The sequence below is a fragment of the Microbulbifer maximicatervae (SeqCode) genome (assembly GCF_052467815.1).
Genome location: NZ_CP174326.1, coordinates 2,552,574 through 2,667,916 on the forward strand (window position 1 = coordinate 2,552,574; position 115,343 = coordinate 2,667,916).

The 115,343-nt window shown below is 47.9% G+C and carries 104 protein-coding genes and 1 tRNA gene (1 of these 105 only partly in view); 58 read left to right on the forward strand and 47 right to left on the reverse strand.

What is annotated here, in order from left to right; genetic code table 11:
• Positions 1-258, forward strand: the 3' portion of a protein-coding gene (locus ACJJIW_RS11075; RefSeq protein WP_413663111.1) for a hypothetical protein. 156 nt of this gene lie to the left of the window's left edge; the window shows 258 of its 414 coding nt (coding positions 157-414); its start codon lies off the left edge, out of view; it ends in the stop codon at positions 256-258.
• Positions 259-268: 10 nt separating this feature from the next.
• Here the strand turns inward: ACJJIW_RS11075 and ACJJIW_RS11080 are convergent, their stop codons facing one another.
• The 6 genes from ACJJIW_RS11080 to miaB form a co-directional block, all read right to left on the reverse strand.
• Positions 269-1,186, reverse strand: coding sequence for a TIGR01777 family oxidoreductase (locus ACJJIW_RS11080; protein WP_444891862.1), 918 nt, complete (start codon positions 1,184-1,186; stop codon positions 269-271).
• A gap of 114 nt (positions 1,187-1,300) precedes the next feature.
• Positions 1,301-2,866: an apolipoprotein N-acyltransferase gene (gene lnt / locus ACJJIW_RS11085; RefSeq protein ID WP_444937335.1), complete on the reverse strand. Its 1,566-nt coding sequence runs from the start codon at positions 2,864-2,866 to the stop codon at positions 1,301-1,303.
• 70 nt (positions 2,867-2,936) lie between these two features.
• A complete protein-coding gene (locus ACJJIW_RS11090) occupies positions 2,937-3,833 on the reverse strand; it encodes a CorC family transporter (RefSeq protein WP_413663108.1) in 897 nt (298 codons plus the stop codon).
• Between the two features lie 71 nt (positions 3,834-3,904).
• The gene (gene ybeY, locus ACJJIW_RS11095) at positions 3,905-4,375 is read right to left on the reverse strand and encodes an rRNA maturation RNase YbeY (protein ID WP_444937336.1); all 471 of its coding nucleotides are present in this window, start codon (positions 4,373-4,375) and stop codon (positions 3,905-3,907) included.
• Positions 4,376-4,391: 16 nt separating this feature from the next.
• Complete coding sequence (locus ACJJIW_RS11100) at positions 4,392-5,432, reverse strand: PhoH family protein (RefSeq protein WP_282934647.1); 1,041 nt, start codon at positions 5,430-5,432, stop codon at positions 4,392-4,394.
• A gap of 209 nt (positions 5,433-5,641) precedes the next feature.
• Positions 5,642-7,009 (reverse strand): tRNA (N6-isopentenyl adenosine(37)-C2)-methylthiotransferase MiaB, encoded by a 1,368-nt coding sequence (miaB, locus tag ACJJIW_RS11105; RefSeq protein ID WP_444937337.1) that lies wholly within the window; start codon positions 7,007-7,009, stop codon positions 5,642-5,644.
• A 180-nt stretch (positions 7,010-7,189) separates the two neighbouring features.
• Here miaB and ACJJIW_RS11110 point away from each other — a divergent pair, with 180 nt between their 5' ends.
• Positions 7,190-7,522: a DUF1820 family protein gene (locus ACJJIW_RS11110; RefSeq protein ID WP_444891858.1), complete on the forward strand. Its 333-nt coding sequence runs from the start codon at positions 7,190-7,192 to the stop codon at positions 7,520-7,522.
• Between the two features lie 29 nt (positions 7,523-7,551).
• Here the strand turns inward: ACJJIW_RS11110 and ACJJIW_RS11115 are convergent, their stop codons facing one another.
• From ACJJIW_RS11115 to ACJJIW_RS11125, 3 genes are read right to left on the reverse strand one after another with little or no spacing between them, the layout of a single operon-like run.
• On the reverse strand, positions 7,552-8,907 hold the full coding sequence (locus ACJJIW_RS11115) for an MmgE/PrpD family protein (protein ID WP_444937338.1): 1,356 nt from the start codon (positions 8,905-8,907) through the stop codon (positions 7,552-7,554).
• A complete protein-coding gene (locus ACJJIW_RS11120; protein ID WP_444891856.1) occupies positions 8,900-10,093 on the reverse strand; it encodes a M20 aminoacylase family protein in 1,194 nt (397 codons plus the stop codon). Before ACJJIW_RS11120 ends, ACJJIW_RS11115 begins: the two co-directional genes overlap by 8 nt.
• Positions 10,080-10,595, reverse strand: a complete 516-nt coding sequence (locus tag ACJJIW_RS11125; protein ID WP_444891855.1) for a recombinase family protein — start codon at positions 10,593-10,595, stop codon at positions 10,080-10,082. The genes ACJJIW_RS11120 and ACJJIW_RS11125 overlap by 14 nt, the downstream gene beginning before the upstream one ends.
• A gap of 467 nt (positions 10,596-11,062) precedes the next feature.
• Between ACJJIW_RS11125 and ACJJIW_RS11130 the strand changes: the two genes are divergently transcribed.
• Positions 11,063-11,854: a UDP-2,3-diacylglucosamine diphosphatase gene (locus ACJJIW_RS11130; protein ID WP_282931517.1), complete on the forward strand. Its 792-nt coding sequence runs from the start codon at positions 11,063-11,065 to the stop codon at positions 11,852-11,854.
• Positions 11,851-13,524 carry a bifunctional ornithine lipid synthase OlsF gene (gene olsF / locus ACJJIW_RS11135; RefSeq protein WP_444937339.1) on the forward strand — a complete coding sequence of 558 codons (1,674 nt, stop codon included), beginning with the start codon at positions 11,851-11,853 and terminating at the stop codon, positions 13,522-13,524. The genes ACJJIW_RS11130 and olsF overlap by 4 nt, the downstream gene beginning before the upstream one ends.
• Before the next feature lie 83 nt (positions 13,525-13,607).
• On the opposite strand, the gene ACJJIW_RS11140 is transcribed toward olsF, so the two are convergent.
• Both ACJJIW_RS11140 and ACJJIW_RS11145 read right to left on the reverse strand, forming a co-directional pair.
• On the reverse strand, positions 13,608-14,882 hold the full coding sequence (locus tag ACJJIW_RS11140) for an aspartate aminotransferase type Ic (RefSeq protein WP_444937340.1): 1,275 nt from the start codon (positions 14,880-14,882) through the stop codon (positions 13,608-13,610).
• 191 nt (positions 14,883-15,073) lie between these two features.
• Positions 15,074-15,940: a DUF6279 family lipoprotein gene (locus tag ACJJIW_RS11145; protein WP_282931521.1), complete on the reverse strand. Its 867-nt coding sequence runs from the start codon at positions 15,938-15,940 to the stop codon at positions 15,074-15,076.
• 266 nt (positions 15,941-16,206) lie between these two features.
• Between ACJJIW_RS11145 and nagB-II the strand changes: the two genes are divergently transcribed.
• Positions 16,207-17,205: a glucosamine-6-phosphate deaminase NagB-II gene (gene nagB-II, locus ACJJIW_RS11150; RefSeq protein WP_282931522.1), complete on the forward strand. Its 999-nt coding sequence runs from the start codon at positions 16,207-16,209 to the stop codon at positions 17,203-17,205.
• 32 nt (positions 17,206-17,237) lie between these two features.
• Positions 17,238-18,368 carry an N-acetylglucosamine-6-phosphate deacetylase gene (nagA, locus tag ACJJIW_RS11155; RefSeq protein WP_282931523.1) on the forward strand — a complete coding sequence of 377 codons (1,131 nt, stop codon included), beginning with the start codon at positions 17,238-17,240 and terminating at the stop codon, positions 18,366-18,368.
• A gap of 29 nt (positions 18,369-18,397) precedes the next feature.
• Here the strand turns inward: nagA and ACJJIW_RS11160 are convergent, their stop codons facing one another.
• Positions 18,398-19,441, reverse strand: coding sequence for a LacI family DNA-binding transcriptional regulator (locus ACJJIW_RS11160; protein WP_282931524.1), 1,044 nt, complete (start codon positions 19,439-19,441; stop codon positions 18,398-18,400).
• Between the two features lie 825 nt (positions 19,442-20,266).
• Between ACJJIW_RS11160 and edd the strand changes: the two genes are divergently transcribed.
• From edd to ACJJIW_RS11205, 9 genes are all read left to right on the forward strand, one after another.
• On the forward strand, positions 20,267-22,084 hold the full coding sequence (gene edd, locus ACJJIW_RS11165) for a phosphogluconate dehydratase (RefSeq protein ID WP_282931525.1): 1,818 nt from the start codon (positions 20,267-20,269) through the stop codon (positions 22,082-22,084).
• A 53-nt stretch (positions 22,085-22,137) separates the two neighbouring features.
• Complete coding sequence (gene zwf / locus ACJJIW_RS11170) at positions 22,138-23,598, forward strand: glucose-6-phosphate dehydrogenase (protein WP_282931526.1); 1,461 nt, start codon at positions 22,138-22,140, stop codon at positions 23,596-23,598.
• Between the two features lie 69 nt (positions 23,599-23,667).
• A complete protein-coding gene (gene pgl / locus ACJJIW_RS11175) occupies positions 23,668-24,378 on the forward strand; it encodes a 6-phosphogluconolactonase (RefSeq protein ID WP_282931527.1) in 711 nt (236 codons plus the stop codon).
• Positions 24,379-24,399: 21 nt separating this feature from the next.
• Positions 24,400-25,026: a bifunctional 4-hydroxy-2-oxoglutarate aldolase/2-dehydro-3-deoxy-phosphogluconate aldolase gene (gene eda, locus ACJJIW_RS11180; RefSeq protein ID WP_282931528.1), complete on the forward strand. Its 627-nt coding sequence runs from the start codon at positions 24,400-24,402 to the stop codon at positions 25,024-25,026.
• 73 nt (positions 25,027-25,099) lie between these two features.
• The gene (gap, locus tag ACJJIW_RS11185; protein WP_282931529.1) at positions 25,100-26,134 is read left to right on the forward strand and encodes a type I glyceraldehyde-3-phosphate dehydrogenase; all 1,035 of its coding nucleotides are present in this window, start codon (positions 25,100-25,102) and stop codon (positions 26,132-26,134) included.
• 117 nt (positions 26,135-26,251) lie between these two features.
• Positions 26,252-27,688 carry a pyruvate kinase gene (gene pyk, locus ACJJIW_RS11190; protein WP_282931530.1) on the forward strand — a complete coding sequence of 479 codons (1,437 nt, stop codon included), beginning with the start codon at positions 26,252-26,254 and terminating at the stop codon, positions 27,686-27,688.
• Positions 27,689-28,584: 896 nt separating this feature from the next.
• Positions 28,585-30,702, forward strand: a complete 2,118-nt coding sequence (locus tag ACJJIW_RS11195; protein WP_282931531.1) for a Hint domain-containing protein — start codon at positions 28,585-28,587, stop codon at positions 30,700-30,702.
• Positions 30,703-30,711: 9 nt separating this feature from the next.
• Entirely contained in the window at positions 30,712-30,963 is a 252-nt protein-coding gene (locus ACJJIW_RS11200) for a hypothetical protein (protein ID WP_282931532.1), read from the forward strand.
• Positions 30,953-31,255, forward strand: coding sequence for a hypothetical protein (locus tag ACJJIW_RS11205; protein ID WP_444891843.1), 303 nt, complete (start codon positions 30,953-30,955; stop codon positions 31,253-31,255). The genes ACJJIW_RS11200 and ACJJIW_RS11205 overlap by 11 nt, the downstream gene beginning before the upstream one ends.
• Positions 31,256-31,669: 414 nt before the next feature.
• Here the strand turns inward: ACJJIW_RS11205 and ACJJIW_RS11210 are convergent, their stop codons facing one another.
• Positions 31,670-32,032: a hypothetical protein gene (locus ACJJIW_RS11210; protein WP_282931533.1), complete on the reverse strand. Its 363-nt coding sequence runs from the start codon at positions 32,030-32,032 to the stop codon at positions 31,670-31,672.
• A 779-nt stretch (positions 32,033-32,811) separates the two neighbouring features.
• Between ACJJIW_RS11210 and ACJJIW_RS11215 the strand changes: the two genes are divergently transcribed.
• The 5 genes from ACJJIW_RS11215 (at position 32,812) to ACJJIW_RS11235 (ending at position 36,124) form a co-directional block, all read left to right on the forward strand.
• Positions 32,812-33,195: an SMI1/KNR4 family protein gene (locus ACJJIW_RS11215; RefSeq protein WP_444891842.1), complete on the forward strand. Its 384-nt coding sequence runs from the start codon at positions 32,812-32,814 to the stop codon at positions 33,193-33,195.
• Between the two features lie 379 nt (positions 33,196-33,574).
• On the forward strand, positions 33,575-34,168 hold the full coding sequence (locus tag ACJJIW_RS11220; RefSeq protein ID WP_444891841.1) for a hypothetical protein: 594 nt from the start codon (positions 33,575-33,577) through the stop codon (positions 34,166-34,168).
• A 250-nt stretch (positions 34,169-34,418) separates the two neighbouring features.
• Positions 34,419-34,631, forward strand: a complete 213-nt coding sequence (locus ACJJIW_RS11225) for a hypothetical protein (RefSeq protein ID WP_282931536.1) — start codon at positions 34,419-34,421, stop codon at positions 34,629-34,631.
• A gap of 973 nt (positions 34,632-35,604) precedes the next feature.
• On the forward strand, positions 35,605-35,832 hold the full coding sequence (locus ACJJIW_RS11230; protein WP_282931537.1) for a hypothetical protein: 228 nt from the start codon (positions 35,605-35,607) through the stop codon (positions 35,830-35,832).
• 43 nt (positions 35,833-35,875) lie between these two features.
• Positions 35,876-36,124: a hypothetical protein gene (locus ACJJIW_RS11235; protein ID WP_444891840.1), complete on the forward strand. Its 249-nt coding sequence runs from the start codon at positions 35,876-35,878 to the stop codon at positions 36,122-36,124.
• A 729-nt stretch (positions 36,125-36,853) separates the two neighbouring features.
• Here ACJJIW_RS11235 and ACJJIW_RS11240 read toward each other — a convergent pair.
• Entirely contained in the window at positions 36,854-37,414 is a 561-nt protein-coding gene (locus ACJJIW_RS11240; protein WP_282931539.1) for a hypothetical protein, read from the reverse strand.
• Positions 37,415-38,910: 1,496 nt separating this feature from the next.
• Complete coding sequence (locus ACJJIW_RS11245) at positions 38,911-39,237, reverse strand: hypothetical protein (protein WP_282931540.1); 327 nt, start codon at positions 39,235-39,237, stop codon at positions 38,911-38,913.
• Between the two features lie 846 nt (positions 39,238-40,083).
• Here ACJJIW_RS11245 and ACJJIW_RS11250 point away from each other — a divergent pair.
• Positions 40,084-40,536: a hypothetical protein gene (locus tag ACJJIW_RS11250; protein WP_282931541.1), complete on the forward strand. Its 453-nt coding sequence runs from the start codon at positions 40,084-40,086 to the stop codon at positions 40,534-40,536.
• Positions 40,537-41,185: 649 nt separating this feature from the next.
• On the opposite strand, the gene ACJJIW_RS11255 is transcribed toward ACJJIW_RS11250, so the two are convergent.
• The 4 genes from ACJJIW_RS11255 to ACJJIW_RS11270 form a co-directional block, all read right to left on the reverse strand.
• On the reverse strand, positions 41,186-41,923 hold the full coding sequence (locus ACJJIW_RS11255; protein WP_444891839.1) for a LytR/AlgR family response regulator transcription factor: 738 nt from the start codon (positions 41,921-41,923) through the stop codon (positions 41,186-41,188).
• Positions 41,920-42,666 carry a sensor histidine kinase gene (locus tag ACJJIW_RS11260; protein WP_444935194.1) on the reverse strand — a complete coding sequence of 249 codons (747 nt, stop codon included), beginning with the start codon at positions 42,664-42,666 and terminating at the stop codon, positions 41,920-41,922. Before ACJJIW_RS11260 ends, ACJJIW_RS11255 begins: the two co-directional genes overlap by 4 nt.
• Positions 42,667-43,235: 569 nt before the next feature.
• Positions 43,236-44,612 (reverse strand): amidohydrolase family protein, encoded by a 1,377-nt coding sequence (locus tag ACJJIW_RS11265; protein WP_444935195.1) that lies wholly within the window; start codon positions 44,610-44,612, stop codon positions 43,236-43,238.
• Positions 44,613-45,056: 444 nt separating this feature from the next.
• Positions 45,057-45,488 carry a GFA family protein gene (locus ACJJIW_RS11270; RefSeq protein WP_444935196.1) on the reverse strand — a complete coding sequence of 144 codons (432 nt, stop codon included), beginning with the start codon at positions 45,486-45,488 and terminating at the stop codon, positions 45,057-45,059.
• A 344-nt stretch (positions 45,489-45,832) separates the two neighbouring features.
• Between ACJJIW_RS11270 and ACJJIW_RS11275 the strand changes: the two genes are divergently transcribed.
• Both ACJJIW_RS11275 and ACJJIW_RS11280 read left to right on the forward strand, forming a co-directional pair.
• Complete coding sequence (locus ACJJIW_RS11275; RefSeq protein ID WP_444935197.1) at positions 45,833-46,381, forward strand: hypothetical protein; 549 nt, start codon at positions 45,833-45,835, stop codon at positions 46,379-46,381.
• Positions 46,382-46,410: 29 nt separating this feature from the next.
• On the forward strand, positions 46,411-46,662 hold the full coding sequence (locus ACJJIW_RS11280) for a hypothetical protein (RefSeq protein WP_444935198.1): 252 nt from the start codon (positions 46,411-46,413) through the stop codon (positions 46,660-46,662).
• 323 nt (positions 46,663-46,985) lie between these two features.
• Here ACJJIW_RS11280 and ACJJIW_RS11285 read toward each other — a convergent pair whose 3' ends face one another.
• The 3 genes from ACJJIW_RS11285 to ACJJIW_RS11295 form a co-directional block, all read right to left on the reverse strand.
• Positions 46,986-49,130: an NERD domain-containing protein gene (locus ACJJIW_RS11285; protein WP_444935199.1), complete on the reverse strand. Its 2,145-nt coding sequence runs from the start codon at positions 49,128-49,130 to the stop codon at positions 46,986-46,988.
• Positions 49,131-49,648: 518 nt separating this feature from the next.
• Positions 49,649-49,951: a hypothetical protein gene (locus ACJJIW_RS11290; protein WP_444935200.1), complete on the reverse strand. Its 303-nt coding sequence runs from the start codon at positions 49,949-49,951 to the stop codon at positions 49,649-49,651.
• 302 nt (positions 49,952-50,253) lie between these two features.
• Positions 50,254-50,340: transfer RNA gene (locus tag ACJJIW_RS11295), tRNA-Leu, on the reverse strand.
• A 178-nt stretch (positions 50,341-50,518) separates the two neighbouring features.
• On the opposite strand from ACJJIW_RS11295, the gene queA reads away from it, so the two are divergent.
• From queA to secF, 4 genes are all read left to right on the forward strand, one after another.
• Positions 50,519-51,592 carry a tRNA preQ1(34) S-adenosylmethionine ribosyltransferase-isomerase QueA gene (queA, locus tag ACJJIW_RS11300; RefSeq protein WP_444935201.1) on the forward strand — a complete coding sequence of 358 codons (1,074 nt, stop codon included), beginning with the start codon at positions 50,519-50,521 and terminating at the stop codon, positions 51,590-51,592.
• A gap of 14 nt (positions 51,593-51,606) precedes the next feature.
• Entirely contained in the window at positions 51,607-52,725 is a 1,119-nt protein-coding gene (gene tgt / locus ACJJIW_RS11305; protein WP_444937362.1) for a tRNA guanosine(34) transglycosylase Tgt, read from the forward strand.
• Between the two features lie 219 nt (positions 52,726-52,944).
• Positions 52,945-54,813 (forward strand): protein translocase subunit SecD, encoded by a 1,869-nt coding sequence (secD, locus tag ACJJIW_RS11310; protein ID WP_444891810.1) that lies wholly within the window; start codon positions 52,945-52,947, stop codon positions 54,811-54,813.
• A gap of 11 nt (positions 54,814-54,824) precedes the next feature.
• Positions 54,825-55,826: a protein translocase subunit SecF gene (gene secF, locus ACJJIW_RS11315; RefSeq protein ID WP_444891809.1), complete on the forward strand. Its 1,002-nt coding sequence runs from the start codon at positions 54,825-54,827 to the stop codon at positions 55,824-55,826.
• 105 nt (positions 55,827-55,931) lie between these two features.
• Here secF and ACJJIW_RS11320 read toward each other — a convergent pair whose 3' ends face one another.
• The 3 genes from ACJJIW_RS11320 to pyrC form a co-directional block, all read right to left on the reverse strand.
• Positions 55,932-56,126 (reverse strand): PFL_1563 family small protein, encoded by a 195-nt coding sequence (locus tag ACJJIW_RS11320; RefSeq protein WP_282931563.1) that lies wholly within the window; start codon positions 56,124-56,126, stop codon positions 55,932-55,934.
• A gap of 171 nt (positions 56,127-56,297) precedes the next feature.
• Positions 56,298-56,969 (reverse strand): ribonuclease T, encoded by a 672-nt coding sequence (rnt, locus tag ACJJIW_RS11325; RefSeq protein WP_282931564.1) that lies wholly within the window; start codon positions 56,967-56,969, stop codon positions 56,298-56,300.
• 130 nt (positions 56,970-57,099) lie between these two features.
• Complete coding sequence (gene pyrC / locus ACJJIW_RS11330) at positions 57,100-58,131, reverse strand: dihydroorotase (RefSeq protein ID WP_444891808.1); 1,032 nt, start codon at positions 58,129-58,131, stop codon at positions 57,100-57,102.
• A 319-nt stretch (positions 58,132-58,450) separates the two neighbouring features.
• Here pyrC and ACJJIW_RS11335 point away from each other — a divergent pair, with 319 nt between their 5' ends.
• The 10 genes from ACJJIW_RS11335 (at position 58,451) to ACJJIW_RS11380 (ending at position 68,637) form a co-directional block, all read left to right on the forward strand.
• Positions 58,451-59,671, forward strand: a complete 1,221-nt coding sequence (locus ACJJIW_RS11335; RefSeq protein WP_444935202.1) for an argininosuccinate synthase — start codon at positions 58,451-58,453, stop codon at positions 59,669-59,671.
• A 155-nt stretch (positions 59,672-59,826) separates the two neighbouring features.
• Positions 59,827-61,281, forward strand: a complete 1,455-nt coding sequence (gene ccoN / locus ACJJIW_RS11340) for a cytochrome-c oxidase, cbb3-type subunit I (protein ID WP_444935203.1) — start codon at positions 59,827-59,829, stop codon at positions 61,279-61,281.
• Positions 61,282-61,292: 11 nt separating this feature from the next.
• Complete coding sequence (ccoO, locus tag ACJJIW_RS11345) at positions 61,293-61,910, forward strand: cytochrome-c oxidase, cbb3-type subunit II (protein WP_413664701.1); 618 nt, start codon at positions 61,293-61,295, stop codon at positions 61,908-61,910.
• 18 nt (positions 61,911-61,928) lie between these two features.
• Positions 61,929-62,162, forward strand: a complete 234-nt coding sequence (locus ACJJIW_RS11350) for a cbb3-type cytochrome oxidase subunit 3 (RefSeq protein WP_413664702.1) — start codon at positions 61,929-61,931, stop codon at positions 62,160-62,162.
• On the forward strand, positions 62,162-63,070 hold the full coding sequence (gene ccoP, locus ACJJIW_RS11355; RefSeq protein WP_444912289.1) for a cytochrome-c oxidase, cbb3-type subunit III: 909 nt from the start codon (positions 62,162-62,164) through the stop codon (positions 63,068-63,070). Before ACJJIW_RS11350 ends, ccoP begins: the two co-directional genes overlap by 1 nt.
• A gap of 139 nt (positions 63,071-63,209) precedes the next feature.
• Positions 63,210-64,628, forward strand: a complete 1,419-nt coding sequence (gene ccoG, locus ACJJIW_RS11360; protein ID WP_413664704.1) for a cytochrome c oxidase accessory protein CcoG — start codon at positions 63,210-63,212, stop codon at positions 64,626-64,628.
• A gap of 85 nt (positions 64,629-64,713) precedes the next feature.
• Entirely contained in the window at positions 64,714-65,238 is a 525-nt protein-coding gene (locus tag ACJJIW_RS11365; RefSeq protein ID WP_413664705.1) for a FixH family protein, read from the forward strand.
• Positions 65,235-67,667 carry a heavy metal translocating P-type ATPase gene (locus ACJJIW_RS11370; RefSeq protein WP_444935204.1) on the forward strand — a complete coding sequence of 811 codons (2,433 nt, stop codon included), beginning with the start codon at positions 65,235-65,237 and terminating at the stop codon, positions 67,665-67,667. Before ACJJIW_RS11365 ends, ACJJIW_RS11370 begins: the two co-directional genes overlap by 4 nt.
• A 34-nt stretch (positions 67,668-67,701) precedes the next feature.
• The gene (ccoS, locus tag ACJJIW_RS11375) at positions 67,702-67,887 is read left to right on the forward strand and encodes a cbb3-type cytochrome oxidase assembly protein CcoS (protein ID WP_108732140.1); all 186 of its coding nucleotides are present in this window, start codon (positions 67,702-67,704) and stop codon (positions 67,885-67,887) included.
• Positions 67,888-68,637: a sulfite exporter TauE/SafE family protein gene (locus tag ACJJIW_RS11380; RefSeq protein ID WP_444926950.1), complete on the forward strand. Its 750-nt coding sequence runs from the start codon at positions 67,888-67,890 to the stop codon at positions 68,635-68,637.
• Between the two features lie 27 nt (positions 68,638-68,664).
• Here the strand turns inward: ACJJIW_RS11380 and nadC are convergent, their stop codons facing one another.
• A complete protein-coding gene (gene nadC, locus ACJJIW_RS11385; protein ID WP_444894729.1) occupies positions 68,665-69,519 on the reverse strand; it encodes a carboxylating nicotinate-nucleotide diphosphorylase in 855 nt (284 codons plus the stop codon).
• Positions 69,520-69,953: 434 nt separating this feature from the next.
• On the opposite strand from nadC, the gene ACJJIW_RS11390 reads away from it, so the two are divergent.
• The 8 genes from ACJJIW_RS11390 to ACJJIW_RS11425 all read left to right on the forward strand — a co-directional run bounded on the left by ACJJIW_RS11390 (position 69,954) and on the right by ACJJIW_RS11425 (position 80,424).
• Positions 69,954-72,425: a DUF1631 domain-containing protein gene (locus tag ACJJIW_RS11390; RefSeq protein WP_282931577.1), complete on the forward strand. Its 2,472-nt coding sequence runs from the start codon at positions 69,954-69,956 to the stop codon at positions 72,423-72,425.
• A 190-nt stretch (positions 72,426-72,615) separates the two neighbouring features.
• The gene (gene ampD, locus ACJJIW_RS11395; RefSeq protein ID WP_444935205.1) at positions 72,616-73,173 is read left to right on the forward strand and encodes a 1,6-anhydro-N-acetylmuramyl-L-alanine amidase AmpD; all 558 of its coding nucleotides are present in this window, start codon (positions 72,616-72,618) and stop codon (positions 73,171-73,173) included.
• Positions 73,174-73,263: 90 nt separating this feature from the next.
• Positions 73,264-74,139 carry a regulatory signaling modulator protein AmpE gene (ampE, locus tag ACJJIW_RS11400; protein WP_282931579.1) on the forward strand — a complete coding sequence of 292 codons (876 nt, stop codon included), beginning with the start codon at positions 73,264-73,266 and terminating at the stop codon, positions 74,137-74,139.
• Between the two features lie 217 nt (positions 74,140-74,356).
• Positions 74,357-75,784, forward strand: a complete 1,428-nt coding sequence (locus tag ACJJIW_RS11405; protein WP_444935206.1) for an aldehyde dehydrogenase family protein — start codon at positions 74,357-74,359, stop codon at positions 75,782-75,784.
• A 64-nt stretch (positions 75,785-75,848) separates the two neighbouring features.
• The gene (locus ACJJIW_RS11410) at positions 75,849-76,883 is read left to right on the forward strand and encodes a threonine ammonia-lyase (protein WP_444894726.1); all 1,035 of its coding nucleotides are present in this window, start codon (positions 75,849-75,851) and stop codon (positions 76,881-76,883) included.
• Positions 76,884-76,898: 15 nt separating this feature from the next.
• Positions 76,899-77,471: a YbhB/YbcL family Raf kinase inhibitor-like protein gene (locus tag ACJJIW_RS11415; RefSeq protein WP_444935207.1), complete on the forward strand. Its 573-nt coding sequence runs from the start codon at positions 76,899-76,901 to the stop codon at positions 77,469-77,471.
• A gap of 71 nt (positions 77,472-77,542) precedes the next feature.
• Positions 77,543-78,916 (forward strand): AmpG family muropeptide MFS transporter, encoded by a 1,374-nt coding sequence (locus ACJJIW_RS11420; protein WP_444935208.1) that lies wholly within the window; start codon positions 77,543-77,545, stop codon positions 78,914-78,916.
• A gap of 236 nt (positions 78,917-79,152) precedes the next feature.
• The gene (locus ACJJIW_RS11425) at positions 79,153-80,424 is read left to right on the forward strand and encodes an AmpG family muropeptide MFS transporter (protein ID WP_282931583.1); all 1,272 of its coding nucleotides are present in this window, start codon (positions 79,153-79,155) and stop codon (positions 80,422-80,424) included.
• A 17-nt stretch (positions 80,425-80,441) separates the two neighbouring features.
• Here the strand turns inward: ACJJIW_RS11425 and ACJJIW_RS11430 are convergent, their stop codons facing one another.
• Positions 80,442-80,747 carry an MGMT family protein gene (locus ACJJIW_RS11430; RefSeq protein WP_444935209.1) on the reverse strand — a complete coding sequence of 102 codons (306 nt, stop codon included), beginning with the start codon at positions 80,745-80,747 and terminating at the stop codon, positions 80,442-80,444.
• A 240-nt stretch (positions 80,748-80,987) separates the two neighbouring features.
• Here ACJJIW_RS11430 and ACJJIW_RS11435 point away from each other — a divergent pair, with 240 nt between their 5' ends.
• Both ACJJIW_RS11435 and ACJJIW_RS11440 read left to right on the forward strand, forming a co-directional pair.
• The gene (locus ACJJIW_RS11435) at positions 80,988-82,019 is read left to right on the forward strand and encodes a DUF481 domain-containing protein (RefSeq protein ID WP_444935210.1); all 1,032 of its coding nucleotides are present in this window, start codon (positions 80,988-80,990) and stop codon (positions 82,017-82,019) included.
• Between the two features lie 84 nt (positions 82,020-82,103).
• On the forward strand, positions 82,104-82,865 hold the full coding sequence (locus tag ACJJIW_RS11440) for an SDR family oxidoreductase (protein WP_444935211.1): 762 nt from the start codon (positions 82,104-82,106) through the stop codon (positions 82,863-82,865).
• An 83-nt stretch (positions 82,866-82,948) separates the two neighbouring features.
• On the opposite strand, the gene cfa is transcribed toward ACJJIW_RS11440, so the two are convergent.
• The gene (cfa, locus tag ACJJIW_RS11445) at positions 82,949-84,097 is read right to left on the reverse strand and encodes a cyclopropane fatty acyl phospholipid synthase (RefSeq protein ID WP_282931587.1); all 1,149 of its coding nucleotides are present in this window, start codon (positions 84,095-84,097) and stop codon (positions 82,949-82,951) included.
• Positions 84,098-84,241: 144 nt separating this feature from the next.
• On the opposite strand from cfa, the gene ACJJIW_RS11450 reads away from it, so the two are divergent.
• The 3 genes from ACJJIW_RS11450 (at position 84,242) to groL (ending at position 86,925) form a co-directional block, all read left to right on the forward strand.
• Positions 84,242-84,727: an FxsA family protein gene (locus ACJJIW_RS11450; RefSeq protein ID WP_282931588.1), complete on the forward strand. Its 486-nt coding sequence runs from the start codon at positions 84,242-84,244 to the stop codon at positions 84,725-84,727.
• 215 nt (positions 84,728-84,942) lie between these two features.
• Positions 84,943-85,236, forward strand: a complete 294-nt coding sequence (locus ACJJIW_RS11455; protein WP_020412315.1) for a co-chaperone GroES — start codon at positions 84,943-84,945, stop codon at positions 85,234-85,236.
• A 48-nt stretch (positions 85,237-85,284) separates the two neighbouring features.
• Positions 85,285-86,925: a chaperonin GroEL gene (gene groL / locus ACJJIW_RS11460; protein WP_282931589.1), complete on the forward strand. Its 1,641-nt coding sequence runs from the start codon at positions 85,285-85,287 to the stop codon at positions 86,923-86,925.
• Between the two features lie 335 nt (positions 86,926-87,260).
• Here the strand turns inward: groL and sbnB are convergent, their stop codons facing one another.
• From sbnB to ACJJIW_RS11480, 4 genes are all read right to left on the reverse strand, one after another.
• Positions 87,261-88,268 carry a 2,3-diaminopropionate biosynthesis protein SbnB gene (sbnB, locus tag ACJJIW_RS11465; protein ID WP_282931590.1) on the reverse strand — a complete coding sequence of 336 codons (1,008 nt, stop codon included), beginning with the start codon at positions 88,266-88,268 and terminating at the stop codon, positions 87,261-87,263.
• Between the two features lie 13 nt (positions 88,269-88,281).
• Positions 88,282-89,259: a 2,3-diaminopropionate biosynthesis protein SbnA gene (gene sbnA / locus ACJJIW_RS11470; RefSeq protein WP_444935212.1), complete on the reverse strand. Its 978-nt coding sequence runs from the start codon at positions 89,257-89,259 to the stop codon at positions 88,282-88,284.
• A 1,098-nt stretch (positions 89,260-90,357) separates the two neighbouring features.
• Positions 90,358-90,969, reverse strand: coding sequence for a LysE family translocator (locus ACJJIW_RS11475; RefSeq protein ID WP_444935213.1), 612 nt, complete (start codon positions 90,967-90,969; stop codon positions 90,358-90,360).
• Complete coding sequence (locus ACJJIW_RS11480; protein ID WP_282931593.1) at positions 90,962-91,795, reverse strand: formyltransferase family protein; 834 nt, start codon at positions 91,793-91,795, stop codon at positions 90,962-90,964. Before ACJJIW_RS11480 ends, ACJJIW_RS11475 begins: the two co-directional genes overlap by 8 nt.
• A 1,279-nt stretch (positions 91,796-93,074) precedes the next feature.
• Here ACJJIW_RS11480 and ACJJIW_RS11485 point away from each other — a divergent pair.
• The 6 genes from ACJJIW_RS11485 (at position 93,075) to ACJJIW_RS11510 (ending at position 97,028) form a co-directional block, all read left to right on the forward strand.
• Positions 93,075-93,491, forward strand: coding sequence for a PaaI family thioesterase (locus ACJJIW_RS11485; protein ID WP_282931594.1), 417 nt, complete (start codon positions 93,075-93,077; stop codon positions 93,489-93,491).
• A 37-nt stretch (positions 93,492-93,528) separates the two neighbouring features.
• The gene (locus ACJJIW_RS11490; RefSeq protein WP_282931595.1) at positions 93,529-93,957 is read left to right on the forward strand and encodes a hypothetical protein; all 429 of its coding nucleotides are present in this window, start codon (positions 93,529-93,531) and stop codon (positions 93,955-93,957) included.
• Positions 93,958-94,084: 127 nt separating this feature from the next.
• Positions 94,085-94,375: a zinc ribbon domain-containing protein gene (locus tag ACJJIW_RS11495; RefSeq protein WP_444935214.1), complete on the forward strand. Its 291-nt coding sequence runs from the start codon at positions 94,085-94,087 to the stop codon at positions 94,373-94,375.
• 93 nt (positions 94,376-94,468) lie between these two features.
• Entirely contained in the window at positions 94,469-95,080 is a 612-nt protein-coding gene (locus ACJJIW_RS11500; RefSeq protein ID WP_444935215.1) for a hypothetical protein, read from the forward strand.
• A gap of 157 nt (positions 95,081-95,237) precedes the next feature.
• A complete protein-coding gene (locus tag ACJJIW_RS11505; protein ID WP_282931598.1) occupies positions 95,238-96,011 on the forward strand; it encodes an SDR family NAD(P)-dependent oxidoreductase in 774 nt (257 codons plus the stop codon).
• Positions 96,012-96,029: 18 nt separating this feature from the next.
• Positions 96,030-97,028: an AraC family transcriptional regulator gene (locus ACJJIW_RS11510; protein WP_444935216.1), complete on the forward strand. Its 999-nt coding sequence runs from the start codon at positions 96,030-96,032 to the stop codon at positions 97,026-97,028.
• A 96-nt stretch (positions 97,029-97,124) separates the two neighbouring features.
• Here the strand turns inward: ACJJIW_RS11510 and ACJJIW_RS11515 are convergent, their stop codons facing one another.
• From ACJJIW_RS11515 to ACJJIW_RS11530, 4 genes are all read right to left on the reverse strand, one after another.
• Positions 97,125-97,430, reverse strand: coding sequence for a hypothetical protein (locus ACJJIW_RS11515; protein WP_413664728.1), 306 nt, complete (start codon positions 97,428-97,430; stop codon positions 97,125-97,127).
• A gap of 147 nt (positions 97,431-97,577) precedes the next feature.
• Positions 97,578-99,023: a coniferyl aldehyde dehydrogenase gene (locus tag ACJJIW_RS11520; RefSeq protein ID WP_444935217.1), complete on the reverse strand. Its 1,446-nt coding sequence runs from the start codon at positions 99,021-99,023 to the stop codon at positions 97,578-97,580.
• A 237-nt stretch (positions 99,024-99,260) separates the two neighbouring features.
• The gene (locus tag ACJJIW_RS11525; RefSeq protein ID WP_282931601.1) at positions 99,261-99,527 is read right to left on the reverse strand and encodes a PepSY domain-containing protein; all 267 of its coding nucleotides are present in this window, start codon (positions 99,525-99,527) and stop codon (positions 99,261-99,263) included.
• A 130-nt stretch (positions 99,528-99,657) separates the two neighbouring features.
• On the reverse strand, positions 99,658-100,065 hold the full coding sequence (locus tag ACJJIW_RS11530) for a hypothetical protein (protein ID WP_444935218.1): 408 nt from the start codon (positions 100,063-100,065) through the stop codon (positions 99,658-99,660).
• Between the two features lie 149 nt (positions 100,066-100,214).
• Here ACJJIW_RS11530 and ACJJIW_RS11535 point away from each other — a divergent pair, with 149 nt between their 5' ends.
• Together ACJJIW_RS11535 and ACJJIW_RS11540 are read left to right on the forward strand one after the other, a co-directional pair.
• The gene (locus ACJJIW_RS11535) at positions 100,215-101,246 is read left to right on the forward strand and encodes a Fe(3+) ABC transporter substrate-binding protein (protein ID WP_282931603.1); all 1,032 of its coding nucleotides are present in this window, start codon (positions 100,215-100,217) and stop codon (positions 101,244-101,246) included.
• A gap of 122 nt (positions 101,247-101,368) precedes the next feature.
• Positions 101,369-103,054 (forward strand): ABC transporter permease, encoded by a 1,686-nt coding sequence (locus ACJJIW_RS11540; RefSeq protein ID WP_444935219.1) that lies wholly within the window; start codon positions 101,369-101,371, stop codon positions 103,052-103,054.
• 6 nt (positions 103,055-103,060) lie between these two features.
• On the opposite strand, the gene ACJJIW_RS11545 is transcribed toward ACJJIW_RS11540, so the two are convergent.
• From ACJJIW_RS11545 to ACJJIW_RS11595, 11 genes are all read right to left on the reverse strand, one after another.
• Positions 103,061-104,104 carry an ABC transporter ATP-binding protein gene (locus ACJJIW_RS11545; protein ID WP_444935220.1) on the reverse strand — a complete coding sequence of 348 codons (1,044 nt, stop codon included), beginning with the start codon at positions 104,102-104,104 and terminating at the stop codon, positions 103,061-103,063.
• A gap of 127 nt (positions 104,105-104,231) precedes the next feature.
• Positions 104,232-104,492, reverse strand: coding sequence for a hypothetical protein (locus tag ACJJIW_RS11550; protein WP_444935221.1), 261 nt, complete (start codon positions 104,490-104,492; stop codon positions 104,232-104,234).
• A 1,606-nt stretch (positions 104,493-106,098) separates the two neighbouring features.
• Positions 106,099-106,428, reverse strand: a complete 330-nt coding sequence (locus tag ACJJIW_RS11555; RefSeq protein WP_444935222.1) for a hypothetical protein — start codon at positions 106,426-106,428, stop codon at positions 106,099-106,101.
• Between the two features lie 859 nt (positions 106,429-107,287).
• Positions 107,288-107,959 (reverse strand): DUF6629 family protein, encoded by a 672-nt coding sequence (locus ACJJIW_RS11560; RefSeq protein ID WP_444935223.1) that lies wholly within the window; start codon positions 107,957-107,959, stop codon positions 107,288-107,290.
• A gap of 655 nt (positions 107,960-108,614) precedes the next feature.
• Complete coding sequence (locus ACJJIW_RS11565) at positions 108,615-109,295, reverse strand: DUF6629 family protein (protein WP_444935224.1); 681 nt, start codon at positions 109,293-109,295, stop codon at positions 108,615-108,617.
• Positions 109,296-110,078: 783 nt separating this feature from the next.
• Positions 110,079-110,612 (reverse strand): hypothetical protein, encoded by a 534-nt coding sequence (locus ACJJIW_RS11570; RefSeq protein ID WP_444935225.1) that lies wholly within the window; start codon positions 110,610-110,612, stop codon positions 110,079-110,081.
• Between the two features lie 67 nt (positions 110,613-110,679).
• A complete protein-coding gene (locus ACJJIW_RS11575; protein WP_444935226.1) occupies positions 110,680-111,096 on the reverse strand; it encodes a hypothetical protein in 417 nt (138 codons plus the stop codon).
• Positions 111,097-111,171: 75 nt separating this feature from the next.
• Complete coding sequence (locus ACJJIW_RS11580) at positions 111,172-111,612, reverse strand: hypothetical protein (protein WP_444935227.1); 441 nt, start codon at positions 111,610-111,612, stop codon at positions 111,172-111,174.
• 164 nt (positions 111,613-111,776) lie between these two features.
• Positions 111,777-112,118, reverse strand: coding sequence for a DUF5713 family protein (locus ACJJIW_RS11585; RefSeq protein ID WP_444935228.1), 342 nt, complete (start codon positions 112,116-112,118; stop codon positions 111,777-111,779).
• A gap of 95 nt (positions 112,119-112,213) precedes the next feature.
• Positions 112,214-112,750, reverse strand: a complete 537-nt coding sequence (locus ACJJIW_RS11590; RefSeq protein WP_444935229.1) for an RNA 2'-phosphotransferase — start codon at positions 112,748-112,750, stop codon at positions 112,214-112,216.
• Positions 112,751-114,257: 1,507 nt separating this feature from the next.
• Positions 114,258-114,956, reverse strand: coding sequence for a hypothetical protein (locus ACJJIW_RS11595; RefSeq protein ID WP_444935230.1), 699 nt, complete (start codon positions 114,954-114,956; stop codon positions 114,258-114,260).
• Between the last annotated feature and the right edge of the window lie 387 nt (positions 114,957-115,343).

Consider the following 115,343-nt stretch of genomic DNA (forward strand, 5'->3'; position numbering starts at 1 on the left):
GCCGGTGGCGATAGCGGCGCCCAACTCAGTAAAAATTTTGAGACCTTTGCCGGGCAGATAGTCCGGGAATTCGGTTTTGCTCCCGCCGAAGTGGAGTTTATCGAGCTGCGTTCAAAAGCCGAGGAGTCCCATTGGTATCGCTGGCATGCCCAGTGGGTGGGGTCTGCGCCAATGGAGTGCCATGGCGATTTGGTGACCAGCGAATCTAGCCGGCGCTACTTAGCCCAGGCACTCGAAAGCGATATGGCCGCCGCTTAAATTCATTTGTTCAGGCGCTGGCTTTAGTGGTAGCGCCGTCACCCTTGAGCAGGTCTGAGAGGGCTTGCTCCAGAGTTGGGAATTGGAAGGTATAGCCGGTTTCCAGTGCTGTACAGGGCTCGACCCTATCACTGGCTAGCAGTAATTCATCAGCCATCTCTCCAAAAGCTATCTTTAAAGCCCAGGCCGGTAAGCGTAAAAACGCCGGGCGATGCAACTCTTTGGCCAGGATTCGGGCAAAGCTGTTGTTGGTTACAGGTTCCGGTGCACTTCCGTTAAATGGATGGCAAAGTTGATTGTCGATGGCGTGTAATATCAGTCCGACTTCGTCTTCTTCGTGAATCCAGCTCATCCAGTGCTCGCCCGAGCCCATGGGGCCGCCAAGCCCGAGACGAAATGGTGGCAGCATTTGGGGAAGGGCGCCACCGCGCATGGAGAGAACGATAGCTGTGCGGATAATGCCTACCTTAACGCCAGAGTGCTGCAGCGGGAGCGTGGCGGCCTCCCAGTCCCGACACAGCTGTGCGGCAAAGCCCCCTCCTGGAGCGCTGTCTTCTTTCAGTAACTCCCCTCCGCGATTGCCGTAATAGCCGATTGCGGAGCCGGACAAGAAGTAGGATGGCTTGTCTCTTTGGCCCAGGGTCCAGCGAACCAGCTTCTCCGTTGTGTCCAGGCGTGAACTGCGAATTTCAGTGCGATATTTTTCTGTCCAGCGACGGGAGATGGGGGCCCCGGCAAGGTTCACAATAACATCTACGGGCTGGTTTACCTCTGCGGGATCGCGGCAGGCCTTGGCTGATTCGCCACACAAGTTTCGAACCCTGTCCGGATGTCGGCTTAATACCGTAATAGTATTGCCTTGCTCCAGCCAGCGCCGACAAAAGAGCCTGCCTATAAGCCCGGTGCCACCGCTAATCAAGCAATGCATGGGGAATCACCTTGCCTTATATTCGCTAGAAAATTGAATGGAGCATAGCAGTGATATTCAGTGGCGGTAGCTTACCGATGGCCACCCCGGCTGGGAGTGGCTGCGGGGCTTGTTTTAATCGGGTAGCTCGCCACTGAGAGGGGAGTTGGGTTGGGGTTCCACCCTGCGGCGTAAAAACAGGGCCAGGGCCAGCATTGGGAGCGCCAAGGCAAATACCAATGAGATGCCGGCTAGCATAAACGGGGTGGCACCACTCATCGCTCTGATATCCCCGGTCATATTCGCGCGTTCGAATTGGGGGAGTTTCTTAATAACCTTACCCTTGGGGTCCACAATTGCCGTCACACCAGTATTTGTCCCTCTCACCAGGTAGCGACCAGTTTCCAAAGCGCGCATCTGCGCCATTTGCATATGTTGTAGGGGGCCAATAGAGGTCCCGAACCATGCATCATTGCTAATGGTCAGCAAAACCTGGGAAGACAGTGCTGAGTTGGCAACCAGCCTGGGATAGACAATTTCATAGCAGATAAGCGGCGCCCAGCTTGCACCAGCAGCATTGAGCGGCGATTGTTCGTCCGGGCCTGAGCGGATAAAGGAAGTGGGGAGATTAAAAAACTCGATAGTGCCCCGAATAAAATCCTCCAGCGGTACATACTCACCAAAGGGGACCAGGTGGCGCTTGTGATACACGCTGGGGCTCTGGCCAAAAACTGCGGCGGAGTTGTGAATACTCCGCCCCTCCTGTGCCGAACCCCGGGTGTCATAGAGAATACCGGTGATCAAATCGATGTTGGTAGTCTCAGCATTGCGTTGCAGCGCCTGCATAAGGTTGGGGGCCTGCCCGTAAAGCATGGGCAGGGCGGCTTCGGGCCAGATAATTACGTCTACATCCTGATCGCTAAGGGCGCGAGTACCCTCTTGGTAGCGACTGATAGTTTCCCCGCGAAATTCTGGCAACCACTTCTTTTCCTGAGGAATATTAGCCTGCACCAGCCCAACGCTGATAAGAGGACCTTTTGCGGAGGTCCACTCCACTTGGGAGAGGGCAGCGCCTGTTGGCCAGGGTGCCAATGCTGCAGATAGCAGTATGATATGGCTGCGTCGCTTGAGGGGGGACAGGCGGCCGCTGACAACCAAGGCCAATACTGCGCTGGTAAAAGCCAGGACCAGGCCTATGCCATAAACACTTAGCACTGGAGCCCAGCCGGCTAGCCAGGTCCCTGTGTGGCCATAGCCGACGAAGAGCCAGGGAAAGCCGGTAAACAACCAGCTGCGAAGCCATTCGCCGATAAACCACAGGGCGGCAAAAGCCAGAGCAAAGCTGAATTTGTTGTCAGTGAAACGACCGAGTAAATAAAAAGGTGTGGCTAGCGTCACTGCCAGTATGGTGACGAAAGCACTAGTGAGGACCAGCCCTAGCGGCACTGATGAGTTGCCGAAATTTGTGATCGAAACGTAGACCCAGGAAGCCCCGCTGGCGAAGAGGCCCAATCCATAGCAGAGGGCGAGCCAGAAGCTTTTGCGGCCCGGTAGCACCTGCCCTTTGGCTGCGGAGAGCAGAATCCAGGCGAATAGTGTCAGGGACAGCAGGCCGCATACCCAATAGTTAAATGGGGCAAATGAAAGTGTCATCAACCCGCCAGCTACAACGCTGGCGAGAGGAGAAAATAATCTGCGCATAAAGTTGTTGTCAGGATACCCCGTTCGCTCAGGGTATCAGTGTGTTAAGGCTTGCAGTAATGAGCGATACTCAGCTGTCTTCTTCTGGCGGTTTACGCATATGGGCAACCCGCAAAAGGTGTATCTGGCGGCTGTCTGCATAGAGTACCCGGAACATAAAATCACCCAGTCGGGTGACTTCGTCGCGGCCCGGCAAATGGCCGAATGACTGCATAATAAGACCGCCGACAGTGTCGAATTCTTCATCACTGAAGGCGCTTTCGAAAAATTCATTGAACTCTTCAATGGGAGTCAGAGCTTTAACGATAAAATCGTTTTCCCCAACTTTACGGATATAACTATCCGCTTCTTCCTCGTCGGTCTCGTCTTCGATTTCACCGACAATTTCCTCGAGGATATCTTCGATAGTCACAACACCGGATACACCGCCGTACTCGTCTATCACGACCGCCATATGGTAGCGGTTCTCACGGAACTCGCGCAGCAGGATATTGAGGCGCTTGCTCTCGGGAATAATATTGGCTGGGCGGATCAGGTCTTCGAGCTGAAATCCGTCGAAACCTTTCAGCAGGAGAGGGAGCAGGTCTTTGGCGAGCAATATCCCGCGTATATCATCGACACTTTCGCCGACGACAGGGAATCGGGAGTGGCCCGAATCAATAATTTTGGGGAGGAACTCTTCCGGCTTATCGTGAAGGCCTACCACAACCATTTGCGAGCGTGGAATCATAATCTCGCGGACTTGCTGGCTGGAAACGTCCAGTGCGCCTTCGATAATAGAGAGCGCTTCAGCATCTACCAGCTGATTTTCAGCGGCGTCCTTAATGATGTCCAATAATTCGTCGCGAGACTTGGGTTCAGCTGAAAAGGCGCTGAACAGCTTTTCCAGCCAACTTTTTTCACTCGCGCGGGATTTGCTCGCTGAGTGACTACTTGGGGGCTCGTCTGTGGTCATGGAAGTGGCCATGCTCCGGGGTTCTCTCGTTGGTAGATAAAATTCAGTAGCAGTTTGCCATTACTTCGGTGGTACAGCGGCTATCATCCCACTTCATCCAGTGGGGCGTAGGGGTCTGTAATGCCGAGGTTGGCGAGCAACTTCGTTTCCAGGCTTTCCATAACCTGAGCGTCTGCATCTTCGATATGGTCATAACCTAGAAGGTGCAGTGTGCCATGGACCACCATATGTGCCCAGTGCGCCGATAGTGATTTGCTCTGTTGCTCCGCTTCCAGTTCAACTACTGGGGCACAGATCACAAGATCTCCAAGCATCGGGAGATCCAGCTCCGCAGGGAAATCGGTAGGGAAGGATAAAACATTAGTGGGTTTATCCTTGCCTCGGTACTGGTGATTAAGTTCCTGGCTCTCACTTTCGTCCACGATTCGCACCGACAGTTCCGCTTCGTTGCGGTGGCCGGTCAAAGCCTTGGATACCCAGTTGCTGATAGCCTCATCGGAAGGGATGTCGTGGCAGCGGCTGACCCGCTGCACATCGAGTGTTAAATCAGTCATAACTCAGGTGCGGACTCTAAGCGGCATTCTCATCGGCTTTATTGGAGATTCGATCTGCCGAGGCCATTTCCAGCTCGGCTTCATGAATATCGTAGGCCTCCACAATGCGCTGCACGAGGGGGTGGCGAACCACATCCTTGGCTCCAAAGTGGGTAAAGCTGATTCCATTAACTCTCCCCAGTACTCCAACAGCATGACGCAAACCGGAAGCTTGGCCACGGGGCAGGTCGACCTGGCTGGGGTCACCGGTAATTACGGCGGTGGAGCCAAAGCCAATCCGCGTGAGGAACATTTTCATCTGCTCGCGGGTGGTATTTTGGCTCTCATCGAGAATAACAAAGGCGTTATTTAGGGTGCGCCCGCGCATATAGGCAAGGGGAGCTACTTCGATAACGTTGCGCTCGATCAGCTTGCCAACAGTCTCAAAACCGAGCATTTCGTAGAGGGCGTCGTAGAGCGGGCGGAGGTAAGGGTCTACCTTTTGGCTCAAGTCACCGGGCAGGAAGCCCAATTTCTCGCCGGCTTCAACGGCGGGGCGGACCAGGAGGATTCGCTCAACTTCATCCTTGAGCAGAGACTCCACAGCACAGGCTACTGCCAGGTAGGTTTTACCGGTACCTGCGGGTCCGATACCGAAATTGATATCATTGGTCTGCACAGCGCGAACGTATTTACGCTGATTGAGCCCTCTAGGGCGTACCGAGCACTTCTTAGTGCGAATCAGTACTACTTGGTCAGCTTCGCTGGAGTCACCGCTACCATCTTGGCCGGTGAGTTCTTCAACTCCCGCTTGCTGCAGAGCCAGGTGAATCTCATCTGGAGTGAGATAGTCCTTGGTACCGGTTTCCTTGTAGAGCCTACTGAGTAGTTCGCCAGCGGCACGCGCCGATTTGGCATCGCCAAAAAATGAAAACTGGTTGCCGCGATTTCGAATTTCGATATCCAGGCGCTGTTCTATTTGGCGTAGGTGTTGGTCGAACTGACCGCAGAGATTGGCGAGACGGCGTGCGTCGTTGGGCTCGAGAGTGATGCTGTGAGCGAGGGTTTGTGTTTCCAAATTGGTTTCCGGCACCTTTAATCCAGGGGTTATATTGCTAGGGTATACCCATTTTCCCTAAAGGGGAAAGAGGTGATTCCTACAAATAGGTTCTAACTTTACCTAATTTTAATTACGGGGCGTAATTTGGGGGGCAAGTTGAGCCTAATTTGGCGGCAGGATGTGCTTTCGAAGTACATCTTGCCGCTATTTGAGGTAATCACAAAGTCTTAGAACAGGTCTTCTTCCAGCTCAGATGTGACTAAAGTACCGCGCAGGGAGTTTGGCAGGGCCTCTTCAATCACAACATCGGCAAATTTGCCGATCAGGGCGAGATCGTCCGCACGGAAGTTGACTACCCGGTTGTTCTCGGTGCGGCCTTGTAACTGTCCGGGGTCCTTTTTGGAAACACCGGTTACCAGTACACGCTCGGTGTTGCCAGCCATGCGGCGTGCAATAGCTGCCGCCTGCTGGTTAATCCGCGCCTGCAGCAGCTGTAGGCGCTGCTTTTTCACTTCTTCCGGCGTGTCATCGGCCAGGTCGGCAGCCGGAGTGCCCGGGCGAGGGGAATATATAAAGCTGAAGGAGATATCGAAGCCCACGTCCTGGATCAGGTTCATGGTCGCTTCAAAGTCCCTGTCAGTTTCGCCGGGGAAGCCGATAATAAAGTCTGAAGACAGGCAGATATCCGGGCGAATTTTCTTCAGGCGGCGGATCTTGGATTTGTACTCCAGGGCGGTGTGGCCGCGTTTCATTGCCATCAGAATGCGGTCGGAGCCACTCTGTACGGGCAGATGAAGGTGACTAACTAGTTCCGGTACCTGTCCGTAGACATCGATCAGCGCATCGGAGAACTCTACCGGGTGAGAGGTGGTATAGCGGATACGGTCGATGCCATCGATCGCTGCCACATAAGTGATCAGCTCGGCGAAATCCACTTCGTGGCCATCTTCTCCCGTAGCGCGGTAGGCGTTTACGTTTTGCCCAAGCAGGTTCACCTCGCGGACACCCTGGTCTGCCAGGTGGGCGATCTCTTCGAGTACATCGGTCACAGGGCGGCTGACTTCTTCGCCACGGGTGTAGGGAACCACGCAGAAAGTACAGTACTTGGAGCAGCCTTCCATAATAGAGACAAATGCGGTGGCGCCGTCGGCCTCTGGCTGGGGCAGGCGATCAAACTTCTCGATCTCCGGGAAGCTCACATCGACGATAACTGCGCCGCTTTTTTGCTCTTTGGTCTCCATCATCTCCGGCAGGCGATGCAGGGTCTGGGGACCAAAGATCAAGTCTACGTGGGGCGCGCGTTTGGCAATCGCCTCGCCTTCCTGACTGGCTACACAGCCGCCAACACCAATCACCAGGTCGGGATTTTTTTCCTTCAGGTGCTTCCAACGGCCCAGCTGGTGGAACAGCTTTTCCTGGGCTTTCTCGCGGATAGAACAGGTGTTGACCAATAGTACATCCGCCTCGTCGGGATCGTCGGTAGGTACCATGTCGTGGGACTCGCCGAGTAGATCGCGCATCCTCGCGGAATCGTACTCATTCATTTGGCAGCCGTGGGTCTTAATATATAGCTTTTTCACCGATGTTTCGGACATATCGCGCCTGGTTAAAAACTGGTCAACAATTAGGGTGGGGCATTATAGCGATACGACCCGGCACTGCATAGATGGCTATATTAGCTGTTGCGAACCTGTGCTATTCTTGCGCGCCTTTTCGGGCTTTGCCCGTTCTTTGATCAATTTGAGCTTCGGGGTCATCCCCATCCTGAGAGACTTATGGCCAACCCGATTTATAAAGTTATTTTCCATAATCAAAACCAAGTGTATGAACTCTACGCTCGGGCTATCTATCAGAGTGATATGTACGGGTTTATTGAGGTGGAGGAATTTGTGTTTGGGGAAAAAGCCCAGCTTGTGGTAGATCCTAGTGAAGAAAAGCTGAAAGCAGAATTTGCTTCAGTAACTCGCTCTTACCTCCCAATGCATAGCATCGTGCGCATTGACGAAGTGGAAAAAGAAGGTACCGGCAAGATTGTGGAAGTAAAGGGTGACAAAGTTGCCAAATTTCCCTTCCCCCCTCCGGTTCGTCACCCTCAGGACACAGAATAAAGCTCCTCCCGCACACTCTACAGCGGGATTCAGTATCTTGCGAACAAATCAGCAAACCGCCCAACGCGTACTAGGTTCCTGAACTGGTCAACCCATTCCTTCTTGTCTCCCATCCCAGCCCAACTCAGGCAGTCGCGGGCCTTTGTGTGCAACTGGCCCGGACTTAGAGGTTTAGCGGGTGACCCCACCAGCGAACTGACTGTCACTTCGACGGTCCGGCCATCGGTAAACTCGGCCTCGACGACGACGGGCGCTGTAACCGGTGCCGGGCTGGTCTGGGAACGTTTTATTTTATACAGGCTTGCCTGTACCAGCGGTTCTGCAACGGCCTCATCCGTGAAATCGCGAAGCGATACTTTTCCGTTCTGAAGCAACCGCAACGCTGGATAAGACATGCTGAAGCGGGCTTCACTGGCCTTTGTGGGGGCGTCAAAACGCAGATTTTGAAACTGCGGATTTGGCAGGTATGCGGTTAGCGATTTGAGGTTCCTCAGGCGCAGGCCATGATCCCGACGAAGCATTTCAACACCATCAAGGGAAAAATGTGCCGAAGCGCAGCACGGAAATCGCTTGGTGAACAGGCCATCTTCTACAATGGCCCAACGCTCGCCAATGTCATCAAGCATCCGATGTTCCGCGCCGGGAACGGGATTTCCCTGATACAGGTCGCGAAACCCCCATTGCCCGGTTACAAATGCACTTTGGCCGTCAAGTCCAGACTGAGCCATGAATGCTGCCAGCACCGCATTATGAGCGCCGAAACCGGCATGGGTTGGCTTGGCCTTTGTTCCAAATTGCAGCCGCGTTCCCGAAGCAAGGCTAAAGCCAAGGCTCATCGCGTTGTTGATTTGCCGGGCATCAAGCCCCATCAACATCGCACAGGCACCGGCTGTTCCAATTGTACCAACGGTCGAAGTCGCGTGCCAGCCACTGGCATAGTGGTTCGGGTTAACAGCCGCCCCAATGCGTGCATGTAGTTCCAGACCCACAATGTAGGCATTTAGAATATCCTGGCCCGAAACCGGCATAATCTGGCCCAGCGCAAACAGGGCAGGTGCGAGGATTGCCGAAGCGTGTGTCATGCCAGGAAGGAAATTGTCGTCAAATTCAAGCGCATGGGCCGCTGTGCCATTGACCAATGCGGCGCTGGCCGGGGGCAGTTTCATGTCAGTGCCAATGACCTTGCAGCTGCCTGTTCCGTGTGTCTTTTGCGCGCCTTCAAAAACAATACGCACAGTCTCATCGGCGCTACCTGCGATCATGCAGATCAGACCGTCGAACAAGGCGTCGTTTGCCCGGTCCACTGCGACGTCCGATGGGGCAACAGGTCGCGATGCAGCCCATTGGGACAGTTTGAACTCTGCACTGCCCTGCCCGTTAGTCATGGCCAAGTTCTTCCAGCGCAACATTTACCCAATACGCGACACCGTGAGGGATTGCCCGGTCATCAAAATCGTAAAGCGGGGTGTGGAGGAAATGATGGTCGTCGCTGTCGCCATTGCCCATGCAAATGTACGCGCCAGGCACCATTTCAAGAAAGAAAGCAAAATCTTCGGACCCGCTCAGCGGTGTCATCTCGGTGTCCACTGTGGCATCAGAGGACGTTTGTCGCGCAGCTTTTACTGCGACATCCACTTCGCGTTTGTGATTTACCATTGGAGGATAGCGGCGCGTATAAATCAATTCTGCTTCGCAGCGATGTGCCTGTGCGCAAGAGTGTGCCAGTTCACCGATCCGGTTTTCCAACATGTCGCGTGCTTCGGGCGTGTAGCTACGTGCCGTACCGCGGATGACAACCTTGGAAGGAATGATATTTGGCGCGCCCCAGTCGCCTGCTGAAACATGACCGATACTGACAACTGCGGAATCTGTAGGTGCCAGATTGCGGGCCACGATTGTTGATACGGAAGACAGGAATCCGGCCAAAGCCATGGTAGGGTCGGTGCCCTTCTGAGGCATAGCGCCATGGCCACCGGTACCGGACAGAATGACTTCCCAGGTGTCGGCTGCTGCCATCATCGGCCCTTCGCAGATCTCGAAATTGCCGATTTTGATCCCCGGCATGTTGTGCATTCCATAAACCGCATCACAAGGAAAGCGGTCGAACAACCCGTCCTCGATCATCACCTTTGCACCGCCGTGCCCTTCTTCGGCAGGTTGAAAAATGAACTGAACGGTGCCAGAGAAATCGGGGTTTTGAGATAGGTATTCTGCCGCTCCAAGAAGCATTGCCGTATGCCCGTCATGACCGCAAGCGTGCATTTTACCCGGCACGGTCGCTTGATATGGCAACCCGGTTTTTTCTTCGATGAACAACGCATCCATGTCGGCGCGGAGACCGACAGTCCGATTGCCATTTCGCTTGCCTTTCAGAGTGCCGACCACACCCGTTTTGCCAAGCCCGCGATTAACTTCGATCCCCAGTTCGGCAAGCCTGGTCGCTACAACCTCAGAGGTGCGCACTTCTTCGAACGCAATTTCCGGGTGCCGGTGGAGGTCCTGGCGAATGCGGATGGCGGTTTCAACTAGGTTGCCGTAGTTCAGGATGTCAGCGTGATCAACGGTCGCCATTGTTGTTTTCCTCTTGGAGAGATTGCGCACTGGCCTGCGACAGGATCGTCAAGCCCCGCGCGATGCCGTGCAGAAAGACGGCCAAGACAAAGATTGGCACGGAATAGTCACCGGTGGCGCGCATGCGAATGAGATCGGACTCGAATTCAGCAAATGTAGCGAGGATGTTGAAGAACATTTTGCCCATGGGATCGGCGGGATCATATACCGAAATGCCGAGTGCCAGCGGCACGCCTTTGGCTTCGAGTTGATCGGCGATAGCACGAGCATCTAGAACTGATCTGGCCAGACGGTCGAGCTTTGGTACAACAAATGTGTCCCCCTCTCGCATTGCTGCTATCGCTTGATCGAGGCCCGGGCGTACCCGGTTCGTGCCGGTCAGGCCGTGGTCAGCATAAATGCAATCCTCGGTCACACCGAGGTCAACAAGTGTCTGACGCTGCGCTGTCAGGTCCTGTTCGTCGGTGGAGCAGCGGGCATATCCGATGAGCGTGTTTTTCATGGACGCACTGTACGTAAACGGCCCCTTCATAGCAATTATCATCGTACCATCTATATGAGACATTCTTTGTGCCGGTTTTGCAGGGGATACGAACTGGCGGAATTTTGTCCGCTGACCGATCCCCTTACGGACACTCATTCTTTGACATTCCAGAAAGGTTGCTATGCCCCGACTTATGTGGCCGGGTTACAACCCGGTTTTTTGACACCTAACTCATCTTTACACCTTTTTTTCCTCTGCAATATAAGCTTCAATAAAAATCCTCCTGACTGTCATCAAATCGCTGCAAAGTGGTTGCGCTGACGATCAACGCCGTTCTGTATTTAGTTGATCTCAATTTGCTAGCAAGAGAGCAAATACGGATTTATCGATTTTTCTCAAGTTAGCTCAAGCGACGACCTATATTTTTGCCGCGTATCTGCCCTGATTTTTATGGGCTGATAACTGGTACAGACTGGAACTTTGCTATGAGCAATCGCTATCGCGCACTGTGGATTTCCGATGTCCATTTGGGCAGCAGAGACAGTGAGCCCCATCGACTTGCAGATTTTCTGGCTCAGAATCGCGCCGATACGGTCTATCTGGTTGGGGATATTTTTGATATGCAGGCACTCGCTCAAGGACGAGGTACATGGTGTCAGGCCTCTTCTCTGCTACTGGAAATGCTTTCCGAATTAAGTAGCCTGACGCCTGAAGTCATTTATATTCCTGGAAATCACGACGCGCCAATGCGCAGCTGGGCCGGAAAGCGGCTCGGCAATATCCGAATTGAAAAAGACTATATCCACACTGCCTCCAATGGGCGCCGCTTTTGGGTAACTCACGGCGACCAGTTTGAACACCGAATTAAAATAAATCCAATCAGTTACCACATCGGCGATCGCAGTTATTACCTGATGCTGCGCTTTAATCGCTGGATCAATTATTGGCGCAATCGATTTAACAAGCCCTGGTGGTCGCTGGCCAGCCAGATAAAAAATCGTGTGGGTGCCGCTCGACAAATGATGAGTGATTTTGAGGATGTCGCTACTCGTGAAGCGATATCGCGGGGATTTGATGGCGTTATTTGTGGTCATATCCATAGGCCTGCCCTTAGAAATAAAACAGTGTGTGGGGATGCTGTGACCTATGCGAATTGTGGTGATTGGGTCGACTCTATGAGTGCGGTTGTAGAACAACAAGACGGCAGTTTGGACCTTTTACGTTGGTATCGGGCTCCAAAAATTGCCAGCATAATGACAGAGGTGGTTGCGGCATGATTCATCTTGAGAGCCTTTTGCAGAAAAATGCCTGGTATAGTGCAGGTCCGCAAAAACCCACGCGAAAACTGGTTTCAGCCACAGTTAAAAAAATCTGCTGTGAAGAGCAGCTGCAGGAATTTACCAGTAGCTATCCCCACCTTGGGGGGGTGGATTTTATTCGCCAAATTTTTGATGACCTTAATTTTCGCTACGAATTAAATCCGTCGGAATTAGCTCGAGTCCCTACGAACGGGCCGCTGGTAATTGTTTCCAATCACCCATTGGGGAGCTTGGATGGGTTAGCACTTATCGACATGGTGGCGCGAGTACGTCGGGACGTGCGCGCTGTGGCGAGCCAATTATTATGGAATATAAAACCTCTGCGTTCCTGCTTGTTACCTGTAGATAATTTTAATGGACATACCCGCCGAGCGGATATTGAAGGTATATATAACCACTTAGGTGAAGGGGGGGCGATTATTATTTTTCCGGCGGGCGAGGTATCCAGGCTAACCCCCCAGGGCGTTCGCGATGGTCGTTGGAACCCGGGTTTTGTTCGCTTTGCGGAAAAAACTAACGCGCCGATATTGCCAGTACAGGTGCAGGGTAGAAATTCCTGGTGGTTCTATGGCCTCTCCATGTTGAATAAACCTCTCTCAACTTTATGGTTGATCAGGGAGATGTTTAAACAAGCTAGCCGTAGTATCGATATTCGTATAGGACGGCCACTGGAAACTGAACATTTTCACAGTTGGCCTCTTACTCCTCGTGCTAAAGCCGCCCTGTGGCGTAAACATGTTTATCAATTGCATCGTTCCCCCGTTCCTTTGGGGCCAGAATTAATTGTCGAGGCAGAACCAGAAGAGGAAGTGGCGCGGGTGGTGGAGTCCTGTGTGTCACTGTCTGAATCGGATAATTTTTCTGTGCGTTTATATCGGCAGAAAGCGGATTGCCCTGTTATGCGAGAATTGGCCAGAGTAAGAGAAATTGCATTTCGCGCAGTGGGAGAGGGGACTGGGCAGAGCCGGGATTGGGATGCGTTCGATGCTCATTACGACCACCTGTTGTTGTGGGATACTGAAAATCGTCAGATTGCTGGGGCCTACCGCATAGCGGCAACTGAGACGCTCTCAGCGGATGAAGTTTACAGCAGTACATTATTTAATTATCCGCAGCCCCCTCGTCAGTGCTTGCCAGAGTCCGCTGAGCTGGGGCGTAGTTTTCTGTTGCCGGACTATTGGAGGGGAAGGGGGCTAGATCTACTTTGGAGTGCTATTGGGCAGTGGGTTTTGCGTAATAAAGTACGTTACCTGTTTGGCCCGGTATCAATGCCAGGTACGTTCTCAGTGAGAGCTAAGTCCGCCATTGTGCGCTATTTTTCCCATTATTTTGCTCCTGAAAACTCCTTGGGGGATGCTCGACTGCCATTCCCGGAAGCACAATCTGAGTTGCCTGAACTACTTGGAAATTCGGTGTCAGATATGCGTCAGTTGAAGCAGGTTTTGCGCGAGGAGGGCGTCATGCTGCCTCCCTTATTTAAAAAGTATGCTTCTGTTACCAAACCAGGCGGAACCAGTTTCCACGCATTTAATATTGACCCGGATTTTTGCGATGCTGTGGATGGGCTGGTCGTTGTTGATTTATCCAAAGTAGATGAGAAGTTTGCTAGGCGCTATTTAGGTGCCTGATTGTGAAGATATCACTAATTAAAAAGGCAGCTTTAAGCTGCCTTTTTAATGATTCAGGAAATTTTCCTGGGCATTTGAATTTGTTAAATCTTGCCAAGCTTTTTACGCAAGCTCACCAGTTTGACACAGAGAACAAAAATAGACATTGCCGTATCCAGCTCTTCCAGTGGTGGGAAGCTGGGCGCAATTCGAATATTGCTGTCCTCAGGGTCCTTACCATAAGGGAAGGTCGCGCCGGCAGGTGTTAATTTTACCCCAGCATCCGCAGCCATTTTTACCACTGCTTTTGCACAACCTGGAAGAGTATTAAAGGAAACAAAATAGCCCCCAGCGGGCTTTTCCCAACTGCCCATATTTGCATCGGCTAGGGCATTGTGTAAGTGCTCCAGAACACACTCAAACTTCGGGCGAAGAATATCTGCATGCTTACGCATATGTTCTGTCAAACTGGTATATTCAGTGAAAAATCGCGAATGTCGCAGTTGATTGACTTTGTCGGGCCCGATAGTCATTGCCTGCATTTGTGCCTTGAGGGAGTCCAGGTTTGCCTGGCTGGCACTAACGAATGCAACCCCTGCACCAGCGTGAGAGACCTTTGAAGTTGAGGCAAACTGTAATACGGAGTCTGCGGTATCATTTTCCAGAGTCGCAGTACGAATATTCGGCAGGTTCACGTAGCTGCCAAAGTCATGCACTGAGTAGGCATTGTCCCAGAATATTCGGAAACCGGCGCCGGCAATTTGCCCCAACTGCGCCAATCTTTCTATAGTCTCCTTGCTGTAAGTGACTCCTGTCGGATTTGAAAACTTGGGGACGCACCAGATACCAACAATTTCTTCATCTTGGCGCACGAGCTTTTCAATAAGCTCCATGTCGGGGCCATGCTCTCCCATGGGCACATTTATCATTTCGATGCCCAGTTGCTCACAAATAGTAAAGTGGCGGTCATAGCCGGGAACAGGGCAGAGGAATTTGGGAGCTTTCAGTTTGCGCCAAGGAGTGTTGCCTGCAAAGCCAAAAAGGTAACCAGTGACAACGGCGTGATACATCAGCGTGAGAGAGCTGTTTCCCCCAGCGATAACCTCATTGACGGGTACCTGAAGCATTTCAGCTCCAAGCTCTCTTGCGCAAGTCAGGCCGATTAAGCCACCGTAGTTGCGAGTGTCTGTACCATCGGCTGTCCGATAATCACCGGAAAGAATGCCATCAAGTTTATCAGAAAGTTTTAATTGCTCCGCCGAGGGTTTTCCACGTGTGATATCCAGGCTTAACTCATGTTGGCAGATTTTGTCGTAGTGGCCGCTTAATTCCTGTTCCCACTCAATCAGCTGTTCCTGTGTGGCGGACTCAATATGCACTTGGATTCCCCTGGCTGGTAACTTGAGTTGGCGAGCTTATCAGTCTAGAGGCGGTTTCGTCAGCAGGAAATCGCAAATGGAAATTAGTTTCTATTGAATCTAAGTGTCAGCAACTATGATAGGTCTCTGATTGGTTAGATCAACTACTCCACTAGTTGTCCCTGCGATAATATTTTGAAATAAAGGGATCTTTACTCACTGGATAGGGTGCGAAAGTCCTGGGCGTAGTCCCGTAGAGTTTTACTTAGGTGGCGACGTTGTGTAGGACTGGTGCTGGATAAAATCTCCTCTCCTAACTCCCGGGCCTGGATTTTGCGTTGCTCTTGGGCCTTGCGGTATTCATCTGTCCACAGCTGTTCGGGGTTTTCCAGCAAACTTCGCAATTTCTCAAGATATCCATCAGGCTTCTGCCGCAGCAGCTCGATAGCATGACTTTGCCAGATCTGCTGTTGCTCATTGCGCAGAACCGGGTTGTACTCTACTTGCTTGACCCAAGCTGCAATCAACTGCTTCTGCTGATCGGTCAAGCTTCCCAGCCAGCGCCTGCTCTCCTTGCGAATTTGTCGGTCGCGACGACGTTGGACTTTCCAGGGTGAGCGCTGCCATTTTTCCAGTGTTTTCTTTTGCTTTTTTATCAGGTTGTGTTGTAGCCGGTCAATTTGCTGTGGTGTTAGTTGTGCCGCTATAGGAAGTATCAGGTTAAACGCATTATTACTGGCGCTACTAATGAAGTGGCGGACCTCATCTTCAGCAGGACCCAGCTGAGGATCTTCCAGCTGCCCCTGATCTACTTTGTCTGCCAGTTGAGTGAGAAAGTTGGCATATTTGGGAAGTTGTGTCTGCCGATGCCAGTGAAAAAAACTATTGAGGGCTCCTTGAAATTCCAGTTCCTGCTGAGAATTCAAGTCCACATAATCGTGAAGCTTCCAGCGTATCCAATAGTCGATGTTGTTATAGGCAAATTGGATGCTGGAGCAGCTGCTAAGTAAGCTTGCCACTACCAAAAGAATGATTAGGTGCCACTTTTGTGCGGTGAAACTGCCCGGGGTTTGGGGCATTGATCCTTCCTATAGCTCTGATCGGCAGCGACTGACAGGGGTGCCTTAAGCATAGATTAAAAAGGTATAGCGAATACCCATTCTCCTGTGACAGATATAGGGTTTTTTGTTGGCGGGAGAGTTCTTGGTTATTTGTAGTCAAGCAAGGAAGACTATTGACGCCAATTAACCAGGAGAGTGTACGGCTAGGCATAGACTGATTGATGGGGCCGGGTATCAGTGAGGAGCCTGGGACCGTATTTTGAGTGAGTTAGACGGGTCGTATTATGGTTACCACGGTTATGGAGGCTGAAGCTCGTGAGGCGCCGGATAGGATTGCTGAACAGCTGCATTCCAATGCCACAATAATGTCTCGCTTGGGGGAGCGCCTGCGTCAGACGCCTCCTCGCTTCGTGATGATTGTGGGGAGAGGATCTTCTGATCATGCGGGAGTGTTTGCCAAGTACCTGATAGAGATTGAAACTGGTACTCCAACTTTTGCTGCGGCGCCATCGGTCTCCAGTGTCTATGGACGTACGTTAAAGCTTAATGATGCGCTGGTTATCGTTATTTCCCAGTCCGGGAGAAGTCCAGATATCCTGGCGCAAGCGCGCATGGCAAGAGAGCAAGGCGCTTATACAGTGGCTTTACTTAACGATGAAGACGCGCCAATCAAAGATGTGGTCGACTTGGTTATCCCGCTAAAAGCCGGCCCGGAAAAAGCGGTGGCAGCTACGAAGAGTTATCTGGCAACCTTGTCCGCCATATTGCAGATGGTTGCTAACTGGACACAGGATACCGCCCTTTGTACTGCATTGGAAAAGTTGCCGGAAACGCTCAAGACCGCAGTGCGGGCAGAAATTCAATTGCGACCAGAGAATCTGGCCTCAGTACAAAACCTAGTGGTATTGGGGCGAGGGCCGGGTTATGGGATTACCCGGGAGCTGGCACTTAAGTTAAAAGAAGTGTGCAATATTCATGCGGAATCATATTCTAGTGCAGAATTCTTGCATGGCCCTGTCACCTTGGTTGAGGGAAAGTTGACGGTGGTGAACGTTCCTATTGAAGATGAATCATTCCCCACTCACAGTCAGCAGATTGATGAAATCCGGCGGCGAGGGGCGGCACTGATTAACTTGCATGTGCCGAGTAAGGGGGTTCATCCTAGAGTGGCCCCATTGGCACTTTTGCAACGCTTTTATATTGATGTAGCCCACGTGGCGGTAAGTCGGGGGATTAATCCCGATGAGCCGGTGGGTTTAAAGAAGGTCACTCAGACCGTCTGAATAAAACAGAGAATAGTATTTGGGAGGGGAAAGTGGGGGTTACCCTGATTGCTGAAAGGCTCTTTGATGGCGAGCGTATTCTCTCGGAGATTGCCGTCACTGTTGGTGACAGTGGAATAATTTCTTCGGTGGGTGGAGGTGTGAGTTCCAGCGCGGAACGTTTACCGGGTCTATTGGTTCCAGGTTTTATTGATATTCAGGTCAATGGCGGTGGAGGTGTGCTGTTCAATCAGGACCCCACTGTTTCTGCTCTTCAAAAAATAAGTGAAGCTCATCGCCAGTTCGGTACCAGTGCATTCCTGCCTACCTTGATCACAGATAGTTTGCCCGTGATGCAGCGGGCTGCCGATGCAGTAAGTGAAGCGATCTCCAGCGATGTCCCTGGGGTAACCGGTATACATTTTGAAGGGCCGCATTTAAGTGAGGCCAAAAAAGGTACCCATGAGCAGGGCTTTATTCGTCATTTGAGTGATGAAGAGTTGTCCCTCTACGCCAGGGAGGACCTGGGAATACGGTTGGTTACCCTGGCGCCAGAATGTGTTGCAGTATCCGACATCCGGAAGTTAGTTTCTCTGGGGGTTCATGTTTGCTTGGGGCATTCGAATGCGTGTGCTGACACGGTTGAGGCCGCATTGGATGCCGGCGCAACGGGATTTACCCATCTATATAACGCAATGTCCCCGCTTCATTCCCGTGAGCCGGGTATGGTGGGAACGGCACTGATTCGCGATGACGCTTGGTGTGGGTTGATTGCCGATGGGCACCACGTGAGTCCTGGCGCAATGGCATTGGCTTTAAAGGCAAAGCCTCGCGGCAAGTTATTACTGGTAACCGATGCGATGTCATTGGTGGGTAGTGATGAAATCAGCTTCCCCCTGTTTGATCGAGTGGTCACGCGGGAGGGGGATAAGCTGACCTCCAGTACTGGAGAGTTGGCAGGCTCGCATTTGGATATGATCGGCGCGGTGAGAAATATTTGCGACTGGTGCGGGGTTGAATTGCAAGAAGCATTGCGTATGGCAAGTTTGTACCCGGCACAATTTATAGGCTTGGGGTCAGGAATAATTACTGAGGGCGCCCGTGCCGATATGGTTCTGTTAGATGAAGGGTTGCAAGTGAGTAGAACTTGGAGTCAAGGCCGCGAGGTATTTCGGAGGCATTAGCTTTCAGCACCTAGAGCAAGTTTACACAATTATTCCGGCGAGGGTCCGGTGGATTGCCGAATAATTAACTCGGGGGTGAAACTGCGTTGAATTTCACCCTTTGCTGCAGAGCCATTTGCTTTTGCGCTTTTACTTTGAATTCTCTTGAGCAATAACTCTGCAGCGGAGTGTGCAATTTTCTTATTTGGTTGGCACGCAGTAGTGAGTTTGGGCCAGGTTTGCCGGGAGAATGGGCTGTCCTCAAATCCGGCGATAGAAACCTGTCCAGGGACATCAATCTCTAACATACGGGCAGCGAATAAAGCCCCCGCTGCAATTTCATCGTTTGCGGCAAATATTGCCGAGGGTACACTATCACCGCGCAGGATCTTCTTTGCGTTGCTTTCACCAGATTCAAATGAATATTCACCGTCAATAATCAGTTGTCGGTCTACGGTTATTCCTGCCCCTTCAAGTGCCTGACAGTAACCTTGTTGGCGCTCTAAAGTGGAGAGGTGCTCCTCGCCTCCACTCAAATAAGCGATGCGTTTGTGTCCGAGGGAGAGTAGGTGCTGGGTAATATTAAAAGCAGCTTGCCGGTCATCGATTTGTATGGAGTTTTCTTCTATCTCATGGCTGATGCGAGAGGAAGCTATTCGCACAAACTCCACATTCATGGATTTGAGTGTTTCGAGAAAAGCGGGTGACTCCGAGAAAGGTGGGGTCAGGACTAGGCCGGCTACCTTGCCGTGCTCAACTAGTTTATTTAAATCGCTGAGGATAACTGGGGAATTTGAATCGCATGGGTGGATAAGCAGTTCATATCCTTTGGATCTGCAAGCCTCCAATATGCCGTTTTGCATGTCGATAACGTAATAGGCATTAGGATTGTCATAAATAAATGCGATGGAATAGGTATGGGTTCCCGCCAGGTTCCGTGCAGCGAGATTGGGTGTGTAGTTCAGGGTTTTCACCGCATCGAGCACTTTTTGCCGTGTGGCAGCACGTACAGAGGGTTCATTATTGATCACCCGGGACACGGTTTTGATAGATACGCCCGCGCATTCTGCAACATCATTAATCGTGACTTTCATACATCAACTGGTTCTATCTGAGCCGTGACTTGGAACTGAGGGTATCGACAAGATAAGTATTGTTAGGAGATGGGATTTTAACAGTTATAAGCCCGCTGTAAGTTTTATGACTGACACGTCTTTCTTTTCTAAAAGAGCTTTGTAGTTTTTTATCCTGTCTTTCGAGCCGACTCTACATCCCGTAACCTATCTGTAAAAATTCTACATTAAATGAGAGATTGCACTCCAATATAATGACCATTATGCGCCTTTCAGTTCCAGTTTTTCGGCCGAATGATGATTTTTACGCCGGAAAAGTGTGATCTCTTCCTTCACCATACTGACCACTCTCAATGACTTTGTGGTGGCTCTTGAAAAATCTTGTAGTTTAACTACATAATGTGCGTCAATAAGATTGAGTGGCTACAAGCTGAGTGAATTGCTCAGGTCGGCGTAAGAAACTTCTACCACTGCCCTGGGGAGGAGGTTCCGGCATTGTTGGATCACTAACATTCAGTTCTACGGCGGGTAAAGGGCTCGGAAGAGAGATTTTTGCCTGACAACAGAGTTTCCCTAACAAGTTCCAGAGGCAGTCTTGCAAAGGGCTTAATCGTGGGATGAGTGATTTGCCTCTGGCCCTGTGAAGCAAATTTGTTCCTCAGGTTTCAGATTTCCCATTGGGCAATGGGACTTCAATGGCACTACAACCAAAGGGTTGAAGTGGGAGCCATTCGGCCGAAAGGCCCTTCACGGAAAGACAATCACAAGTGGCAAATGCCACTGAAATGTGACCCTGGTGGTTTTTGCCTGCGGAGACCGCCTCAACAGAGTTAATACGGAATAGTCATGGTTCACAGCAAGGTTCAGGCCGTTACCGAACGTATCATTAAGCGCAGCGAAGAAACTCGTGCAGAGTATTTGGCGCAGGTTGAGAAAGCGCATATTGAAGGTCGGGCTGCGGCTCATGTGTCCTGCGGGAACCTGGCCCATGCAATAGCCGCATCCCCGGAAAGTGATAAAGAGTTAATCGCCTCCGGGCGTGGACCGAATCTGGGTATCGTTAATGCCTATAACGATATGCTGTCTGCACACCAGCCCTATGGTGCTTATCCCGCTCAATTGAAAGAGGCTGCTGCTCGCAATGGCGCTACGGCTCAGGTTGCCGGCGGCGTGCCCGCAATGTGCGATGGGGTGACCCAAGGGCGTGCCGGTATGGAGCTCAGCCTGTTTTCACGGGATGTGATTGCTATGTCCACTGCGATCGCCCTCTCCCACGATGTTTTTGAAGGGGCCATATTCCTGGGCATCTGCGACAAAATTGTCCCTGGCCTGGTTATCGGTGCACTGTCTTTTGGTCACCTGCCTTCAATTTTTGTACCTGCGGGTCCAATGCCCACCGGCTTGTCGAATGCGGAGAAAGTCCGGGTTCGCCAGCTGTATGCTGAAGGAAAAGTAGGGCGTTCTGAACTATTGGAAGCTGAAAGTGCTTCCTATCACAGTGCCGGCACCTGCACCTTTTACGGCACTGCCAACAGTAACCAGATGTTGGTAGAAATTATGGGACTGCAATTGCCCGGCAGTTCCTTCGTAAACCCCGGTACCGATTTGCGCTCAGCATTAAACGAAGCTGCTGTGGCGCAATTGGTAAAAATTACTGAACCGAGCGAGCACACTTCGGTAGCTAAAATTCTTACAGAAAAAGCATTCGTCAACGGAGTGGTGGGATTGCTCGCTACCGGTGGATCCACAAACCACACATTGCACCTTATTGCGATGGCGCGTGCAGCAGGTATTCAGTTGACTTGGCAGGACATGGCTGATCTTTCCGAAGTGGTGCCACTGCTGTGTCATGTGTACCCGAATGGCACAGCTGATATCAATCATTTTGCTGCAGCTGGCGGTATGCAATTCCTGATCCGCGAACTTCGCTCAGCGGGTCTTTTACACGATGATGTTCATACCGTACTCGGTAATTCCGGACTCGAACCCTACTGCGAAGATCCCTTCTTGAGCGGCGATGCAACCGGGGTAGTGTGGAAGCCAACTCCAGAGGAGAGCGGCGATACGACGGTAATTCGTCCGGCCTCTGATCCTTTCTCCCAACATGGCGGTTTGCAGCTTCTCGAAGGAAACCTTGGTCGCAGTGTAATCAAAGTGTCTGCGGTTAAATCCGAGCACCTCAAAGTGAAGGCGCCCGCCATTGTTCTGGATAACCAGGACGACCTGCTTAAACGTTTCAAAGCTGGTGAGTTAGAGCGCGACTTTGTAGCTGTAGTGAGATTCCAGGGGCCTCGAGCCAACGGTATGCCGGAACTGCACAAGCTGACTCCCACGTTGGGGGTGCTACAGGATCGTGGCTTTAAAGTGGCGCTAGTCACAGACGGGCGTATGTCCGGCGCATCAGGGAAAGTGCCGGCTGCCATTCATATGTCACCGGAAGCCGTAGAAGGCGGTGCAATTGCCAAGGTGCAAGAGGGTGACATGATTGAACTTGATTCAGAGGCTGGCGTTTTGCGCGTACTGGTAGACGAAGCTGAATTTAATGCTCGCGAACCGGCTCAGTGTGATCTTTCGGCAAGTGCCCGTGGTACCGGCCGTGAACTATTCGCTAATATGCGCGGGCTTGCCAGCGGTGCAGAGACCGGTGCAAGCATTCTTTATTGATTATTGCGGAGCCAGTAAGGCTCCGAGACAAGAACGATCTCAGAGCAAAATTTATGATTAACCCTTTTGATATGGTGTTATTTGGTGGAGGCGGAGACCTTGCACTACGCAAGTTGCTACCGGCACTTTACCGAGCATTTAGAGAGGGCAGCTTGATTGAAGGCTGTCGCATCCTTCCGGTGTGCCGCCGTCAATCAGATATTGATCAATATACCGAAACAGCCCACCAGGCTCTACAAAAGTATCTTCGTGAGGGCGAGTACTGTGCTTCGAGCTGGGACCAATTTAGCCAATTGCTTTGCCCCGTCACATTGGATATCGCCGTACCGGACGCCCAGTGGGATCATTTGGCAGAAATTCTCGGTACTGACCCTGAACGGGTTCGCATCTTCTACCTGGCAATTCCGCCGGCAGTATTTGGCCCCTGCTGTGAAAACCTCTCCTTAAAAGGACTGATTACTGAAAATTCCAGAGTTGTTGTGGAAAAACCGCTGGGCTATAACGCCCAAACCTCTGATGAAATTAACAGTAAAATTGCCAGTTACTTCCCGGAAGATAGTATCTTCCGTATCGATCACTATCTCGGTAAGGAAACTGTCCAAAACCTTCTTGCACTGCGTTTTAGCAATGTACTGTTTGAGCATCTTTGGGATGCAAAAACTATTGATCATATCCAGATCAGTATTTCAGAAACCGTAGGTCTTGAAGGGCGTGCGGGTTTTTATGATGAAACTGGTGCTATGCGGGATATGGTGCAAAACCACCTGCTGCAACTGCTATGCCTTATCGCTATGGAATCTCCCAACAGTATGTCGGCGAAGAATATCCGTGCAGAAAAAATTAAGGTACTGGAAGCATTGCGTCCGCTCACCGGCAATTTGGTCGATGAGAATGTGGTGCGCGGCCAATATGTCGCCGGTGAAATCAATGGCAGTGAGGTACCTGGTTACCTCGATGAACTTGACGGTGGAACCAGCTTAACCGAAACCTTTGTTGCAATTCGTGCACATATCGATAGCTGGCGTTGGGCCGGGGTACCCTTTTACCTGCGCACTGGCAAGCGTATGGAAAAGCGTTGTGCTGAAATTGTGGTTCAGTACAAAAACGTATCTCACCATGTATACGAAGAATCTGCCGGAAAAATTGTCCCCAATCGTTTGGTCATCCGACTACAGCCTGAAGAGAGTATCAAGCTGGTTTTGATGGCGAAAAAAATGGACAGCCTCACCACCGAGCTGCAACCAGCTGAATTAAATTTAACCCTCTCAGATACTTATGACAGCTTCCGTAGCGATGCTTATAAGCGCCTGATGCTGGATGCAGCAGCAAATAACCCCGCGCTGTTTATCCACCGTGACGAGGTTGCCGCTGCCTGGGCTTGGGTTGATCCCATTATTGACCACTGGCGCGAAACTGAAAATCAGCCTCAGCCCTATCCCGCAGGTAGCTGGGGGCCGGAAGAGGCAGACAAATTGTTGTCACGCAGTGACCGTCACTGGTTTAACGCGCAGTAATAACCTGAGAAACGGGCGTAAGTCTCCACGACATTACGACCGTTTCCATGAAGACAAATGGAATGATCCATGGCTGAAGAAAAGTTTTTCCAAGATCGCGAGCGCCTGGTCCAGGCCCTAGCCCACGACTGCGCCAGCGAATTGCAAAAAGGTATTAAAGAAAACGGTCACGCAAACTTCCTGGTATCGGGTGGCAGTACTCCGGAGCCGGTTTATCGTGAGTTATCCAGACGTCCACTTCCGTGGTCACAAATTACAGCAGCTCTCGTTGATGAGCGCTGGGTGGAAAAAAACCACAGCGGTAGTAATGCAGCATTTATTGAGAAATCACTCTTGCAGAACTATGGCGCTAAAGCCAATTTTCTAGGAATGAAAAACTCACATACAACGGCCGTAGAAGGTGAAGAAGCTTGTGAGCGCGCTTACAGCGAGCTGCAAAAGCCGTTTGATGTTTGTCTGCTGGGTATGGGTAGTGACGGCCACACCGCATCACTTTTTCCCCATGCGCAGGGCTTACAGGATGCACTAAATCCTGAATCAGAAAAGTTGTGCAGTGCAATTATTGCCAATCAAAGTGAAGTTACCGGCTCCAATACAGAGCGTATGACTTTAACCCTGAGCGCAATTGTGCAATCGCGCAATATCAAGTTGTTGATCACTGGTGAAGAAAAACTAAAAGTTTATCGCGAGGCATTGCTCGGCAGTGATGAGTTAGAAATGCCGGTGCGCAGTATTCTCAAGCAGGGGCTAAAACCAGTCACTGTTTACTGGGCACCTTAACGAAAGATTTGGAATTAACTGATGCAGAAAAATATCGCCGAGATTTTGCAGGTGGCTGGCGTTGTCCCAGTACTGGTTGTAGATAAAGTTGAAGACGCCCTCCCTCTTGCCGGTGCTTTGATTGAAGGTGGCCTGAAGGTACTTGAAGTTACCCTGCGCACTGAGGCAGCCCTGGAAGTTGTTGAACAAATTGCAAAACACTTGCCGGAAGCCCATGTGGGAACCGGCACCGTACTCAATGGTGATGATCTGCGTCGTTCTATCGATGCCGGTGCCAGCTTTATGGTGAGCCCTGGCGCAACCGATCGTTTGCTAGAAGCGGCAGAAGGCAGTGAAGTACCTCTGCTGCCCGGTGCTGCTAGCGTTTCAGAAGTTATGCGCTTATTTGAGCGAGGCTATCGCTACCAGAAATTTTTCCCCGCGCAGGCAGCAGGTGGAGTACCAATGCTGAAATCTATTGGTGGCCCGCTGCAGGACGTTCGCTTTTGCCCCACCGGAGGCATAGGCCCGCAAAATGCCCCTGATTTCCTGGCATTGGACAATGTGGTTTGTGTCGGCGGTTCCTGGATGGCGAGTAATGCTCTGGTCCGTGAACAAAACTGGGCTGAAATTACTCGCCTGGCAAAACAAGCTTCTGAATTGAAATAAAACACTCGGTATGGAGCACCCTTGAGTGGGTGCTGCTTGGAATACCAATAGTATATAAAGAGGGTAAAGCGAGATGAAAATTAAAATTGCCATCAATGGTTACGGTCGTATCGGTAGAAATGTCACCCGAGCCATTTATGAGTCAGGCTACAGCGATCGTGTTCAACTGGTTGCAATTAATGATCTCGCCCCGGTAGCTTCTAATGCTCACCTGACACGGTTCGATACTATTCATGGGCGATTTGGTACAGACGTCAAAGTCGACGGTGATGCACTGGTTATCGGTGGTGATCGAGTTCAGGTTTGCCAGGAGCGGGACCCATCCAAATTGCCTTGGAAGCAACTGGGAGTAGATTTGGTGCTGGAGTGTACTGGCCGCTTTACCGACCGTGCTTCCGCTTCAGCTCACATTGAAGCCGGCGCTGCTGCAGTACTGATTTCAGCTCCATCAAAAGATGCGGACCTTACCGTTGTTTATGGTGTGAATGACAGCAACCTCACTAGCGATCACCGTGTAGTTTCCAACGCGTCCTGCACTACCAACTGCCTGGCGCCAGTGGCTCAAGCACTGCATCGTGAATTGGGTATTGAGCGTGGCTTTATGACCACCGTACACGCCTACACCAACGACCAGAATACCCAGGATGCTGTACACTCAGATATTTACCGGGCACGTGCCGCAGCGGACAATATGATCCCAACCAAAACTGGTGCAGCTGCAGCAGTGGGTCTGGTATTACCTGAACTGAAAGGGCGCCTCGATGGTATGGCTGTCCGTGTACCGGTAAGCAATGTATCCCTGGTGGACTGCCAGTTTATTGCCGGCCGCGACACTACCGCTGAAGAAGTGAATCAGATCATGCAAGAAGCTGCTCAGGCGAGCGGCGGTGTTCTGACCTACTGTGATCAGCCCCTGGTTTCTGTGGACTTCAACCACACCAGTGCATCCAGTCACTTTGATGCCAACCACACACGCGTGAATGGAAACCTGGTTAAAGTAATGGCCTGGTACGATAACGAGTGGGGCTTCTCCCACCGCATGCTGGATACCAGTCTGGCCATGGCTGAGACGCTCCAACTGAGTCAGCCGGTTGCAGAGTCTGCTTAACTCCCCTCATTCACCATATTTTGGTAATTCAATTACTGAGGGCCATTAAATGGACATAGAATTCCTGTTTGATAGCCCTCTGAACCTTCTTTTCAATTTATTAGATGACGGGATCTTATGATTCGCCATACAAAAATCGTAGCAACCCTGGGCCCAGGTACAGATAAACCGCGCGTAATCGACGAAATGATTCGTGCTGGGGTGAATGTAGTGCGCCTGAACTTTTCCCACGGATCGGCAGAAGATCACCGTCGCCGTGTCACTGAAGTGCGCAACGCCGCCGAAGCACAGGGGAAAATTGTTGCGGTATTGGGGGATTTACAGGGGCCTAAAATCCGTATTGCCCGCTTTGCCAAAGGCAGCGTGCAGCTGGAAAACAATGATGAATTTACCCTCGACCTGGATTGCCCGGTTGAAGGAGGAGATGAACATCGTGTAGGTGTGGACTATCCCAGCCTGATTAGTGATTGCCAGTCCGGCAATATCCTGTTGTTAGATGATGGCAAGATTCGCCTGGAAGTAACCGGAACGACTCCCAGCAAACTTTACTGTCGAGTTTTACAAGGCGGTAAGCTATCGAACAATAAGGGCATTAACTTGTTGGGCGGCGGCCTGTCTGCCCCTGCACTGACAGAAAAGGACTACCGGGATATCAAGCTGGCGGCAGATCTCGAAGTGGATTTTCTTGCGGTCAGTTTCCCTCGCTGCGCAGAAGACCTGGATACTGCCCGTAAGGCCATGGCAGAGGCTGGCAGCCAAGCGGCGATCGTCGCCAAAGTTGAAAGGGCGGAAGCCGTTGCCGACGATGAGCAAATGGACAGCCTGATTCTGGCTTCCGATGCGATCATGGTAGCTCGCGGTGACTTGGGTGTAGAGATCGGTGATCCCGCTTTGGTCGGGGTGCAGAAAAAACTGATCAACCGCGCAAATGCTCTCAATCGTGGCGTAATCACGGCGACACAAATGATGGAGTCGATGATTACCAGCCCGACTCCTACACGCGCAGAAGTAATGGATGTTGCCAATGCGGTGCTGGATGGTACTGACGCAGTTATGCTGTCTGCGGAAACTGCAGCGGGTGATTATCCGGTTGCCGCTGTGGAATCCATGAGCGATGTTATTATTGGCGCTGAACAGTATTTGGGCAGTGTTCCATACACTGAAAATGACCAGGGTTCCTCGCCGTTGATCGACACAGTAATTGCCCAGGCGGCGATTGACGTAGCAACGCGAGTAGAAAACCTCTGTGCCGTGGCCGCACTGACTGAGTCGGGCCGTACGCCGCGAATGATGTCTCGTGCAAATACCCGCCTGCCGATTTATGCATTGACCCGGCACCCTCGAATTGCTCGTCAGCTAGTGCTGCTCAGAGGTGTAGAGACGGTGAGCTTTGATCCAGCGTCTGTTCCCCTAGGGCATTTAACCGAAGCGGTTATCGAGGTCTTAAACTCTCGAATCGACTTGCAAAAGGGACAGCGAGTGCTGATCACCCAGGGTGAACGCCTGAATATGGGTGGACATACCAATTCTATGCGGATTAAAGAGATCGAATAAGGCTTCTGATATGCGGCCCAGGTTTCTTACAGATAGGACCCTGGGCCAGTTAAGCCCCTTTCCTTTCTATAGTTACCACCTTTCTCCCCTCTGATCCTAGTCGCGGCAAAGTGTTTTAGCCCCAAGGTCGATTTTATGGCAGGCGTACTCTTGTGATTTATGTCACAAGTTTGAAGGTCCAGTGTCGTTACTCGCCCAACTTTATTTAACAGCTGATAGCTATTAGTAATTGTACGCTGATATTCAACGATAAAAATTGGCCTCACTAATGGAATTAAGTGGATTGTTTTTATACGAAGATACGGTGAACAGGAATACGATTCCAATACGATCGTGCCACTTCTCCCGTCTATTAAAAATAAATCGGCAAACACTTTCGGTAGATATTAGGAAGCTTTGCTTTTGAGTTAGCCCCTGGGCTGTTAGTCATATTCTCGCCAAATGCTAGCTACCGTATTGATCTAAATTGCGGTAATCTCGCGAAGTAGATCTCAGCCTTGTAATTTTTTCGACGCTACAAGGGCTTATTATTTCTCCAAGCTAGAAATTAAGAGAAGAGCCTAATCGGTAATACTCTTCTAATAAGGCGATCATAAAACTCCCTTATTTTGATAGAGGGTGCTCTTCCTGGCAGTTTCTTTATGTAATGGCGTGTTATTGGCAGATCTTGCAACTTCGATTTTAATCGGCGCCGGCTTTTTCCAGAGTGGCCACTAATAAGTGACCCACTGGTCTTAGTCAAAGAGCATTTTGCTCAATAAATTCGACCAAAAATTTTCTGGAGTTTTCTGGAGTTTTCTGGAGTTTTCTGGACTTTCTCTAGTGCTCTCGAGTGAAGATTCACTGAATTTGGTCCCCACTAGATCCAGGTAGGCGTAAGTGTTTAAAGGATTATCATGCAGCTAACTGTTGAAAATAAGCAAGGCATCCAGTACGAAGTTAGGATTGGTTGGGCATACCAGATGGGCATACCTATGCAAGTCGATGCTAACCACTTGCTTTCGATGTTCGACGATGCCGTCATTGAGAAAATTCATGGGCACTTTTTTGGCTTGGGTGGTAATTGTTGTAACTTGCTGAGCACGAATATTCAAGCTGGCACCTCAGGCACTATTTTTTTAGGGCCCTTATCTGAGCCTCCGGGCCACCTATCTCACTCTGAAAAAGAAATTTACAGCGCCCTGGTACAGAACCGCCTGATAATTGAGGAATCGCACACGGCAGCGTCGGCCATTGCAGTTAAGCAGTCTGAATTGATGCTTAAGATCCGTCTGGGATTGCAGCAAATTATCGCTCAGGAGCGTGCAGAATCAGCACGAATCCAGGAACAACATGAAAAGCGTTCCACCATGGGGAAAGTGGGAGCTTATATTGGGAGTGCTGCTAGCGGTTTTGGTGACGCCGCCTGGGGACTGGCGGTATGGACAAAAGATATCCTTGAAGTAGCGGAAATGCTAAGCCCCTTGCGCCAATCTCATAGGCTGGGTGTTGCCACAGTAAACTACTTCATACATGGAAAAAGCTTCGAAGAATCTGGCCAGCAATACCTCAGCGATTTAGAACGTGAAGCAGTGGATGTGCTCGGTTTTGACCCTTCTAAAATTACTAAACAGCAGCTGGAACTGGCCGTTGATGTTGCCCAGATTATTTATGATGATCTCTCCCTGCGCGAAATTATTATCCGCTTTGCCGAGGATTATGTAAAAGCCCAACACAGCCTTGAAGTTACTAAGTTAGTTGGTGGCGGAGCCTTTGAAATAGTCCTTACTATCGTCCTCGCAGCGATAACTGGGGGCGTCGGTGCAGCTGTGGCTGTAGTCAAAAATGCACGCTTATTAAGGGCCTTCAAGAAGCTCGGTGAGCTGATGATGGAGTTCGCTAAACTGAAGAAGCTGCAGCAGCGGGTACTTAAGAAAAGGGGCGGCAAAGCAAAAGGCAGCAGTGCAAGTTTCTCTGATTTGAGCTCTTCGGAGGTTACGGTGCCGCAAAAATCCAGCGGCCCGTCTTCGAGCAATTCTAGCTCTGCTACTTCTAGTAGCTCCAGCCAAAGTAGTAGCAGTTCTGGAGGTAGCCCCAATAGTAATTCCAATGCTGCAGACACTAATACATTGTTACCTCCAGGTGCTCAGTCTGTTCAAGAAAGAATAGCTCAGGGTAAAACTGTACCTCGGCATGCACGCGTGAATCCTGAAGGCTATTATTATGATTCCAGTGTAGGAAAATATAAAACCATACCTGAACCTAAGCCAGATCTTTCTAAGGGATCAGGTAATAGGGAGATTCCTTGTTTTGGAGCTGGTACATTAGTAGCAACGCCGGATTCATTTGCAAAAATTGAAGATATTAAAATAGGAACTCTTGTTAGTTCTTGGGATGAAAATCTTAAAAAAGTAGTGGAAAATAGAGTTACGGCCTTGCATCGAAATAAGGCAGTTGATTGGGTTGAGATTGTGGTATCTGGAAGCGTTATTACTGCCACGTGTAACCACCGTTTCTGGATGCCCAAAAATGAAGAGTGGATTGAAGCGAGATTTTTGGATGTTGGAATGGAGGTATTGCTAGAGAATGGCCAGCGTTCTAACATTGACAAAATAAGTTTAGTGACCTCGGGTGAAAAAGATACTTTCAATATAACTGTAGAAAATGCTCATACCTACTACGTGGGTAGTTCGAAAGTTCTTGTCCACAATGATGGAAGCGATGTAAATGGCAAAGTTTACATTGGCTATAATAAGAGTGATTCTCCTATTTATGTTGGACAAACATTGCAAACAATAAAAGCACGACAAGCTCAACACACAGCAGAAGGTATTGCTGATCCTGTCAATAAAGGCTGGAAAACTGAAATGACTATTAAGCAATACCCTGGACTAGATGGATTGACGCCGGATCAAATGAATTATCATGAAAGAAGAATTTACGATCAGCTTATTGAGAAAGGGATTGACCTAAAAAATAGTCAAATACCACTTACAGATCCAAAAGTAAATAAGTTGATTAAAAAGTACTGCTAGGAGGATGTTATGGCGTGGGATGATAGTTATTTTTGTGGGTATCAGATTATATCAGGGGATAAGCCTGTTGACGAGCTGAGTATGGCTTTGAGAAAAATTACGGTTGAATATACCGAAAGGTTTAGTCGAAAGCCATCAGTTGCAGAATTACTATATGCCTTTAAAATTGTTATCCAATCGTTGGGGGAGGATCTATTATCTGACCCTGAGAATTTAAATAGCATGGTTATAGAACTAATAGGTAGAAATGATGATAGCTGATATTGATAGCTTTGAAGGCACATTTTGTGATCTTACCCCCCCTGGTTACTACTCAATTGAAAAAGATGGGCAAGAGCTTATAAAAATCTCAAGTCTTGAGGTGGAAGGTAGAATCTTAAACTGTCAATTTGAAGTGCTTAAATCAAACTATTCCCGCGAAGAAATTGAAGAGCTGGTATATGTAGTGATGTTAAAAAGATTTTGTGATGACTTTTATTTAGATCAGGCAGATTTTGTTAAGTTTCATAATCTGAAAACAAATGAGGAGTGGAAAATAATATATTTAGGGTGATATTTGTCTTGGACACTCACAGTTTGAAAAATGGTTCTGACTTTGTTATCAGCACTATAACTAATGCAATTTATAACCAATTTAGAGCTTAAGGGTGATGAAATACCGAAAGTTTTATACTTGAGGCTCATCCCCTGTGGTTTTGGGTAAAAGTCAGAAGAGGTAGTATCGAGAGATTATATTGAAATTAGCAGGGTATAGTGGAAGGTAATTGCCGACAGTTACTGATGCGTATACCGCGCATTTATTGAGCAGGGTGCAGGCTTCCTGTACTGCCTCGACTGATCCTATTAGGCCTTTAAAGCGACTTTCAAAGTTTCGATCGAGGTAGAGCCAGTGTTTTGGTGAGATACCAAGCTGCTTGAGGGGGGGAGTGTTCTCGGCAATACAGCCCCGTTTTCTTGGATCAAAATTTCAGCCACTCCAGTCCACCAGCTCCAGATAATGCCAACTGGAAGGGCAGCCCTTTTGGCCTGTCAGGCGCTCGCTCCCTATGAACGGCAGAAGCACTTTAGGTTGCCGACCTGAGATTGCTGTGCGAATACGCTGTTGAACCGAAGTGTGGTCAGGCGCTTCTGGAGTTTTCGCCATATTGGCACGGATAGGGTTGAGATCGACATAGGCCATACAGGAAGCAAGGGCATCCAGTAAAGCCTGGGACTTAAATCGACCTTCCCAGAAGCAGCCTGTACAGCTATCTTCGGCATTAGCTTGGCTGGTCATAGGTTCGTTTAAACAGCGCCTAAACCAGCTAAGATCTACCAAATGATTTCGCATAGAGTAACGACACCCTTTAGCTTTATTATCTCGTAGTGATCGAGCGTCGTGCCTGGTAGATAGCGCTGAGCTAAATTAGAAGCCTTAAAGAACTTTTGCCAGCGTAAAATAACCTCATTATCTGACCGTTTAATGCTATTTCTTTGTTGATATAAATTACAATATGGTAGTGATTGCTCATTACCGCATTTGCAGCGATATCAAGATAAAAGATTAAAGCGAGGTTGTGCATCCGAGATTCAATCCACTCGCGACGGCGCTCATAGTCGTTGCTAGGTTTTATATCCTTGCCACACAGAAATACTCTTCGCGCTCAGTGGGAGATGCAGTGATAATAGGCGTTGCCTATAGCGATATTTGAGCGCTGCATGGAAGAAATATTGGTTATCCGTCCTATTTGATTGGTTATTTAAATAGTATCTAATCCAGTATTTTATGCGGTGTCAATATGGCTGGTGCGTGAAGTTGCCGCTTTCGAGGGTGTCGAGAATTGATGCTCATGAATTTTTGAATGCGAATACAGTTAAAATCAAATAAATGGGAAGTGACTTGGATGACCTTAGAGTAGAGGATGAGTTGACCTGAATCAATAAATCTGTTAGGCATGAAAATCGTTTAACATGCATCATTATCAAGACTTAGGGGTGTGTTAACTTCTACCTAGCTCAATTCATGGGCCTCTTACCCATACAGGAGGAGTGAGTCTTCTTGATAAATTTGTCAGATTGGGTCATTTGCTTGGGCCAGCATATGGCCGCTAGATAGAAACGAGAATTTCAGTGAAAATTTTTTCAATGCCTGAAAAGGCTTCCGAAGACTTGGTGTCTAAATTTGAGGGTGAGCTGGGGTATCAATTTCCCGGAGAGTATAGAGATTTTTTAATTGAGAATAATGTTTGTTCTGTAGATCCTTATGGCTTTTTTTATAAACATACCTCAGAGATTAGTAGTGAAGATAGGCCAAAGGGAGAGGTTGGAATATTCTATGGATTCACTGAAAAAGAAGAGCGATGCATAGATTGGATGAAAAAAGTCTATGTAGATAATTCCCGGATACCAAAAGGGTACTTTCCTATAGCAGTGGCTGGAGGGGGGAATAATCTATGTATTTGTGTTGATAAAGCTAATTTTGGAAAAGTTTACTTTTGGAACCATGAAGCGTAAGAAGCAAGGAATCTGAGGTGCCTTGCGGATAACTTTAATGATTTTTTAGGCCCTTAAAAAAGATTGTCTAGTTGTTTAATTTGAACAGATAGTAATTTATTTTTCAGCGATGAATATCAAGTATCTATCCAGCCAATTTTCTTTAAATTACAATAAATAAAATTTGCATGTAAATTCTAATTGCAATGGTTACCCTGGCCCTCCCTTTGCCTATATTAAGATGAGGGGGATTGCCCAAGTTCACCTGCTCTTGATGACGTAGAGCCATAGGGGGATCTATAAATCTTATTATTAAAATTACCTGAATCAAAAATACACGAATTTTCTTACAAAATAACACCTGGCGAGCAGTATAGGGTGGTTATATTTTAGGTGGGATATGAACTTTAAAAATCAAACTTTAGATGGTCAAGAGCTTGTTTTAAAGGATGCTGAAGTTAACGTACTGGGGCCTGGATTGACTTTAAATAGGTGTACTATTGTTTCCGAGGCCTCAGCGAAAGCTCTGTCTTTTTCAGGAGTTTCAGTTGTTGATAGTACCTTCATTTCAAAGGTAACTTTAGCAGACTTTCAATGGTGTAAAGTAAACTTGAAAGGCGTAAATTTTTTAGGGCGGTACTCCGGTTGCGACTTTGGTCAATGGGAAGAATTCCACGGTAAAACTGGTGGTATTGTCGATTGCGATTTCAGAGGCGCAGAGCTGGATAACTGTCGATTTATGAATTGTGATGTAAACTCTCTAGCTTTTCCGAAATGGCCTTACTTCACGATCACGTCACCAAGAGACCAAGCTTCCAGTATTAAGGCTAGTTCTTGGCCTGGTAAATTGGAGTTGATAATGAGTATATTTGCGGATAGTCCAGAAGATTGTGTAGCTGTAACAGGCGATGCGAACGGGTTACTCAAACGATTAGGTGGAAGTGAAGAAGAATTTAAAGCTGCCTTATTACAATTAGATGGAATTATTTGTTAACGCCAGCAGTTTTTTCAGGTAATTCTGGACGCTCAGCCAACAAAGGAAAATCGTTGAAAGGTGGGAGGGAGGCGATAGCCCTCTACCGAATAAGGCCTAGGAAGCCGCTGGACATCGATTCATGGACGTTGTCCGGCAGTAGCCAGGGTTGAATTTTTACAAGGGGGAGCTCCATCAGGATCGAATCTTGATAATATGACTTGAGATCATCGGTCCTGCCGGGTGATCCTCAAAATCGAGAATAGTTTACGTGCCACCCGCAGGCTACCACTACGATGCACTGGACCGCCTCTCCCGGGCTGATAGCCCCAATCCAGAGTATTTTGTGCATGGTTCTGCGCACAGTAATTTTTCCGATGCGAACTCGAAAGATGAAGCCAAACAGCGGGCCTGCACCACTCAAGTCAAAGACAACTGTTTAACTTTCTTTGGCAATACCGACTATCGTTACGACATTCACTAAAATCGTATCGCAGAGCTGTGTGGTAAAAGGCAAAACTGCAAACCTACTACAAAAGTCGCCAACAGTTGGTGCTGGTTGAAAACTCAAGGTAGAGAAAGGTGTTGAGCAGCTTTAACAAGAAATTCACTACCAGTACGATTCGCTTGGCCATCGTATTGGTAAGGTTACTCACAATAAATATACGAGCTTCCTCTGGGGTGGCGATGTTTTACTTCTTGACAATAGAGGTAGCTGGATATCCACAATTTAAAAAAAGATTATAACTTTTCTGTCAGCACTAAACTCGATTCAATTTCTAACTGATTTAGTGCTTAAGGGCGATAAAATACCGAAAAATTTATACTTGAGGTGAAAATCCTGTAGTTTTGGAAAAAACCTGAAAGGCGGGGTATCAAGATATTCTACTGAAATTAGTAAGATGCATTGGAAGGGAAGCGCAGACAGTTGCCGATGTCGTGTATTCAGTGTTTATTCAGTCGGGAACAAGCTTGCTGTACTACGCTTACTGATCCTGCCAAGCCTTTAAAGCGACTTACAAAGTTCTGGTTATATCAAAGACAGCGTTTTGGTGAGATACTCTATCGCCTGAGCGTGAACGGAGTGTTTTTGACAATATAATCCAGTTTCTTTTGATCAAGTTTTCCCCACTTCATTGCATCGGCTCCCAATAGAGACCAGCACTGGCGGGCCACCCTCTCCAGGCGCCCGCCACTCAAAAATAGTTAAAGTACTTTAGCCCAACTACCTTAGTGTAAAGGTGTTGATGGGCAACTCCTAACGATAGATTGGCCCTACCAGAAATAGCCAATAATTCTCTGCCCCTTCCAAAGTATCTGATAAATCTAAAGATTTCAGCGAGTATAGGGTGGTACCGGCAAGGTAAGCTCTGGATTGGCACTGATTGTGGCTTGACAGTCGCTAAGCTAGCTATCGTATACTGTATGTACATACAGTCTTGTGCCTGGAGGTGGATATGCGGGGTAGAAATATTACTATTGATGGAGAGCCGGTTCGGATTTGCCGCTATCGTTCGGGTTTTAATGACCAGCCAATGTACGCCATCTGCATTCTTAACTATACAAAGTACGTGCGTAGCTTTTCAGTGTTTGTGGATGTAAATCTGCGTAGCGAGTTGGAACTCACTCTGGCACAGATGCGAGAGGTTGAGCGCAGTATGAACTGGATGGAAGTCACAGCGTGAGAATATAAGGCTCAGGCTGTTTATACTAGAAAGGAGAACTATTATGGGTAGAAAAGTTAATCGATTTGCAATTTTTGCTGAGCGTGTTCATTTAATGAATGGCGGTGCAAAGAGCTTTAGAGATACTGCACCCACAGAAGAGGCTGCAAGAGATCTGGCAGAAGAAATTGCTAAGTCCGAAAAAGCAGAGTTTTATTCTTGGTTGCAAATTCTCGATATCATGACTGGGAGTTATACTGAATACTCAATCAAAAGGGGTGGGGTTTTAGAGAAGAGGGAGTGTCCTAAATAGTAGAAAATTATTAATAATTGGTTTGGTGCGTAACTATGATCAAGAAGGTAGACATTATATAAATTTTTTAAAGAGCTAGTTGTTCTCCAAAAAGTCACAAATGAATGTTCTGTAATTGTTGATTGGATTTAATCTGCCACAGCTTAAGAAGAATATAAAATATTCTGATGTAGTAATTTTTACTTGTTTTGGTTTTAAGTCTGAGGCTGGGGTATATAAATCCTGGTCTTTATATTTTCTTTCTTTATTATAATTTAGATGGGGAAACATTATAACGTAAGTCTGAAGTGGGTTTGCTTGACTAGTAGTAGGATGGCGATGCCGTTGGTAGAAAACAAGCCCTGCCGACCTAATTGTTTATTTCAAGATTGCGGGCTAATCGAACTACTTTTACTTATCTTAACAAATCTCTTAAGGGGATTTTGAAGTTTTAGTGAGATGGTGCTAGGTTTGAGAAAGCTACTAGCTTTGTGTGTTCATAGATCAGGTTGGATATTTTACAGTGGTATAGCTTCACTTGCAGAAAGCCCACTTTGGGTACTGCTTTAGTATACAAGCCGGCACCTGCCGGCTTGTATATAATTACATTATTGTTTTTCTTTATATCTATGTTTGTGGTCAAATTTAAGGTTTGCTAAATCCAGCTTGGGTGCTGGCTATAGTTGGTCAAAATTAAATTAACTGACTAAACAATAACTATTTGGTGACGGCCTTAAGCCTGGCAACAAATCACACAACTGCTTGGTTGTACATTGTATTTATTTGCTCCATGATTACCTTTAGGTGAAATGTTTTTTCACGAGTAAAGAAGTCATCTGGATGGGGTACCTTTGCTGAGTAAACTTCAGCGAGCATATGCAAGACGATATAGGTGTATCGATTGTTGCATTCTTGCAATAGCTGCCCCTGAATTAATTTGGCTCCCAACCTTGTAAGCATTACCACTTTTTGATCCAAAAGCTGAGCGCCTCTTAGGCTGTTTATCGCTTCTGAGATATGACCATATGCAATAAATCGGGCTCGCTTTTCAGGTATTCCCATAAACCCACATCCACCAAAGCTAGTCGTTTTGTTTTCCATTCGTATGCGAGAACGATTTGCATAAAATTCGGCCCATTGGGTAATTTTTGTAGAGCGACCTTTAGGTGAAGGATCTTCACGTGCAATCTTGGCTGCAGTCTTCCTCGCATCCTTAACAATTTCATTCATGATTATCTTCTTTTCTTGTTCACCTACGTCAATTCCCATTCCCTGCGTGGTTTCCAGCGCCAAACCATTTAATTCTGACATGAAATTCTCCCTAATAGTGTTTGTTCAGGCATCAAGCAAGACCATTGAATACTATTAGGGATGGCGGATCTACTAAAAAATAAATTAATCAATCGGATATGTTGAGTTGCAGCTAATAAAGTCGATTACCGATATGCAAATTCAATATTTTTTCTTTTGTACTAAAAATAAATTGAATTTTTCTCGAAAAATCAAAATTACTTTGTTAGTTGGATTGAGTATTCTTTTGCAGTCTATGGTTCTTGGTTGAATAGGATTGCCATTTGCTAGAGGGGCGAGAATATAATTTCGTTGGACGTATATTTTGGGTGTTTTGAGTTGGGCTTAGTCGCTGGCGAAGGCTGGTAAACCCAGCTCAAAATACTAATAAATATCTATTTACCTTAAGCACTTTAGATTCTAAATAAAATCCAATAGGATCATTTTGATGTCTATCTTTTAGGCTACGGTCTAGGGTTCAAAATATGACACTTGCTGTCTGAAAAGGGGGGTGAAATAATCGTTCCAGATGTGATATATTTTTGACATTGACCCGGCCGGCAATAGGCTAACTCATATAGGGCAGAAGCCAGTTTAGGTTAAATCAAATTATTTTGCCTAGATCACTGATTTTTTATTATTTTTTATCTCGCTGTGATCAAGAGTATCTGCTTGGGGATATTGCAGGACCAAAATGAAAGTTTTGATTCTTTTTCAGTGGAGATGAAGTCGACATTGTGCTATTTCAGTGCCTTTTCATTGTTTATATAAATTATGTTATGGTAGTGATCACCCATATCAATCGAGAAGATTAAAGTCAGATTATGCTCCCTGGATTCAATCACCTTGCGACTATTTCTATAGTTTCTAACTGACCTTATATCTTTGCTTAACAGAAATTCCCTTAGGGCATAGGGGGAGGTGTAGTGTTAATAAAGGATGCCTATAAACAGATTTTAGTACTGGGTAGAAGAGGTGCTAGTTACCTAAACTGCATAAAGTTTTATCTAAACCAACTTATTGATTTGGTGCATAACTTGTAACTTTTAGAGTGCCCCATTTATTAATTGTAACGGATAAGTCTTCTATAAAATAAGCACATTGTGTATCACTGTATGTGATAAGGTATCCTATAAAGATTTATCTAAGGGGGAGATGATAGTTATTGGACAATTTTAATCTGAGATTGCATTAAAAGAAAGAGGGTAAGATTTGCACATACGTTGTTTTACTTTTCGGGTGAGTCCACTTTCTTTTGGTGTTTTAGCTATAGTGGCACGAATAGAGTTTAGATAGAAATAGGCTATACGGGGAGCAAGGGCTTGTCATTGAGTAAGGCCTGGAGCTGAAATCAGCTATTCCTAGTAGCGGCATGTACAATTTTCTTCAGCATTGGTTCGGAGGGCAATAGGCTCATTTAAGTAGCGAAAATACCAGCTAAAATCCAATAAGCGATTTCTCTATAAATTGATGACTTCTTTGAAATATCTTATCTCGCCATGATTGAGAGTATCTTCTTAGACAGGATGTAGGGTCAGGCTATAGGCTTTGAATATATTTTGCCTGTAGAGGATGGCCTCCATATCGGACCAGTTCAGAGGCTTCTCTTTGTTGATATAAAGTACGGTATGGTAGTGGTAATTTATTATAATATAGGCAGCAATATCAATAGTTAAGGTTGAAGCCAGATTAAGGACCATAGGTTCAATCTGCTCACAGCGATCTTCATGAGTTTTGCCAGATTTTATATCTCTACCGTACAGAGCCGCTTTTCGTAAACAGTTGGAGACACGGTGGTAGTAGGGGGCCTCTAGTGCGGCTTGAGCACTGCGCGTAAGAGGCATTACTTACTACTTGTCTATCTATACAAATTTCATTCGATATTTTATGTGGTATTAATTTGGGTGACGCTTGAAGCTACTACATTTACGGATGTCCAGAATTGTTCCTAATTATTGTCGTCCTAAATATTTTCCCTTTTATTCTTGCTGCCTAGAGTTTTCTAGATCTTTCTCCGATTCTAGGGGGGCTCTAGGGGCAAAATTTACATTTTTTCTGATTTTTGCTTCGGTCATATTCTTGGCTCTTTCATAATTAGTTCCATTCTTTTCTTTCGAATATTTTTTGATAGTCGTGGTTACACCCTTCTCATAGATCTATGTTTATTGGTTCACTTTCCTCGGTACGACGTACTGATATTCGTCTAATGATACGCCCCTCAATTCGCTCAACGAATATTAAAATAAGACTCTTGGTCATACCGTACCACTAGTCAGATAATACTAATTTTGTGGGTGTCTTTGTCTTGTTTTGACTCTGGTAGCTTGAGTAGCCTTTATGATGACTAATTGTTGCCAGCGCACTGCCAAACCAATGATGCATTAAATGCAGCTTTATGTGGCATGCATAGTTACGTCAGTAAAAATTTTGGCGTTGTTATTATCGCAACTATTGTCCATCTGCTATTTAAGGGTTGATATCAATTTTTATGACCCCAATACTCTGCCAGTGCACCAAGGGGTGCACAATTATTGGGGGAGTTTAGGGCCAAGCCCAGAGCATAAATCTCGTAATTTTTGATTTGCTATTGTTTTACTTCCCCTCTTTTCATACTTTAGTTTTTAGAAATAGGCAGTACCCGCTTACAGTCATTAATTTTTTAATGATATTTCTGAAGAAAAGGATTAATCATGTCAAATATTGGTCATGTTGAAGGTTGGGATACAGATAAGCCATTCATTTCTGATAGTCTTGAGGCAACCAGTTTTCACTGGGCTGCATGGACTGGTATAGAGGATTCTACAGAGGGAAGTTATATCCAGGGGATTGTAGAACTCAAAAATACTGGAAAATTTCCCATCCTTGACGCCAAAGTTTTTTTGGATCTCGATGATAATGGTATGACTTGGGATGCATATCTATGTAATTCATCAGGTACTCCAATAGAAGATGGTTTTGTAAGCTACGGCCATTCCATCGCTCCAGGCGAAACTGTTAGAGTAAAGTACTGGTGGGGACTGAAGCATGTTGCCGGCCCTACTAAGTGTGATTTTTCTGTTACCGTAAACATGTTCCCAGAATATAGAGTTCAGGTTCCCAGATCGAGCGCGCATCAAAGCAAAACCTCAATTCAAGCTTCTTGAGTTTTATATAGCTAGATAATGCGATTTTAGCTTAATAGGAGGGGCGACTTCCCCCTCCTATTAATATACTTATTAAAAAGATGTTCACATACCAATGGATAAAATCGTTGAGTGATGTAATTCAGCTACTTCGGTTTATTCCTTATTGGCTGCCACACCTTCTCTAAAACTCCCTTCCTGGTATGGCTTACCCAATAGTCACTTGGCATAAATTCATTGGGCTGGCGATCTGTGGTTGCTACATGAAAGGCTTTCGCTAAAATGATAGTGTCTTGCATTGGCATTACACCTATTGCACTAAGCCGTATCTGTAAAAGGATCAATGGCTAGAGGTGTTTTCGAGATGCCATCTTATAACTCCATCCTATGGTGAGGAATGTATATCCTTGCTTCCTGGCGGGATATTCAGGGCCGTTATAGATCAAGTTATCCTCTACTTGGTTAGCTATTTATACAGTATTTGATCCGGTGTAAGCATGATGGCGCTTGAAGCTACTGCCTTTACGGGTGTTGCCAGTTATTACTGCCGCTCTTGTAGGTTTGGGTCATTATTTCTCTAAGTGTTGGCTTAATTAGTGTATTTTGATAAAGTTTATGAAAGTCTTCAGTAATAATCCCAAGCCCTGGTAGTTTAATACATTTTATTTCCTTAACTTCCCTGCTCGAATATCATTTTCAGTCTATCGGCTCCGGATCGGCTAGATATTAAAGTGGTTTTCTGTTCATCATCAATAATAACTGCCAGTTTTCCGTTCAAATAACGCTGAATTTCCGAGACTCTGTCCAGGTTAATTAGATAGCTCCGGTGTAGGCGCAGAAATTGATCTGGATTAAGCTTTTGCTCTAGTTGATCTAAGCCCATTTGTAAGGGCTTGATGCCTTTCTCCGTATGAGCAATAATTGAACCTTGCTCCGACTTAATAAAATAAATATCGTTCAGATCAATAAAGGTCATACGATCATCGCACTTACTTACGAGGCGCTTTAGTGCTATCGAATCACCCCCTACCCGAGTACTGTTATGAATAAGTTTGATTCGCTTCTCCGCTTTTTCGATGGCAGCTTTTAAGCGTTGCAATGGGAAGGGTTTAAGCAAGTAATCGATTGTATCGTGGTTAAAAGCATCAATAGCAAACTTAGAATACGCTGTTGTGAAAATAATATAGGGTTGGTAAGTTAGGGCATCTAGTACATCCAATCCACTAAGATGAGGCATTTCAATGTCCATCAGTAATAATTGTGGCTGATGCTCCTCGATCAATGTTAATGCTTCCAGTCCAGATTTTGCTTCGGCAACCAATTCAATAGACTTAATAGTTGCCAGTTGAGCTTTTAATTTATTCCTTGCCGGTGCTTCATCTTCGGCAATAATGACCCTTAAATTCATACAGACATCTCAACTTTAACGTGGGCACCGTTTTGATTGCTTAGAGTAAGTTTTCCATTTGGTCGTAGCTCAATGCGCTGGCGCAAATTATGAATTCCAGTTCCCTGTGAGTGGATAAAACTAAGAACGCTTTCCTGAAATCCATATCCGTTATCTGCGACTTCAATAATTACCTTGTCATTCTTTAAGTAGATACGACATTGAATCTGTAAGCTTTCTATTGTACGGCAATGTTTGAAGCAATTCTCAAAAATTGGCTGTAATAATAGGGGAGGGATAGAGACATCACTGGCTCTTGGGTCTACCGTAATCTCTACCTTCAAATTATCACCAAAACGTACTTTTTCTATCTCTAAATACTTATTAATCAGTTCAATTTCTTCTTTGATTGTAGTTTCTTCTAGCTCACCAGTGTCGAGAGAATACCTCAAAATATCTGCCAGTTTATGTAAAACCTCATCAGCAAGGTTTGGATCGCTATGAATATAGGAGGAGATTGTATTAAGACTGTTAAACATGAAATGTGGATTTAGCTGATAACGTAATGTTTGTAATTTTGCTTTCTGCATGGCGAGTTTTTGCTCAGAGGCTTTATGGCGGTATTCCAGCATGGCGTAAGAGCAGTATAAACAGGTAGCCCACATTAGCCCATTAAAAATAATACCCAGTCCCATATTCAATCCGCCTTCGACATTAAAGGCGTACTCTATAAACCAGCTAACGCACTGGTTGCCAATAGTCATATGGACTACCAGGATCATCCACTCTATTAACAATGAATGAAACCCTCTGCGTCTAAGGCGCAATACAATGAGAGCTGTGGACCAGGTGGGTAGCCAATAAAAGAAAACAAACCATATTGGAGCACCAGTGAGGGCACTGCTAACCGAACTTATATCTCCTGATTCAAAAAAGACAAATACGCAAGCTATATCTAGTAACAAAACGACGACAAATGATTTCGCAAAGAAAGGATGCTTAAGATCTTTTAGTATTGACATAAAATATGTGATGAGCAATAGCTATCATAGCTTATTTTTGGTTGGTAAATTATATTGGGAATAAATAAGATAAGATAGTTTTAATTCAACCCAGCTTGATATGTGTGCTTATTACCTAAAGGTGAGTGTCAGCACCCATAAGTCACAACTTACTACTGGGGTGGAAGGAAAGAATACACCGCACTCGAGACACGCTGTGAATACATCCCTGTAAGCTCCTAATCGGCATCCATGCCTCATAGGGTCCCAAGTGCGGTGTGTTCTTTCCTTCTCTCTTTTTAGTAAATAGGTGCTGATACTATGAGGTTCTTTTATATTCTGTGGCCTTTCTTTTCCGATGAAGGTTCACAACTGGAACCGATAGGGGGAGTGGCGTAACTCTTCTCGATGAGCTGTTTCCTCTCTACCGCTACACCTGCAAGATAGATTTTTTCTGGGTTTGTAATTGCTTGTATGTTCTCAATAGGGTTTTTATTTAGCAGAATAAAGTCAGCACGTTTTCCCTGGGATATTGACCCTATATTCTCACTTGCATTCAAAGTTTTTGCTGCAATCTGTGTCGTGGCGAGTAAAAGTTGCTGGTTGGATAGACCCGCCTTGTGCAACGCTAATATCTCGCTTATTAAACCCAGCCCGTGTGGTGAATAGGGATTGCCGGAGTCAGAGCCAGCGCCAATTTTAATACCGGCTTTAGCAAGCTTTATCACATTATTATATGCTACGGATTTTTTCTGCCACGCTATCTCTCTAATGGTTGTTGGCGCTTGGACTTCGTTAAATAGGCAGGCCTGCATTTTAGGGTGTATAGGTGCCAAGTCTAATTGACTGATAGATTGGTGCTCATGTTCATCCCCCTGATTATGATATACCGACAGAGTGGGTATATAGGTAACCTTGTTTTGTTGCATGACTTCTATAAACTCATTGTCCACCGGCTCAAAATTAATACCGTGGGCTAAAGCTGTGGCACCGGCCCTGATTGCTCGTTTTCCATCTTCCAGGGTGGAGACATGAACAAAAAACGGCAAGTTGGCGCTTTGGGAGCGTTTACCGATCTCTTCGAGTACATCGTCTGAAAGCGGGATGGTAGTAGCATCAAATGTCTCTATGATGGCTTTGGTTAACTTTGGTTGATAACTTAAATGTGCATCCCAGCTCGCGCTGATTTGCTCAACACTATCAATCTCATGAACTTTCACCCCGAATTGGGTACCGTGACCTTTAGGGTTGGTGAAGGCGGGACCGGATGCAAACACTAGTGGGGCCGAATCGTCCAACTGGATTATAAGCCGCATCATCTCGCTGGACATCAGAAGGTCCGTAACAGTGGTAACACCATAATAGAGATGATTGTTTAAGTTGGTTTCTAGCGGCAGATGCTGATAATTCTTATAAGTTGACCCTGATGCACTCAAGTGCACATGTAAATCGATTAAGCCCGGTATCGCATATTTACCTTGTGCGTCGTGGGTACTCTCAGCAGGTAGGGCTGTCCTGGTCATTGGAGTGATTCTGGCTATGCGGTCATCTTGAATGTAGATACGGCTTTTCTCGCTAAAACCTTCCGCATTGCTGGTTAATATTTGTACATTATCGATTCTTAAATCGTAGTCATTCTTTTTCGTTTCCAGGGCGAAACTATTACTTGAGGCTAATAGTAAACTAAAGGCAGTGGCTGTAACTTTCATAAGAGTTTCTTTTCCTATTGAGTTTTCGCCTAGCCTATAGCGACAGTAATCTCGGTGTTGAAAAAATGGACGAATCGACATATTCGTAGATGAACGAACAGTTTAAGCCTGTGAGTGGTGTGGCATTGAGGTGAGTTGTGGGGGCTGCTCCTGGCTTGTTAAGGTTAGCCTTGGCTATGAAGGGCAGTTCAAAGCAGTTTCTTGATCGATATAAAGGATGGCAGGCTTGAAATCGCTTGTTGCAGAATATGTTGCGACACCCCGGGAAATCTGTCAGCTGGCTTTTGCCTACTCAATTGAGACGATCTCCATAGGCTTTGCCCGGCCCTATATCTTTACTATCTTTAAATGCTCAAACAATCGCAATGGCCATTCATGAGATTTGCGCGCTACGTGGAATAGGCATTGGTTGCTCCTTATCTCTCTGTTTTAAAAAATAATGAATTACTTGTAGTCGTTGACTAGCTGCCCATTTGATGATTCTTTGAATTGAGGGTGTTCGTCATCAATTTCGTAAAAATCAGATTTTTCGCCGGTGAAAATATGCCCCATAGTTTTCAATCCGGTTGGGCCATCCAGTGATCCTGCAATAATTCCAGTTGCATCAAGATTAAATGGCTCCCAGAAGAGGCTTGAGCCACATTTCTGGCAGAAGCCTCTGCGGGCTACCTCTGATGTTTTATACCACGCCAGCCCGTCATCTTTTGTTATTTTAATGTTGACCTTGCGAGCCTTTGTATGTGGGCCGAAACTTCCATGTAGTTTTTGACACATACTACAATGGCAGTTAACTACATTGCGTAATGGCCCTTTAACCTCGTACCGCACTGCGCCACACAAACAGCCACCGGAAGTGATTGAATTCTTGCTATTCATATAATGAGCCTGTAGATGTAAAAGTTGACTTAAAATAAGAATCTAAATTAATTATGCTTTTTTATTATCGACAAGATGATTTGTTTGAATTGTAAATGCTGATCACACAACGTGATGTAAACATAAATGTTGGTAGCTTGGCTAGTTATTTATCCGTCCTATGTCGATATAAATTACGCGATGGTAGAGGTTTTTCATTTGATTTCTTGCCTGTTTTTTTGCCGCTATCGCTGCACAATGGCTGATGAGCCATTTGTTCGTACGGTGTTATCGCACGGGGTAGGGCACTTAGTGCTCGACCGTAGAGTTTAATGTGGCAGCAATGCGACTCAGTGTGACTAAAAGTGGATGACAGCACAGACTGGAGCCGGGAAACCCATGGGGATATACGCGAGAAATCATTACGCAGGATTACAGAGGCCGCCGAAATAAAGACAAGCTGTGACAGCGAACACCGCCAAGTCCCTGAGCATTCCGTGGAAGAAGTGGACGGCGTAAAAATAATTGAAGTCCTTGGTGCTTTACGTTTCTTATCTGCTGGTGGCCTGAACTTGTCAGCCCTAGACAATCTAAATATTACAAGCGGCAGTGATATTAATATTTCGGTGGGGCGCGACTTAAAAGAACAGATCGGAAATATCCGCGAATCAGTGTCCAAGGTCCGCCAAACCATCAAAGTAAAAGATGGCGGAAAGTTTTGGTTAGGCAGTGAATCTTTAAATGTACTGAAAGTGCTAGAGGATTTAATAGGCGTAGTGTCGGCCCTGGCCGGAACACTCGCCGCACACACGCACCCCAGTAATGGCAAAAAACCAGACCAGGAGGCGGCAATTAATGGGCATAAAAGCAGTGCGGATAGTTTGAAGTCTCAACTTAAGTCAATAAGGGCCTAAGTTTTTTATTGCATTAAAGGAAGATGATTATGGAAAAGAATATAAACAGATGTACCATTTTTGCTGAGAGAATCTATCTAATGAATAGTGGTGCAGAGAGTTTTAGAGGTTCTGCGCCTACTAAAGAAATGGCAATAGAGCTAGCGAAAGAGATTGCGAAGTCTAAGAAAGCAGAGTTTTATTCCTGGCTGCAAGTTCTTGATATTGTGACCGGAACCTATACCGAGTATTCGATAAAGTGGGGTGGGGTTTTAGAGAGAAGAATGTCTTCACCTTGCTAGCAGGCTCCGCACTCTCGGGGACTATTCTAGTCCTGTAAAGGGCTAGACTTGAAGCAAGAGGCGACGATTACTGGGAACGAGTTTGGGGTCTTATTTGCGATTATTTATAGTAGTTTAGACTTAACCTGAAAGAGCCGCTGCGGAAAATCGGTAACTATCAGATCAAGTCTGAACTAACCTATCGAATAAAGAGCTCTGGGCGTACCTTTTTCATCCCTATGTCAGCGTTCCTTGCTTTTTGATTCTTGCGGGAAAACAAAAGTGCCAATCCAGTTTCTGAAAGTGGCTAAAAACTATTTCAATGCTTCGGAGGGGTAAGTTGTTTATAAGCAGCATTGTTTGTATTTCTTGTTGCTGCCGCATGGACACTTTTGATTTCTTCCTGTTTTTACTTTCCTTTCTTTTTTCGTCTTGATTCCATTGATTTCATTTATTGAGCGCAAACTAGAAGTGAGGGCATCCATTTCATCGGATTGCTCCCAGTCGGAAGAATGATAGGTTGAAAACCTAAAGCGCTTTGTTAGAGGGCTAAAGCAGATGCCATGCCATGTTTCTGCTTTCACTGAGTACTTTCTTAGCTCGCAATGATTGCAAAGTAGAGAGAAGGCTATTTCCGGTGGGGATGAGTTACAGTGTATTGTTATGCCGGATTTTTTTTCCAGTAATGGGAATGTAACATCGTGATTTTTTTTGTCTTTTTCGTATAGTTGAATCATCCGTTTGATTCTAATATTAAGTTGATTAATGCTTTCTTCATTTAATGAAAGGAGGAAATAGCCAAGATTTAGTAGCCCAAAATCCTCGGAGCGCTTTATGTCATCAATAATGGTTCCGGCAAAACCTGTTTGATAATAAGTGAGTATCCCTGGCGGGATGGGGTGGGCATTTCCCCCTTCTCTTCTGGCTAGCATAGCTAGCTCAAGATCTGCAGATAGATTGTCATCCAGCATTATTAAATCATATTCACCATTACAGTTTAAATTATGTGCTAGGTAAAAGCTGAAGATGACGAGTTCGTGGTGGGAGATTATTGTCCCTAAAAGGTCAGTTCTCTTTCTGATATAATCAAGGAAAAAAAGTGGTGTTGACAGTATTTCAGCTAGAAGATCAACGAGAAATACATCCATCACATAGGGTGCTTTTATCTTCTTCGATGTTGTATATTTAAGGAACTCTCTAGCTTGAGCCGAAATTGCTGGATAATAATCTGAAACTATACAGAATGGGTAGATTGTTTCAATTTCATTTTCAATTTGTAAGGTATTTCCATTTGCGTCTTTTAACACAGTCCCATTTTTTTCTAGCAGAGTGGCACATAAATATGCTTGTTTACAGGCATCTTCAACTGCTTTTTTGAAGTCATCCTTTAACTGTAAGCTATTTCCTTTGCGGGCCGCAATTGTGAGTTTTTTTGATTTTGCCTGGACTATAATTGCGGTATTTCCAAAAATCACTAGGACGTCAATTTCAGCAGCCTGGTTTTTGCCTTCGTATATGATTACATTCGTGAAAACATGTTCTTTTGTGAAAACTTCAGTAAGTCTTTTTGCAGTAAAATCTTCGGTGAAATATCCTCTATTTATTTCTGCGGTTTTCTTGTATTTTTTGTCTGAGTTGAACCAAAAAAAAGGACTTTCGTATTGGCTTTCCCATAGGCTGTAGCTCTGAAAGGAAACGTATTTATCATCTTCTAATTTTAGGATCGGGAAAGCGTTTTTATAGTTAAAGTCATCAATGCTTGTAAAGGATTCCATTCCTTCATTGAGTTCAGAGGAAAAGGCTTTGATGATTGATGTTATTTGCTCAGGATTTATCTTGCAGAGCTCCGCTAGTTCACCAATGCTGAACTGAAACATGGGAAGATAATTGTCCAGTATCAAAGTCCCAGCGTCATTTACTAAGAGGTTAATTTTTTCTAGTTGAAGCTTCTCAATACTTCTGAAGACCTCGGAAATATCATTGAATGAAAATCCTTTGTTATCTCGAATCCACTGCAAATCATTCTGATATCTTAGTTTTGCTAAATCTCTATATTGGTGTTTGTATACGCCTTCACCGGCATAGAATATAGCTTCTCTCATGGAATGGTTTTTTGCCGGATTGCTTCCGGGTGTTCCTGTAAGATATTCCGGGCGATGTAATTGGCCGATGAAGCTCTGATGCAGTTCCGCCAATAAAGTCCATGTTTTTTCAGATAGCTCTTCTAATTTTTCGCGAGTTAAAGGTTCAAGGTTGACATTGTTTTTACACATTAGCCCTATTAGTGACGATATTTCGGTGCGGGACAATCTAGACTTGTCAAACTGTTGGGAAAGTGTTTCTGCAGATAGACGTTCACCAGCAGTGTGGATAAAAGTATCTTTGAAACAAAAAAAAGCAATTACATGTATGAAGCTTTTAGACGAGCATAGAGTTTCTAACTCTTTAAAAATTTCATCTTCTGCTCTTACCTGAACTCCATATTCCATTCTTATTTTCCTTTTGTCATTATCTAAAGTATATTGCAAGAGAGTATTTATGATTGAATCAATAGCAGGAATAGTTCAATTTATTTAAGTTCTTATCTATTGACTACTGATCTCGATGCTATAACTTCCACTAATTTTAAGCTGATTGGGGGGCTGCTTTTGTCTGATGCTCGGCTGCTGAATTGATTTCATTTCATTTCCTTTCCTTGTATTCTTCCAGCCCGATAAAGCCAAGAATCAAGCGCTAACCTTCAAAACTTTGTATAACCAACTCTCTCTGGCTTTAATTAGTTGTTAATTTTGCAGTAAAAAGTGGCGCTGGTCACTCCTCCCCACGCCTGCCGATTTTGGGCGCTCTTTGGGTTGGTGAAATTGAGAATTGGGTTACGCCCTGAGCTGGTACGGGCTCTAGGGGTAATAGGGATTTCACAAAATGAAGAGTTATGAAGAGGAGTGAAGAAATTCCTCATAGCGTGAAAAGTCAATAACAGGGTGAAAGTCTAGTGTTTACTAGGGCTTCAAGGTGCAGAAATACCTATTACAAGCTCTTCGATACCGAAAATTAAGCCTATTCCCTCCAGCACAAGCCCAATGCCAAGTAGAAGGGCAAGGACAGAAAGAACAATACCTCCCCACTCTCTGTTTTTGTAATAGCCCGTCACCAGTTCACCTATACCAAATATCAGCCTCCCTCCCATTGAAGCGGCAAAAATACCCCAAAAAAACATTGATATATCTTTGGAAATTACAAAGAAAAGCAACGCGAGTAACATTGCTCCTAACATTATCTTTCCTGACCACCCTAATTCATCATCCAACATAACAACATTTCCCTGCTTGTCACTGATGCATGGTATCTATTCAATTAATACCAAAGTCAACTTTAGAGGCGCCTATTTCAATCCCAGTATTGCTGTCTTTGTATCTAAGGCCAATATGTGTTTTCAGCAGCAATGTATCGTGAAGATAGCTTTCATATCTGGAAGGCTGGATTGAAAGAAAAGTGTCAACGTGATTTTGCGTTGACACTTTGGCGCTGAAACCAACAAATGAATCTTTTACAAAGTTGCCTGCGCAGAAACAAAAAACCCGCGAAAGCTAACGCTATCGCGGGTTTGATATATGGTACCAGAGGCCGGACTCGAACCGGCACGCTTTTAAGGGCGGGGGATTTTGAATCCCCTGTGTCTACCAATTTCACCACTCTGGCACTTTCGCTGCTCGACCTTGGGGTCGGTGCGAAGAGGGCGTGATTATAGCAATGCTTTCGCTTGGGTCAACCAGTGATTTCAATAACTTAGCGCATTTTCTGTCGTCGCAGTTAACAGCTCCTAAAATTTCCTATAACCTTCGCGACCTCTCCATAGTTTCTAGATTTCCAGGATTCCATGCAGCGTCAGGACTTTGACTTTCATCTGCCCGATGAGCTGATCGCCCGCGCGCCCACCGAGGAGCGCCGTGGCAGCCGTCTTTTGTGTCTGGATGGGCCCAGTGGGGCCATTGCACATCGGCAGTTCCCAGATATTCTCGATCAGGTCCAAGCTGGTGACCTGATAGTCTTTAACGATACCCGGGTGATCCCGGCGCGTTTGTTCGCGCAGAAGGAGACCGGCGGTAAGTTGGAAATCCTGGTGGAGCGGGTGCTCAATGAGACGGATATCTGGGCCCATGTGCGCTCCAGTAAGTCGCCTAAGCCCGGTTCCACCATCGTCCTTGAAGACGGCACCCGTATAGAAGTGACCGGCCGCAAGGATGCATTGTTTGAATTGTCCTTCCCTAAAGAAGAGGGTGTGCTGGCGATTCTGGATCGCCTCGGCCATATGCCGCTGCCTCCTTATATTGATCGTGAAGACGATGCCAGCGATCGCGAGCGCTACCAAACCGTATACGGCCGCAATGCCGGTGCTGTGGCGGCTCCGACGGCGGGGCTGCACTTTGATGATGAGATGATTGGCGCATTGCGGGATAAAGGTGTCGAGGTTGTCTTCGTTACCCTGCATGTGGGTGCCGGTACTTTCCAACCGGTGCGCGTGGACAATATTTATGAGCACCAGATGCACAGCGAAGTGCTGGATGTCTCCCAGGATGTGGTGGATGCGGTAACTGCTTGTCGCGCTCGCAATGGCAGCGTGATTGCCGTGGGTACCACCAGCGTACGCGCGCTGGAAAGTGCGGCGCGCAGTGGCCAGTTACAGGCCACGGTGGGGGAGACAGATATCTTTATTTATCCCGGTTATGAATTCCAGGTTGTGGATAAGTTGATCACCAACTTCCACCTGCCGGAGTCCACCTTATTGATGCTGGTGAGTGCCTTCGCGGGGTACCAGCATACGATGACCGCTTATAAGGCCGCAGTTGAGGAGCGCTATCGCTTCTTTAGTTACGGCGATGCCATGTTTATTACCCGCGATCCCAATGCCAAAAAAGAAGAAGTAGCACCAGCGAAAGGAGATACCCCGTGAGCCGCGAATGTTTTATGCAGTTTGAAGTGGATACCACTGATGGCAAGGCCCGTCGCGGCCGCTTGCGTTTCCCTCGCGGTGTGGTGGAAACCCCGGCGTTTATGCCGGTGGGCACTTACGGCACCGTGAAAGGCATGTTGCCGAGGGATATCGAAGGGATCGGTGCACAGATTATTCTGGGCAATACCTTCCACCTGATGCTGCGCCCGGGCACCGAAGTGGTTAAAGCCCACGGTGATCTGCACGATTTTACCCAGTGGTCCGGTCCGATCCTCACCGACTCCGGCGGTTTCCAGGTGTTTAGCTTGGGTGAGCTGCGCAAGATTACGGAAGAGGGGGTTTCCTTCCGCTCGCCTATCGATGGCAGCCCGGTATTCCTGGACCCGGAAGAATCTATGCGCGTTCAGCGGGACCTGGGTTCCGATATCGTCATGATCTTCGATGAGTGCACCCCTTATCCGGCCACCACTGATGAAGCACGCAAATCTATGGAGCTGTCCCTGCGCTGGGCGGAGCGCTCCAAGAAGGCTCACGGCGATAGCCCGTCGGCGCTGTTCGGTATTGTGCAGGGCGGTATGTTCCCGGAGTTGCGCGATGTGTCCCTGCGCGGCCTGACCGAAATTGGTTTCGATGGCTATGCCATTGGTGGCCTGTCTGTGGGTGAGCCTAAAGAGGAGATGATCAAGGTCTTGGATCACCTGGCTCACAAGATGCCGGAAGATAAGCCGCGCTACCTGATGGGCGTGGGCAAGCCGGAGGATATTGTCGAGGCGGTGCGTCGCGGTGTGGATATGTTCGACTGCGTCATGCCCACTCGCAATGCGCGTAATGGCCACCTGTTTACTTTCGAAGGTGTGGTGAAAATCCGCAACGCCAGGCACCGTCACGATACGGGCCCCTTGGAGGAAGAGTGCGATTGCTATACCTGTGAGAATTTCTCCCGCGCTTACCTGCATCACCTGGATCGCTGTGGTGAAATTCTTGGTGCGCAGCTGAATACGATTCACAATCTGCGCCACTACCAGCGCTTGATGCAAAAGCTGCGCGATGCCATTGCCGCCAATGAATTGGAGGCTTATGTCGCCGAGTTCTACCGTGGTCTGGGCCGCGAGGTTCCAGCGCTGGAGGCCTGATCAGGCGTCGCTTTTACCCTGCCTGGGGTGCTGCCCGTCTCATTGCGGCACCCCTGTAATTTGTCCGTTCCCACGATCCCCGTATAATCAGCCCCCACTTTTATTGGGGGCGGTGTACCTTGCATTCTGCGTATACTGCCCGCATATCCAGGCAAATTGCTTAGGCAGATTGCCAAGATTTACCGGCCCTCGGGGTCACACTAGAACAATGAGAACAGCATGAATCGCTACCCGATCTGGAAGTACTTTCTGATTCTCGCGGTTGTGGCCTTTGGCCTGATGTACGCCGCGCCCAATCTCTATAAGCCGGACCCTGCCGTGCAGATTTCCGGGCAATCCAGTGCACTCACCATCGGCCCCGATGTCCTTGCGAATGCACAAAAAGCCCTGGATGAAGCGGGTATTGCTCACTTCGGCGGCGAAGTTGGGGACAAGTCAGTACTGATCCGCTTGAACTCCATGGAGGAGCAGTTGCCGGCTAAAGAGGCGATTCAAAAAGCTCTCGGTACCACCAACTATGTTGTCGCCCTGAACCTGGCTTCCACCACACCCCAGTGGATGAAAGATATCGGCGCTAGCCCGATGAAGCTCGGTCTGGACCTGGCGGGTGGTGTGCACTTCCTGATGGAAGTCGACACCAACACCATCGTCAAAAACAACATGGAAAGCTACGAGCAGGAAGTGAAGAGCAAACTGCGCGAAGCCAAGGCCCGTTACCGCAATGTGGAGCTGGTGGATGATCGCGAGATTATTGCCCGCTTCCGCAACGATGAGCTGCGCAGCCTGGCGATGTCCACTATGCGCAAGGAATTTCCGCAGCTTCAACTGCGCGAGTCCGGCAGCGGCGAAAACCTGGAGATCCGCGCAACCCTGACCGATCAGGAAATCAAGCAGCTGGAAGATTACGCAGTAACCCAGAACCTCACCACTTTGCGCAACCGGGTGAACGAGCTGGGTGTTGCAGAGCCGATCGTACAGCGCCAGGGTCGCAACCGTATCGTTGTGGAGCTGCCCGGTGTACAGGACACCGCAGAGGCCAAGCGTATTATCGGTAAGACCGCCAACCTCGAATACCGTATGGAAGCCCGCCCGGATGAGTTGGTTTCCAACAAGGAATACTTTGAGCGTCGTGACCCCGAGGAGCAACAGCTGTACGGTGGTGCCTGGTTGGAGCGCCAGATCATTATCAAAGGTGACAGCGTTACCAATGCCCGAGTCGGTTACGACGAGAGCGGCTTCCCTCAGGTAAATATCACTCTCGATGCCCGAGGTGGCGAGATGATGCATCGCGCTACCTGGAAGAATGTCGGCCGCCGTATGGGCACCCTGTTTATCGAGACTCGATTTGAGCCGGTAACCGAAATCGACGAAAACGGTAACGAAGTTACCGTGCAGAAGCGCACCGAAGAGAGAAAGATTATTAATCTGGCCACAGTACAGAGTGCGCTGGGCAAGCAGTTCCGCACCACAGGTCTGGATAGTCCGGCCGAAGCCCAGGAACTGGCCCTGTTGCTGCGTGCCGGTGCCCTGGCTGCGCCCATGTACTTTGTGGAAGAGCGTGTGATCGGCCCATCCCTGGGTGCCGATAACATCAAGGTGGGTGTGCAATCCGTACAGATCGGTCTGTTGGCTGTGATTATCTGTATGCTGATTTCCTACCGCGTATTTGGCTTGGCCGCGAACCTGGCCCTGGCGGTGAATATGATCCTGCTGGTGGCGGTCATGTCGCTGTTGGGTGCAACCCTCACGCTGCCCGGTATCGCCGGTATCGTATTGACCGTGGGTATGGCGGTGGATGCCAACGTGCTTATCTTCTCGCGAATACGGGAGGAACTCAGGAATGGGATGCCTCCCCAAACAGCGATCAGTGCCGGTTTTGACAATGCTTACAGCACCATTGTGGATGCGAACATCACCACCCTGATTGTGGCGGTGATCCTGTATGCCATCGGCTCCGGCCCGGTACAGGGCTTCGCGGTAACCCTGTCTATCGGTATTCTCACCTCCATGTTCAGTGCCATTATGGGTACGCGAGCAATTGTTAACTTGTTCTACGGCGGTCGCCGTGTGCAGAAGCTCTGGATTTAAGGGAGTCAGTCATGAGTGAGACCAAAGTGGATAACGGCAAAATTACCGAGTACATGGGCAAGCGCGTCTACGACTTTATGCGCTGGCGCAAGATCGCCGGGATTGTTTCGGTGGTGTTGGTACTCGCCTCCATCGCCGCACTGGCAATGAACGGCCTGAAGTTCGGCCTGGACTTTACCGGTGGTACCCAGGTTGAAGTGGGCTATGAGGTAACGCCTTTCATTAGCGACGTGCGCGATCAGCTGGAAGCAGCGGGTTACGACGGTGCCACGGTAGTGAATTTTGGTTCTGAGAAGGACCTGCTGATCAAGTTGCCCCCTGCGGTAACCGAGGAAGAAATCCAGATCAGTGCTACCGATCAGGAAACAACGACACCGATCGGTGACAAGGTTGTGGCTCTCCTGAGAGAGGGCAGTGAGGGAGATGTTGAGCTGCGCCGTGTCGAGATGGTGGGCCCACAGGTAGGTGCTGAGCTGCGCGACGACGGCGGCCTGGGCATGATGCTGGCCCTGTTTATGGTGATGATCTACGTTGCCCTGCGCTTCCAGTACAAGTTCTCTTTCGGCGCTGTAGCGGCTCTGGGCCACGATGTGATTATCGTACTGGGATTCTTTGCGGTGATGGGATTGGACTTCGATTTAACTGTGCTGGCGGCCGTGTTGGCGGTGATCGGTTACTCCCTGAACGATACCATCGTGGTATCGGACCGTATCCGCGAGAACTTCCGCAAGGTGCGCAAGGCTGAGTCTGAGGAGATTATCAATATCTCTATCAGTCAGACCCTGGGCCGTACCTTTATGACGTCCTTCACCACCTTGCTGGTGCTGTGGGCGCTGCAGTTCTTCGGTGGGGAATTGATCCACAACTTCTCCCTGGCCTTAATTGTGGGTGTGGTAGTGGGTACTTACTCCTCTGTTTACGTAGCTGCCAACGTGCTGATGGCTTTGAATATCAACAAAGAAGACCTGATGCCGCCGGTGAAAGAGGGTGCGGAACTGGAAGAAATGCCCTGATGTGAATGAGAAGTGGCTGCGTTGACGCAGCCATATTCGAGCGGCCCCGGCCGCGCTTTGCTGTTGATCAGCGGAGCGCCGTCGGGGTTTTTTATTGCGCGGAGGTTAGTCTCTGGGCTTTTTGCCGAGGGTGATGTGCTTGGGGCCGGAAGTGTTGGTCTGGCCGCTCACCCCTTTGGGCACCTGCTCGATCTCACCGCCACCGGCGAGGAACGCCTTTACCTGCTCCTCGATACTTTCGCTGGTCTCGAGGGGAGCGGCTTGTTTGCGATTGGAGGAAGAGGAAGGTTTCTTGGCCACGGCGCTATCCGGTTTTTATGTGTAAGCGGGCCATATTAGCACGGTTTGAACAAAAAATCACCCAAGTGGCCAGAGTCTGCGCATAGCGGATATTTTGTCGACAGTTTTCGAGTAATTCTGTCGTTTTTGGATAAATCGGGCCGCTTCGAGGCAGCCCGGAAGAATAGTGCGTTATTCAGCTTCTTCTGTGGTCTCTTCGGTTTCCAGCGGCCAGCCACCCATCTCTTTCCACTTGTTCACGATGCCGCAAAACAGGGTTGCGGTTTTTTCTGCATCGTATTCGGCGGAGTGGGCGCAGTTGTTATCAAACTCGATTCCGGCAACCTGGCAAGCTTTGGCCAATACAGTCTGGCCGTAGGCGAGGCCGGCGAGACTGGCAGTATCGAAGCAGGAGAACGGGTGGAATGGGTTGCGCTTGATGCCGGTCCGCTCGACTGCTGCATTGACGAAGCCCAGGTCGAAGTGGGCATTGTGGGCAACCACGATGGCGCGGGTGCAGCTGTGCTTTTTCACGGCGCTGCGAATCTTGCGGAACAGCTCGGGGATGGCGATTTCTTCCGGCCAGGCGTCGCGATCCGGGGATTCCAGGTCGATGCCAATAAAGTCGAGAGCGGATTGCTCAACGTTGGCGCCCTCAAAAGGCTCCAGGTGGAAACTGTGGGTCTCCAGCGGGAAGAGGTTGCCGGAGTCATCCATGTCGAGGATAACTGCAGAAATTTCCAGCAGTGCATCGGTGCGGGCGTTAAATCCGCCGGTTTCAAGGTCGATGACCACGGGCAGAAAGCCTCGGAATCGCTGGGCGAGAGAGCTTTTTGGTCCTGTGGGTTCTTCGGCGGGTGTCACGGTGGTTCCTTGTAAATCTTGTCTTCAGGCCAGCAGCATTTTGCGCTGGTGGGGCAGGGTATTGTATTCGAATTGCGGCGCCCGCTGGGAGTGCTCTCCCCGCAGACGCTGTAATCAGGGCATTCGCCGATTACGCAAGTTGCCAGTTTAAGGTTTCACCGGCTGCGAGGGGAATCAGATTTTCACCACCCATATCCAGTTTTTCTGGCAGGGTCCAGGGGCTCTTGACCAGGGTGATGGTGCCCTCGTTGCGCGGCAGTTCGTAGAAGTCGGGGCCGAACTCACTGGCAAAGCCTTCCAGCTTGTCCAGTTTGCCCGCGCGCTCGAATACTTCGGCGTATAGCTCAATAGCGGAGTAGGCGGTATAGCAACCGGCGCAACCACAGGAGTGTTCTTTCTTGTGGTGGGCGTGGGGGGCTGAGTCGGTGCCGAGGAAAAACTTCGGGTTACCGCTGGTGGCCGCTTCGATCAGTGCATTTTGATGGTAGCCGCGCTTGAGGATCGGCAGGCAGTAAAAATGCGGCTGGATACCGCCAACCAGCATATGGTTGCGGTTGTACAGCAAGTGGTGCGCGGTAATGGTTGCGGCAACGCCTTCGCGGGCGCCCTGTACAAACTCTACTGCTTGGGCAGTGGTGATATGTTCAAACACCACTTTCAGCGTGGGGAAATCATCTACCAGGCGGGACAGGGTTTTCTCGATAAAAGCCTGCTCGCGGTCGAAGATATCGATATCGCTGGTGGTCACTTCACCGTGTACCAACAGCTTCATCCCGCAGGCCTGCATCTCTTCCAGGGCTGGGTAGATGTTGGCGATATCGGTAACGCCGGAATCGGAGTTGGTGGTCGCGCCCGCTGGGTACAGTTTGGCGGCGATAACACCGGCTTCATGAGCCTTGCGAATGACGGCGGCGTCGGTCTTGTCGGTGAGGTAGATCACCATCAAGGGTTCGAAAGGGGTGTCGGCGGGAACATTGGCGTCAATACGTTCCTTATATGCCACTGCACTTTCGGCATCGGTCACAGGGGGTACCAGGTTGGGCATTACAATCACGCGGCGGAATTGTTTTGCGGCATCGGGCACGGTGCGCCCGAGAGCGGCGCCGTCGCGCAGGTGAATGTGCCAGTCGTCGGGGGCGCGAAGGGTAATTTGCTCCGTCATGGTACTCCGTAAAGCTTCTTAGCGTAGTGAGTCGTTGTGCGGCGCGAATGCTACCCGAAGCTGTACAAAATTGCGATGCACGAAAAGGTTAAAAATCAATCAATTGTGCTTACTCGCGCCTTGGCGCTAGTCGATCGCGAGCTTAGGCGCTACAATCGCGCCCCGACAAAGAGTGTGGGTATTGTTGTGCCCGCAATTTACCGATCCTGGGCATATCTCCAAGAATAACTCCCCCAGACCGACACTAGTTTCGCGTAGTGGCATTCCCCGTCTCCGCGGTTTAGTCGTGGCGACGTATTTCCGGCAGCAGAGGACAGCAATGAGCAAAATCGAAAAGGTGGTACTGGCATACTCCGGTGGATTGGATACGTCAGTAATCGTGCGATGGTTGCAGGATACTTATAACTGCGAAGTGGTGACCTTCACTGCAGATATCGGCCAGGGAGAAGAGGTGGAACCGGCCCGTGCCAAGGCCGAGGCCCTCGGGGTTAAAGAGATTTATATCGACGACCTGCGCGAAGAGTATGTGCGCGATTTCGTTTTCCCGATGTTCCGCGCCAATGCGATTTATGAAGGGGAGTACCTGCTGGGTACCTCTATTGCGCGCCCGCTGATTGCCAAGCGCCTGATTGAGATTGCCAACGAGACTGGCGCCGATGCCATTTCCCACGGTGCTACCGGTAAAGGTAATGACCAGGTGCGCTTCGAACTGGGCGCCTACGCGCTAAAGCCGGGCATTCAGGTTATCGCCCCCTGGCGCGAGTGGGACCTGAACTCCCGCGAAAAGCTGATGCAGTACTGCGAGCAGCACAATATTCCGGTGGACTTCTCTTCCAGCAAGAAGAAATCCCCTTACTCCATGGATGCCAACCTGCTGCACATCTCTTATGAGGGTGGCAACCTCGAAGATCCCTGGGCGGAAGCCGAAGAGGATATGTGGCGCTGGAGTGTGAGCCCCGAGGCCGCTCCGGAAGAGCCTACCTACATTACTTTGGGTTTTGAGAAGGGCGACCCGGTTTCTATCGACGGTGAGCGCTTAAGTCCTGCTACTTTGCTTGAGAAGCTGAACAAGTTGGGCGGAGCCAACGGTATCGGTCGTTTGGATATCGTGGAAAACCGCTACGTGGGAATGAAGTCCCGCGGCTGCTACGAAACACCGGGCGGCACTATTTTGATGAAGGCGCACCGCGCCATTGAATCCATCACCCTGGATCGCGAAGTGGCGCACATGAAGGATTCCCTGATGCCGCGCTACGCCGACCTGGTTTACAACGGTTATTGGTGGTCCCCGGAGCGCCGCATGCTTCAGGCTGCGATTGATGAGTCGCAGGATGTGGTGAACGGCGAAGTTCGGCTCAAGTTGTATAAAGGCAGCGTGAGTGCTGTGGGCCGCCGCTCTGCAGACAGCCTCTTCGACGAGCGTATCGCTACTTTCGAAGATGATGCTGGCGCATACGACCAGAAGGATGCGGAGGGCTTTATCAAGCTCAACGCCCTGCGTCTGCGCATTGCGGCAGGTAAAGGAAGAAAATTGATTTAGTTGATTTAGATCAGCAATAGCTAGGCAGGGATGCGCTTAAATCCTTATCTGGCCAAAAGTAACCACAGTGCCTAACACATTGTGGTTACACACCTTCTGTGGTGGGCCAGTCCCGCACAGTGGAACCGAATCTTAAAAGCAACGGAAGTAAAAACATGACGACAACGGTGGCAAAGACCGGCCCTGTGCCGGACTATGACTACAATATCGTGCGCCAGTTCACCATCATGTCCGTGGTCTGGGGCATTTTTGGTATGGGCATGGGCGTATTGATCGCAGCCCAGCTAGCCTGGCCTGAACTCAACGACTTTTGGCAGCCCTTCTCGCACTTCGGGCGCTTGAGGCCCCTGCACACCAACGCGGTAATTTTCGCCTTTGGTGGTAGTGTTCTCTTTGCCACTTCTTACTATGTGGTACAGCGTACCTGTCAGGTCCGCCTTTGGGGTGGCTGGCTGATCCCCTTCACCTTCTGGGGATGGCAGGCCGTTATCGTCGCTGCGGCAATTACCTTGCCGATGGGCTTCACTTCCACCAAGGAATACGCTGAGCTCGAGTGGCCTATCGATATCCTGATTGCCCTGGTTTGGGTTGCTTACGCGCTGGTGTTCTTCGGCACCATCATGAAGCGTAAGACTTCTCACATCTACGTGGCGAACTGGTTCTTCGGTGCTTACATCGTAACTATTGCTGTTCTCCATATCGTTAATAACCTGGAGATCCCTGTTGGCCCGTTCAAGTCCTACTCTATCTATTCGGGCACTAAGGACGCAATGATCCAGTGGTGGTATGGCCACAACGCAGTAGGGTTCTTCCTGACTGCAGCCTTCCTCGGCATCATGTACTACTTCGTACCTAAGCAAGCGGGTCGTCCGGTTTATTCCTACCAGCTGTCTATCGTTCACTTCTGGGCACTGATCTCCCTGTACGTATGGGCTGGTGGTCACCACCTGCACTACTCTGCGCTGCCCGATTGGGCTCAGAGCCTGGCGATGGTTATGTCCCTGATTCTGCTGGCACCTTCCTGGGGCGGTATGATCAACGGCATCATGACCCTGTCCGGCGCATGGCATAAGCTGCGCACCGATCCTACCCTGCGCTTCCTGGTGGTATCCCTGTCCTTCTACGGTATGTCTACCTTCGAAGGCCCGATGATGTCCATCAAGACTGTAAACGCCCTGTCCCACAACACTGACTGGACCGTTGGCCACGTACACTCCGGCGCTTTGGGCTGGGTTGCCATGATCTCTATCGGTGCCCTGTATCACCTGGTTCCGGTTCTGTGGAAACGCCGCGAAATGTACAGCGCCAAGCTGATCAACGCGCACTTCTGGCTGGCCACTGTGGGTACTGTTCTGTACATCGCCGCCATGTGGGTTAACGGTATTACCCAGGGCCTGATGTGGCGTGCATTTAACGCCGACGGCACCCTGACTTACAGCTTCGTAGAGAGTGTTGTAGCCAGCCACCCGGGCTATGTAGTTCGCTGGATCGGCGGCGCCATGTTCCTGGTGGGTATGCTGCTGATGGCTTACAACGTTTACCGCACGATTACCGAGAAGGTAAACGATGCCGAAGCCGATAACACCGTTCGAGCAGTGCCTGCGGCATAGGAGTTTAGATCGTGAAGAATCATGACCTCGTAGAAAAAAACATCGGCTGGATGATCTTTTTCACCATTATCGCCATCAGTTTCGGCGCCCTGGTTGAGATCGTTCCGCAGTTCTTTACCAAGGATAACTACACGCCGCTGCCGGGGCAGAAGCCGCTGACAGCAATGGAGCTGGAAGGTCGCGATATCTACATTCGCGAGGGCTGCCACGTTTGCCACACCCAGATGATTCGTCCTCTGCGTGCGGAAGTTGAGCGTTACGGCCACTACTCCATGGCTCAGGAATCCATTTACGAGCACCCCTTCCTGTGGGGCTCCAAGCGTACCGGTCCAGACCTGGCGCGCGTAGGTGGACGCTACTCTGATGAATGGCAGCGCGCGCACTTGTACAACCCGCGCAGTGTTGTGCCTGAGTCAATCATGCCTGCTTACCCCTGGTTGTTCGACAATGTGGTAACTGGCGAATACACCGCACGTAAGATGGAAGCGCTGCGCTTCGTCGGTGTGCCCTACACCGATGACGACATCGCCAACGCCGCTGAGCCTTTCAAAGGTGGCAAGGTCAAGGAAATTGACGCGCTGGTCGCTTACTTGCAACAGCTGGGTACCCTGGTTACCCAAAAACGCTAATAGCGAGGAAGGAAACTCGTGACTATTGAAACTTTGCGGGAAATCGGTCTGGTTCTGGGCTCTGTGGCTTTTCTGGCTATCTGCTGGTGGGCCTTCTCTCCGAAGCGCAAGAAGCGCTTCGAAGAAGATGCCAATTTGCCATTTGCCGATGAAGAGCGACAAGCCGACAAGGACAAGTCGGCCGCTCAGCAGGACGAATCCAATTCCGGGGATAAACCCGGAGCCAATCGAAAACAGGGGCAGGATAAGTAATGAGTACATTCTGGAGTGTGTGGGTAATTGTGCTCACCCTCGCCAATCTGGCGTTGATTACCTGGGTGCTGTTCGCCAACCGAAAGGTGGCAGTGGATGACCAGGCTGAACCGGAAAACAAAACCACGGGCCACGTTTACGACGGCATCGAGGAATACGACAATCCGCTGCCCAAGTGGTGGTTCATGTTGTTCGTCGCCACCCTGGTGTTCTCTGCGGGATATCTGGTGGTTTACCCGGGTCTGGGTAACTTCAAAGGTGTCGGCAACTGGACTTCTGTCGGTGCATTGGAAGCTTCCCAGGCTAAGGCTCAGGAGAGATTCCACGAGACCTTCGGTAAGTACGAAAATATGCCTATCGAGCAGATTGCGCAGAGCCCTGAAGCTCTCAAGATGGGTTCCCGGATCTTCGCTAACAACTGTGCGGTATGTCACGGTGCAGATGCCGGCGGTAACTTCGGCTTCCCGAACCTGACTGATAACGCCTGGCTGTACGGCGGCACTCCGGAAAAAATCCTGGAAACCCTGTACAACGGTCGTCAGGGCATGATGCCTCCTCAGGGTCCGGTGATCGGTGAAGAAGGTGTTAGAAATGCGACAGAGTATGTTCTCTCCCTGAACGGCCTGGAGCATGACACCGCCATGGCCGCCGAAGGTCAGAAGGTATTCAACACCGTGTGTATGGCTTGTCACGGTATGGATGCCAAAGGCAACCAAATGCTGGGTGCGCCGAACCTGACCGACGACATCTGGCTGTACGGTAGCAATCGCGAACAGATCCAACACACTATTCGCGGTGGTCGTACAAATATGATGCCCGCGCAAAAAGATAAACTGCGTGAAGACAAAATCCGCCTCGTAGCGGCCTATGTCTACAGCCTGTCGCAGCAGGAAGAAGAAAAGCAGTAATTAACTATTGAGGCCCGGCATTTGCTGGGCCTTGTTTTATCAAGGGACTCCGGGCGCTGCAGGGACGGAGAAAAAAGCCTCAACATAAGGGGCTACCTGGCCCACGTACAAGATGTGCCCGTGCGAGAGTGAGGTTTGTGTGAGTGATTTAATTCCAACCCGTGAGGAACAGGAAGGTGATGGCGAAGTTCGCTATCGCATGCTGTATGAGTCGGAAGACAAAGTCTACATCCGACATATCAAGGGTGTTTTCACCCGTGTTCGCAAATATACCGGCCTGCCTTTGCTGCTGGCTTTCTTCTTCCTACCCTGGATCAATATCGACGGGCGCCAGTCGGTCTTCTTTGATCTCCCCACCCGCCAATTCCATATTTTCTGGACTACTTTCGGCCCCCAGGACGGCTTCCTTCTAGGTTGGCTGCTGATCATTGCCGCCTTCGCGCTGTTTGCGGTCACCACTTTACTGGGCAGGGTGTGGTGTGGCTTCACCTGTCCGCAGACCGTCTGGACCATGATGTTTATCTGGGCAGAAAGGGTTTGTGAAGGCGATCGCAACAAGCGAATGAAGCTCGACAAGGCCCCCTGGAACCTGGAAAAGGTTCTGCGCAAGGGTGGCACACATACCATCTGGCTGTTGATCTCGCTGGCAACTGCACTGGCCTTTGTGGGTTATTTCTACGGTGTGCGCGAGCTGGTCGTGGATCTGGCGACGTTTAACGCGCACCCGCAGGGTGTTTTCTGGGTCGCTTTCTTCACTTTTGCCACCTATATGAACGCCGGCTTCCTGCGTGAGCAGGTGTGTAAATACATGTGCCCCTATGCCCGTTTCCAGTCGGTGATGTACGACGAGGATACGCTGGCGGTTTACTACGATGCCAAGCGGGGTGAGACCCGTGGTCCGCGCAAGAAGAACGTGGATTACAAGGCGGAAGGTATGGGCGACTGTATCGACTGCTACTGGTGTGTTCAGGTGTGTCCGGTGGATATTGATATCCGCGACGGCATGCAGTACGAATGTATCAACTGTGGCCTCTGTGTCGATGCGTGTAACAGCGTGATGGACAAGATGGGCTATGAGCAGGGCTTGATTCGCTTCACCTCTGAGGACGAATTGCAGGGTGGAAAGACCCGCTTCCTGCGCCCGCGCCTATTTGGCTACGCGTTGATATTGGTTGCGATGACCGGCCTGTTTGCACAGCAAGTGATGACTCGAAGCCCAATCGAGGCAGAAATCACTCGCGACCGCGGTGCTCGTATGTTCCGTGAGTCCCAGGGGCAGGTGCAAAACGTCTACACGGTAAAAATCAACAATATGGACCAGGCTCCCCACGAATTCACCATCAAGGTGGAAGGTAAGCCTGAATACGATTACTCCATTCGCAAGCCGAAGACGATTTACCTGGTGCCTGGAGAGATGTTCTCCGTCCCCATTCGGGTAAGCGTTCCCAGAGACCAGCTGAAGGATACCAAGCACGATATCGAGATTGTTGTCCAGGCAGTCGACAATCCTGAGCTGGTTGATAAGCACCGAACGGTGTTTATTGGTCCAAAGCAGTAGACGGGACGCCAATCCCGTTGCAAAGTACGGGCCCGCCCAGGCGGGCTCGACTTTTGTGCACAAACGGTAACTTTTTGGTAACGCGATGAATGAATCAACCCCAAAACCCTGGTACCGGGAACCTTGGGCGTGGATGGTACTGGCCCCACTGATTACAGTGGTGGTTGTCTCCACAATTACAGTCTCGATAGCGGTGCGCTTTGCTGACGATAAAGTCAGTGATACTTACTACAAAGACAGCCGCATGTATCACTTCAGCGCCGAGCAAGACTTGCGCGCGAAAGAGCTGGGTCTGGCCGCTTTGGTCCAGTTTCAGCCTTCTGAAAAATCGGTTGTCGTGGAGCTGAATGGCGACCTCGACTACCCCAAGGCCCTACTGCTCACATTGAGCCACCCGGTGGAGTCTGACCTGGATAAGCATATCGAGCTCTCCCAGCTCTCCGTGGGCCGCTACCAGGGCACTTTGCCTGAAGGCGTTGGGAATCGCTGGTATCTGCGCTTGATGCCGGAACTCGATCCCGATGCGCATCAGGACGCCAACTGGCGCCTGAAAGGTGAAATCAACTTCGATCTCGGCAATGCCGCGCCACTGAACGCAGTAACTCAATGACTTCGTCTTCCTCCTCCTGTTATCACTGCGGACTTCCAGTCCCTCCCGGCAGCAACCACTCGGTGGTTATCGACGGGGCCGCCCGGGATATGTGTTGTCCAGGCTGTGAGGCGGTAGCCAGCGCTATCGTTTCCGGTGGTCTGGATGGCTTTTATCGCTTCCGGGAGAAGGAGAGTGACAGGCCGGAGGAAGCTCAACCCCAGGACCGCTGGGCGGCATACGATTTGCCGGAAGTGCAGCAGCAGTTTGTTCACGATTGGGATAACGGCAACAAGATTGCCTCGCTGTTGATTAGCGGTATTACCTGTGCGGCCTGTGTGTGGTTGATAGAAAAGCACCTGGGGCAGTTGGACGGGATTGAGAAGGTCTCTGTCAACGCCAGTACCCAGCGTGCCCAGATCGGTTTTAATCCCGACAAGATCAAACCCAGTGAGCTGTTTGGCGAACTGGAACGGATTGGCTACCGGCCGGCCCCGGCCACTGCGGCCAACCAGGAAAGCGTGATCCAGAGCGAGCACCGCGCCGCCCTGCGCCGCCTGGGTGTCGCCGGACTCGGCACCATGCAGGTGATGATGTTTGCCATCGCCCTGTATTTTGGTGCTGCAGCGGAAGAGGGTGTCGGCGAGTTTGAGCGCTACTTCCGCTGGGTTTCCCTGCTGGTAGCAACGCCAGTGGTTTTCTACGCGGCGCGCCCATTTTTCAGTGCCGCTTTGCGCAGCCTGCGCGCCCGACACCTGAGTATGGATGTGCCGGTGTCCCTGGCGATTGGTATGGCCTATGTCGCCAGCTTTTACGCCACCGTATTCGGCACCGGTGAGGTGTACTTCGAATCTATCTCCATGTTCACCTTCTTCCTGTTGTTGGGGCGGACGGTGGAAATGCGCGCCCGCCACCGGGCGGGCTTAGCCAGCGGTGGTTTGGCCCAGTTGCTGCCGATGACGGCGGCCAAATACCAAGGGGATGATATTGTCCATGTACCGGTGGCCGCATTGGTCGTTGGGGATAAAGTTTTGTTGCGCCCGGGAGACACTATCCCCGCCGATGGGGAGGTGCTGGAGGGCGTTAGTGGTGTGGATGAATCCCTGCTCAGCGGTGAATCGGCACTGCAACAGAAGTCTGCAGGCAGCCCGGTTTATGCCGGTAGTGTCAACGGCGATTCCACCCTGACTATTCGAATTACGGCAGCGGGGCAGTCGACTCGCTTGTCCGCTATTGAGCGCCTGGTAGAACGGGCGCAATTAGATAAACCCAACCAAGTGGCCCTGGCAGATCGGGTTGCGGGTATTTTTGTCGGTGTCGTTTTATTCGCGGCACTGGCGGCGTTTGTTGTCTGGTGGCAAATCGACCCCAGTCGCGCTTTTTGGGTATCCCTGTCTGTGCTGGTGGTGACTTGCCCCTGCGCACTGTCGCTGGCAACCCCTGCTGCCCTGGCTTCCGCCACCCTGCGTTTACAGCAGTTGGGACTTCTTGTGGCTGGAGGCAGCCTACTGGAAACGCTGCCGCGTATCGGCCGGGTGCTGTTCGACAAGACCGGTACCCTGACACGAGGTGAGCCGAGAATCCTGCATATTGATTTGCTGCGGGCCAACTGGAGCGAGCAGCGGGTTAAGGATGTTGCCGCTGCCCTGGAATCCCAGACCAATCACCCCCTGGCCAGGGCCTTCCGCGCTTGGCGTGGCAATCTCATCGCCACTGATCTGAAAGTTCATACCGGGGCTGGTCTGGAAGGGCAGATTGAGGGGGGCAGTTACCGGCTGGGTAAGGCGAGTTTTGTCTCCAGTGAGGAAATTTCCACACCCGAAGTGGAGGGGCAGTGGCTGCTGCTCGGCGACTCCCTGGGCCCTATTGCCTGGATTGCGTTGGGGGATAAGTTACGGGACTCGGCAACCACCGCTGTTGAGGGTTTGACTGAGCAAGGTCTTTCAGTGGAACTGCTCAGTGGTGACCAGTCTGCGGAAGTTGAGCGGCTGGCAGGGCGAGCGGGTATCAGCAACTACCGCGCCGGTGCCTCGCCAGAGGACAAGCTCAGCCATATGAAGCAGCTGCAAAGCGATGGTGAGAAGGTGTTAATGGTGGGGGATGGCATCAATGATGTGCCAGTCCTCTCTGGTGCCGATGCCTCTGTGGCGATGATGTCTGCGGCAGATCTGGCCCAGTCCCGCGCCGATGCCATTTTGCTGAACGGAGATCTCGAAGTGCTGCCCAAAGCTATAGAGCTGGCGTACAAATGCCGCCGAATTGTGCGGCAGAATCTGGCATGGGCTCTGGGCTACAACGTGATTGCCCTGCCGCTGGCATTTTGCGGTCTCGTGCCGCCCTGGGCTGCGGCAATCGGTATGTCCCTGAGTTCTCTGATCGTAGTGCTAAATGCGTTGCGCCTGTCCCGCGGACAGGAAGTCGACGAAAACCCTGTGAGCGCTGCGGCTTAATCCCGTGCTCACAGAAAGAGAGGAGGTGTAACTGATGGAAAGTCTGTATTTCCTGATTCCCATTGCGGTGATTTTGGTTGGCTTTGCGGTGAAGCTCTTTTTCTGGGCCGTGAATAACGGACAGTACGATGATCTGGAAACGGAAGGTCGTCGCATTTTGTTTGATGACGATGATGTTCAGCAGGACAAATCTGACGCGGAAAGGAAGCAGGAGAAGTAAGTGGGGGACTGGGGTTTTTTAGCGGCGGCTCTGGCTATCGGTTTTTTGGGTAGCAGTCACTGCATCGGTATGTGTGGGGGAATCTCCGGAGCGCTGGGTATGGCGACACCGGGGAAAAAGACTGCTTGGGTGCAGCTGGGCTCTTACCAATTGGGTCGCCTGGGTAGCTATGCGCTGATGGGAGCGCTCGCCGGTGCCCTTGGTGCGGCGATATTGCCGGCACTAACTCCACTGCGATTTGCCGCCGGGATCATGTTGATCCTGATGGCGCTGTATATCGGTGGTATCTGGCAGGGATTGGCTTGGATTGAAAAAGGGGGCCGTTACCTTTGGCGCTATGTGCAGCCACTATCGGCCAAATTATTACCGGTTCGCTCTGCGGGGCAGGCATTGGCACTGGGCTCCCTGTGGGGCTGGTTGCCCTGTGGTTTGGTTTATAGCGCGCTGACGTTCGCCCTGGCCCAAGGCAGTGCCGAGCGGTCTGCCCTGGCGATGTTTGCTTTTGGTTTGGGCACTGTGCCTGCCATGCTGGCTACTGGTGCTGCGGCGGCACAGGTGCGTGGCATAGTGCAAAAGCCGGGGGTTCGCTATGGTTTCGCCGCAGCGATTTTGCTGTTTGGTATCTGGACCATTTGGGGGGCTATGGGCCACGGTGGACACGGAGACCACGCCAACCACGGGCAGATGAGTGGGATGGAAGCTCCCGCTGAAGACACGGAAGAGCAGGGACACCATCATCACCATCACTAAGCGCAGTGATGATGGGTCTTGTGAGCGCTAGAGATCGATTCGCAGGGATAAGTCGATAGCGCGCAGGTGCTTGGTCAGGCTACCAGAAGAGATATAGTCCACTTCCAGTTCAGCTAACTGGGCGATGCGATCCCGGTCGACACTGCCGGAAAGCTCAATTTTGGCTTTGCCCTTGGCCAATTTCAGGGCAGTTCTAGTGTCTTCATCATTGAATTCGTCGAGCATAATCACGTCCACACCAACGGCGAGCGCCTGCTCCAACTCTTCAATATTTTCCACTTCGACTTCAATCAGGGCTTCCGGCTTGATCACTCGCGCTTGGGCGACGGCGTGCTCAATGCCACCGGCGGCGAAGATATGGTTCTCTTTGATCAGGAAGGCGTCGTAAAGACCGATGCGGTGATTGTGGCAGCCACCGCAAAGTACGGCGTACTTCTGTGCGCTGCGCAGACCGGGAATGGTCTTGCGGGTGTCGAGAATCTTCACCTCAGTGCCTTCAGCTCGCGCGGCGAACTCCGCAGCGGTTGTGGCAGTACCGGATAAGGTTTGCAGGAAATTCAGTGCAGCGCGCTCGCCGGTGAGGATAGCGCGGGCATTGCCTTCCAGTTCAAAAATAACGGCGTTGGCGCTGATGCGGTCGCCGTCCTCGAAGTGCCAGGTGAGGACGAGTTCCGGGTCCAGGGTGTGGAATACAGCCTCTACCCAGGCGCGACCACTAAGAGTGCAATCTTCGCGGGTGATTACCCGGGCCCGCGCATTGCGGTCCTCTGGGATCAGCTGGGCGGTGATATCGCCACTACCAATATCTTCTTCCAGGGCCACCTGAACTGAGCGTTGCAGGTCGGCAGTGATATTGGGAATAGCCGTGTCTTGTGGTCGCATTGGGAAACCTCGAAATTAACGCCGGCGCAGTTTACCAAAACACTCGGGGTTTTGACTGTATTACTCAGTCATTGGCAGGTAGCAGTTGGCTCTACGAATAGCTGTGACAAGTGTCTCAAATATGTCGCGGAACTGTGTAAAACAGTCCTATAACGCGAGTAGAATGGCTGAATAGTAAGGCTTGATCGCAGCCTGAATTGTTCCAGGGCAGGGTCGATAAACGCTGTTCTCTCGCGATCAAAACTTGAGTGAAATCAAGAACTTCGGCAGATTTTTCGCACATGATCGCGGCGGGATTTCAACAGGTTTGGGAATGTGGTTATCGGGGAATTGAAAGTATCCGTTTCCGCTTGGGAGACCACTTTTCCAATTACTAATTTTTGCTTTTGGCCTCAGCGCTACAAGTCGGACAGCATTCGAAGGACTTCTTGGAAATGAGTGAATCCAGAAAGGTAGTTTCCCTCTCAGAGAAAAGTGGAGCGCGCAATATTTCTGCATCAGGTAAGCCCGCTGTTCTGCCCGCCGCAGTGACAATGCTGAAAGAAAAAGCGACGGCACAATTGCTGGAGCGGATAAAAACGCTTTTCGGAAAAGTAGATGATTCCCTGTTTGCCATGGCTGAGCGAGCCCATGGCCAGGAAGAGCAGGATGGCCTTTTCCAGGCTTTGCGCTTACTTCGTGTGGAGCGCCGCAATATAGCCGAACAATTTATTAAGAATGTCTCTCGCGCTTTTCAGATACGCGAAGAAGAGAAATCAGAAAGTAGTTTCGCTTCGGATAACCTGTCGCTGGTTCACAATGATGACCTGGAGCAACTAGTAGCTGCCGACACCATGGTGGCTACAGCCAAGCGCGATTTTGCAGAGCCCCTCACCGAGTTGTGTATGAGGCTCGATACGCTCTACGCCGTTAAGGTGTATGACAAGAATAATCCTCTGGGTCCAGACGTAATCTGCGATGCTTTCGTAGAGGCAAACCAGGACCTGGATCTTCACATCCGCGCCCGCCTCACCCTGCTTAAAAAATTCGAGCAGGTAGTTATGTTGCAACTGCGCGACTTCTATGAATTCTGCAATCAGCTACTCGTAGAGCAGGGCGTATTGCCGTCGCTGCGTGAACAGCAGCGCGTAGCCAGGCAGCGCTCTGCCTACAACGGCGCTCCCGCTCCCATTGCCAATGCACCGACTGGTGGGCCCAGCGGTGTTACGGCTGGTGGCCAACCTGGGCAAGGTGGCGTTGCCGCTACCGGACACTTTCCTCCAGGGCTGGTACCCGCTGCGGCAGGCGTTACACCGATGCCCGCTGGGGATCTTCTTTCCCACTTGGGAGCACTGCAAAGTGGAAGCCACTATCAGGGTGGTAGTGCGGTACAGCTGCTAAATGTGGGCGAGTTGCTACAGCAGCGGCTGGTGGACTCTAACCAGGCGGCCTCACTGGCAAAAGTCGATAGTGATGTGATCAAGCTGGTGGAGATGCTGTTCTCCTTTATCCTGGAAGATCGTAGCCTCGCTACCCAGATTAAATCCCTTTTAGGTCGATTGCAGTTGCCACTATTGAAAGTGGCCATTGCGGATAAATCATTTTTCAGTAAAGGCGGTCACCCTGCGCGTAAACTGCTCAACGAGTTGGCCGATGCGGCTACCGGGTGGCAGGCAGGGGATAACTACGAATCCGATCCCCTGTACAAAGAGATATCCCAAATTGTTGAGCGCGTGCTTAATGAGTTTGATCGGGACATCAACATCTTTGCCGTTTTGCTGGAATCACTGCGGGAATTTATCGTCCGCGAACGCAAGCGCGCTGAGATGCTGGAGCGTCGCGTTGTAGATGAAGCGGATGGCCGTGCCAAGACCCAAGCTGCCCGAGCGCGGGTAGCTGCGGTGATGGATGCCTTGGTTGCAGAGCGGGATCTGCCACAGGTGGTGCAGGATTGGTTGAACAAAGTTTGGAACAACGTGCTGTTCCTGACTTGCGTCAAAGAGGGTACAGAGAGCGACGCCTGGAACCGCGACGTGCGCACAGCGAGAGATCTCGTGTGGAGTGTGCAGGCCCCAATGCCGGATTCCCGCAAACAGTTATTGAGCTTACTGCCTGTTTTGCAGGAGAGATTGCGCGAGGGAATTGAGGCGCTTTCCTATAACGCTTTCGAAGCGCGCACTCTTTTCTCTGGCCTCAAAGAAGTTTATCGCGAGCGCTTTGCCCTGGCCCAGCAATTGGCGGAGCAGCGTGAGCGTGAAGTGGCAGAGCAGGTTGCCCGCGAAGTGCGCGCAGCGACATCTGCTGAGCCGACGTCTGTTGTTGCTGATAATGTTGCTGACAAGCCAGTTGCCCCTGTCGTGGAACAGGAAACTGCTGCTGATGGCGGACCCGCTGGTGTTACTGAAGCTACGGTTGCCGTGACTGAAGCGGTAATTGCTGAAGCTGTGGTTACCCAGGAAGTGATTACAGACACTGCCGAAGTCCAACTTCCAGGCGAGCCAGCTGAAGTTACTGTTGAAGCTGTCCAAGCCGAACCCCAAGAAGTGGCGGTGCCGCAGATGGAAGAGCTTGAGCAGGCAGTTGCTGAAGCAGAGGTGGCTGCACCGGAGCAGGATGGACTGGCACCCCTTGACGAAGATGATCCTCACTGGCAGATGACCTTCCGCCTGGCACAGGGCAGTTGGTTTGAGCTGAAACGATCTGAGGATGAGCAGTTCCGTTGTCGTCTGGCGGCAGTAATTCGCGATATCGACCAATTTATCTTCGTTAATCGTAACGGCGCTAAGGTTGCCGAGTTTGCTCGTCTGGAGCTGGCCCACGCCCTGCGTTCGGCACAGCTTATGCCACTGGATGATGGTATGTTGTTTGAGCGGGCGCTGCAGTCCGTGATTGGTAATGTGCGCAAGAAGCGCAGTGAGCAGCGCTAATTTTCGGGAAACTAACGAGCGGACGTTGAGTATTTGGCAGGGATATTCAGTGGCCAGTGGTTTTCCGCAAGTTATGTCGCGATACTGCTCCGATCAGATTGGCATATCGATCAACGCTTCCATAGAATGGTAACTGCTGAAGCCTCGGGCGATACCGGGGCTATCAATAGGTTGCAGCGGAGATCGCAGATTGAAATATCAAGTGGAGTCTGGCTGGTTGGCGGGCGCGCGCCGGGTTCCGAGTCCTCATTGCAATAGCCGCCCGGAAGACTGTGCGGTGGATCTATTGGTGATTCACAGTATCAGCTTGCCGCCCGGACAATATGGCGGCCCCTACATTGATGCCTTTTTCCTGGGGCAGTTGGATATCGATGCGCACCCCTATTTTGCCGATATTGCTGCATTACAGGTGTCTGCGCATATTTTGATCGACCGCGATGGCCTGGTAACGCAATACGTTCCCCTGGATCGGCGTGCCTGGCATGCGGGCAAGTCTGAGTTTAAAGGCCGTACCAACTGCAATGATTTTTCGATTGGCATTGAGCTGGAGGGGTTGGATACCGATATATATACCGATGCTCAATATCATGCTCTCGCCGAGGTGAGTGCAGCGATTATACAGGCATACCCCTCCATTGATATCGATAGAATCGCCAGTCACTCTGATATTGCCCCCGGCCGAAAATTGGACCCGGGTCCGGGTTTTGACTGGGAGCGCTACCTCAATAAGCTAAAAGAAATCGTTTGATCCCCAGTAGCGAACCTCAAAAGTGGGACGGCCTCTAGTAAACAAGAGTCGCAGCACGATTTTGATAACTGAAACAGTCTCGGATTATTTATGACTCTGTTAATTGTTCTGATCACCGTTGCCCTGGTGCAAATCTGGGGTTCAGGGGCCCCGTTACATCGCGATGGTTGGTTCAGTCGCTGGGGCCAGTATTTACAGGCGTTGCCCAGTATTAATGGCAATAGTGGTCTGCTGCTTGGTGTCACTATCCTGGTTCCAGTATTGATCTCTGCGATTGTGATGGCGCTGGCAGAGGGCGCAGCGGGCGGCCTGGGTTACTTGCTGTTGGGGGTGCCATTGCTGCTCTATTGTCTCGGTCGCGGCAACTTCAACGAGATTGTCGCGAATTACCTGCGTAATTGGTACAGCGGAGACTTTGAAGGTGCTAACAAAGCGGCAGCTCCTATTTTGCGCGAGTTACACGAAGCGCCCTCCGATGATACTTGCTTGCATGAGCAGGTATTTCGCGGCGCAGCCTATTGTGCCTTTGAGAGACTCTTTGCCGTATTGTTTTGGTTTATTCTGCTGGGTATCCCCGGGGCAGTACTCTTCCGCTTGAGTGCTCTATATGCTGAAAATACCCGGGGCTCTTCCGAGGAAGCGACTGCGGCGCGCTGGTTGTGGTTACTGGAATGGTTGCCGGTCCGTGTGATGGGACTGAGCTTTGCCATTGTGGGCAATTTTGCCGGTTGTTACCGCGCTTGGCGCCGGGTGTTGATGTGTCGTGAAAGCCAAACCGATCAAGTTCTTGAGGCTTACCTGGAAGGGGCTCTTGGCGGTATTGATGCCAGCGAGTGCAGTGGCGGTTCCGACCTGTCGCAAATGCAGCGCCAAAGCGGTGCCGAGATTGAGGGGCTGCAGGCACTGCTTTCCAGAACCTTGCTTCTGTGGATAACTGGTTTAGCCCTTCTGGTTCTGTTTATCTGATAGCCAAAACAATCGCCTCTGAGCTACTTAGTGCGCTCCGGGGCGGCTGCTGAGCTTGTCGTCATTTTCAAAATTTTATTTCCTCTCTATATTGACTTATCCCCGCCTTCCTACGAAATTGCGCGCCCCAGCTGCCGGACTTCGGCGCTTTGCCATACCAATAAAGCGGAGCTAGCCATTGCCTGTGACGGCTTATACTCATTGAAGGAAGTAGGGTTTGGAAGTTTCGGTACTGGAACCGCAGATGTTGTCAGATCTGGCTACAGCAAACGATTGGAATGCAGCCACATTAGTGGCGGGGTTGCGAACCTATTTTCGCAGTGGTAGCACTGCCGAAATAAGTTGGCGGCGCAGGCAACTGTGTCAACTGCGCAAGATGATCTCCGAGAACGAGGCACATTTTGTCCAAGCCCTTCACGATGATTTGCGCAAAGCTCCCCAGGAAAGCTACCTCACTGAAATTTCATTTCTCTACAACGATATCGATCACACCCTGAAGTCCCTGAAGAAATGGGTGCGCCCGCGCAAGGTCCAATCGCCGATGATGACCCAGCCGGCCAAGAGCTATGTGCAACCGGAGCCGCTGGGTGTTGTGCTGATTATCGGTGCCTGGAATTATCCGCTGCAATTATTGTTATCGCCGCTGGTACCGGCGATTGCCGCCGGCAATTGTGCGGTGGTAAAGCCCTCGGAGTTATCCCCCGCAACCTCCCGGTTAATCGCAGAATTATTACCGCGTTATCTCGACAACGATGCCTTTGCATGTGTCGAAGGTGGTGTGGCAGAAACCACGGCGCTGCTGGAGCAGCGTTGGGACCATATTATGTACACCGGCGGTGGCCGGGTCGGCAAAATCATAATGAGTGCGGCGGCTAAATACCTGACTCCGGTAACCCTGGAACTCGGCGGAAAGAGCCCTTGTATTGTTGCCGATGATGCCAACTTGGAAGTGGCTGCACGGCGAATTGCCTGGGGTAAATTTACCAATGCGGGGCAGACTTGTATCGCCCCGGATTATGTTCTCTGTAGTCGGCGTACAGCCGATCGGCTCACCCCCATGTTGCAGCGGGTGCTCTGGGAAATGTATGGGGAGCATCCGCGAGAATCTGCCGACTATGGGCGCATTGTTAACAGCCAGCACACCCTTCGCCTGTCGGATTACCTGGGGGATGGAGAGGTGGTATTTGGCGGTGAAGTCGATGTGGACGACTGCTATATGGCGCCCACCATAATGCGCAACGTCAATCTCTCTGCGGGAGTTATGCAGGAGGAGATCTTTGGCCCGATACTCCCCATTATTGAACTGGATGATTTCTCCAAAGCGGAGGAGTTTGTCAATGAGCGAGAGAAGCCCCTGGCCCTGTATGTATTTACCCAGGATGAAGCATTGGCGGATCGGATTCTATCCCGTTGCAGCTCCGGCAACGCCTGCGTGAATGACTGCATGATGTTTATGCTGGCCCAGGACCTGCCTTTTGGAGGCGTCGGTGCCAGCGGTATGGGGTCCTACCATGGAGAGCATGGCTTCCGCACTTTCAGTCACTACAAGGCCGTAATGCGGCGCAGAAATATCCTCGATATCGATATACGATATGCACCCTTCAACGACAGGAAAATGAAATTCCTGCGTATGCTCAGCAAATAATTCCTTATCGACAGGCATGGTTTTCCACTGTGCCTGCTCCGTAGAACACTGGATGTTATCGGCGGTGGATAAGCTGGATTATTCCCATGTAGTCGAAAAGGATAACAGTGTTATGCCCCTGGATCGCAACGAGATACCTGCCAGTGAGGATGTATTTAGTGCCGCTCAAAATATTGCAGGCATGGTACACGAGACCCCTCTGCTCAGCTCTCGGCAGCTGAACGAGCTGACGGGCGCCAATTTGTGGTTTAAGTGTGAGCACTTGCAGAAAGTGGGCGCCTTTAAAGCGCGGGGCGCGGCTAATGCGCTTTCGCTGCTCCCGGACGGGGTCGAGGAAGTTGCCACCCATTCGTCCGGTAATCACGGTGCGGCGCTCGCCTGGGCAGCAGCCCAGCGGGGATTGGCCTGTACGGTGGTGATGCCCGAAACGGCTCCCAAGACAAAACGCATGGCGGTTGAAGGGTACGGTGCCAAAGTGGTGACTTCGGGCCCCAGCCTGGCTGATCGCGAATCCACTTTGGCAAAGGTACTTGAGGAAACCGGTGCGCACGAAGTCCCGCCCTATGACGATAAGCGCATTATTGCAGGGCAGGGCACTGTAGCCATGGAGGTGCTCAAGCAGAGCCGCGAACAGGGCTTTGCTCCAGACGTTATTGTGGCGCCAGTGGGAGGCGGTGGACTTTTGTCCGGCGTGGGATTGGCTATGGCTGCGCTTGCCCCCGATATCCTGGTAATTGGTGCGGAACCCGCCGGAGCGGATGATGCCCAGCGTTCACTGCGCGGTGGCGTTCATATCACCACACAACAGCCCGATACGATCGCCGATGGTCTGCGCACAACATTGGGCGGCAAAAATTACGCCGTTATTGAGCGCACGGTGCGGGATATTGTGACAGTCAGCGAAGCTGGTATCGTCAATGCGATGCGGCTATTGTGGACGCGAACCAAACAGCTGGTAGAACCGTCGGCTGCGGTGGGTCTCGCTGCGATCATTGAGCACAGCGCGCGCTTTCGCAATAAGAATGTCGTGGTTGTTCTGACCGGCGGAAATATGGATCTGGACAAAGTGGGCCCACTGCTGTCCAGTGAAGAAAACTAAAAGGGGAACTGGGATATGAGCCATTTATTGAAAAAGGGCGGCCGGGGTTTGGCCGGGCTGCTTTGTGCTGCTGCGCTGTCACTGACTGGAACCAACGCGGTTGCTGAGAAGCTGACACTGTCATCCAGCTCCCTGCAAGCTGGAAAGAAAATGCCCATGGCCCATGTTTATGGCAGCTGCGGCGGTGAGAACCTGTCTCCCCAATTGAGCTGGAGTGGGGCACCGGAGGGCACAAAGAGTTTTGCTATTACCGCTTACGATCCCGACGCGCCTACCGGCAGCGGTTGGTGGCACTGGGTGGTATTTAATATCCCAGTGGATACTACCAATCTTCCGGAAGGGGCTGGTGATCTGAAAAACGGCCTGATTCCAGAAGCAGTGCAGGGACGCAATGATTATGGTAATTCCGGTTACGGTGGTGCCTGCCCGCCCAAGGGGCACGGGGATCATCGCTATCGTTTTCGTGTCTATGCCTTGAAAGTGGAATCCCTGCCGCTGGATGAAAACACTTCTCCTGCTAAAGTTGGCTTCAATATCAATGCCAATAAGTTGGCCGAAGCGGAGCTGGAAGTTTTGTGGGGCCACTGAGTAAATAAATTAATCTAATCCCGCTGCACGGTGATCGCTGTTGCGGCGGCTCAGGCTCTGGAGGCCCGCGCTTGACCAACTCACAAAAGCAAATGACATGGGGGCAAGCGCTGGCCGCTTATTTGAAGCCCCGTGTACTCACCATGTTTTTCCTCGGCTTTTCCGCCGGCCTCCCATTACTGCTGGTTTTCTCTACCTTGACTGCCTGGCTGCGGGACTACGGTGTCAGCCGTACCGCCATCGGGTTTTTTGCCTGGGTGGGGATCACCTTTTCGATCAAGGTTCTCTGGGCCCCTATTGTCGATCAGCTGCGTCTGCCTTTTTTCACGGACAAATTGGGCAAGCGTCGGGGCTGGATGCTGGTATCCCAAATCGGGATAGCGATTGGCCTGATAGGTATGGCCAGTGTAAATCCCCAGCTCTCTCTGATGCACGTAGCCCTACTGGCCCTGTGGGTCGCTTTCTGTTCGGCCTCTCAAGATGTGGCGATTGATGCCTATCGAATTGAGGCCATGGATGACGATTATCAGGGCGCTATGGCTGCCAATTATGTATTTGGCTATCGGGTGGCAATGCTGATAGCCGGAGCGGGCGCCCTGTTTATTGCGGATATCTTTAGCTGGTCCGGTGCTTATCTTGCGATGGCTGGATTGATGGGCGTGGGCCTGATTACCACCCTGATTATTGCCGAGCCTGATCACAGCAAGGTAAACAAAGAAGCCGATGAGCTGCAAAGCGAGTGGGCCCAGCGCCTGTTGGGCAAGGGGGAGCACGGTCGCTTGAAGCAGTGGTTTATTCGCGCCGTAGCCTGCCCCTTTATCGAATTTTTTCAGCGCAATGGCCGCTTTGCAATCATTCTGTTGCTATTTATCGGTATCTTCCGTTTAAGTGATATTGCGATGGGGGTGATGGCCAATCCCTTCTATTTGGATCTGGGCTTTACCAAAACGGAAATTGCTGAAATCAGTAAGCTGTTTGGCTTCTTCTGTACCATTATCGGTTCTTTTCTAGGCGGGCTGTTAGTGGTGCGTTACGGTGTTGTGCGTCCGTTGATACTCGGTTCGGTTATGGTCGCCTGCACCAACCTGCTATTTGCCCAACTCGCTGTGATCGGTCCTGATAAAGCCTGGTTGGCGCTGGTAATTAGTGCGGACAACATCAGTGGAGGAATTGCCAATGCGATACTGATCGCGTTTCTCTCCAGTCTTGCCAATAAAGCTTATACCGCCACTCAATATGCTTTGTTCAGCTCCCTGATGACCTTGCCGGGGAAATTTATCAGTGGTTTTTCCGGCATAGTGGTGGATGCTCAGGGTTATGCCTACTTCTTTATTTATGCGGCGCTTATGGGAATTCCAGCCATTGCGCTGTCCATTTATTTTTGGCGCCGCGAGCAGCGCGACTGGCCGGGAGAAGAAGTGCAGCCGGGAGCGGGCACTACCTAAGGTTTACAGGGATGCTATTTCCTCTCTAAGAGTACATCCTGAATTCAGCTCTTTTCTAAATCCCTATGTCATATCAAAACTCTTCGCCGGGCATTCTGCCCGGCTTGTGTCTATGGTGGTTGTAAAGGTGAAACCCACCCCTCCATAGACTCGCCCTTATGTTTGATTGTGTGTCTGTTGCCTGTCGGGTCGGGTATCACTGGTAGACGATGCTCAGCGAATAAAAGCGACAAACTATGGCCCACGAAACCATTCGGGAGGCGGTGTTTAATCGGCGTATGCTGATTTGTATTGGCACCGGTTTCTCTTCGGGGATGCCTCTTTTTGTATTGATACAGTTGGTGCCCGCTTGGCTGCGTACCGAAGGCGTGGATCTGGCCACTATCGGTATTTTTGCATTGCTGGGATTGCCTTATACGTGGAAATTTATCTGGTCTCCGCTGATGGAGCGCTATGCATTCCCGATGCTCGGCCGCCGGCGGGGCTGGATGTTGGTAATGCAGCTGTTGCTGATAGTTTCCATTGGTGTCCTGGGGATGTTCAGTCCCCAGTTTGATATCTGGTCAATTGCCGCAATTTGCTTTGCGGTGGCTTTTTTCAGTGCCAGCCAGGATATAGTCCTGGATGCTTTCCGGCGAGAAATTTTGCCGGACCAGGAGTTGGGCCTGGGCAATTCCTTCCATGCCAACGCCTATCGTATTTCCGGCTTGATCCCTGGCTCCCTCAGCTTGATTCTGTCGGATCACCTGGCCTGGGACCAGGTGTTTATGATTACTGCGGCCTTCATGTTGATTGCCGTCTTTATGACATTGATGGTCGCTGAGCCGGAACATCCAGCAGCTCGCCCTAATTCTCTGCGGGAAGCCATTGTTTTACCCTTCGTCGAATTCTTTAATCGCAATGGTGTAAAACAGGCGGTGCTCGTACTGGCCTTTATGTTTTTGTACAAGCTCGGCGATAGCATGGCCACAGCACTGGCGACGCCCTACTACCTGGATATGGGATATTCCAATACGGATATTGGCATAGTGGCGAAGAATGCCGGCTTGTGGCCTGCGGTAATTGGCGGTTTCTTTGGCGGCTTATTAATTGTAAAGATCGGGATTAATAAGTGCTTGTGGATTTTCGGTGTGGTACAGCTGGTTTCAATATTCGGATTTATGATTTTGTCTGAAGTGAATGGCGAGCTGGTGGGCACTCCAGATTTCAATCCTAGCCTCTGGCTATTGGCGATAGTAATTGCCTTTGAGTATCTCGGGGTGGGGTTGGGGACAGCGGTGTTTATTGCATTTATCGCCCGCACTACCAGCAAGTTGCACACCGCGACCCAATTTGCCTTGTTTACTGCGTTGACTTCACTCCCGCGCACCTTCGCCAATGCCTCCACCGGCTATTTGGTGGAGGGAATGGGGTGGACACATTTCTTTCTCCTGTGTGCCGCCCTGGCGGTTCCCGGGATGATCCTGCTGTTTTGGGTTGCGCCCTGGGGGGCAGATGAGGTTGCGTAGTTTGTCTTCAGCGGCGGCTAAGGTTTCCAGCGGTATTTACTCATATCCACCCGTCCTTTCAACAATGTAACGCCCTCGCTTTCGAGTCTCTTACGCTGGCGGCTGGCGCCGGGCTCTGGCAGGGAGATGCGCCCCTGGGCGTTGATCACTCGGTGCCAGGGGAGCTTGGTACCCCTGGGCAACTTACGCAGCGTCTGACCAGCGAGTCTAGCGGCACGTGGGTAGCCTGCCATCTCAGCCAAGTCTCCATAAGTGACAACCCGGCCCTTGGGGATGGCTGCCAAAGCTTGGCATATTCTTTCCAGGGAGTTCTGTTTTTCCATAAAAAGCTCAAACTGTCGGCGAAATACGCCAATTAGGCGCACTTTTTTACTTTGTAATCTTGTGAATCTGAGATTTTTATTCGCCATTTATGGATACTTTACCAGCTTGTAAGGTCACAGTCAGACCTGCGTAAAAGCGGCTACTTTGATGGCGTGCCACATGATTCTAGTTATGGCATTATGGTGCGATTACTACGGCTGTTTGCGCCTTTCATACACCTAAAAATCCAAGGTTTCTTAGTGGTTTTATCGACACGACTCCCCAGGTTCTTTGTACGAACTCTCCTGTTTATTGCGCCTTTCCAGGCCTATGCCGGTGTGCTGACTCTGGAAAATGGCGATCGCATTCAAGGTGATTTGGTGCTTGTGGAGAGGGATCAGGTTACTTGGAAATCAGAGACCTTTGGTGAAGTTAAAGTCGACAAATCCAAAGTAGTGTCGATGGATGTCGATACCGATATCAAAATTGCCGGCAGGGATGAACCTTGTACCTTGGCTGGCCACCGCGAAGAGCGTTGGGAAGTGTACTGTGCTGAGGGGCGCGGTTGGCTGATCGACTTCCCCGGTATTGAGCGGGCAGAACCCTACAGCACATTTACCACCAGTCCGGTGTTGTTCAGCGGTGATGTTACTGCCGGAGGCGTATTCGAGAGCGGTAACCGCGAGCGCGAAGACCTCGACGTCAACATCAACTTGGATATTCGTCATAACGATTTTCAGCACCTGATGGGGGCGGTGTACCAAAACCAGGAGAGTGAAGAAGACGGTGATCTGGAAAAGTACCAGCTCAACTATGATCTTCGCTGGATCTTTTCTGAAAATTGGTTTGCTGCAGCCAACAGTGAGTTGGAAAGAGAAGAAGCACAGAACCTGGATCTGGGAACCACTCTCGGTCTCGGTATGGGTTATCTGTTTTACGACACAAGCAAAACCACCTTCTCCCTCGAAGGAGGTGTGAGTAGCCTGCAAGAGAGTTTTATTGACGAGGAGTTGAGTGAAGGCCAAGACGAGCGTTATGTCGCCGGTCGAATCGCACTTAACTACCGCTACAAGTTTTCCCTTGGGCCGGAAATTTATTTCGACCAGGAAACCTTACAATCCTTTGATCACAGTAACGATTACGAAGCTAATGCCAAATTGGGGGTGCGAACTCCTTTGGTTGAAGGCGTGCTGATGGAAATCGGTTACGAGTGGCAGTACGACAATACGCCCTCCCTGGAAAGTGAAAAAGAAGATACCAAAGTGACCGTTGGCGTAGGTTACGAATGGTAATTCCCCCTTTAGCCTGCATAGGGCAGGTTCGAAGGCAGTCATAAACGATAAATCTAAAAAACGAGCGACGACGAGGAGTTTAATATGCAGATCGCTGACAGTATTGTTGCGATTACCGGTGCGGGCCAGGGTTTGGGCCGAGCGATGGCCGAGTATTTGGCCGCACGGGGCGCGCGCCTGGCCCTGATCGATGTTAATGAAGAAGGCCTGAAAGAGAGTGTCGCTGCTTGTGAAAAACTCGGTGCTGAGGCTCGCAGCTACTTGATCAATGTTGCTGATGAAGAAACGGTAGATTCCGGGTTTGCAAAAATTGCAGCGGACTTTGGTGGGCTTCAGGTGCTGATTAATAATGCCGGCATTATGCGCGATGGCATGTTGCTCAAGTGCAAAGATGGCAAAGTGACTGATCGTATGTCCCTGGCTCAGTGGCAGTCGGTGATCGATGTGAACCTCACCGGTGTATTCCTCTGCGGCCGCGCTGCTGCGGGCATTATGGCGGAAAGCGGTAAGGGTGGGGTGATGATCAATATCTCCAGCCTGTCCCGTGCGGGCAATATGGGGCAGACCAACTACTCTGCCAGTAAAGCAGGTGTTGCCGCGATGACAGTATCTTGGGCACGCGAACTCGCGCGCTACGGTGTGCGTGTTGCCGGAATTGCCCCAGGCTTTATCGGCACCGATATGGTTGCACAGATGCGCCCGGAAATTCTCGAAAGCCTGGTAAAACAAGTACCTCTGCGCAGGTTGGGTGAGCAGGATGAGATCGCTTCGACAGTAGCGTTTATCCTGGAGAATGACTATGTTACCGGTCGCGTGATGGATATAGATGGCGGAGCGCGCCTGTAAGTTTCTCTGTATCCGAACATAAAAAGGGTGAACAAAGTTCACCCTTTTTTGTTTCTGCAATTAGTGCAGGGGCTAAACCAACCTCAGCTTAACCGGGTGACACCGTCGGTGCGGAACCTCGAGAACATAAACTGCCACAGTTGTAGAGTTCGCACCCGAAAGCCACCTGCGCAGGCAAGCAGGTAGTAGCGCCACATTCTGTAGAAGCGCTGGCCATAGCGATCGGCAAAGTGCGGCCAATTTTTCTCGAAGTTTTCATGCCAGGCCATTAGTGTTTTATCGTAGTAATAGCCGAAGTTGTGTACGTCTTCACATACTAAGAGGCGATCGGCAGCATCTCCTATTTGCCCCAATGAAGGCACTTCACCACCGGGAAAAATATATTTTTCTGTCCATAAGTCAGTGGAGGAACTACGAATATTGTTACCGATAGTGTGCAGCAGCATTAGTCCATCTTTATCCAGGCAGCGTTGAGCTACCTGCATGAAGGTGCGATAGTTCTTATGCCCTACATGTTCAAACATCCCCACACTGGCAATTCGATCGAAAGGTTCATTTAAGTCACGGTAATCCATCAGCTTCACGGTAATGGGCAGGTCGTTATAGCGCTCTGCTACATAGGCACGCTGTTCCCGGGAGATGGTGATACCGACACACTCTACCTGGTATTTCTGCGCTGCATAGCTGACCAGGCTGCCCCACCCGCAACCGATGTCCAGCAGGCGCATACCAGGCTTCAGCTCCAGTTTTCGGCAGATCAGATCAAGTTTTGCCTCTTGGGCTTCATCCAGGGTTGTTGCGTCTTTCCAATAACCACAACTGTAGGTGAGACGGGAATCGAGCATGGCGCTGTAGAACTCGTTGCCCAAATCGTAGTGCTGTACGCCTACATTGAATGAGCGGCTTTTACTTTGTAAGTTCAGCAAGTTGCTGCGTATAGTTCGCCATAAGTAGCGCCAGTTTTTTAAATTGAGGTGTAGCTCTGCAGACAGTAGCCGTTGCATGAACTGGTCCAAAGCCTGCACGTCCCAGTCGCCGCGCATATACGTCTCGCCCAGCCCCAGGCTGTGCCGAGCGATGATCTCATCCAGGGCTGCTTCCCGGTTGAGTTGTAGATCCCAGGGCCTCTCCCCATTAATTTGAATGTCCGCTTTTGCTAAAATATCGTCCACTAAATGGCGGCTACGCCCGATAGCTGGCACTTCTATCGCATCCTGCTGCTCGCTTGCCATTCAATCCTCCCTATCTCCAGTTTTCGTGGGGTTGAATAAGGCGCCCTTGAATAATTTGCCTCCCCACTCCATTTACTACAGCATATTGAAAAAACCGTGATCGCCCCGGCTCTCTGCGAAGCTGGTTAACTAGGAATTCCCGCAATGCGCCCATTACTACTTCTATTTATAGCTCTACCTGTACTCGAAATGTGGGTGTTGATTGCCGTAGGCAGTGAAATTGGCGCCCTGCCAACGATCGGTCTGGTTATTTTGACCGCAGTGGTAGGAGTGACACTGCTTCGCCGCCAGGGAATCTCTACCTTGATGCGGGCCCAAGAGAAGATGCAGGCTGGAAATATTCCCGCCAAAGAGATGGTTGAAGGGATATTCCTCGCTGTAGGCGGTGTGTTGTTACTCACTCCGGGCTTTATTACCGACTTCTTCGGCTTTATCTGCCTGATACCGGGGCTCAGGAACCTGTTGCTCGGTTTTATCCTTCGCCATGTAAAAGTGGTTCCCCCGCAGCACTTCAATCAGTCGCCAAATCACAAGCATGGCGATGACATTATTGAGGGGGAGTATTCGAAAGATGAGAAGCGCCCCGGAGAGAATCAACACTCCGTTGAAGATAAGCGCCCCAAGTCCTGATTGGGTTAAAAAACATACAAAATGTCAGTGATGAGAATTTGCTTTGCAGTTTTTTCACCTGATGGTGTTGAAATCCTTATTCCCGCCCATAGATAGGGTTCAACTGAGAATTAAGCCCCGCCTCTGGGGATCAGAGAGGGGTGAGGTTACCGGCCCAAAGGGCCAGTGCCGTCCATGTTGGAAACCATTAAAACGACTCAATGGAGAACTTATCCATGAAAATTCGTCCTTTACACGACCGCGTCGTAGTACGCCGTAAGGAAGAAGAAGCGATGTCAGCTGGCGGTATCGTGCTGCCAGGCGCTGCCAAAGAAAAGCCGAACCAAGGTGAAGTGGTAGCCGTGGGTGAGGGCAAGCAGCTGGACAATGGCGACGTTCGCGCACTGTCTGTGAAGGTAGGTGACACTGTTGTTTTCGGTCGCTATGCCGACAGTAATACCCTCAAGGTGGAAGGCGAAGAGCTGATCATCATGAGCGAAGGTGACATCTACGGCGTGTTGGAAGGCTAAGGCCAGCCTTTAACTTTACTCGCAAAAAGAATTTGAGGAATAAGAATCATGGCAGCTAAAGACGTAATTTTTGGTGACGACGCTCGTCAGAAAATGCTGAAAGGCGTAAATATCCTGGCAGACGCTGTAAAAACTACTCTGGGTCCTAAAGGCCGCAACGTAGTTCTGGACAAGTCCTTCGGCGCTCCTACCGTAACCAAAGACGGTGTTTCCGTAGCGAAAGAAATCGAGCTGAGCGACAAGTTCGAAAACATGGGCGCACAGATGGTTAAAGAAGTTGCTTCCAAAGCTTCTGACACCGCTGGTGACGGCACCACCACCGCTACCGTTCTGGCCCAGGCTATCGTAACCGAAGGTCTGAAATCCGTAGCCGCTGGCTTCAACCCAATGGACCTGAAGCGCGGCATCGACAAAGCGGTAACCGCAGCTGTTGACCACATTGCTGGCCTGTCCACTCCTTGTGCTGACACCAAGTCTATCGCTCAGGTAGGTACTATCTCCGCTAACAGCGACGAGAGCGTTGGTACCATCATCGCTGAAGCCATGGAAAAAGTTGGCAAAGAAGGCGTTATCACTGTTGAAGAAGGTTCTGGCCTGGAAAACGAGCTGGACGTAGTAGAAGGTATGCAGTTCGATCGCGGCTACCTGTCTCCTTACTTCATCACCAACCAAGAGAACATGACTGCCGAGCTGGACAGCCCGTTCATCCTGCTGGTAGACAAGAAAATCTCCAACATCCGCGACCTGCTGCCCCTGCTGGAGCAAGTAGCTAAAGCTTCCAAGCCGCTGCTGATTATCGCTGAAGACGTAGAAGGCGAAGCGCTGGCAACTCTGGTTGTAAACAGCATGCGCGGCATTGTTAAAGTTGCTGCTGTTAAAGCACCTGGTTTCGGCGACCGTCGTAAAGCCATGCTACAGGACATCGCTATCCTGACTGGCGGCACCGTGATTTCTGAAGAAGTTGGCCTGGAGCTGGAAGGTACCACTCTGGAGCACCTGGGTACTGCTAAGCGCGTAACCCTGTCCAAAGAAAACACTGTAATCGTTGACGGCGCTGGCAATGTTAAAGACATCGAAGCTCGCGTTAGCCAGATCCGTGCACAGATCGAAGAGTCCTCTTCCGACTACGACAAAGAGAAGCTGCAAGAGCGCGTAGCCAAGCTGGCTGGCGGTGTTGCGGTAATCAAAGTAGGCGCCGCTACTGAAGTGGAAATGAAAGAGAAGAAAGCCCGCGTTGAAGACGCGCTGCACGCTACCCGCGCCGCAGTAGAGGAAGGCGTAGTACCTGGCGGTGGTACCGCTCTGGTTCGCGCTACCCAGGTTATTTCTGTAACTGGCGACAACGAAGACCAGAACCACGGCATCGCAGCAGCCCTGCGCGCTATGGAAATGCCTCTGCGTCAAATCGTTTCCAACGCTGGCGACGAAGCTTCCGTAGTTGTTGACAAGATCAAGCAAGGCGAAGGCAACTTCGGTTACAACGCTGCTACTGGTGAGTACGGCGATATGCTGGAAATGGGTATCCTGGACCCAGCTAAAGTAACCCGCTCTGCTCTGCAAGCGGCAGCCTCTATCGCTGGCCTGATGATCACCACCGAAGCCATGGTTGCAGAGATTCCGGAAGACAAGCCGGCTGCTCCTGACATGAGCGGTATGGGTGGCATGGGCGGTATGGGCGGCATGATGTAAGCCGGCCTTAAAGCCTATCTAAAAAGCCCCGCAATTGCGGGGCTTTTTTTTGCCTTGTGGGAAGTGGGTTACTGGGGACTGACTATGTGATTAAAGCTTGCAGTTTGAGAGGTGTCCACAGGCTCTTAAATCGATATGTATAAATTGGGTAAGTATAAAACAGCTTCTCAGGGCTTCGCTGCAACACGCTCTGAGTTAGACGAGTTGTCAGTTTTTTAGAGAAACTTAATTGGATTACTAAAACTCAATTATAAAATAGCACCCTAATATTTCGTCAATTTATCTCCGAATTCTTAGAGGTGCCTTGTAGGGATTTCGGCGTGCTTAAAGATATATTATGCAGGTGTTGTGTAAGGTTGAGGGAAGAAGTTATCACAACTAATCATATCAGCTTTACTTGCGCTCTTATAAATCTCGTAGCCAACTGCTATATCTAATATTCCCATTCCAAATGGTGAGTATATTCTTGGCTTCCTATAGTCAATTTCTACCGAATGGTCTATTAAGTCTACAATATCTCCAGAAATAAAAAGCCTATTCCCTATTAATTGTTCAGCTAAATGTAATGAAGTGTTTGCCTTAACTGCATGATCTGTATTGTCTGTGAAGTTTTGACTTTTGCATATTATGCTAGGACTTATGTCGCGTAATGACATATGCAAAATTGTTGGATTCATTGAAAAAAGCTCCATATCATCTACATACGGGTTAATAGCTGAGGTAGTAAATACAATCATATCTGATTCAACTATCGTAGATATATCTGTGCTCACTGTGGTCTTATGATTTGAAAATTTCTTTTCAAAATGTTTTGCTCTACCCTTTGATAAGTCTACTATGTTTAGCTTTTCAATTTTCCAGTCTAAGGAGTGAAACAAGGATACAATTGTCTTAGCTATGAGGCCGGCTCCCACAATGGATAGATTCTTTATATGGCCTTTTGTTGGATGAAGATAGGTGGCGCCTAAAATTGCGGATGCAGCCGTACGAGATGCTGAGATTAGTGAGCCTTCCAGGCAGGCAATGGGGTATCCTGTATTGCCACAGTTAAGAGTAATAGTGGCAGATGCCCTGTCTAACTCGTTGTTGACGTTTTCTGGGTAACTTGCAATCCACTTAATTCCTGAAACTTTATCCTCATCTTGAATGGAGGCTGGCAAGGCAATAATTCTATTTTCCGGTGAAGAGGGAAACTTTAAAAAGTAGCTGTCAGGGCAAATAGTATTACCATTTTTGAATGATTTATATGTTCTTTTTACAGTTTCTATAATTTCTTGGTTGTGAGTGCCTAGCCATTTTTGAATGGTGTCTGCACCTAATATTTTAAAACTTCTTGTCATCATGGTATTTCTCTTTTTAGGATGCCGCTTTAACTTTTTCTAGCCAAAAATCATCGGATATATAAAAATTAGATTTTACCCATTGAGGGTTATACAGCGTATTGATATATCGCTCACCGAAGTCAGGAGATATAGCGACAATATTTGCATCGTTAGGAATTTTATCTTTACAGCTCTCTATTCCGGCTAAAACGGTGCCAGAAGACCCACCGAGTAAAATGCCTTTTCTAGCCATTCTGTGGCACATCTCTATTGTGTTTTTTTCAGGAACTCTAACTAATTTATCATATATTGATCTTTCGCTAATTGGAGGCTCCACACTTGTACCTAGGCCAGGAATATACCGTTTCCCAGGGCTGCCCCCAAATGTAACAGAACCTTCGGAGTCTATTGCTATAATCTTCACATTTGGTATATATTCAGATATGTATTGACTAACCCCCCCTAAAGTTCCGGTGGTTCCCGCTCCAATAAACAAATAATCCAAATTGGGAAAGTGCGTTGCTATGCTACGCGCTGTATTTAAATAATGGGCTTCAATGTTATCAGTATTTTGATATTGATTTACCCATACAAGAGAGTTGTCCTCATTGCACATTTCTTGAATTTTATCAATTCTTGATTTCAAATAACCGCCGTTAGAATCTTTTTTAGTGACTTTTATTATTTCTCCTCCATAAGCTTTAATTAGATTCTCAGAAGTTGGTAAAATGTTCGGGTCAGCAACACATATAAAAGGGTAACCTCTTATTGCGCAAACAATGCTAAGTGCAATTCCTAGATTGCCTGATGAGCTTTCTATAATGGTTGAGTTTGTGCTCAGCTTCCCTTCTAGTTTAAGGCGTGTCATCATTTTTAAAGCAGGTTTGATTTTTATAGATCCGCCTAGTGAAAATCCCTCTAATTTTAGGTAAAGATTTGCATGTTGAATAATATCTGAGTTTTTTAGAAAAATATCATCAAAGACTAATTCTGAGGCGCTGTTATATATCATAAAACTTCCTTTTTACATAATTACACAAAAATTTAGTTCCCTCTCAAGCGCTGTGTTTATATTTTTCTTATAATTTAGCTGCTAAAATCATACATGATTTCTCTTTGGTTCTACTGCTGTGATATGGCAGTGGTATATATTGTTTGGGTTAATAAGTTTAGGTTTTTCTCGTTGTTTTATGGCTTCACATAAATGGGCTTTACTTTGGGGTGGCTAAATAAGTCCTCATTATCTTATTGATTTATGTAATTTTTAACGTTTCATAGTGGGCTTGTATGTTATGCAATATAAATTAGTGTTGATTGCAGATGCATCAATATTGGCGCTTGTATGAGGATGTGTAATTTATCTCGATATTGGTCCTTTTGGAGCGAAGCTTTCAAGGTTCTTCGTAGCTATTTCTGTCTTATGGTTCTCTATGGATATAATTTAACATTTAAGGGGTGCGGTAAATTGCCTATTGCCTAGACATAATTCTGTTAGTTTTCTCAGTTCTGGTTAGGTTGACCTGTGCGGATAAATCACAGGATAGAATAAGATTTTAATCTTTCTTTCAGCTCCCCCTGTTGTTTATAAACTATTTGCCGCTCCCAATGAGTGTTTATATAACGTTTATTGGGTGATTTCTCTAGTGGGGGCTTCTCGCATTAATTGACTGTTTGAGCATCTTCGTCGCTTAGTTAACAATAAAGCTTTACGCTGATAGTTTTAAATACCGACCTATCTAGTAGGTTGGGTATAATCTTTAATCTACTGCTGCCGACAAATAATGTGAGGGGCAGCCTTTTTTAGAGCCTAAATCTTATACATCTTCTGACTCCTTAAGCGCAAATAACTTTATGCTTTTTTTTGCAAAAGTAATTTTTGTCAGTTGTACTATCTAATAATTTTGCTGAGCACCTTATGAGTTAAATTTGTTAAATAAAAAATTTATCGAGCTCCGACAATCAGCTCTCATGTAAGTGAATGAGTGATTGCAATTAAAGTCCTTCAACTATATCTCTAATAACGTTCTTTTGAGTTCTCTTCATTACAGGAGGTCTATATGGTAGATCGAAATCAATTATTCAGGATATCCTATATGGCTGGTAGTCGTCTCTAAAAAGCCATGTATATGCCTACGCCGATTAAAAGATAACCTGGTACACTTTGAGTGAAGCTGCTTTGACTTGTGGATACCTTAACTAAAGAGCTAAGAAAGCAATAGAGAAAATTAAAGAATGTTGCTCCTGCACAAAACAGTGCACCTAGTATCAGAATGCTTATTTCACTGTCTGGTGACTCCGGTATGAACTGGGGTATAAATGCGAGAAAAAAAATACCTACTTTGGGGTTTAATACACTCGTTAAAAGACCTTGTGTTAAATATTTCCATTTCTCCGTAGAGGCGACCGGATTTTTTCGAGCAATCCCCTTTTTTGAGTTAAAGGCATCAAGCACTATACTTCCGCCCAACCAAATAAGGTATATGCACCCCAAATATTTAAGAGCGTTAAACAATAAAGGGGTGCTTGCAATAATAGCTGAAACACCTATGTAAGTTATAATCACATGGAAAAGATAACCCAAGGCAAGTCCAACAATACTAAGGGTTGCAGCTATCCAACCTCGATACTTATAATTACTAATAACAAAAACTACATCTGGTCCTGGAATAGCATTTATTATAATGGAAGTTGATATAAAAAGAAGATAATTAATTTCACTCATTACTTATCTCCAGTTCATTGTGCTTTAGCTTTAAGAATCTTTCATTAGAGCGGATAGCTGTTTCTTGAGAATAGTGTTTTGAATAAAATTCTTTCCCAATATTGTCCTGCTTGTACGCATCATTTATACAAAATGAATTATCCTCAAGAGCATACTCAATTAGCAATTTAAATGCGAGAAGGTAACTTTCAGCTTTTATATGGCTTATTGAGGAGTGCGACCAGACCCTATTTAATTTTTTAGTTTTTATTATGTTTCCGGTATCTACACCGCTATCAATGTAGTGGATAGTAGCGCCGGCAGTATTTTCGACTCCTTCGATACTAGATTCAAGGATATACTGCTCAATTGCGTGCATTCCTTTTGCAAAAGGCAGAATAGCAGTATGTGCATTGACTACTCTGCCTGAAAAAATATCTATCCACCAAGGAGATAGGATGCAATCCAAAAATATTCCAGCTCTTTTATCTGAAGTGTCTTTCTCTAATTTTACTCTTAAGTTATCCGAGTTTAAGTCTTGGGATTCTATTATGTGGTTCCCACTTAAGCAGTGTAACTGCGGGATATCGTAAAGTTTTAATAGTTCTCTTTCCGCAGAACTAACACCCTTATAAGCTTTGTTTATAGCTTCAATTTGAGAACTTTTGCAGCTGAAATTTGATCTTTTGTGTGCGTGATCTAAATCTCTTTTTGATAATCCATTTTTATTTCTAATTATAAAAATAAATTTGTCGTATTTACCTGACTTTTCTAGGTTTTCAACCGCTGAGTTGACTAAAAAAGATGTGTGAAATAAAGCTTCTGTAACGATATAGAAATTACTCATTTATTCCCTAAACGATATACATTGTCTACCCTGACATGCGGGAAGAAGTTATATGCGAAATCATTCTTTGTCAAGGGTTAACTGAATAAAAATAACTATAAATGCAAGATTTTCACTTAAAATTGTATGATTAATTGATTTTTTTCGCTGCGGGTTGTTCGCGTGACTATTTTTCGCTCATTACTGTGGATTTCAGACTTAGTACTTTCTGAGTTGTCATAACAACGGACATGCTCGGTATAGAGGAGTGATCCTGCGGACGCTCTCTTAAGCTATCAACTATGCAGAAGAGGTGCCCTATGACACGATAAAGTAAATCAACCAAAACAACTCGAAATCAATACTGGGAGGAGTATAGAAAAGATAAACTAGCACTATGTTGTGGCCAATGCCGGTGTACGCGTTGCCGCTAAATAGCTAAGGCTGCATTCTTCCCAGATTTATGGGTAGTGAAGTGAGGCTAAGTTATATTAGTGTCAAGAAGCTGCCGAAAAAGAGTTAGCTGCAGAGAATGCCGGTCTTAAGCGCCAGTTAGCTGAGCAATCGTAAGAACCGGCAATGTTTAAAAAGGCCGCAGTGTACTTTGCAAAGAGCCTGGAATTAGGTACGCCTTTATACAAAAGTACGGGTAAGCGTTCATATTGAGACGATAGCCAAGGTGTTGGATGTATCTCGTAGCGGGTTTTATGATTGGGTGTGAAGACCGGCTACTCACTCTAAGTGTCAGTAATACCGAATGCAGCGTGATGACTTGGTACAGTAGAGCTTTATAGTCAAAAAGAGTAGCCGAGCGACTCACCTGGCAGGGGGGCAGGGGAATAAATATAATCAAAAAACAGTTGCTATCAGTTTGCGTCGACAGGGGCTATAAGTCAAAGCAGCCAAGAGATTTAAGGCCGCAACCTGCTCAAAACATTATCTACCAGTGGCTCCAGGTTTGTTCGAGTAAAACTTCGATGTTGGTGCGTCAAATCTGAAGTGGGGTGGGGACATCACATAAATACAAATGATCTACTGAGACGTTTCTTCCCGAAAGGTATAAAAATTGGCAAGATACCCAAAAGCCGTATTGATGATGTAGTGTTCCGAATAAACATTCGTCCAAGAAAAGTTCTAAATTACTTGAGCCACTAGGATTTCTAGCGGGCAGGGGGGACACTTATGTTGGCATCTAGGTTTTATTTTTTTTCAGAATAACCAGTTTACACCGAGTTGTAAACGCTTCTGCCGCAGCTTTTTAGTGGGCTTGAGTTGAGACAAAAGAGCCAAGTGGGGAAATATGGATATCTACGAAATGGTAGAGTCAGGAGATCTGACAGTACCTGAGTGTGCGAAAACTCTGGGATTTGAGTTAATAAGCTATTCACGTGAAAAAATGGAGATCAAAGCCCGATTTTTTGCCAGTGAGTCATTCTTAAATCCTGCGGGAACAATACAGGGTGGGTTTCTATGTGCAATGCTCGACGACGTAATGGGTCCTGCATTGGTATTTTCACTGAATATTGGTCAGTTTGCTCCGACACTAGAGCTAAAGACTCAATTTGTTCGGCCAGCTAAAGTGGGACCAGTTGAGGGTGTGGGCAGAGTTGTATCTAGAGGTGGAACTGTCTGCTTTCTGGAAGGAGAGCTTCTTCAAGAGGGGAAGCTTATTGCTAGGGCAACCGCTACCGCTTTAATAAAGGGACACAATTTATAAATCCTTGATGAAGGATGTGATGTTTTCTGAGGTAAGAATGAGTTTTGAACATAGCATATATAGCTCCCCGGAAAGTGAGCTTTGCCCGGAGGGGAAGAAGCGGGTTAAGTTGGGGAGCGTTCTTTCTATATTGGGCGCTGTTCTTCAAACCCCGATTATTGTCTTCTTTCATTTGGGGATGTTGAGTTTTTGGGAAACTTTTCAGATCGCCCAATCACTTGATACATCCCCTGAAGTAATGGCAGGCATGATGAGTCAATCCCTCTCTAATTTTGCTATAGGAGGCCTATTGTCTGGTCCAGGCTTGTTGATTTCCTGTACTGCTTTGTTTTTATCGTCTTTTCGAGCTAAGTGGTTGTTCTGGTATTCTTTAATACTATCACTGATTTGGATTAGCTTTTTTCCGTTTGGGACACTATTTGGTTTGATATATCTGTTTATAATTTTGATTAAACGAAAATCGTAAATGCAGATCTGATCCAATTTTTCCTGATTTGTAAAGTGAGGTGAAATAAATGCTAGACACTATTTGGGATTAATTTCAGCAGCGAGAAATCGATGATGCGAGATATCGAGCTCAAAATGCAAAGCAGATGGCCGCTAACCTGGAACTGGAAGTCGGTGATATTCAGGGACGTATAGATACATTAGTGTTGCCGAATCAGGTAATGTGGGAGCTTCTATCGGAAAAGTTAGGGGTAACCGAGGCCGAACTTATTGAAAAAATGGGGCAGATTGATCTGCGAGATGGTAAGCGCGATGGAAAAATATCCACTGGTAACCTGAAAGAGTGCCCTTCTTGTGGCCATAAGGTGAGAAAACAAAGGGCCAACTGCTATTGGTGTGGAAAAGATTTGCTAGTATCTAGCCACTTTGGTGGTTGATAGAGGCGAGAAGGTTTTTAGATTAGAGTTTTTTAAGTTCTTTACTGAACTACAAACCTAGCTTTCTGGTTTTTTTAAAAGCAGGACTTACGGATGTCGGCTATGGATGGGTTTCGAAAAAAGATTTTGTGGGGCTGCATGGGTTTTCTTGTGATTACAGGTATTGCTCTTGGTGGTTCTCCACTTTTCTTATCCTTGTTTCCAAACTCAGTAGCAGATAGGGAATATTTTTTATATATAGATCTTGATGATATTAGAGAAGATAGCATGATCTCCCTAGATTGGTCGTGGTATCGTTTAATTATTGTTAAGCCAAGAGATGAAGTTCTAGAGCAACTTGATGTTTTAGTTGAACCTGAAAAATATGGAAAGCAGCCACCTAAAGCTCAGGAGCGACTAGATCATGAAATAAAAGTGTTTATGCTTCAAGTGAACTCTGAGGATGGTGTACCTAGGCTAGCCGAGCGTGATTACTATCGCTCGATAATCCCATGTTCTGAATTTACGTATTTGTCAGAGGGTGTTTCTATTGAGGGGCAGGACTTAGCTGGGGCGCTACAGTGTGTTGAGAGTGAGTGGGAGGGTTGGGAGAAGTATATGATCTTTGACCTCAATGGTAGGAGTCAATCCTGGTACATTGCTGACTTAGATGTTCCCAGCTACTTCATCGAAGACAATACCTTAGTTATTGGTAAGAGGAAGTAGTGATAAAACCTCTTTCTTTTAAATAATCTGACTCTAAGACCGACGCTCTACTAATCAATAATGTCACGATTGGATAGTCACTTGGCATCATCGGATTCTTAGTTGGCGCCTTCTGATCATATACTGATTTCAAGATTAACGCTTGGGAGACAGATAGATGGAAACGGCACTTATTACTGGGGCCTCTGGTGGCATAGGCCTTGAGCTGGCCAGGATACATGCATCTAAGGGTGGCAACTTGGTTCTGGTTGCCCGGTCTGAAGGGAAGCTTTCAGCACTCAAACAGCAGCTGGAGAAGGAGTTTGGTATCCAGGCAATGGTTATTGCCGAGGACCTTTCTGACCCCATGTCCGCGCAGAGAATTTTTGAACGAACCCAAAGTGAGGGTGTGGAGATTGGCACTCTAATTAACAATGCGGGTTTTGGTGGTCATGGTCTTTTCCATCAGAGGGATTTGGAAGCTGAGCAGGGTATGATGCAGGTGAATATGGTTTCCCTTACCAATCTCACCCACCTGTATTTAAAGGGGATGGTTGGCAGCAATAGTGGACATATTCTTAATGTTTCATCTACAGCCTCTTTTATTCCCGGCCCTTTACAGGCGGTTTACTACGCAACTAAAGCCTATGTAACTTCATTTAGCCAGGCACTGGCGGAAGAGTTGAAAGGCACAGGTGTAACAGTAACGGCTTTGTGCCCCGGTGCTGTTGCAACAGGGTTTGTGGCCGCTGGTGATCTTCAGGGTGTCGATATTTGGAAAAATGCCCGTTCGGCTGAGTCTGTTGCCAGATGTGGCTATCAGGCAATGGAGCGGGGAGATCTGGTTGCTTTTAATGAGGCACGGCTCAAGTTGTTTCTGAATTGGATAATGCCTTTACTGCCCCGTAAAATGGTACTGAAGTTTTCCCGTCAGACGATGGAAAAGTCTTAATTGCAGGCAGGTCCGGTAATGATCAAACGTGCAGCGAAATTCCTGGTACCTCCCAGCTGGAAGTTGATATTACACGATATGAATATCGATACAGCGCTGGCTCTTGCCTATGCCGGGTTACCTGCGGATTTGTTACAGCGGGAGACTGTGACACTCACTCCGGTGGAATATTTCCGTTTTTGGTGTGGTATTGATCGGGCCTCTAAGGATCGGCCACTACCACTTTTACTGGCGGAGCACCTTTCGGCTGAGTCGTTTGACCCTCCCATATTTGCGAGCCTGTGCAGTGCAAATCTGAATCAAGCTCTACTGCGGATACAGCAATACAAACCACTGATCGGTCCCATGGAATTGCACTTGGATATTACTGATGAGTACACCAAGCTCAATTTAGAGTGCTATGGAAGTGATGGAAATATTCCTGAAGCTTTGGGCCTGAGCGAATTAATTTTCTATATCCGCCTGGCTCGGTTGGGAACCCGGGAGGAAATTCAACCATTGGAATTGGCACTACCGCAGCTGCCTGAAGATCAAACGCCTTATCGGAAGTTTTTTGGTTGTTCAATTAAGCAGTCAGACCGGGTGAGAATTTGTTTCTCAGCGCAAGATGCACAAAAGCCATTTCTGACCGCCAATGCCCCTATGTGGGATTTCTTTGAAGGTAAATTGAGTCAACAGCTCAAGGATCTGGATAGCGAAGCCACAATGGGAGAGCGGGTAGGTTCAGTATTGATGGAGTTACTACCGGCCGGTGAGAGTTCTGTCGAAGCAGTGTCTGAACGCTTGGCTATCAGTAAAAGGACTTTACAGCGGAAACTGGGGGAGGAAAATCAATCCTTCCAGACAGTATTGCAGGGAGTTAGATCAAGTTTGGCTGATCACTACCTCGCGAAATCCAGCCTTCATCTGGGGGAGATTTCTTTTATGCTAGGATTTAAAGAGCCCAATTCATTTATTCGGGCCTACCGGGGCTGGAAAGGAATGACACCATTGCAATACCGGGACTCTATTCACTGAATAGATCCCTTAGTTTAAAACCAATGTTTGCATATCACTGTAAATTTTTGTGACCAGTTTGGACTTAGAGGTTTAGTTTTAACATTTAAACAGCGATTAATTGGCTGGTCGGTCAGCAATAATTATTCCGTTGTCCGGATTCACTTCCAGGGCCCTCAATTCTCCTCCGTAGACCGCCTGGATTTTCCATCTTCCGCCCACAAATTCGATATGCGTGATGGGGTTGAACCCTAGACCATGCAGTTTCGCTTTAATAGTGGATAAGTCCAAGGCAATGACCGAAGGTTCTGCTCCGTAAAGGTCGGGGCTGTCGTAGATGGGGGCGGGTTTATTGGGATCGAGGCCGGGGGGGATTGGGTTAGTGAGATTGCCAACCAAAGCTATGGCGGTAAGAAAAATCATCTACGGCTCCATACTGCTAACAAGCCATAGTATTAGTTTGGACTAGGGATTATCGCAGTGCCAGCGGGCTGTAGTGATTTCGATCTTACCTGAGCGCGATTATAGCAGTGAATGGCCCGGCAACAGATATTGCCGGACCTAGGGAGCCTAGCGTGTAAGCTTTAGCATAAAATCGATAACACGGGTTGAGAGTTTGCCATAGGGAGGCCGCAGTAATTTTAATAGATCGATTGGGCCCTGATAGAAGATGGGACGAAGTTTAGAGAAGGTCAAAAATCCCTCGTAGCCATGGTAGTGGCCCATACCGCTTTCACCAACGCCGCCAAATGGAATATCGTGCTGGCCAACGTGCAGTACACAATTATTTACCGACACGCCCCCAGACATTACTTTGTTGATATATAAATCTTGTAAGGTTTTGTCGTGAGTGTAAGGGTAAATCGCCAGGGGTCTGGGGCGAGCATTAATATAATCAATAACTTCCTCTGGCTTGGAGTAAGTGATAATCGGCAATAGAGGGCCAAAAATCTCACGCTGCATTGCCAGCATCTCGCCGTCTACGTTGGTCAGGATATGCGGAGGGAATTTTCGCAGTTTATTGTCCCTATCCAATTTGCCAGCACTTAAATCTATGGCATTAGCACCCTTAGCCTTGGCATCATCCAGGGTTGCCCAGATTCGCTGGTAAGATGTGTCGTCGATAATAGAAGTGTAATCCTGGCCATCCAAGTCGGGGTAGCGCTTCTGAACATAATGTTTTGCGTGTTCGATAAACTCTTCGAGATGCTCCTCCGGCAAGAAAAGATAATCCACGTTGACACAGATCTGCCCGGCGTTTACCAGCTTCCAGTAAATTAGTTGCTCGGCGGCTTTCTTAACCGGGTAATCCGGGCCAACAATTGCCGGTGATTTACCACCAAGTTCCAATGTGACTGGAGTTAGGTTTTCTGCGGCGGAGCGCATTACTGCACGACCGGTATTACTGGAGCCGGTAAAGATTAAGTGATCGAATTTAAGGCTGGAAAATACCGGGCCTATTTCATCGGCATCGGGAATAAAAACCAGCTTTTCTTCCGGGAAGTATTGTTCACAGACTTTACTGAGTAATTCTGCAAGGTGCTTGGAGTTGGTGGACATCTTGACCATCGCCTGATTGCCTGCGGCGAAAATATTGGTCAGTGGTGAAAAGCTTAAGTTTATTGGGAAGTTCCACGGCACTATGACGCCAATTACCCCCAGAGGTTGTGGGACCACACGATTTTTAGAGAGGGGATAGGATTTAAAATCTGTATGGCGCCCCCTGGGTTTCATCCACTTCTTTAGGCGCTTGATAGTCTCTTTAATGCCGGAGAGCGCTGGGTAGATATCGTAGAGCAGTATCTCTTCCCTGGCTCGATTGCCGTAGTCGTTACTGATCGCCTGGATAATGGATTCCTGCTGTTCACGCAGGAGCTGGGCAAGGGTTCTAAGATCCTGCACACGTTGCTGATAGCTGGGAGCCGGGTTGGCCAGGTAGGCACTGCGCTGTTTGTCCAGAGTGTTTTGCAGTACCGCTTTGTCTGCATCCTGCCGGGTCAGGGTTTGTGTTGTCATTTTATTATCCTGTGGCGTTGATCTCAGAAAGACTAAACGAAATTGAATCGGAGTGATTGACCAATCCGGTAAATTCCTTTGATGATCGGAGAACAAATTTTATCCGGGGTATGGCCAAGTTTGTTTTGCCATCGCAATTTATGGCGCGGATTACATCACTATGTTCAAGCAGAATAGGTTAGGGCCGGCTTTGGCAGCCGGCCCTGGCAGGATAGCTCGGAATGAGGACGCTAATCCTTAATCGTTGTCCGGTTTTTCCGACAAAACTTCCGCAGAGTTGGGGTCTACGTGCAAGTCGTACTTTTGGTCACCCTTATAGGCTTCAATCTTCCACTTACCCTTGTCCAGATCGACCTCAACAATTGGGGTGTAGCCCTGCTGTTCCAATTTGGTCAATACGGTGGAAAGGGCCATAGCTCCGGGTGGGGGCTTTTCTTTGGCGAGTGCATAGGGTAGTGCTGTTGCGGCGATAAAGGCCAGCAACAACTTGCTGATAGGCTGCATGGTGCTATTACCTCGCTGTCTATTTGCTAAATCGCAGTATCCTATGAATCAAATCTTCCCTTAACCGAGCGATCGGTATTTCCAAACTGTAAAATAAAAACTGATGCGTCTGCGTTTGCTCTCCAGGCACTTATAACGGGTTTTGTGGACTGCCCTCGGTAAGATGCTTCTGGATAGCCTCGCACCACTCCATTCCTCCGGGTTTGAGACCGTTGGTATTGGCTCCGCTGAGCCGGGTGATGGCTGTGAACCACTCCTCACTACCGGTAGTCGGCATACCGGATGGGTATAGTTTCGCCATATCGCCATTTTGCTGGGCAAGCACTTGCTGTTGAACCCAGGCAAACCATTCCGGGGTGCATATAGCTGCAGCTTTCTTTTCCGCTTCCGCTCCATTGCCCGGTGGGGCAATGGGCTCCTTCATGGCGCTGGTAGCCGGCTCATCTGCAGGAGGGGTTGCAGGTGACTTGGAGTCCTTCGGGCCCCCACAGCTGCAGAGGACAAAGATCAGTGCTATTAAAGGGCCAAAGCGGTACATAGGACCTCTATGGGTGGCGGTATCAAGCCTAAGCATAGGAGGAAAATGACGACTTTGCCTTATCGCCTTAGGTCATATGTATTTTTATTGACATTGCCATTAAATCAAATGAGAATGTTTCTCGTTTAATCCAAGGGTGATCTACGATAATGTCTACCAGAGCTCTATTTCAAAAAGTGCTGGCTGTAGCCGGCTTGTTGGGTGCTGTGGGTGCCAGTGCGGCCGAGCAGGTAAATATCTACTCCTACCGACAGCCTTTCCTTATCGAGCCGATCTTAAAGGAGTTCACCGAGAAAACCGGTATTGAGGCCAAAGTGGTCTACGCCAGCAAAGGCTTGAACGAGCGTTTGCAAAGGGAAGGGCGCAACAGCCCCGCTGACCTGGTCCTGACTTCCAATACCAGCAGCCTGATGGATCTGCTTAATAAGCAGCTGACCCAACCGGTAAGCAGTGAAATCCTGGAAGACAATATCCCATCACAATTTCGCGATAAGGCCGGCAACTGGTTCGGCCTGACAACCCGGGCGCGTTTGATCTACGCCTCCAAAGACCGCGTTAAGCCCGGTGAAATTACTCGCTACGAAGAGTTGGTAGACCCTAAGTGGAAGGGCCGAATCTGTACTCGTAGCGGCAAGCACCCCTATACCCTATCCCTGATCGCCTCCATGATCGCCCATCACGGTGAAGCAGAAACCAAAGAGTGGCTGCAAGGTGTGAAAGCGAATCTGGCGCGTAAGCCCCAGGGTAATGACCGCGCTCAGGTTAAAGCGATTAGCGAAGGTGTCTGCGACCTTTCCCTGGGTAACAGCTACTACTTCGGTAAAATGATTACCAATAAGGAGCAGCCGGAGCAGGTGGATTGGGCCAAGTCTGTAAACTTGGTCTTCCCTAACCAGAAAGATCGCGGTACCCATATGTTTATTTCCGGTGCGGCGCTGACCAAGCATGCCCCCAACCGTGAAAATGCTGTTAAGCTGCTGGAATTCCTCAGCGGCGCCGATGCTCAATACTCTTACGCTGAGAAAAACTTTGAGTTCCCGGTACGCCCTGGCACTGCCCGCTCTGAGTTGATTAAGGAGTATATGGGTGAGTTTAAGGAAGACGATCTGAGTCTCACGGAGATCGGTTCCTACGTTCCAGCGGCTTCCCGTATGGTTGATGAAGTACGCTTTGACTTTTAGAATGGTTAACTGAATGGGAATTGCTGCCAAGTAAATTGGCAGCACTATCTCAGCCTTATTCGAACGGCCCTGTCGAGAGACCAGGGCCGTTCTTTTATAATGAGCTTTTGATTCCTTAATCCATGCTAAACCGAGCCAACTTATCAGCTTCCCGCTGGCTGCTACTGGTAGCTACTATCTCCCTTCTGGTAGCTCTGCCAGTGCTATCCATTTTTTGGTTGGCATTTTTCCCTGAAGAAAATATCTGGCCGCACCTGGTGGACACGGTGTTGTTTCACTATGTGTCCTCCACATTGATTCTGGCTGGCGGTGTCGGTTTGGTAACACTGATAACAGGCGTGGGCAGTGCCTGGCTGGTGAGCATGTGCCAGTTCCCCGGGCGTCGTTTGTTTGAGTGGGGGCTGTTATTGCCGTTTGCTGTTCCCGCCTATGTGATTGCCTACGTTTACACGGACTTGCTGGAATATGCGGGCCCTGTGCAAAAGTCCCTGCGCGCCTGGTTCGGTTGGCAGACAGCCAGGGATTACTGGTTCCCGGAGATCCGTAGCATGGGTGGGGCGATTGCCATGCTGTCACTGGTGCTCTTCCCTTATGTTTATATGCTCGCTCGGGCAGCCTTTATCGAGCAGTGCGGCAGTATACGTGCCGCGAGCCGGTCATTGGGCTGTACGCCTTGGCAGAGCTTCTTGCGCGTATCCCTGCCAATGGCACGCCCGGCAATTGCGGTGGGTTTATCACTGGTGTTGATGGAAACCCTGAATGACTTCGGCACTGTGGACTTCTTTGCCGTACGCACCTTGAGTGTCGGAATTTACGATACCTGGTTGAGCCACGGCAATTTAGGAGGCGCGGCGCAAATTGCCTGTAGCACTCTGATTTTTGTTGTTCTGTTAATTACGCTGGAGCGAATGGGGCGGGCGAGACAGAAGCACTTTGTACAATCGCCAAATTCCCAGCGTGAACGCTATGTGTTGCGCGGCTGGCGATCCGGTGTAGCCCTGTTGTTCTGCGGGTTACTGTTGGTGGCCGGTTTTATTATTCCCCTGCTGGTTCTGGGAAGTTACGCACTCAGTAATTTCTCCAGTTACTGGAGCGAAGATTTTATACAGATCGCCAGCAATAGCTTGTTGCTGTCAATCACAGCGGCACTGGTCTCTGTACTGCTGGGCTTGCTGTTGGCTTACGGTAAGCGACTGCAACCCAAAAGATCCGTACGGGTGTTGGTCGGCTTTTCCAAGTTGGGTTATGCAATGCCCGGGGCAGTACTGGCGATTGGTGTGCTAATTCCCCTGGCTGCTTTTGATAATGCGGTGGATGGTTTTTTACGTGAACACTTTGATATCTCCATAGGGTTACTGCTAAGCGGCAGTATTTTCGCCATTATTTTTGCCTACACGGTGCGTTTCCTCGCAGTGTCCACAGGGGCCATAGAATCCAGCCTGGAGAAAGTAACCCCTTCAATGGATCGCGCTGCCCGCTCCCTGGGACGCAATAGCTGGCAAACCCTGTGGGCTGTACATCTACCTTTGGTACGTACAGGTCTACTAACGGGTGGCTTGGTGGTCTTTGTGGATTGTATGAAAGAACTGCCGGCGACTTTGTTACTGCGCCCCTTTGGCTTTGACACCCTGGCGACTTATGTTTACCAGTTTGCTTCCGATGAGATGCTGGAACGCTCGGCCCTGGGGGCTTTATTGATTGTCCTGGTGGGATTGATACCGGTGATTTTACTAAGCCGTTCCATTGGTTGGCGCAGAGGTGAGGAGCGCACAGCCGTGGCGGACTCAGAAGCGCCCGCCCTGTCCTGATAGCTTTTATTGGGCCTGGTCAAACACCAGAGCAGAGGAAAGGTGCAGGGGAAGTTTATCTCCGGGAGCCGCTTGAACATCTGCATTCAAAGCGGCCTCGACAGTTTCCCCTGCGGCTAGCTGAAAGCGATAGCTCACCTGGTTGCCGAGAAAATTCTTTTCCACAACCTGAGCCATCACAGCACCGGGATGTTCGCCTGCGGCAATATCCTCACTGCGCACAAACAGTTCGAGCTGATCTCCACTTTCGTATGCAGCTGTCGGCACCTTCACTTCCCCCAGAGGGGTACTGATCAGGCCATTGCCCACAACAGTACCGGAAATGATATTCCCTTCACTGACAATCCTTGCTACTGCCAAATTTCTAGGTGTTTGATAAGTGTCCTGTGGGCTGTCCCACTGCTGTAATTGGCCTTGGCTGAGCACTCCCAGCTTATCTCCGGCAATAAAGGCCTCGTGGCGGTCGTGGGTAACAATAATCGCTGGGATCTTCTCTTCGCGCAGTATATGGCGGACTTCGGCGGCGAGACTGCGGCGCAACTCGGTATCCAGGTTGGAGAAGGGCTCATCCAAAAGTAACAGCTTGGGGCGCGGTGCCAGTGCCCGAGCCAGAGCGACACGCTGCTGCTGACCGCCAGAGAGCTGATGTGGGTACTGTTGCCCGAAGCCTTCCAGGCGCACTAACTTTAGTAAAGACTGGGTGCGGGATAGCCGCTTGCTTTTCGGCATTGACTGGATACCGAAGGCAATATTCTGTTCAACGGTAAGATGTGGGAAGAGGGCGTAGTCCTGAAATACCACCCCAATTTTCCGTTGCTCTGCGGGAATCTGTTTCTCTCGGGAGGAAATCACTTCCCCGGATAACTGGATACTCCCCGCTGCGACCGGCTGAAAACCAGCGATGGCGTGCAGCAGCGTTGTCTTGCCACAGCCGCTGGGACCCAACAAACAGGCAATTTCCCCCGCCTGTAAAGCAAAGGAAACCGATTCGATAACTACCTGCTCACCGTAGCGGCACTGCAGGTTTTCTATAGAGAGTATAGGGAGCACGGGTCTTCCGGTAGTTTGGCCTGTAAACGATTAGGGCAGCTTTCGGGTTCATAGTTATCACTACACTAACCGGTAGCCAGTCCAGAGTGAAGTATACTTTTAGCTGTGCAGTAGTGTTGGATGTTTTTTAGGCGAGTGAATTATCTAAACACTCGCCATCAACTTCGTATACTAAGGTATCCATTCTCGTGGATATTGAAATCTCGCCTGTTCCAGATTCACAGTACTCAGCTGAATAGTAACGATATTTGATTTTAAGATAAGCCGGCCCAACTCCGATTATACCATCAGCCCCCGCATTTGGTGCATGTATCGAACTATGAGTGATCTCGAGAGAAGATAACAATACATTTCTTACATTGAATTTTTCAGGGAGGGATATCTTCACGGGTCGTTCATCAATACTGAGGTCGATATAAGTAATGGAATTATCATCTGGTGTGAGGGAAATTTGCAGCGAAAATTCTTTGAAGGGGCTAATTAAACTTCCGCTTACTCATGTGTTTAGAATCTCGGCATAGAGATCTTGAGTTGTATGCGCTATAGCAGGTGAAATAGCAAAAATTAATACAGGTAGGTACTTTATCAAGTGAACTGCCTAGCGCTTACTGACAACGATATGTACTAGTGCGTTGCTTTATCGCCAAGCATTTTTGTCACTCTTGGAACTTTCTCTCAGCAATTGCCGAAAAAGCCCGGAGAAAATATCTGCAACGATATCCTCTTTGTTGATAATGTCTTTTTCTCTTAGGTTCTCGGCCTTTCTGTCTAGTTGTGTAGCTATAGAATAGTTATTGCGGACCCTAGCTTCCTCTGCTTGAGCTTCAAGTTCGTTAGCTTTCGCGTTTCTTTCATATATGTTTGGGGTTGAGGCACACCCGGAAATAAATAAAACGGACAGGGGAAAAAATATACTTTTTATGTTCGGTAAAACAAATTCGAGTTTTATAAAATTCTAACTGATAGGTGTTGGCCTGTATAGGATTGCCAGTAAAATACCATCGTAGCCAGTTAAATGCTGGGCTCTTTATAATTGCAGCCCTCAAGATGAGAGCACCAGAACTCCACATTTTTGTTGTAAGACAATCTTATAGAGTTATCTAATTCTAGGTGTTTAATCTATGGTGTATATAGGTGCTTGTTTAGATTTATTCCTAGCTGAAGGTAGACCTGGGCCTGAGTAGAGAATCCAGAAATTTAAATAGTCAGTGATATTAAGAGTGAAATTCTTATATGTTTCATAGAGGTGTATTGGCCTTGTATTTAACGCTAAAAGTATCAACTTCAAAACTGGAATGAAGAAAATCCCATCCCGGCTACTGGAAAGTCAAAGTACAGTTGGTGCGCGATAAATATAAGGGGTTGCAATAGCTGTCAAGTTGTATGCTATGCGTATAATTTTTAGTATTAAAATGATTTATTTATGCCACTCTTAAATGCAAGTTCCGCCAGATATATCAAAGAAAGAGGAAGAATAAATGAGATTAGAAAAACTAAAATAGAGCCGATAATAGGTGTGTCTGTCATAGTGAGGCATAGATAAATTGAAAGGGCGGCAGAAGAGGAATATAATAAAAAATATTCCCCCGAAAAACCGATACTTATACTAAGTATATTTCTAGAAAGTTTGCAATCTTTACTTTTGATTTGAATATACATTAATTCTTGACATTATTCATGGAGTTTAGGATGGTTGAACTTGTTTGTTCTACTTCTTTCCGTCATTGGGGTTCAAGTCGATAATAAGGTAAGGTGTAATTTACTCAAACCTAGGTGCTAGTGTATTGGTCGGTACCGGGGGTTATTTACAATAGACAAATAATAAGGATAGATCTCTCGTACTTGGAGGTGGTTTTTTGAAAAATGGAATTGAGTTCGTTATATGATTGTTAAGTGAAACTCCTTACAGATAGGAAGCCGCCTATTGTGGATTTCTCTGATGGTTGATACGAAGCCAGTAGCCATAAGCTACCGGCATGCCCGCTAAATGTAAGTTATTTAAAAATCACAGAGCTTATATTTAAGTATGATCCTTGGCAATCATAGTAACTTATTTGTATTGGTTTATCTGCCATGTATGCAGAAAGTAGGAATGACAATCTTCCTTCATAGTTATCAGAAGTTTCTAACATTACAAATGTCTTGTTATAAGTGCAATCTAAATTACTTATACTGGGATCATTTTCAAATCCACTTAGTTTTACATATACACCATTGGTTTGAGCTTTCAGATCTTCTATCTTATGAGTTTCAGTAAATGCAGCATTGCCCGAAAGTGGAAGTAAAAGAGCTGCTGTTGCCAAGAGGCTTCTAAAAATGGACATGTTTTTCCTATACTATTCCAATGATTGTGTAGCGAAACTGTAGAGACCAGGCCTTGAAAAGTCTGCTATTCCCGGGGTTTCACTAGATAATGATTTCGGATAAAATTAGATTATATCATCAAACTCTAATTGTCAGAATATTTTTATGTGTTTTAGCCTCTAATATTGCTTAGCTCCATTAATTATACAGCATAATGGACTAAAATGAATATCTATCATTACCCTTGAATCTTTTTTTGTGTAACTAGAAATAAATCAATTATTAATGGTAATGGTGTGCCAGAAGGTCTGCTTAGTAACAGTCCCTTAATACATATAAATGGTGTGACCCTCAATATAATCTGCCCGTTTTTAATTCTGTCGGCATCTGAGCATTAACTTGTGCCAGTAAGGTATGTCGGTAGTCTTTGTCTATTTTTGGGTGATGGTGGTGTTTGAGCCTTTTGCCCGCTGACTCCTAAGGATGTATTATCTACAGTGCGCTAAGAGCTCTTAAAAAAATGGCTTCTATTTCCTTCATTGTCTAATGAGAGTATGCTTTTTTCACTTGTATAGTTTCTCCTAGATTCAAATACTAAATATATTTTCGCGTGCGGGTAAATTGGGTTTCGCATTAGGTGGCTAGCAAAGGCCTTGTATATTACGGTTCGGTGCCTGGTTGGCTTATAAAAAACGATAATAATTATGAGAATGATAAAAAGCCTAAAGGGCATGATTCGAAAATCTTTTTTAGATAAAAGTCTGAATAGCAACAGTCTAAATTTGTGTGAGTCAAAAGTTAATGTGTTTAGTTCCGCCTATTAACTTATGAAGTAAGCACGCTGCGGTTCTTTTAGCTTCGCTGTCCCAATTATAAATGTTATTTTTTTACTTTTGCTTTATAAGCATTTTTTAATAAAAAATAAATCCATAATGTGGATATCGCAGCAAAGAAGCACCAAGTTGATACCCATGTTTCGCGTTGAGTGAAATAAATTATAACACCTAGTGTCATGACAAGTGCCCAAAATTTTATAAAAATTCGATTGCTCGACAATAAAAATAAAAATCCAAGCAAAGAATAGATAATATGTCCAGTTGTAATGGCGAATAAACTGTAATCAGATGTGATATAGCATAAGCTATGGCCGCACACGCTCGTTTTTATTAAGTGTCTTGGTCCTGTTTCTAATAGGATGGGTATCCAAAGATATAAGCCAAAAATAAAACCTATGATTGTTAATATAATAAAGAAAATTTTTTTCCATTTTTTTGTCTCAAGACTAAAGGCAACGATTGGTATCCAGGCAAGCCAAAAAAATAGAGCAAAAAATAAGTAAAAAATAGAAGACGCTGCCGTCAGTGACACTAAATTTTCGTTGTATCCAATCCATACTACCCCTTCACTTGCTTGCTGTAACGCAAAAAGGAGGGGGGTAACTGCAAGTAATAAATAGGTTTTATCATTTTTCATAGCATGTGTTGTACACAAAGCACCACCGACAATAAGCAGAGCTGCTGACCCGAACGATGCCGTGGCTGAAAAACACATAATGATTTCTCTATATGTAAGATATTCTAACTTAAGCCAAAGCCATAAAATTTGATATGCAGCATAACAATATCCTTAGCGTAGAAAATCAGTTGATTTTGCTATATTGTACTAAACTTATGAATTAGTCTGTGATGACTAGGTCTACTTCAACGTTTTCAATTCACCTTGTGAGTTAAGTCTATAAAATTCGCAAAGATACATTTAGTTTGCCTTTGGATATTGATGCTTACAGAAGTAAAGCCTATTTCGATAGAGTGTAACAAGCCCAGTGTGATACTAATTGGATAGTTACTGTTCTTTATTCCATTTATCAAAATTGGTAACCGATATGACCCTTGGTTTAAGGATTACTGGTTGAATGCTAGAGTGATGATGTTTCACCTAAATTGGGGGATTTATTCTAGTCGGTACTATCCGGTCATTCACGTTGCACTAACTAAGCGGGGATCACCAATGATTAGGAGGTAATAGAATTGCTGGACAAGTCACGACTACAATCCGATTTTTGCATGTTTATTTGAGCATTAAATACCCCCAATTCTATTGGTAGCGCTAACGCTTCTTCGATCGGAAATTTTTTTTTGTCCGTTTTTACGAACTCTTAATAGATCACTCTTTAGAGTGCCAATCTAGGCATACTAATATACAGCGATCATGAAGCTTGTTTTTTCAACTTTGCGTTAAAATCATTTATTAATAGGAAATAAATCCATAACGTTGATATCGCAGCAAAAAAACACCAGGTTGATACCCATGTTTCACGCTGAGTAAAGTAAGTGATAACACCGAGTAGCATGACAAGTGCCCAAAATTTTCTAAATAGATGATTGCTCGATAACAAGAATAAAACACCTAGTAATGCATAAATGCTTTCTCGAACTGTGACGGGTAGCAAGCCACCTTCGGATAACTCATAACATAAACTATGTCCACATACACCTGTTTTTATTATGTGTCTTGGTCCTGTTTCCAATAGAATAGGCACCCAGAGATATAAGCCAAAAATAAATCCTATAATTATTAATATGATATAAAAATTTCTTTTCCATTTTTTTGTTTCAAGCATATAGGCTACAAGAGGTATCCAAATAAGCCAGAAAAAGAAAGCAAAAAACAGATACAAAATAGAAGCTTTTGTCGTTAGTGAAATCAAATTTTCTTTGTACCCAATCCAAACCATCCCTTCACTCGCTTGCTGTAACGCAAACAAGAGAGGGGTAACTGCGAGTAATAAATAGGTTCTATCATTTTTCATAGCATGTGTTGTACACAAAGCACCACCGACAATAAGCAGAGCTGCTGATCCGAACGATGCCGTGGCTGAAAAACACATAATGATTTTCTCGATACGTAAATGCTGTGATTTAAGCCAGATTCCTATAACTTGATGTATAATATAACCATAGATTCGATCTATAAAGTTGGCTGAATATCTTACGTTTATACTAAACTATCAGATTCTTATGTTAAGACCATGCTTGGTTTAGCGTCATCAAATTGCTCTATGATTGAAGCCGAAAATACCAACGAATATGTATTAAGTTTTCCTATAAAAGCTGTTACTTATTCAGGTAAGGTCTATGCTGAAAGGGATCGACATAGCCCTATTTGTAGGGCTTAAGTAGTCGTCATTCCTTATTCAGCTTATCAGCTTGATAATTTTTTGTCTCTTACTAGGGGCGCCCCCATATAATTAAATGAATCGGGGCGCTATTCTTGCCGATACTCTCTGGTCATTCATATTGGGCATACTAAGAGGAGATAACCAGTGGCCCCGTAGCAACGGAGTTATTGGGCATAACAAAGCTGATTAGCGATGGTTCATACCGTCGTTCACCTAAGCGGCAAGAAAAACCGCTAAACATTGATTGCAGTAATATTTGCTTGATGACAATCATTGTTGGTTGATAACCCCTTAGGTTTGGGACACTAAACCCATCTGTGAGAAGTAAGAATCGGAGGTCGAAGGTTATTAGTCATAAACCTGAGCATCCCTATTGCACTTATATAATGGTCAATTTGTGTTGGTTTTGTACGTTGAGGTTGTTGCGGGCAGTCCAGATTATTCGATTAGTAGTTCCCCCAGACTACTGCTTAAAACACTTCCCTGTTTGGGTTAATAACCAGTTGAAGCTGTAATTACCAAAACATTTAAGCTGGGGATTATATATAGTGCATAGTCATTTGAAACACTTGTGGTGTAGAAACCATTACCTTTTTGTATTTCTACTTTTAATTTCTGTAAATACCTGTCGCTTGCAAAACGGCTATGGCACCAGGCTGGAAAAAGCCCATGCTCTAAAGATCCGCCATTATAATTAACAGGTATTTTTTGCCATTTTTCATACTTCTTTTTTTTACGGCTATCTTGAGCTCTAGAAATAATATTCTTGTCCAAGAAAATCAATGGTTCTCTGCTGTTTGAAATGCCAACACTTTCACTTAGCTCGAACACACCTAAACCGCAATCAGAAACTATGCCTATGTTATAATCGACTGTAACTGTAGTCTTGATCTTAAATCCTGAGGGTATATTCTCTTTTAGTTTTTTTAAATCAAAAGTATATTCTACATAAGCAAAGCTAAAAATTATGATCAAAGATGCTACAGTGTAAAAAATATAAACGCTAGACGTTTTATGTGTACACAAAACAAAATTCCTTTTAGCCTAATGTCACAAATAGCGGGGAGCGTAGAAGAATTGTTGCTTTGCCCTGTTATGCATTCTTAACCTCAATAAACCATTGAGGCTGCATACTCTCGAAATCCTGACGAAGGTTGGATGGTAAATAACTTGCGGAATCTAGAACAAACTCTTGATTATTTATACGTTTAAAGACAACCCAATGCCAGAAGTCTTTGTCAGCCTCTTGATAATGGTTAATAGCAAGCAATGCCAATTCCGGAAGAGAGGCCCATGATGTAAATGGAATTTCGTGCTCCGAGGTTTGAACATCTTGAGTTGCAAGCAGGCGCCGAACAAACTGGGTATCTGACCACAACTCTTTGTCTGATGCATATATCCCCATACCATTGGCGATAGCTTTCATTTCTCTATAGCTTTTTCCCAGAATATTGGCCGCAGAAGCAATTCCACATCCTGTGGTTTCTTCCTGGATTACGGGTTTTAGCATCACCTACTCCACTAAATGCATAATGCAGAAAAGTATACGAAGTAAAAGGCCGACTTCATTTTATCTTTAGGTTCGTTACTGGTATCCACGTATCATACCTAAAGCCCATTTAAGCTGAAGTAACCTGTTCGTAGAGAAAATTACCCACAGGCTAAATACAGAGGAGACAATTGCTAGTGGATATATGAATAGTATGTATTCCAAAGAGGGTAATTTTATCCGTATAGGCAAAAGTAGAAAAGCAAATATTGACAGGAATAACCCTGTGTATTTTGCGATTAATGCTCTCCAGAGGAATGCCCAAACAGACATGTCCTCTGAATTTAGTTGATACTCTTTAACAGCTCGGAGAGTCAAAATGAGTATGGCTGCCCAAAATATATCGAATATAAGGCTAACCAATAAATGTAGTGTGGAAAAGTCCCCAGGATTAATAAACTGAAGAGTGAAAAGAGATAGGACAATAGCTAATAAAGCCATTAAGGCTTTCATCATTACTCTATCAAAATACTTCATAATTTAATCCTTCTGATTCCCTAACTCCGCAATAAAAGCATGCCTAAGCAAAACTAAGGCATTCCTGTGTGAGTTATGCCTTTTGCGGCCGGAGCGCAGCTATATGAAAGTGATAACCACTCACTAGGCATACCAATTGGAACGGATGTGTTGAATTTGGTTTGCTACCACTCTCTAGTAGCAATAACATCTTCGATATCTAGGCTATCAAAACCATAAGCCCGGACGACAAAATCAAAATTCTCTGCCATAACTTCTCTTGCTTCAGTTTCAAGTTCGCTATCGTTATCTTCAAACTCTTCTGCTAAGTGATTGATCCGCTCTGTAGCAGCATGCGTTAGTCTCAATAAGGAGGTTTTGTCTTGTGGCCTTTCTGATTCAATGCTCTCACATAGATCGATCAAGATGACCTTGATTTTATCTACTAGAAAGTCAGGGAAGTAACCATCACTGTACATTCCGGCCAGAAAGTTGTGGTTATGAATTTTTACGTTTGAAATTGGCATTGAATTTCCACACCCTTAGATAGTTAACACTTGTAGATAGGCCAGAGCCATAAATTTAGGGGAAATACTTAAGCTTGCGATCGTGCCTGCTTACGTTACATCATTTTTATGTACTTTACCGGTACACAATCAACAAGCCAAACATTGTTGGAAGATTTGTAGAATTTATATCCATTTTCGTGCATCTTTTTTGATGCGATAGACAGAATTACAGGCTTTCCGTATCTAGAGCCAACGTTTTGGGCTACTGCTTGAGACTCTGTTAGATGCACATGATGTCTTTCCCTCTTATTCAACCCGGTTTTGAGAATGGCCTCAATAAACCTAGCTGCCGTACCATGTAAGAGTTCTTTTGGAGGTTCTTGCAATTGAAGGTTCAAGTCTATTTTAATGGAGTGACCTTGATTTGCTCGAATAGATAAACCGTCGTTACTAATATTAAAGCGTTGCTTATCATTGGTTTCAACAACAACCTCTATGATATTTCGACTGAGTTCAAAGTCTGTTGTTTTATCAATCAATTCTTGAATTGAAGCCCAGCCATTTTCATCTATCTCTAGTCCAATAGCTTGTGGCTCATGTCTCAACAAAAAGCTAAGGTATTTTGAAATTTTATTTAGTTCTTTGCTCATAGTCTCTATTTAAAGAACAGGTAATATAACAAGGGAGTTGAAAAGCTCCCTCTGGTTTTATATTTTCATTCAACATGAATAACAGTCTCTTTCTCAGTAAAAGATAAATCAGAACTCACATAGAATTACTTTTCGGTTGATATTTAATCGTGCAAAAGAACCATATCTGCACATTAGTCTTCTATAACTTGAATGTGGTGATGTGTGGCCGTAATAAGAGGTTGAATGATTGGAATGTGGGCCTAGTCTATTAAGTGGGTAGCACACTACTGATTTTGTAATTTTTATCTTCATGATTTGCTGTCTTTTCCAAGTTTCGGCAATGCGTTCTAGCGATTCGTTTATCCAATCATTGTGAGGGTGATTTAGTTTTACGGTGTATCTTGCCTGCCGCCAGAATATAAGCACTGCAACCAATACCGGAAATCCAGACTATATGCCAAGAGAGGACTTGAAAGGACGAGATAAAGTAGAAAATTCCTGTGCATAATTTTCTTTTATTGAACTAACGCCTTGCGTACGAGATATGCTGTAGAGTGCCTACCCGCCAACGATTTTTGTGAGTGATCATGCCGTAGTTTTTTGGGTTTGACCTAGCTACTAACTTCACATCCCGGTATTAAACAAAGCAGAGCTAATGCTATCCTACTGTACCGGTATGATAGGGCGCCAAATACTAGTGCTGATATGAAGCCCCAGGGTAAGTATTGCCATAGAACTTCCTTAATAGATCCAAGCTCTGTAGAAAACAAGAATGCCCGAATCGTAAGGCCGACAAAAAATCCAATTATGGAACAAGCGAATACCCCCAAAAAGACACTGGCTGTGTTTACTGGCTTGTTTTGGTGAGCCTTATGAGCATTCTTCACTGATTTTCCTGGTTCCATGGTTTTAATAGTAACGCCTTGTTTAGTTGCTGCTGAAATGGAGCTGCTTTGTAGTAGCGTAGCATAAGGTATAAAGCGAGCAGAGTGTAGATGGTCGGCTGCAGTAATTTGGTACGCCTAGCATAGGTGTGAACTAAAGGGGTGAAATTCTTCTGTAATCTGTAAGAAGATCGCCGTTTAATGGGCTTTATTAAATACTAACTATTAGCGAATGGCAACTACAACACTGCGAAGCCTTGTGTGGAAAAAGGATTAGTTGACTAGCAGAAACATAATATAAGACTTTGCCGAGAGGCGAGGCGGCTTGCGGTGCTGAAGCCATTTGATCTAATGGGTAGGGTAAGTGATGAAGTTATATCATGACCGTTTATGCTTTTATCCAGGGAGACTCTTAGCTAATAGTTAGGCCCAGCCCGCGTGTTTTCATTCGGATATAAGGTTGAGCTAATGTACTGTCATTAAGCTCAACTCAAATGAAGAACTTCTAGGCACTACTGCTAAGTAGAAAGTCACTACGGACAAGAAATCGCCCTTTGAGCACCCGCACGATGGGTGGGGAATAGCCGGTGATTAGAAACTACCGGTTATTCCCTTTAATCCAGCGAGATTAGTATAATTAGTTAACTATTGTTTTCGAATGCAATCATATCCACCCATTCAAGAACCATATTTATGGCTTGATGCTTTTCATCTTGAGGATAGTCGGTAAATATCGCATTAATTTTTATCGGCCATCCATCAAGTAGGACATACCCAATAATCTTAAGTGTCCGCTCTTCTATTTGATTACCGTCAAGTTCATACGATATATCCATGTCAACTTGCCATAAATAAATTCTGTTACTATCTTTTAGAATCCTGGTACTAACACTGTCAGATCCCGATATGTTGCTCATCGAATTTCCTGTTCTCAGCTGAATATTAGTATTTGAATTGACTTGTTCTTTTGTGAGCTCAATGATCTTTTGATGCTCATCAGAAAAATTCTTTTTGATATCAACAAAATTCTTTTTAGAGATATCGCCATCTTTATATCGGGTGTCAAAAAATAACATTACAATACTGCCCGCCCCATCTGATTCGGGGGCTTTAAGGTCGGCATTTGAAAAGCATGATAAAAGATGTACACTCCCAGGGCGGCCATATATTGTGTTTAGGTGATCCCAGATTTCAAAATCAGATTCACAAATTGGTTTATACTCATGAAATGTAGGTATCTTTATTTGATTGCCAAAAATACTTTTTTCGACAAAGCTATTCGCGATGGAATATTTGCTAAAAGTAATTAGAAATAAAAAAGGAAAAATGTACTTTATCATTACTATCTCTAGGTTTGTAACTCTTAAAGCACTCGATATCAAAGGTTTTGGTATCGGGTGCTTTTACTTTTTACGCCCGGTAGGAGCGTGGGCTAATAGGGTGAAGGCCTCCTGTAGGGCGATCACCGTTTAATGGGCTCCATTAAATGCTAACTACTAGCGAATGGCAACCGTAATATCGAGAGGTCTTGTGGAGAGGAAGCTACTAGTAAAATACTGTGAGCTGACGAGCAGAAACATCTTATAAGGATTAGCTTGGAGAGGAAATGGCTGGCGCATCGAAGCCATGTGATCCAATGGGTAGATATTCATTTCGGGTAGGAAGCTGCCCATTGCGGACCGGCCTGATGGATGGTGTGGGACTGATACCTAGAAACTATCGACCCG

Coding starts and splice junctions, on each gene's coding strand:
- miaB (WP_444937337.1), bottom strand. CDS start 7,009: ATGTCCGAAACATCGGTGAAAAAGCTATATATTAAGACCCACGGCTGC.
- ACJJIW_RS11595 (WP_444935230.1), bottom strand. CDS start 114,956: ATGATAAAGTACATTTTTCCTTTTTTATTTCTAATTACTTTTAGCAAA.
- ACJJIW_RS11245 (WP_282931540.1), bottom strand. CDS start 39,237: ATGCCTCTTACGCGCAGTGCTCAAGCCGCACTAGAGGCCCCCTACTAC.
- ACJJIW_RS11480 (WP_282931593.1), bottom strand. CDS start 91,795: ATGAGTAATTTCTATATCGTTACAGAAGCTTTATTTCACACATCTTTT.
- pgl (WP_282931527.1), top strand. CDS start 23,668: ATGGCTGAAGAAAAGTTTTTCCAAGATCGCGAGCGCCTGGTCCAGGCC.
- nagB-II (WP_282931522.1), top strand. CDS start 16,207: ATGGTTACCACGGTTATGGAGGCTGAAGCTCGTGAGGCGCCGGATAGG.
- ACJJIW_RS11590 (WP_444935229.1), bottom strand. CDS start 112,750: ATGAGCAAAGAACTAAATAAAATTTCAAAATACCTTAGCTTTTTGTTG.
- sbnB (WP_282931590.1), bottom strand. CDS start 88,268: ATGATGACAAGAAGTTTTAAAATATTAGGTGCAGACACCATTCAAAAA.
- ACJJIW_RS11130 (WP_282931517.1), top strand. CDS start 11,063: ATGAGCAATCGCTATCGCGCACTGTGGATTTCCGATGTCCATTTGGGC.
- ACJJIW_RS11200 (WP_282931532.1), top strand. CDS start 30,712: ATGGCGTGGGATGATAGTTATTTTTGTGGGTATCAGATTATATCAGGG.
- ACJJIW_RS11580 (WP_444935227.1), bottom strand. CDS start 111,612: ATGAAGTATTTTGATAGAGTAATGATGAAAGCCTTAATGGCTTTATTA.
- ybeY (WP_444937336.1), bottom strand. CDS start 4,375: ATGACTGATTTAACACTCGATGTGCAGCGGGTCAGCCGCTGCCACGAC.
- ACJJIW_RS11270 (WP_444935196.1), bottom strand. CDS start 45,488: ATGAATAGCAAGAATTCAATCACTTCCGGTGGCTGTTTGTGTGGCGCA.
- ACJJIW_RS11110 (WP_444891858.1), top strand. CDS start 7,190: ATGGCCAACCCGATTTATAAAGTTATTTTCCATAATCAAAACCAAGTG.
- ACJJIW_RS11250 (WP_282931541.1), top strand. CDS start 40,084: ATGTCAAATATTGGTCATGTTGAAGGTTGGGATACAGATAAGCCATTC.
- olsF (WP_444937339.1), top strand. CDS start 11,851: ATGATTCATCTTGAGAGCCTTTTGCAGAAAAATGCCTGGTATAGTGCA.
- ACJJIW_RS11255 (WP_444891839.1), bottom strand. CDS start 41,923: ATGAATTTAAGGGTCATTATTGCCGAAGATGAAGCACCGGCAAGGAAT.
- sbnA (WP_444935212.1), bottom strand. CDS start 89,259: ATGATATATAACAGCGCCTCAGAATTAGTCTTTGATGATATTTTTCTA.
- pyk (WP_282931530.1), top strand. CDS start 26,252: ATGATTCGCCATACAAAAATCGTAGCAACCCTGGGCCCAGGTACAGAT.
- ACJJIW_RS11565 (WP_444935224.1), bottom strand. CDS start 109,295: ATGTGTTTTTCAGCCACGGCATCGTTCGGATCAGCAGCTCTGCTTATT.
- gap (WP_282931529.1), top strand. CDS start 25,100: ATGAAAATTAAAATTGCCATCAATGGTTACGGTCGTATCGGTAGAAAT.
- groL (WP_282931589.1), top strand. CDS start 85,285: ATGGCAGCTAAAGACGTAATTTTTGGTGACGACGCTCGTCAGAAAATG.
- ccoP (WP_444912289.1), top strand. CDS start 62,162: ATGAGTACATTCTGGAGTGTGTGGGTAATTGTGCTCACCCTCGCCAAT.
- ACJJIW_RS11205 (WP_444891843.1), top strand. CDS start 30,953: ATGATAGCTGATATTGATAGCTTTGAAGGCACATTTTGTGATCTTACC.
- edd (WP_282931525.1), top strand. CDS start 20,267: ATGGTTCACAGCAAGGTTCAGGCCGTTACCGAACGTATCATTAAGCGC.
- ACJJIW_RS11505 (WP_282931598.1), top strand. CDS start 95,238: ATGGAAACGGCACTTATTACTGGGGCCTCTGGTGGCATAGGCCTTGAG.
- ACJJIW_RS11260 (WP_444935194.1), bottom strand. CDS start 42,666: ATGACTATTGGCAACCAGTGCGTTAGCTGGTTTATAGAGTACGCCTTT.
- ACJJIW_RS11450 (WP_282931588.1), top strand. CDS start 84,242: ATGCGCCCATTACTACTTCTATTTATAGCTCTACCTGTACTCGAAATG.
- ACJJIW_RS11425 (WP_282931583.1), top strand. CDS start 79,153: ATGGCCCACGAAACCATTCGGGAGGCGGTGTTTAATCGGCGTATGCTG.
- lnt (WP_444937335.1), bottom strand. CDS start 2,866: ATGCGCAGATTATTTTCTCCTCTCGCCAGCGTTGTAGCTGGCGGGTTG.
- eda (WP_282931528.1), top strand. CDS start 24,400: ATGCAGAAAAATATCGCCGAGATTTTGCAGGTGGCTGGCGTTGTCCCA.
- ACJJIW_RS11335 (WP_444935202.1), top strand. CDS start 58,451: ATGAGCAAAATCGAAAAGGTGGTACTGGCATACTCCGGTGGATTGGAT.
- ACJJIW_RS11365 (WP_413664705.1), top strand. CDS start 64,714: ATGAATGAATCAACCCCAAAACCCTGGTACCGGGAACCTTGGGCGTGG.
- ACJJIW_RS11290 (WP_444935200.1), bottom strand. CDS start 49,951: ATGTTGGATGATGAATTAGGGTGGTCAGGAAAGATAATGTTAGGAGCA.
- ACJJIW_RS11195 (WP_282931531.1), top strand. CDS start 28,585: ATGCAGCTAACTGTTGAAAATAAGCAAGGCATCCAGTACGAAGTTAGG.
- ACJJIW_RS11575 (WP_444935226.1), bottom strand. CDS start 111,096: ATGCTAAAACCCGTAATCCAGGAAGAAACCACAGGATGTGGAATTGCT.
- secD (WP_444891810.1), top strand. CDS start 52,945: ATGAATCGCTACCCGATCTGGAAGTACTTTCTGATTCTCGCGGTTGTG.
- ACJJIW_RS11475 (WP_444935213.1), bottom strand. CDS start 90,969: ATGAGTGAAATTAATTATCTTCTTTTTATATCAACTTCCATTATAATA.
- ACJJIW_RS11160 (WP_282931524.1), bottom strand. CDS start 19,441: ATGAAAGTCACGATTAATGATGTTGCAGAATGCGCGGGCGTATCTATC.
- ACJJIW_RS11145 (WP_282931521.1), bottom strand. CDS start 15,940: ATGCCCCAAACCCCGGGCAGTTTCACCGCACAAAAGTGGCACCTAATC.
- ACJJIW_RS11440 (WP_444935211.1), top strand. CDS start 82,104: ATGCAGATCGCTGACAGTATTGTTGCGATTACCGGTGCGGGCCAGGGT.
- ACJJIW_RS11455 (WP_020412315.1), top strand. CDS start 84,943: ATGAAAATTCGTCCTTTACACGACCGCGTCGTAGTACGCCGTAAGGAA.
- pyrC (WP_444891808.1), bottom strand. CDS start 58,131: ATGACGGAGCAAATTACCCTTCGCGCCCCCGACGACTGGCACATTCAC.
- ACJJIW_RS11125 (WP_444891855.1), bottom strand. CDS start 10,595: ATGAAAAACACGCTCATCGGATATGCCCGCTGCTCCACCGACGAACAG.
- ACJJIW_RS11515 (WP_413664728.1), bottom strand. CDS start 97,430: ATGATTTTTCTTACCGCCATAGCTTTGGTTGGCAATCTCACTAACCCA.
- ACJJIW_RS11500 (WP_444935215.1), top strand. CDS start 94,469: ATGTCGGCTATGGATGGGTTTCGAAAAAAGATTTTGTGGGGCTGCATG.
- cfa (WP_282931587.1), bottom strand. CDS start 84,097: ATGGCAAGCGAGCAGCAGGATGCGATAGAAGTGCCAGCTATCGGGCGT.
- ACJJIW_RS11090 (WP_413663108.1), bottom strand. CDS start 3,833: ATGGCCACTTCCATGACCACAGACGAGCCCCCAAGTAGTCACTCAGCG.
- ACJJIW_RS11490 (WP_282931595.1), top strand. CDS start 93,529: ATGAGTTTTGAACATAGCATATATAGCTCCCCGGAAAGTGAGCTTTGC.
- ACJJIW_RS11235 (WP_444891840.1), top strand. CDS start 35,876: ATGGGTAGAAAAGTTAATCGATTTGCAATTTTTGCTGAGCGTGTTCAT.
- ACJJIW_RS11555 (WP_444935222.1), bottom strand. CDS start 106,428: ATGTCCATTTTTAGAAGCCTCTTGGCAACAGCAGCTCTTTTACTTCCA.
- ACJJIW_RS11535 (WP_282931603.1), top strand. CDS start 100,215: ATGTCTACCAGAGCTCTATTTCAAAAAGTGCTGGCTGTAGCCGGCTTG.
- ACJJIW_RS11265 (WP_444935195.1), bottom strand. CDS start 44,612: ATGAAAGTTACAGCCACTGCCTTTAGTTTACTATTAGCCTCAAGTAAT.
- ACJJIW_RS11285 (WP_444935199.1), bottom strand. CDS start 49,130: ATGGAATATGGAGTTCAGGTAAGAGCAGAAGATGAAATTTTTAAAGAG.
- tgt (WP_444937362.1), top strand. CDS start 51,607: ATGCAGTTTGAAGTGGATACCACTGATGGCAAGGCCCGTCGCGGCCGC.
- ampE (WP_282931579.1), top strand. CDS start 73,264: ATGACTCTGTTAATTGTTCTGATCACCGTTGCCCTGGTGCAAATCTGG.
- ACJJIW_RS11585 (WP_444935228.1), bottom strand. CDS start 112,118: ATGCCAATTTCAAACGTAAAAATTCATAACCACAACTTTCTGGCCGGA.
- ccoS (WP_108732140.1), top strand. CDS start 67,702: ATGGAAAGTCTGTATTTCCTGATTCCCATTGCGGTGATTTTGGTTGGC.
- ACJJIW_RS11485 (WP_282931594.1), top strand. CDS start 93,075: ATGGATATCTACGAAATGGTAGAGTCAGGAGATCTGACAGTACCTGAG.
- nadC (WP_444894729.1), bottom strand. CDS start 69,519: ATGCGACCACAAGACACGGCTATTCCCAATATCACTGCCGACCTGCAA.
- ACJJIW_RS11115 (WP_444937338.1), bottom strand. CDS start 8,907: ATGACTAACGGGCAGGGCAGTGCAGAGTTCAAACTGTCCCAATGGGCT.
- ccoN (WP_444935203.1), top strand. CDS start 59,827: ATGACGACAACGGTGGCAAAGACCGGCCCTGTGCCGGACTATGACTAC.
- ACJJIW_RS11510 (WP_444935216.1), top strand. CDS start 96,030: ATGATCAAACGTGCAGCGAAATTCCTGGTACCTCCCAGCTGGAAGTTG.
- ACJJIW_RS11560 (WP_444935223.1), bottom strand. CDS start 107,959: ATGTGTTTTTCAGCCACGGCATCGTTCGGGTCAGCAGCTCTGCTTATT.
- secF (WP_444891809.1), top strand. CDS start 54,825: ATGAGTGAGACCAAAGTGGATAACGGCAAAATTACCGAGTACATGGGC.
- ACJJIW_RS11390 (WP_282931577.1), top strand. CDS start 69,954: ATGAGTGAATCCAGAAAGGTAGTTTCCCTCTCAGAGAAAAGTGGAGCG.
- ACJJIW_RS11220 (WP_444891841.1), top strand. CDS start 33,575: ATGAACTTTAAAAATCAAACTTTAGATGGTCAAGAGCTTGTTTTAAAG.
- ACJJIW_RS11495 (WP_444935214.1), top strand. CDS start 94,085: ATGGCCGCTAACCTGGAACTGGAAGTCGGTGATATTCAGGGACGTATA.
- ACJJIW_RS11430 (WP_444935209.1), bottom strand. CDS start 80,747: ATGGAAAAACAGAACTCCCTGGAAAGAATATGCCAAGCTTTGGCAGCC.
- ACJJIW_RS11530 (WP_444935218.1), bottom strand. CDS start 100,065: ATGTACCGCTTTGGCCCTTTAATAGCACTGATCTTTGTCCTCTGCAGC.
- ACJJIW_RS11540 (WP_444935219.1), top strand. CDS start 101,369: ATGCTAAACCGAGCCAACTTATCAGCTTCCCGCTGGCTGCTACTGGTA.
- ACJJIW_RS11230 (WP_282931537.1), top strand. CDS start 35,605: ATGCGGGGTAGAAATATTACTATTGATGGAGAGCCGGTTCGGATTTGC.
- ACJJIW_RS11240 (WP_282931539.1), bottom strand. CDS start 37,414: ATGTCAGAATTAAATGGTTTGGCGCTGGAAACCACGCAGGGAATGGGA.
- queA (WP_444935201.1), top strand. CDS start 50,519: ATGCAGCGTCAGGACTTTGACTTTCATCTGCCCGATGAGCTGATCGCC.
- ACJJIW_RS11525 (WP_282931601.1), bottom strand. CDS start 99,527: ATGCAGCCTATCAGCAAGTTGTTGCTGGCCTTTATCGCCGCAACAGCA.
- ACJJIW_RS11080 (WP_444891862.1), bottom strand. CDS start 1,186: ATGCATTGCTTGATTAGCGGTGGCACCGGGCTTATAGGCAGGCTCTTT.
- ACJJIW_RS11520 (WP_444935217.1), bottom strand. CDS start 99,023: ATGACAACACAAACCCTGACCCGGCAGGATGCAGACAAAGCGGTACTG.
- ACJJIW_RS11120 (WP_444891856.1), bottom strand. CDS start 10,093: ATGGCGACCGTTGATCACGCTGACATCCTGAACTACGGCAACCTAGTT.
- ACJJIW_RS11210 (WP_282931533.1), bottom strand. CDS start 32,032: ATGCGAAATCATTTGGTAGATCTTAGCTGGTTTAGGCGCTGTTTAAAC.
- ACJJIW_RS11280 (WP_444935198.1), top strand. CDS start 46,411: ATGGAAAAGAATATAAACAGATGTACCATTTTTGCTGAGAGAATCTAT.
- ACJJIW_RS11415 (WP_444935207.1), top strand. CDS start 76,899: ATGAGCCATTTATTGAAAAAGGGCGGCCGGGGTTTGGCCGGGCTGCTT.
- ACJJIW_RS11370 (WP_444935204.1), top strand. CDS start 65,235: ATGACTTCGTCTTCCTCCTCCTGTTATCACTGCGGACTTCCAGTCCCT.
- zwf (WP_282931526.1), top strand. CDS start 22,138: ATGATTAACCCTTTTGATATGGTGTTATTTGGTGGAGGCGGAGACCTT.